Origin of the sequence: Ensifer sp. ENS07 (genome assembly GCF_014852185.1) — a bacterium.
GTDB lineage: Bacteria > Pseudomonadota > Alphaproteobacteria > Rhizobiales > Rhizobiaceae > Ensifer > Ensifer adhaerens.
Map to the genome: position 1 here is coordinate 230,185 of NZ_JACVBE010000007.1, position 110,588 is coordinate 340,772.

A 110,588-nucleotide genomic window follows, 5' to 3' on the forward strand; every position below is an offset into this window, starting at 1 on the left:
TCCGTCGGCTGTCAAAAACCTGTAGTCAGTAGCTACTTCCATCATCGGCAGCCGCCGCCGCTCCGCCGCCAACACGTCGTTTTGTTTCATCAACGCCTTCTCTTTGGCGAGAAGCGCATTTCGGGCATTCTCCCACTCTTCTTTCGCTACGACTTTGGGCCACTCAATATGTTTGGCAAGCGATGAAGGTGCGGGAATTCCTGGTGGTTCGTTGGCCATATAAGACCTCCTTTGGGCGTTCGCCTCTTCAACCTTCGTCCACGCGCATGGTTCCATAGCTCCTGAACCGGATCGCACGCCGAAGATCCGGTGGCAGCGGTGACAAGGTCCTGGCGCATGGTAAGGCCGCGTGAAAATGCAGGGTCGTGTCGCTTCATGATCCCCATCAACCCTTTCCGAACGGGCGCCCATGGGAAGAAACTCATTCGTAAAGAGCAGTACGGGAGCATCCCATCGACAACGGGAAGAAGGCGGATCGGCGATAAGAAGGGGCCGGATCCGCGCCCTAGCTGGTTGGATGAGACTGGGAACACATTCCTTTTCTTCCAGTTTGAGGATGTTCGAGAAGGAGAACGCCATGGCAGAGGATCGGTGGGAACGCGAGGAACGCTACGGACGCGATCTAGAGAAGGCAAAACAAACGGCGCCCTGGAACGAAAGCGTCGTGATCAGCCTGCCATCGCGGATCACGAGATGTTGGTTGGATCAGCCAGTGAAGCGTCAACGGTTTTGCGAGATAATTGGTCTGGATCTAGGTCAGGTCCAGCATATCAGGCTGCTTTGAGCACCTGTCTCGAAGCCATGAATGGTCACTTGCCTGGTTACATGGCCCGATTGGCCTTTGAAGAAGCTGCCCGTGAAGCAGGAGTCCTGCGCTGAGGCTTGTAGGACGTCAACTTTGAAGCCTTTCACGTGTGGCCGATGCCTTGGTGCGGGGACATACCGTGTGGGAACCGTTGCGGCATCCAGCCTCAAGACTGATCTCGTTCGAGCAAAATTCGGCCCTTGTCGATACGCCCGAGGACGAGCTCAACCGTTCCCGGAAGGAACAAAGCTGCGTGCTCATCGGTTGATCATCGACTGCACATCGAAACAAGGCGTTGGATTGGATCGTTCACATGGAGGCGCCACCAAGAAAGCTTGCAGCGATCCTGGCTGCCGATATCGAAGGTTACTCCCGGTTGATGAACGCCGACGAAGAGCAGACACTGGCGACCCTGACATCGCATCGTACTATCGTCGACGGACTTATCGAAAGTGCTCATGGTGAGATCTTCGGGACCGCGGGGGACAGCGTGTTGGCGGAATTCCCATCAATCGTTCATGCCTTCAATTGTGCCGTCGCCATCCAGCAAGCCATGTGGCGTGCCAACCGGCCGCTTGCCGACAAACACAAGATGAACTTTCGCATCGGGATCAATGTGGGCGACGTTCTGGTGAAAGACGGTGATATCTTCGGGGATGGGGTCAACATCGCCGCCCGGCTTGAAGGCCTCGCCGATGCCGGCGGCATCTGTGTGACGCGAGGAGTACGAGATCATCTGCGTGATCGCGTCGATACCACCTTTGAGGATTTGGGCGAGCATCAGGTCAAAAACATTGCGCGCCCGCTTCGGGTGTTCCGTGTTCTGTTTGACCCGCAGTCCGAACCAAGCCCCAACGTAAAGCTAACGTCCGTCGAACACCCGAAGCGATCCTCCTCGGTCGCACAGATCTTGCCGGAAGACCAGGACAAAGATGAAGCGCGCCGGGTTGAAGTGGCTTTTTGGGAGTCAGTCCAGGAGAGCGATGACCCGGCCGAGTATCTCCTTTATCTGAAGCGATACCCTGCGGGCGAGTTCGCCGAACTCGCAGCCGCGCGCGTTGCTCAAGGCGGGTCTGGGGTGGGCGAACCCGGTATCGAGGTTTCATTTTGGGAAACGGTGCGAGACACCGGTAGCGCCGAGATGATTGAAGCGTATTTGTCAAAATATCCGACGGGCCAGTTCGTCGATCTCGCCAAGATCTTGTTGGCAGAAATTCACGCCAAATCAACCACGCAACGATCCTCGCAAAAACTGCGTCAACACCAAATTGATTGAAAAGCAGATGGGCTAGAGGCGGCAGCGTCCAGAACCCATTGGGGGGTGAGCCAAGAATACGAAGCGATTGTCGAGGTGCGCGTGTGCCTTGTGGTCCTGTGCAACGCCTCCGTCGAGAAAGCCAAAGACTTGCCTTCCCAATTGGGCGCGCTGAAGGGCCGCCTTCCGACGGCCTCTTCAGCGTTCTTGCGACTATATGATTTGGGTTTTGGGTGGCGGAGTGGTCTGCCCTTCGAAAGGGTCGTTCTCTTGAGGCAGGACGCCGTTGGGGGTCAGATCGTCAACCGCCTTTGGCAGATCTCGGCTGAGGCGGCTCAAAATCTCCTCAGGAGAAAGACCCGTCCGCGCCGAAAGATCCTCCAGGACTTCCGGCCCGAGCGCTTCCGATAACTGTCTGTCATCAATTTCGCTGTTTGGACCGGTCTGCACCCAGGATTTCGCGGTCTCCCCGTGCCCGTTGTGCTCGAACTGCTTGAGGAGATCGCCAAGACCGCCCGTCAACACACCCCCGGCCGATGAACCGCCGAGCAAGCCGCCAAGTCCGCCGAGACCACCGGAGCCTCCAGTCAGACCGCCAAGCAGGTCACCCAAACCTCCTCCGGCCTCCTGCTGACCGGTTGGTCCTTGGTCTTGTCGGTTCTGGGTCAGACCTTTCAGAAGCTCGCCGATCTTCTCCCTATTCTGGTATCCTGCCACCGCAAGGACACTTAGCAGGGCTTTAAGTGCAGTGCTTGCCATGTGCTTCTCCTCTTCTGTCATATATGCCCGTTCAGACATCTGCTGATTTACGACGGAGGTCGCGACGCTGTTAATGCGAGGTAGGTGGCCTGATCATCGTCGAAGTTGTGGCGGATGGATCGCCAATGGCGCGGACCGAGGCTGGCTTGGTCATGGCTTTTCCCTTGGGTTACGAAGGAGCATCCGTAGACGCTTAAACTCCACGCGGCATCTCTTGTTCCGTTCAGCAGATGTTCCATGCCCGACACCGCTGCGTATCAACCTTACTGACGAGGGAACGTGGATTGGGGACGGCCTCAAAGTCGAGGCTCCTGATGCTAATGCCAGTCTTCAGTCGAAAAAGGGGAACGACAGCCTGAGCAAGGTGTTCTGATCTGGCCCTCCCGAGCCCAATCTGCTGCCCGCGCCAGTAGCTTAATCTCCAAACGAGAGAAAAGCCATGATTGAACGTCCAAATCAACCCCTGGAACGCTTGAGCGCAAGGTCGAGCTCGAGCAGACGGTGGACTATGCTATCCAGGTCCTGGTCGAGGAAGTGGCCTTAGACGCAGAACTTAAAGGCTAGCCAATTTTTGCAGATCAATCCGTCTTGCGCTCGACCTGCTTCTGGCCAGCGCTCTTCCCGTCGGAACTTTCCGAGCGCTCTTCGAAACGATCCGCACCCTTCTTCAACGGAGAACCCTTTGTTCTCTCGACCTTACGCTCCTCGGCAGCAGCATTCCTCTTCAGTGCTTCCGACGATTCCCGTCCCTTGGCAGTTTGCGAGGTTGGACGTCCCATTTGCTTCCTCCTTAAACACCGTCTGAATGGTTTAACGCTTCAGGCGTCGTTGGGTTTCCCGGCGAGGCATCTGATCTAGATGGGTCGGTCTGCGCCATCCGGTGCACCCACGTGGGATCGCCAGGAACAAACCCGGGAGGTGTGCGTTCAACCGAGGTTTAGGCGCGCTAGCTCCCAGTCGCGATCACGTACACTTGAATTGATCCGGAAAACGCATGGGGTTTGTCTAAGTTACCACATTCTGGCCGGGGGCTTTGGCCGGCATATTCTTTGAGCATGAGCCGGTCCTGCCGGCTCCGTTAGAGGACACTCAGCCATGGTGACGTTCACGCTCAACGGGGAACAACGCACGTTCGACGGCGATCCCGAGACGCCTCTGCTTTGGGTCATCCGGGACTTCGAAAAACTCACCGGCACCAAATACGGCTGCGGCGTGGCCCAATGCGGCGCCTGCACGGTGCATCTCGACGGTATGCCTCGACGCTCATGCATTACTCCGATTGCCATGATCGATGGATCGGATGTGGTTACGATCGAGGGCATTTCAGGCAAGGAGGCCGAAGCGGTGCAGGCAGCCTGGAAAGGGCTGGACGTTCCGCAATGCGGCTACTGTCAATCCGGGCAAATCATGTCGGCGGTGGCGCTCTTGCAGATCCTGCCCAAGCCCACGGACGACGAGATTGATGGCGCCATGGCCGGCAATCTCTGTCGATGCGCCACCTACCATCGCATTCGAGCAGCGATCCATAATGCCGCCAAGTCGATGGAGGGCTGAGCGATGACCATTCACGACATAACACCCACCCGCCGTGCCTTTCTCGCCGGTGCTGGGCTCGTCATCGGTGTGGCAATCGCGCCAAGGTTTCTTTCGGCTGCGTCAACAGGTATTCCGGCCGGCGGTTCGGGCGAACTCAAGGCGATGAACGCTTTCGTCAAGATTGGACCCGACGACACCGTCACCGTGCTGTCAAAACATATTGAATTTGGCCAAGGGCCCTTCACGGGCCTTGCAACGCTGGTCGCCGAAGAGCTCGACGCCGACTGGAGCCAGATGCGGGCGGTCCACTCTCCGACCGACAACAAGGTTTACGCCAATCTCTCCTTCGGCTTGCAGGGCACCGGCGGATCGAGCTCGATTGCCAATGCCTATGAGCAGATGCGCAAGGCCGGCGCCACGGCGCGTGCCATGCTGGTCGCCGCGGCCGCTGAAGAATGGAATGTTCCGGCAGCGGAAATTACCGTCGAGAAGGGGCGGATAAAACATGCAGGCTCGGGAAAGGAAAGTGGCTTCGGTGCGTTCGCCGACAAGGCAGCGCGACAGGTCGCGCCTGCGGACCCGAAGCTGAAAGATCCCAAGGATTTCGTGCTTATCGGCACGGAGCTGCCAAAACTTGATACCCAGGGCAAGACCGATGGCACCGCGGTCTTTACGCTCGACATCATGCCCGAGGGCCTCTTAACCGCCGTGGTTGCCCATCCCAAGCATTTCGGCGCTATCGTGAAGTCTTTCGACGACGGCAATGCCCGCAAGGTTCGGGGCGTGGTCGATATCAAGCTGGTGCCGCAGGGCGTCGCGGTTTACGCGGACAATACCTTTTCCGCGTTGAAGGGCCGTGATGCCCTGACGATCGAATGGGATCTCTCGAAAGCGGAAACCCGTTCGTCGGAGGAACTGACTGTCGAATACGTTCGGCACTTCGATGAGCCCGGTCTTGAGGCGACGAACACCGGCAATGTCGATGAGGCCTTGCGGCAGCAGGGGCTGCAAACCGTTGAAGCCCAGATCGTTTTCCCCTTCCTGGCGCATGCGCCGATGGAGCCGCTCGACGCGGTGTTCATCAAGGCCGCCGACGGGTCGGTCGACATTTACAATGGCGCGCAGTTTCCGGGCTTTGATCAGCAGGTGGCGGCAAAGATCCTGGCGCTCGACGAAGAGAAAGTTCGCGTCAACACGCAGTTGGCAGGGGGCAGCTTCGGGCGCAAGGCACAGTTCGGTTCGCCCTACATGCAGGAGGCAGCGTCCGTCTATGCAGCAATCGGCGGCGACCGCCCGCTCAAGCACATGTGGACGCGCGAGGACGACATTCAGGGCGGTTTCTACCGCCCCATGTACGCCCATAAGATGCGTGGCGCGATAGATGCCACGGGCCAGATTGTGGCATGGGAGCAGATCATCGTCGGCCAGTCGATCATGGCCAAGGCGGATCTGGATTCGACCTCGGTCGAAGGTGCATCGAACCTGCCTTATAAAATCCCCAACCTCAAGGTGACCTCCCACAACATTACGCTGCCGATCCCGCCGCTCTGGTGGCGGTCGGTTGGCCATACCCACACGGGCTTTGCAGTCGAGACCTTCGTCGATGAACTCTTGAGCCGCGTCGGTCGTGATCCCGTGGAAGGGCGGCTTGCACTCATTGACGCGTCCTCGCGTCATGCCGGCGTCCTGCGCAAAGCCGCCGATATGGCGGACTGGGGTGCAGCGCCACCCGCAGGGCGCGCGCGAGGTGTTGCGGTTGTCGAAAGCTTCGGCTCTTTCGTTGCGCAGGTCGCGGAGATTTCCGTTGGCTCCGATGGTGCGCCGCGAGTGCACAAGGTCTGGTGCGCGGTTGATTGCGGCGTTGCCGTCAATCCCAACATCATCAAGGCGCAGATGGAGGGCGGTATCGGTTACGGGTTGGGTGCCGTGCTTTTCGACGCGATCACTCTGGGAAAGGGCGGCAAGATCACGCAGTCAAACTTTCATGACTACCGTTCGATCCGGATAAACGAAATGCCAGACGTCGCGGTGGAAATCATCAAGTCTGCGGAAAAGCCGACCGGTGTCGGCGAGCCCGGCGTACCGCCCATCGGTCCGGCGGTAGCCAACGCATGGAGAAAACTGACCGGTGCGCCGGTGCGCCAACTCCCTATCGTCAGCGTCATTTCCTCGTGAGGACACCGTCAAGATGAAGATCAAGCTCCTGTTCTCAGGAATTGCCGCGAACTGTCTTGTCGTCGCAGCGGGCGCCATGCTGACGCCGGCTTCCATAGCGCAGACCAGCAACTCGCTCCGTTCAGTGGAGTCGTTTCAGTCAATTTCCGACGAGCGGGCGCGGTCCGTTGCGCTCTTCGAGGAGGCCGGGAAAGTGATCCAGCATCCCCGATGCGTGAATTGTCATCCGGCGACAGAACGACCCTTGCAGGGCATGACCATGCATCCGCATCAGCCGCCCGTTTTCCGCGGCGAGGGCGGTATGGGTTTGGTGGGCATGCAGTGCAACACCTGCCACAGTGAACAGAACACGCCGGTGATTGGCCAGGCCGATACGCTGAAAAGCATCCCGGGTAATCCCGCCTGGCATCTCGCGCCGATCGAGATGGCCTGGGAGGGTAAGACACTTGGGCAGATCTGCGTGCAATTGAAAGATCCAAAACGCAACGGCGACAAAACCATGGAAGAGATAGTCGAGCACATGGCGCACGACGATCTGGTTGGATGGGGATGGCAGCCCGGAGATGGACGTGAGCCGGTTCCAGGCACTCAGGAAGAGTTTGGCAAGCTCATCCAGGCGTGGGTGAACACGGGCGCTGCCTGTCCATCGTCATAAGGCGTGCGCGCACCGCAATTTCGCGCGAGGGTCGTACTCGTTCTGAAACCGGAGGGAGACCACCCGCGTGGCCGGTGATTTGCCTCCCTGATTATCGACAACGAGAGGGGAAAGTCGGAGTTCGCATCGGCCTGTCATCGCCTTCCCGAACGTCTCGATCAGTTCTTGGAGACAGTCGCTCACCAATGGCGCGGTGCGCCAGGATCCCAGCGTGGTTGGCTTCCGAGGCTCTCGGTCGCTTTGTCCGCGTCGAAATATGGGCAGCATCCTCAAATGAACACTCTAATCTAAGTACGGCAGTTACTGCGTCGTGAGGAACCGCGGCAATTGCTTGCATGATGCGTTGTCAGAGGTTCTCGCGCGTGTACATCTCGAAAGGGACAATTTTCGTGTAGCTCGCCTGCGCGCCCTTCGATGCCACGGCCGCGATCATGCCTTTGACCGCCTCGTCCGCGAGACGTTCCAGGGGATGGGCAATCGACAGGGTCAGAGCGCCGTCGAGTAGGGCGCTCTTGACGTTGTCCATGAGTTCGTAGCCGACGACGACCAGCGTGCCGGCCCGTTCGGTGGTGCGTAGGGCTGCAAGCACTCCGCTGATGCCACCGCCCGCCACGTAGAGGCCGGCAAGATCGTTGTGTTGGTCAAGCAGTCGTTCAGTCATTTCCTGCGCGACTGCCGAGGATTCGAAGGTCGACAACGGCTCAAGCAACAGGAACTCGGGAGCGTGTTCCCTAAAATACGAGCGGAAGCCGGTTTCGTTCATTTCCTGATTTCGATAACGCGGGTTGCCCATCAGCAGGCCTATTTTTCCCGGCTTCTTGCAGATGTGGTCGAAGGCCCAGGCTGCCGTTCGCCCGACTTTCCAGTTGTCGAGCCCGATGTAATGGATCTGACCGGTCGCCGCGAGCTGCGAGATCAATGCAAAAACCGGTATCCCCCGGCTCTGGATTTCTTCAAGCGCTTGAGTGACGACAGGATGCACCGCGGTGGTGATGCAGAGCGCGTCGCATTCGCTAGCGAGTGCCAAGGCACGCGCCGCGGTGTTCTGCGGCGCCAAGTCTTCGAGGTACTCGATCTTCAGCTCGACATCTACCGCCTCGATCGCGGCCGCCTCTTGTAACAAGGCGCGCGCAACGAGTTGATAGAAGGGTCGGTGAGGCTGGAGGAGGATTACACCAAAACGGTACTTCGGGCGCGCGGCTGCATTCCGTGCCTGGATTGCACCCAATCCGTAAAACCCGATGCTCTCGGCGGCCGCCTGAACCTTTTCCCTCGTAGGTGTCCGGACATTTTCCGCGCCTGACAGGACCCGGTTTGCTGTCGCGATCGATACGCCCGCGGTGTCCGCGAGATCACGGATCGTCGGTCTCTTCATTGGTCCCTCATGATATAAATCGTGTCATCTGGCCGACCAGATGAGACGAATGATACGATCATCTAACGCAGGAGATTTGCGCCTTGATTTAACACCCGTCAAGTCGCCATTGTTGGTTCAAAGATTGGCGGGTGAGCGAGCAAGAAGCCCACCAGCCTGGGAGAGAAACGCAATCGACATCGCGGGTTTTTACGCTTCGGGCCTTTGCCCGAAGGGAGCAGTTCTGCGCCCTGCAAACGTTGACGCCTTTTTTCCTTGCGAGCGGCGAGATCCGGGAGGCATGACCATGGATGATCTAAACTACGGAACCCGAAACAAGCGCGGCGACTGGGCGCCCAACGGGCGGATTGAGGTCGCGCCTTTCTGGGCCTGGCCCCCGAAGATTCCGTCCGTTCTCAAATGGTTGCCCGAATACATCTGGCCGTGGAACGCTTTCCACATGGCAACGGCGCTCCTCTATTGGTTCTATGTCGTTCCGGACGTCGAGGCGATGAAGTCGCTGGACTGGCGGTGGGCGCTCTGGCTCTACGCGGTGAACGCCTCTGCGATCTTCGTCTTCTACGGTTCGATCGAGCTCTTTTTCTACGTGAAACGGAAACAGGGCAACCGCTTCAAATACAATGTGAAATTTCCAAGCGAGCAGCCTTCGGACGTCTTCTGGTTCAAGAGCCAGAACATCGACAACTTCCTGCGGTCATTCTTTCTGTCGATCCCGCTGTGGACGCTGGTTGAGGTGTTGTTCCTGTGGGTCTTCGCCAACGGCTGGGTGCCGTGGCTGAGCTGGTCCGAGAACCCATACTACCTCGCGTTTCTCGTCGCGGCCGCCCCCATGATCCACGAGGTGCATTTCTTCGTCATCCACCGACTGATCCATTGGGGGCCGCTCTATCGCTGGATCCACTCGGTCCACCACAATTCGGTGAACCCTTCGCCATGGTCCTCGCTCTCCATGCATCCAGTCGAGGGTTTTTTATACCACGCCGTCGCTTTCTGGCACCTGGTGATCCCCTCGAACCCGATCGTGGCGATGTTCCAGCTTCATATCGCCGGCTTCGGAGCGGTCAACGGACACATCGGTTTCGACAAGCTCGAGGTTACGGAAGAGACCCCGCTCGATACCCATGCCTATGCCCATTACCTGCACCACAAGTACTTCGAGGTGAACTATGGCGGGGACGGTCTCATCCCGCTCGATAAGTGGTTCGGCACCTGGCACGACGGCACCAAGGATGGCGACGTCCAGATGCAGGCGCGTTTCGCCAAGAAGAAGGAGCGCATGAACGCCAAGACGGCGCGCGCGAATTCATGAATTCACATGAGTGCCGGGGATCCGCGAGGAGACGGCTCCCTGGGACGTGAAGGGTCACAGCGACCCAGGCCTTCAAGCTTTCTAACCGCCATCCGGCGCAAACGGGGGAGGAAAACCCGATGACAATGCTGATCACCATGACCAAGGCTCTGGCAGCCTCAGTTGCTATCTGTCTCACCGCAAGCGTCGCGCTCGCCGCCGACATCGCCGTCGTCGGCGGAAAGACCGACGACGCCTTCTGGAGCAAGATCAAGAAGGGGGTCGACGACAGCCGCTTCGTGGTCGAGGCGAATGGCGGCAAGGTCACCTACCTGCAGCTCCAGACGTACGACAACCTCGGACCCGATGCGGCAGGCCTGGTGCGCACCGCCATCAGCCAGGGCGTCACGGGTCTTGTGGTTCCCAATTGGGTTCCGGAAGCCGAGGACGAGGCGATCAAGGCCGCTGCCGACAGCGGCATCAAGATCATCCTCATGAATGCCGGTTCGCTCGACAAGGCGAAGGAGCTCGGCGCGATCAACTACGTTGGTTCGGACGAATATCTCGCCGGTATCGCCGGCGGCGAATACTTCGGCAAGAGCGGCCAGAAGAATGTGCTCTGCGTCAATACGCTTCCGGGCAGCGCCAATCAGGAAGCCCGTTGCAAGGGCGTGATCGACGGGATCACCAAGGCAGGCGGGACCGGCAAGCAGCTGCCGCTGCCGGCGACGAGCTTCGGCGATCCCACCGCCATCGCCGAAGCGATCAAGGCGACGCTGACACAGGACGGCACGATCGACGGCGTCATCACCATTGGTGCCGGCGACGCAGACGCGGCGGCGAGCGGCATCCAGCAGGCTGGCAAGGTCGAAAGCGTCAAGCTTGGCTCGTTCGACTTCAACGAAGCCGGTTTGGACCGCATCAAGAACAGCGCGCAGCTCTTCGCAGTCGACCAGCAGCCATATCTTCAGTCGCTGCTTTCAGTCTCGTTGCTCGCCTCCCACATCGACTTCGGCACGGACCTGCCGGTCAAGCCGGTGCTGACCGGTCCGGGCATCGTCGATGCATCGAACATCGAGTCGACGCTCTCCGGCGTCTCCAAGGGCGCACGCTAATCCGAGCGCTCGCCGGCCGCTCCCTGCACCTCCTCCAGGGAGCGGCCCCGTTTCAACACGGCAAAGCCGCGAAGGGGAACCATCATGAACTCGAAAACCGCAAGCCAACCGCTCGCCATGACCAAGACACCGACATCAACAAACGCTGCAGGCTTTTCCGTCGGCGGACTTTTCCGCAGGCCGGAAGCCGGCGCCTTTCTCGGCCTTTTCGGCGTCTTCGCCTTTTTCCTCGTCTTCGGAAGCATCGATTTCCTGAGGCCGGCGGGTGCCGCAAGCTGGCTGAACGTCGCGGCCAATCTTGGCATCGTCGCCTTCCCGATCGGTCTACTGATGATCGCCGGTGAACTGGACATCTCCATCGGCTCGATGATCCCGGCTGGCTCCATGACGGTCGCGATCATCTCAGGCTACTACGGCTTGCCGATCTGGATCGGTATCGCTGCCTCGCTCGCCCTCGGCACGTTTGTCGGCCTAGTGAACGGGATCCTCGTGGTCCGCACCAACGTGCCGTCGCTGATTGTCACGCTCGGCACCCTGTTTGCGGTCGCAGGCCTCGTTCTTGGCCTGTCCGTGCTCCTGACCGGTACGACCAGCGTCGCCCTCAAGGCGCCCGAGCTCGCGAAATTCTTCTTCGGCCAGTTCGTCGCCAACACCTTCCAGGTGATCATCTTCTGGTGGCTGGCACTGACCGCACTCTATGTCTACGTGGTTCACTACTCCCCTTGGGGCAACTGGATCTTCGCCATGGGCGGCGACAAGATCAGCGCACGCAATGCCGGCATCCCGACGGCTCGCCTGACGATCGCACTCTTCGTGCTGTCGTCTACCAGCGCCGCCTTTGTCGGCATGTGCCAGGCGATCCTCTTCAATTCCGCTCAGGTCTCGGCCGGCATGTCCTTCATCTTCAACTCGATAATTTCGGTGGTCGTCGGCGGTGTGCTGCTCACAGGTGGCTTCGGCTCCATCATCGGCATCTTCTTCGGCACCATCACCTTCGCCGTCGTCAACCAGGGCATCTATTTCACGTCCTTCGACCGCAACTGGTCGAGCCTCATCATCGGCGTGATGCTGCTTCTGGCCGTGCTGATGAACAACACCTTCCGCAGCATGGCGCTCTCCTACTCGCCGAAGAAGAAGTGAGGTCCGACATGTCCACGACCATCCTCAAGCTCAGAAATATCTGCAAGTCCTTCGGTCCGATCGATGTCCTCAACGACATCTCGCTCGACATCTGTCCTGGCGAAGTGTTGTGCCTGCTCGGCGATAATGGCGCCGGCAAGTCCACGCTGATCAAGACACTTTCAGGTGTTTATCGTCCGACATCGGGCACGATGGAGATGGACGGCCAGCCCGTCGAGTTCAACGGTCCGCGCGATGCCAGCAGCCGCGGCATTGCGACGGTCCACCAGTTCGGCGGCACGTTCCCGCTGATGAGCATCGGTCGCAGCTTCTTCGTCGGCGTCGAGCCGACCAAGGGCTGGGGGCCATTCAAGGTATTCGACCGGAAGAAAGCAAACGAGATAGCCGTCCATGCCATCCAGGACTTCGGAATCACCCGGATCGATGATGGCGACCGATTGGTCGGTGGCCTGTCGGGTGGTGAGCGACAATCGCTCGCAATTGCCCGGGCCGTGCATTTCGGCGCGAAGGTCCTGATCCTCGACGAGCCGACCGCCGCCCTCGGTGTGAAGCAGGCAACGCATGTGCTCAGGATCGTCAACGAGGCGAAACGCCGGGGCCTCGCCGTCGTCTTCATCACCCACCAAGTCATGCATGCGATGGCCGTGGGTGACCACTTCGCGGTGCTGATCCGCGGCGCGATCGCCGCCGATTTCCGCAAGGGCGAGAAGACACGCGAGGAGATCACCGACCTGATGGCGGGAGGCGAGACCATGGCGGAGCTCGAAGCCCAGATCGACGGTTACATGACCGCCCATGGCGGGCACGCGCCCCAGATCGCCGGTGCGGCGGTCTAGCCGCGCACTCCGAAGAACCGAAACGCACTGAATGAAATGCCAAAGGATGAAGACATGGGGACTTGGACCCGCGCCTGCGCAACCGACGATGTCGAGCTTGAGGATCTACTCCGTTTCGATCATGGCGGACGCTCATTTCTGGTGATCCGCAGCCCGGAAGACGAGTTCTTCTGCATTGACGGGATCTGCACGCATGAACGTGTGCATCTGGCCGATGGCCTCGTCATGGACGGCATCATCGAGTGTCCGAAGCATAACGCACATTTTGACTACAAGACCGGCGAGGCGACGCGTGCGCCTGCCTGCATCAACCTGAAGTCCTGGCCAGTGAAGGTCGAGAACGGCGACGTATTCATAGAGATCTGACGATATGACACAATTTGCATTGGCCGCTTGCGCGGAAATGATCTGGCGGGATCGCTCCATCGAATGGAGGGCCTCGCGTCTCAAGGAAATGGGTTTTGGCGTCGGCCTGTGGAACTGGCCCGACCATGATCTGGAGAAACTGGAGGCCACCGGCGCGGCGTTCACCATCATGAACGGCTACCTCCGCGGCAGGCTCACGGATGACGACGGAGCGGCCGAGCTCCTTAAAACCGCACGGCAGACGGCCCGGATCGGCAAGAGGCTCGGTGTGCAGCGCCTCAATCTGCACGGGACCGGTCTTGGCGCAGGCGGACTTCCCGTCCAGCCGATCGAGGTCGTAACGGGAGCGATGTGGCTGAAGGCACGCGACACGCTTTGCCGTGTCGCGGAGATGGCAGAGGAAGAGGGCGTCACCTTCACGCTCGAAAACCTCAACCTTCCGGTCGATCACCCGGGCGTACCCTTCGGTCGGGCCGAGGACACATTGGCTCTGGTCGCGAGCGTCAACCACCCGCGTCTGCGTCTCAATCTCGACCTCTATCACGCCCAGATCGGCGAGGGGAACCTGATCGAGCTCTGCCGCAAATGCCTGCCCTTTATCGGCGAGATCCAGGTCGCCGACGTGCCTGGCCGCTTTGAGCCCGGAACAGGGGAGGTCAATTGGAAGGGCATCGCTAGTGCTCTTAAAGCGATGGGTTATGCCGGAGCGATCGGTATGGAGGCCTTCGCCTCCGGTGATCCGGAATTCGCGCTCGAATCCTTCCGCAACGCGTTCACGGTATAGCTCCATGGTTCACAAGAACACTCGACCGACCGTCGCCGACATCCGCACCATGAAAGCGCGTGGCGAAAAGATCTCCATGCTCTACGTCACCACGCTCGAGGAAGCGGCAGCGGCCGATGCTGCCGGCATCCATATGCTCTCGATCGAAGGGCGCTTCTTCTCGCCTGAAATGCGCGAGGCGGCGGGCCGCTGCTTTGTGCAGGTTGGTTTGCCCTATGGCGGTTGGGGCAAGTTCGAGGGCCGCCCGCTTGCAACGGCCGAAGACTACCTGCGCGCCGCCTTTCACTTTTCTGCCATGGGCGGCGACTGCTTCTATTGCGCAGCTTCGCTGGATATCCAGAAGGTGCTCTGCGACAACCATGTGCCGATCGTCGCCCATGTCGGGCTCATCCCCTCCTACATCACCTGGACCGGCTTTCGTGCGGTCGGCAAGACGGCGGCGGAGGCGGTCAAGGTCTTCCGCCATGTCAAGCAACTCGAAGCCATCGGTTGCTTCGGCGCTGAGCTGGAGGTTGTGCCGGACCGGATCGGCGAACTGATCTCGAAAAACACCTCCATGATCATGCTCGGCATGGGCGCTGGTCCGGGCGCCGACGCTCAATATCTCTTCGCAGAAGACGTGCTTGGCAACACCGACGGCCACAGGCCGCGGCACGCCAAGACCTACCGCAATTTCGCAGCCGAATTCGAGCGGTTGCAGAAGGAGCGCGTCTCAGCGTTCCGCGAGTTCATCGATGACGTCAACACGGGCGCCTATCCGCAGCCGCAGCACAACGTCGCAATCACCGACACCGAATTGACAGCATTCAAGACCGAACTCGGTCTTTGATCAGTAAAGGAAAATCAGATGCTTAAAGTTGGCCTTCTCGGCGCGGGTCGCATCGCCGGCGTCCACGCAACGGCGATCTCCAGCCATCCCGGCAGCAGACTTGTTGCCGTATCCGACATCAACATGGCCGCGGCCGAAAAGATCGCTGCGCAGTACGGCGCTGAAGCGCGCGACACGACGGCTATTCTGGGTGACCCGTCGATCGATGCCGTGCTGATCGCCACGTCGACCGATACCCATTCCGACCTGATCGAACGGGCGACGGCCGCCGGCAAGGCGGTCCTTTGCGAAAAGCCGGTTGATCTCAGCCTGGCGCGGGCGCAGGCCTGCCAGAGGACAGTCTCGTCGAGCGGGCGACCAGTCATGATCGGCTTCAATCGCCGGTTCGATCCCAATTTTTCGGCGCTCAAAAAGGCGGCAGACGCGGGCGAAATCGGCAAGGCGGAACTTCTCTCGATCACCTCCTTCGACCCCGCGCCGCCGCCCGTCGCCTATATCAAGGTCTCGGGCGGTCTCTTCCGGGACATGATGATCCACGATTTCGACATGGCGAACTTTATCATGGGAACGCCACCAATTACGGTGACTGCGGTCGGTTCGTCCATCGTCGACCCGGAGATTGGTTCGGCAGGCGATGTCGACACGGCCGTCGTAACGCTCGCCTACGCCGATGGCCGCATTGCCGTCATCAAGAACAGTCGCCGCGCCGTTTACGGTTACGACCAGCGCGTTGAGTTGCTTGGCTCGAAGGGGTTGCTGCAGGCCCAGAACATGCTGGAAAACACCGTGGTGAAGTCGACAACCGAGGGCGTGATCGGCGCAAAGCCGACCTATTTCTTCCTCGAGCGCTACATGCCGGCCTATGCGGCGGAGTGGGCTGCTTTCGTCGAAGCGGTTGCAGGCACAAAACCTCTGCCGGTGACGTTGGACGATGGCGTTGCCGCCCTGGCAATGGCGGAGGCCGCCACGCTATCCGTGAAAACGGGCGCCCCCGTCTCACTTCGATCCGTTCTCGGCTGAAGCGATGACCCCGAGCGGTCTTCGGACCGCTCCTTTCACAATCGGAAACGACAATGACGAACCATGTCATCATCGGCGCGGGCGAAGCCGGCTTGCGCGCTGCTGCAACATTGCGCGACGCGGGCGAGAGCCACGTCACCCTTGTCGGTGGCGAGCAGATGCCGTCCTACGACCGACCCGCCCTCTCCAAGCCCGACGGCGAAACGGGCCTTTTCCACCGCCCAATCGCGGTGGACCTTGCCGGGGTGGAGGTCATGCTCGGACGTACCGCGGACCGGATCGACCGGGTGGCGAAAGAGGTCATCCTGACGACGGGAGAACGGCTGACCTATGACCGTCTTCTGCTTGCGACGGGGGCGAGGCCGCGGCGCTTGCCTTGTGATCCCGCAGGTCATGCCTTGATGCTGCGCACTCTTGCGGACGCCGAGGCGATCTACGGCAAGGCGGTCGCTGGGGCCCGCGCCGTGATGATTGGCGCTGGCCTTATTGGTCTCGAACTGGCGGCGGAGTTGACCCGTCGCGGCATGGCTGTTCATGTTCTGGAGGCGGGTCCGCGGGCGCTCGGTCGCGGTGTACCAGCCGAAATCGCCGACGTGATCGTGGGTCGTCATCGCTACGCTGGATCGACGTTTGATTTCGACGTTCGCATCGATCGCTTCGAGCAAGGGTCCGTCGTGCTCGCTGACGGTAATCGGATTGAAGCGGATCTCTTGATTGCTGCAGTCGGCGTCGAGCCGGAGGTTGGCCTTGCTCTATCGGCCGGGCTTACCTGCCCCAACGGGATCGAGGTCGATCGCCGGCTCGTGACGTCGGATCCATCGATCCTCGCTGCTGGAGACTGTGCGGTCGTTGACCATCCACGCTACGGCCGCACACGGTTCGAAACCTGGCGAAATGCGTGCGACCAAGGCGCCCACGCGGCGAAAGTGATGCTCGGCGGGCACGAAAGCTTCGACGCTCTACCCTGGTTCTGGTCGGATCATTTCGATCTCGGTCTGCAGGCTGTTGGCTTGCATGATCCGTCGCGCCGCGCTGTGCGCCGCGACTTGACCGAGGGCGGTTGGCTGCGTTTCGAACTGGACGAGAATGATGTGCTTCAGGCAGCGTCAGGCATCGGACCTGGAAACTCAGTCGCCCGTGACATCCGTCTCGCCGAGAAGCTGATCGAGAGGGGTGCTTCCTGTTCTCCTGAGGCGCTCGCCGATCCCGGCTCAGGACTGAAATCGCTTTTGAAGGTTGCGGCGTAATGGACGCGGTTTCGGACCACCATATCGACGGCAAACAAATCGCCGCGCAGCTCAGGGCCAACATCGCATCAGAGGTATCCGAGCTCAAAGACGTGACCGGAGAGGTTCCGGGGCTCGCGATCATCCTCGTCGGCGACGATCCGGCAAGCCGCGTCTACGTCGCCAACAAGCATCGCCAGACCGTTGAAACCGGGATGAAGTCGCTGGAGTTCCGACTTTCGGAGCAGACGACGCAAGCCGAACTCGTCGCACTCATCGAGCGCTTGAACGAGGACCATTCGGTTCATGGAATTCTCGTCCAGCTGCCGCTACCCGCGCAAACCGAAGCGGAGGCGGTCATCAACGCCATTGCCGTCGAAAAGGACGTGGACGGGTTTCATGTTCTCAATGCCGGGCGTCTTGCGACCGGGCTGGCATCGCTAGTGCCCTGCACGCCGCTTGGGACGGTTATGCTTCTCAAAGACCGTCTTGGCGATTTGTCGGGTCTCCATGCTGTGGTCGTCGGTCGAAGCAACATCGTCGGTAAGCCGCTTTCGCAGCTGTTGCTTGCGGAAAATTGCACCGTGACCGTCGCCCATTCCCACAGCCGCAATTTGCCAGATATCTGTCGGAGCGCGGACATCCTTGTCGCCGCCGTCGGCAGGCCGGAATTGATCAGGGGCGACTGGATCAAGCCAGGTGCTGTCGTCATCGATGTCGGCATCAACCGGCTGAGCGACAGGGATGGCGTGCGGCTCGTCGGCGACGTCGCGACGTCCGAGGCTGGACACGCTGCCGCCATCACGCCCGTTCCCGGCGGGGTCGGGCCCATGACTATAGCCTGCCTTCTGTCCAATACGCTTCAGGCGTTCAGGCGCAGCCTGGCACCAGCCGCGTCCTGATCCATAAAGAGGAACACCAATGTCGAGTTTTGCCCTGCGCGTGCGCTGCGCTTCCACCCGCGGCATCGTTGCCGCTATCTCCTCCTTCCTGGCGGAAGAGGAATGCAACATCACCGACAGCGCACAGTTCGACGACGCTGATACCGGCCAGTTTTTCATGCGTGTCAGTTTCCGCTCCGAAGGGGGGCGGGCGCTAGAAATGCTGAAGGATGGGTTTAAGCCGATTGCGGACCGTTTTGGCATGGAATTCGAGTTCTTCGACGAGAAGGTCAAGCGCAAGGTGATCATCATGGTCTCGCGCTTCGGCCACTGCCTGAACGACCTACTCTACAGGTGGAAAATCGGGGCACTTCCGATCGACATCGTCGCGGTCATCTCCAATCACCTGGACTACCAGAAGGTCGTTGTGAACCACGACATTCCGTTCCACCACATCAAGGTGACGAAGGAGAACAAGGCTCAGGCCGAGGCCGAACAGATGCGAATTGTCGAAGAGACCGGGGCGGAGTTGGTCGTGCTCGCACGCTATATGCAAGTGCTCTCAGATCGCCTTTGCCGGGAGATGTCCGGCCGTGTGATCAACATCCATCATTCGTTCCTGCCCTCGTTCAAAGGGGCCAATCCCTACAAGCAGGCCCTCGAACGCGGCGTGAAACTCGTCGGCGCCACGTCCCATTACGTGACCGCCGATCTCGACGAAGGCCCGATCATCGAACAGGACATCGTCCGCGTCACCCATGGTCAATCGAACGACGACTACGTGAGCCTTGGGCGCGACGTTGAAGCTCAGGTCTTGGCTCGGGCAATCCACGCTCACATTCACGGTCGTGTTTTCCTCAACGGCAACAAAACCGTGGTGTTTCCGGCTTCGCCTGGGAGCTACGCATCAGAGCGCATGGGGTGAGGGCCTGCGCGGGCCGAATTGATCAGGTGCCAATCACGTCGGAGGGCGATGCAATGGATAGTATCCAAACCGGTGAAAAATTGTCAGCAACTCAACGCGGGATGCTAACGCCGACCCTCAGTGTCGAGGAGATCAAGGTGAGAATTATCAGGCGCGAGATCGTACTACCGGCCGGCTTGAAGCAGACCATGCGGGCCTTGCTCCAGCATCCCGACCTCATCGCGTTCGGCACGGCGAAGTCTGTCGCAGCGTCGTGCTCCGTGTCGACGTCGTCTGTGCATCGCTTGGCACGGCAGTGCGGATACGAAGACTTTGCGAGGATGCGCTCCGCATTTAGAAACCACCTCGTTCAACGGAGTCAGGGCTCTAAGAAGTTCAGAGAATTTTGCTCGGCGACGTGACCCCGAGTCGAATTCCATCCACCCCGAACCACAGCTCGTTGGGGGGCAGCGCCATTCCCGACTGACTGGTGCGTCGGGAAGCGGCAGCGCTCGGTGTCCGTCCCGTTCGCATCGGTCAACGCGGGATCCAGAAAAGCATCCATCTCGGCTTGAGATCAGGCGACGAAACTGTCGATTTCATCGCCGGGTTTCTCGCGAGGTCGCGCCAGCCATCAGCCTGATGCGGTTGGCAGATTGTTTTGCGCAGGCGAACACGACCAGCTCGTGGTGATGATGTCGCCATCGCCAAAATCGGCACAGATGGCTTTTGACGGAGCGAGAATGAACAGAGGTTTCGTGGCGAAAACCCCGTCATTTCAGGGAAATCGCGCCGAAGGTCCGCAGCGAGCCGATCGATGACGCGGCTGACCGCCGCCGCTTTGGGGCGCGTGCGGCTCATCTCGCCTGAAGCGGTGCGCACGATCTGGTCTAAGGCAGCCTACGAGGCTCGGTAGGAGATCCAACCTCTCAGGCGATGGTCGCCGATCGAGCCGACCCGTGCGGACAAGAACAAGCAGCTCCACGCTGAGCGGAGAGAGTTCATGATTTTTGCGTTTGTCGTCGCCTAATGTTCCGTTGGGAACTGACCGCCATGGCGATTTGTGTCCTTGTTACCTTCGAGCGATCGCCTGTTCGGTTGTTCTTTACTGCCAAGCCGAATGTCCACGATGCGCGCATCGCTTTAAGAACCAGAGTGAGAGTTGTGTGGCGGGTTTGGTTCGCAAATGGCGAGCATTGAATGACTAGAGCAACATGGTGAAGTGATGCGGAGTTTTACGCTCGAAAACAACTGTCTCATCAACATCGATGAGAAGAGGTCGGCCCACGGCGACATTCGCACGTTGATTGAAGCCGCAAGGCGTGGAGAGGCGGATGTCGCCATTTTGGCTTCGAGCGCATATGAACGTCAGCCCGGTGGCGCACATCTAAAACGATTTGCAGACTTTGAAAGCCGAATGAGCGCGCTTGGACTTGGTCACATCAGCCTCTTGCGGCCGATCGGGCGACACGGTCTTTCATTCCATGGTTTCTCTATTATGAGTGATGAAGCGGCGATTGAGCGCGAGCGACTTATCTTCAGAACCCTTTTTCCGACGACGCCAGCACGATGGTCGGACTACGCGGTGAGCTACGGCTTGGACAAAAAGGATCTGTCCAGCGCCGCTGCTTGGCATTGGCGCAATTGCCTGGGCGCTACTCAGGCATTCTGGGCACATGAAAATGGCGGGCGCCACGTGTTCGTGACCACCAACGAAGGTTTTGCGCGCCTTCCGAAGAAACTTGAATTTGCCAACGCCGTAATCATGACCCCGACGGAGGCGGTTCAGGTTTTAGCTGGCGACAATCGCCGCATCCCGGTAGCCGGCTTGCGCAGACAGAGTCGGCCCGTTGCGAACATGGATTTTCTACTGAGGTAGCAACAACTGCTATGGGCCTGCTTGGACAGGCTTTCTCCGCGAGCGATCTTGTAAAGGCTAACGACTGGACCGCACCTTCGGATCATCGCCCCGTCGCGAGTTTCGTCCGACGGATGAATTGAGGGTTGCTTACGCCCAAGTTCATCTAGTGTTGGTGACGACCGTTGACCTCGACCCGACGAGAGCCCTGCCGGCCGACCGCTTATAAGACACATCCAATGAACCATACGAGCGATAGTGGCAGATCTCCGTTTTGTTCTTGGTCTATGCCGAATTGATCGCATAATGTATCGACTGGAAGGTCGCCCGGCATATCGTGGGGCTTGAAACCCACCATACGCCGCGCGTCCTCAGTTGGTCCTTCGCCGAGAAGGCTGGTCGAAGCGAAACTGGTCGCAGCCCGGCCGATTCTACTTAACCGCCGAAAGCCGCAATGCACCTTTGCAGCTCTGATAGCATTGCCCTTGATCCGGTCAGGCTGAGCATGCCGTCGTGCAGATTGATTTCGGCGCCGGCCTTGAGAGCTTCAATGACTTTCGTCGTTGGTTCGATCTGGTAGGCGATTTCGTCACCAGACTGGGTGCGGGTAATAAAGGGCATTTCGCTTTGATCAACGCGGTACGTGAATGGCCGCCCGCTTATTTCCTCGAAGTTCCGTTTCGGGTCGGTAAAGCCGATTGTGAGCAGATCGTAGGGATAGAGACGGAACACGCTGCGCCTCCCTCCGTTTTGGATGCGGCTCGCCTCGCAGCTTTCGAGATTGCGATTGGGATCAACGGCTGCCACGACTTGCCAGCCTGCGATTGTTCTTGTTTCGAGAAAGGCGAGGGACGCGGGCTGCGCAGAAGCCCCGTCAGAGACGGTGGCCGCGGTTTCATGAAGTTTGCTAACGGTGTTTTGGTACTTCCAGGTCAAGCCGAGCTCTGCCGCACTTACCACCTCGAAAGAATAGGTGCGGGTCTCTTCCGCAGCGGAGATGCGCGCCTTTACGAGCGCCTGGAGACCAAAGCAGGTTCCTTCGCAAGAATCGATTGTGATGTACTCCGTGGCCAGCTTCCCCGGTTCAAGCAGCTCGAGCAAAATCTCGCCATCCTTGTGCATGTTGCGATAAGTGAAAATGAGTTGGTCAAACCGTTCCATGAAATGAACGTACGGCGCCGGGTCGAAGGGTACGTTTGCAGCGGTCCGGTAAAACTTGCTGCCAAAATAATCGAAATGGATCCTGTTTTTGCTGAATCCGCTTCCGTCTACATTGACCAAAGAATCAAAGAATACCGTGTTCTTGCACGGCGCATCTGGATAGAGAAAGAACAGGTCGAGCAGTATGATCTCTCCATCTGCGATGTCGTCTCCTGTCTGTTGCTCGGCTTTGAAGCTTCCCGTGCTGCAGGCATCGTCCCCGTCAGTGCTGAACGTGAAATGGCGGAATGTCTCGTTTTGGCGACGGAAGCTGAAATCCTTGTCCATGAAGGTGATCTTCTGCTGCGCGAGGCTGGCGAACATGCCTTCCGGATAGCGAGACAGGTATTTCTGGTAGGCCTCCTGGCTGTCGGCAAGGGCTGCGAACTCGAAGAAGGCGACCTCGTCGCCGCCGGCCTCAGCTGATTTTCCCTCGACGAACTGGAAGTCTCCATAGACCGCGCTGTTTTCCCAAGGCTCCTGCTTGCCGCCGGTGCGCTCCTGCACCGTTGCGCGCACGCGCTTGAACACCCCCTCTATCGAAAGGCCCGGGATCGTCACCGATTCGGCGAGCGCCGTCGCATAGGGGCTGGCGCCGGTGTCGCCGTCCGTCGCGACATTGCCCGGCGACGTCGAATAGGCAACGATCCGGCCGAGCCGCTCCGGCGCCGTGGCAAGGCCGCGCCGCAGACCGCGTGTCTGCTCGAACGGGTTGTTGCGGCAGGAATCGAGCACGACGATCTGCAGGCTGCTCTTGACCGCATCAAGACGGCGGGTGAGGTCCCCGAGCGACAGCGCAACGCTTCGCAGCTCCTCTTCTGATCCGAGTTTGGCGTCCACGGGAAGCAGGTAGTTCTCACCAGCGAGCTGGACGCCGTGGCCGGCGAAATAGACCATGACTACCGGGTTCTCCGCAACTACAAGCCGCTTAACGAATGCCTCGATTGCAGCCAGCGTATCGGAGGCCTTGGCGTTGGCGACCTTGGTGATGGCAAAACCGCTTTTCTCGAGCGCTGCGCCGACGATCTCGATATCGTTCTCGGGATTGCGTAGCGGCGTCGCTACCTCGTAGCGGCTATTGCCGATCAAGAGTGCATGACGGACGGATGCTGCAGCTTCCAAGGGCAGCAAAAAAAGCGCAAAGCAAACAATACGGTGCATCCAGTTCACGCCCATGTGTCCCTCCCGGCCAGCGTAGCGTGTTTGCTTTCCATGCGCGGAGCGGGCGCGGGAAAGAATATATTAATCATAGCTAATTCTCGGTGGGGCGCCTAGTATCGCGCCGCAGCCAGATTGGACAGCAGGGCGGAATGCGCTGGGGATGTTCCTATCGGGGCAAACACAAACAAGCCCAGGGAGTTCGCCATGGTCGCGTTCAATGTAGGAAGTGTGCATCATTGGCGAGCGTAACAAGCGCATGTGTCATTCGAAAAGAAATGGCCCCGTCGAGGGTGACGAGGCCATAGGCTACTTCGGACTTCACTCCAGGGATTTGGTGAAGCCGGCCATGTGATCCCAAGGGGACATTGGGATCAGGACAAGCGAGCAAACGCACCTGAGCTAAAATGGTTTCTGTCGGTAAACAAAGACGCAAATTGCCATCAAGGAACCAGCAGCAGCTTGCCAATTGTCTTGCGGCTGGCCATGTCGTCGTGTGCCTTAGCAGCATCCTTAAGAGGGTAGCTTCCCCCCGTCGTGACTTTTAACGACCCGTCCGCGATCCAGCCGAAGAGCCGGCCGGCGCGCTCGCGAAGCAGTTCGGGCGAGTGGATATGGTCGGAAAACACGGCATAGCCGATCTTGATGCTCTTCGGCAGGCTCATGATGTCGAGGGGGCCCGGCCCACCCAGCACGGGTCCGTACCAGCAGAAGGTTCCTGAGCGGCGCAGCGCTTTAATCGATGCCATGAAGGTCTTGGGACCGGAGCCATCATAGACCACGTCGACACCGCGACCATCGGTCAAGCGAATTACCTCGTCGGCAAATTCTCCCTCTGTATCAACGATCACATGCTCGGCGCCGGCGTCTTTCGCGACAGAGACCTTGTCTTTCGATGAGACGCGCCCGATGACGCGGCCGCCCCTAAGCTTGATGATCTGAGTGAGGAGCAACCCGACGCCGCCGGAGGCCGCATGGACCAGGGCGATGTCTCCAGGCTGGGTGGGATAGAAATCGGTGGCGAAGTGACTGGCGGTCAGGCCCTGCATCATGACGGACGCGGCTGTTCGGTCATTGATGAAGTCGGGGATCTTGACGAGTGACGTTGCCGGGATCGGCAGCCGCTCGGCATAGCTTCCGGGCGCGTAGACCCAGGCGACGCGATCGCCGACCGCAAAATCAGTGACGCCGTCGCCGAGGCTGAGCACACGGCCTGCGCCCTCGACGCCAAGCACTTTCGGGTTTGGACTTTCCGTCCAGGCCATCCCTTGCCGAACGCCGATATCCATGAAGTTTACGCCCGCCACGCTGACTTCGACAAGAGCGTGTCCGGGCATTGCCACAGGCTCCGGGCGCTCGACGAATTCCATGACATCGCTATCGCCGATGCCGTTCATGACCACTGCTTTCATCGCTAATTCCTTTATTGACTGATCGTTCCAAAATTATGAAAAATTTTTTGGATGCTAACGGATCGCGCGGATCGCCAGTCGCCCGAGAGTTTCCAAGTCCTCGTGAGTGGCACCCCCTCGGGCGGCAATACGGATGCCAGCAATGCTGGCAATGAGGAAACCGGCAAGGGCCTCCGCCGGCAGTGATTTTTCAACATCGCTTTCGACCTGGGCCTGCTTGATGCATTCCACTGTCGCTCTCCTCAAGCGATTGTCGGCAGCGCGATGAAGCGCGTTAAGCTCTGGCCGGCTCTGGCCGAACTCACAGATCGAGTTGACGCCGAGGCAGGCAATCTGGGCGCGCGCCACCACGCGTTCGATCATTGCGGTGATGCCGTCTACCGCCCGCTGTTTGCTGCGCAACATCGCGACGTGGGCTTCAGTTTCTTCGGACGAATAACGTTCCACCGTCGATTGGTAGAGTGCCCATTTGTCTCCGAAGGTGTCGTAGAGGCTTTGTCGTCCGATCTTCATCGCGCGCACCAGCATCTCGGTCGATGTGCCTTCGAAGCCGTGTTCGCGAAACACGTCGATTGCGGCACTCACCGCCTTGTCTTTGTCGAATTCCTTGTTCCGAGCCATCAGTCTTACATAGTTATTCTGGAACGATCAGTCAAGAAAGAAATTTAGCGCATCTGCTAGCTGAGATTATCCAGTCGAATGTAACTGCAAAGACCTCTGCGACCATCGTGCGCAGTCCACCAAAACGCCTGTTATGATAATAGCGCAGCGACTCGATGACATAGCACCTGAAACTCCGCTCGGTGGCGGGCGTTCTGCCGCGCGTTTTCAAGGCCTGGTGTAAAGTTCGCCGCCCACCATCTCTGGGACCCGGCCATGGTCCGGAAGAAAGCAACGGATGTCGTCCTGAAACGCGATGACTTGGCGACACTGAAACACCTCGCCAGAGGCTCCCATGCGTGGTGCAGTTCGCTTCGAGATAGCCATGATCGTCGGGATAATCCTTGGCGGCAACGCGAATGCGTCCGTGCTCGTCGACTTTGTGCGTTCTGAGACGTTCCACGATCCCGACTTTCGTCGTCTTGGAGCGCGAAACCGCCTCATGAGCGAATTCCGAACCTATTTCGAGAAGCTGGAAGACGTTACTTGAAACAGGGGCAGGCGCTCGAGATCGATGTTCTGGACGTGCACTCGAACGACGGTCATTCAAAAAGCTCAGGATTTTGAGCTTCGATCTGCGGCAAGTCAGCTAGGATGCCATTCAGATGGACACGCATCGCACTCGCCGCCGCATCGGCATCCTTCGCGTCGATGGCGTGGATAATCGCCTCGTGTTCTGCGATCAACCGTGTCATGGAATCTGGATGGCGAAGTTGCAGGTTACAGACCCGATCCATATGGGCTTTGATGTCTGAAATGGCGTTCCAGGCAAGCCCGCAACCAGCACCCTCGGCGATCGCAATATGGAACTGCTCGTCTTCCCGACGGAATGCGTTGTGGTCTCCCGCTTCATTCGCGGCTTTCTGGCGATCGAGGATCGTTTCAATTTTGCGCCGCGTCCAACTGTCAAAGCTCTCACTGGCTCGCCTCGCCACAGCAGTCTCGATCGCTTCACGCACGAAGCGCGCTTCCATCATCTGGCGGGCGGAGATCCGGACGACGACGGTGCCTCTGTTCGGGCGAATATCGACCAGCTTAGACTTGCCGAGGGCGATAAGTGCCTCGCGCACCGGCTGCCTCGACACACCCATGCGGGTGGCTATCTCCTGCTCGGAAAGCCGCGCACCGGGTGCGAGTTCAAGGCGAATAATCAATTCCCGCAGGTCTCGTTCAACCTGCGCTGCCGCGGTTTCGCCCGTGTCGATCTTCAGGGATTCAAGGTTCATTTCTTTCGCTACCGTCATGCGTTGACTTCCATTTTTAACCACCATACAGTACCATACAATTTCAACGCAACATAAATCCGGATGTCAAAGACCGGACCGAGAGGGAGGAGGTCGGCACAGCGTGTCGGCCTTGGAGAGATATTGCTGTCCAATTTCATCGCGCCTGATTCCAGTGACCCACGGCTGAACATCAAAGCTCGCTATCAGATGCTTGTCGATGGCAAGTCGGTTGATGCCGCGTCTGGCAAGACCGTTGAACGGGCGAGCCCAGGCCACGCCGGCGTCGTGGTCGGCACATGGCCAGATGCCTCGGCAGATGACGTGCGCGCTGCGATCGCAGCTGCTCGCCGTGCGTTTGACACAGGCCCATGGCCGCGCATGTCGGGTGCCGAGCGGTCGCGGCTGATGTTCAAGGTCGCAGACCTTATCCTGACATGTCAAGAAGAACTGGCCCTGATCGAAAGTCTCGAGGTCGGTAAGCCGATCGCGCAGGCGCGTGGTGAGATCGGGTTTTGCGCCGACCTTTGGTCCTATGCCGCCGGCCAGGCGCGAGCGCTCGAAGGCCAGACGCACAACAATATCGGCGACGACCGCCTCGGCCTCGTGCTGCGAGAGCCGGTCGGCGTCGTCGGTATCATCACGCCATGGAATTTCCCCTTCATCATCGCATCGGAGCGTGTTCCCTGGGCGATTGGCGCCGGCTGCACGGTCGTCCTGAAACCTTCCGAATTCACCTCGGGCACCTCGATCCGCATGGCGGAGCTGGCCCGGGAAGCAGGCATTCCTGACGGCGTCTTCAACGTCGTCACCGGTTACGGCGATCCGGCCGGTCAGGTGCTGGCGGAAGATCCCGGTACGGACATGGTGGCTTTCACCGGCTCGGTTCGTGTCGGCACCAAGCTTGGCGAGATTGCCGCGCGCAGTGTCAAGCGCGTAGGGCTCGAACTCGGCGGCAAGGGTCCTCAGATCGTCTTTGCCGACGCAGATCTTGAAGCGGCAGCCGACGGGATTGCCTACGGCGTCTATCACAATGCTGGCCAATGCTGCATTTCCGGCAGCAGACTTCTGGTTCAGGAGGGGATCCGCGATGAACGAGTTTGCCTCCGGCTATGAACTCGGCAACCGTATGATCAAGGAATTCGGCCTGAAGTCCGGCGATGTGGTGTTCAATCCGCGCGAAATCCCAGAGGCCAGCTTTGCCGTCGCCCGTGGTGGCGGCATTGAGAAGGCGATGGCCGAGAACGGTATCAAGGTCGAGACTGTGCGTGCCGGTCTCGATCCGGCAGAAGCGCAGAACATCATGGCGCAGTTCCTGATTGCCAATCCGAACATCAAGGCTCTGTTCGGGACGGGTTCGGTAACCTCCACCGTCGGTGCCGGCGCCATCAAGGATGCGGGGGTCAACATTCCCTTCGGCGGCTTCGATCTCGCGGTCGAGATCGTCAATGCGGTCGAATCCGGTGCCATGTTCGCCACCATGGACCAGCAGCCCTATCTGCAAGGGTATCACCCGATCGCCCAGATCGCTCTGGCCAAGAAGTACGGGCTCACGCCGACCGATATCGACACAGGGCAGGGTGCCTTCCTCGACAAATCGCGCATCAGTTCGGTCAAGCCTCTAATCGGCACCTTCCGCTAACCGCGCTTCGTGGGAGCCTGTCGGCGCGCTCGCCAGGTTCCCCGTTCCCAAACGATCGAGTGACAGACCGTGACACCTATCCTAGCCGACAGTGCCGCGCCCCGGTCGCGGACCCAGAGACAATCCGTTCTCAAGCAGATCATGAGTATGCCCGCGGGCGCGATCCTGCTCGTCTTCGTGTCGCTGCAGATCGTCTGCATCGCCGGAGCGCTCCTTTATCCAGATGATTTTCGCTATCTTTCGCCGCAGAACCTGACGATCCTGATGAAGGCGATCCCGGTGCTCGGTTGCCTGGCGCTCGGTGCCGGCGTGCTGATGATTGCCGGCGAGTTCGACCTTTCCATCGGCTCGGTCTACACCTTCACCGCCATCCTAATGGCCAGTCTGGTTGGAGCTGGTGTCAGCGCCTTCATCGCTGCCCCTCTCGGTATCGTGACCGGCGTGATGATCGGCCTTCTCAACGGGCACATCACCCTGCGTTTCGGCCTGCCCTCTTTCATCGTGACACTCGGAGGACTGCTGTTCTGGCGCGGCGCGGTGCTTCTCTATAACGGAGCGGTTCAAGTTCGCTTCGATCCGGAGCCGATCTTCACCAGCCTCTTTTCCGGTACGCTCTTCGGCATCAACGCCGCTTTTATCTGGATAATCCTCTTCGTTGTCGGATTTCATTTCCTCCTGCATCGCCATCGCTTCGGCAACCACGTCTTTGCAACCGGCGGAAATCGGGGTGCTGCTGAGGCCATCGGCATCAACACCAACCGCGTCAAGCTCATCGCGTTTGCGATTGCTGGCGGCATGGCGGCCGTGGCGGGCATCATTGCGACTGCCCGCGTCGGCAGCGTGCAGCCGGGACAGGGTGCCGGCCTCGAACTTCAGGCGATTGCCGCCTGCGTTATCGGCGGGCTGTCGCTACGCGGCGGTCGCGGCTCGATCATCGGCGTCTTCCTCGGCGTGATGCTCATCCACACCATTACCGACGTGCTGCTCCTTCTGAGGGCACCGGGATTTTATCTCGACATGTTCATCGCGACGCTGATCGTGCTGGCCGCCATCTTCAACCATCTTATCGAGCGGCGAGGTCTCGCGTGATGTCGGCCCCCAATCTTCTCGAACTGCACAATATCTCCAAGAATTTCGGTGCGCTCACGGCGCTCCGTAACCTGAGCTTTCATATCGGCGAAGGGGAAGTGGTCGGTCTTTTGGGCGACAACGGCGCTGGCAAATCGACGACCGTCAACCTTATCTCCGGCATTCACAAGCCGACTGAGGGCTATCTCAGTGTCGATGGCAAGAAGACGGCCTTTACCTGCCGCTCGGACTCTGCCGATGCCGGTATCGAGACGATCTACCAGCACACTGCCCTGGTCGACAGCCTCTCGATCACCCGCAACATCTTCATGGGGCGCGAACTGACGGATCGTTTCGGCTTTCTCCGGCAGACCGAGATGCGCGACATCGCCATGGAAGTGCTGCAGAACGCGGTGAATATCTCGGGCATTGATTCCCCGGACACGCTCGTCGGTAACCTTTCGGGAGGTCAGAAGCAGGCGGTGGCCATTGCCCGCGCCGTCTACTTCAAAAAGCGCGTATTGCTTCTCGACGAGCCCACCTCGGCGCTCTCCGTGCGTGAGACGGAAGCGCTCTTGAACCAGGTCCTGAAACTCAAGGCGGAGAACGTTTCCAGCGTGCTGGTGACGCACAACATCTACCACGCCTATCAGGTCTGCGATCGCTTCGTGATCATGAGCCACGGCACCAAAGTGTTCGATGTCAACAAGGCAGACACAACCATCACCCAACTGACCGAATATGTCGTGCTGACCTGATACATCCCTAAAAGACGAGAGGCAGATGCCGTGACAATTTCCGTATCAACACGCCAGGTCGTAGGGCCGGCGGATGCCGCAAGGCGCGACACTCAGGGTCTTCGCGCTGGCTTCGTGATCGAGAACATTTTCCGCCCGGGGGAGGTCCACCTCACCTACAGCCATCTCGATCGCATGATCGTCGGTGGCGTGGCGCCGGTATACGAAAAACTCTGCGTCGAAAGCGTCGCTGAAACCGGCACGGAGCGCTTTCTGGATCGCCGCGAGCTCGCCGTCATCAATATCGGCGGAAACGGCGTGGTCACGGTGGACGGCCGAGACTATGCGCTCGGCTTCCAGGAGGCGGTCTATGTCGGCATGGGCGGGCGCGCGCTCGGTTTTGCGAGCGACGATCCTGCCGCGCCCGCATTGTTCTATCTTCTGAGCGCTCCGGCGCACCGTGCCTGTCCGACCGTGCACATCACCCGTGACATGGCAAGGAAAGTGCAGCTTGGTTCGGCGGAAGAATCCAACGCCCGCACCATCAACCAGTATGTGCATCCGGATGTCTGCGAAAGCTGCCAGCTTCTCGTCGGCCTCACCATGTTCGAACCGGGCTCTGTCTGGAACACCATGCCGGCGCACGTCCATGATCGCCGCATGGAGGTCTATCTCTATTTCGGCATGCAGGAGAGTACACGCGTCTTTCACTTCATGGGCGAGCCAAGCGAAACGCGGCATGTTGTCCTGAAGAACCATGATGCAGTGTTATCCCCGGGATGGTCGATCCACTCAGGCGCCGGTACCGGTCGCTATGCTTTCATCTGGGCGATGGCCGGCGACAATATGAGCTTTACCGACATGGACAAGGTACCGATGGAAGCGCTCAGATGACGCTATTCGATCTCACCGGTCGCTGGGCGATCGTCACCGGCGCCAATACCGGTATCGGTCAGGCGATTGCTGTCGGGCTTGCCAAGGCCGGTGCCGGTATCGTCGGAGTTGGGCGATCGGCCATGACGGAAACCGAGGCTGAGGTCATGTCCATCGGCCGGAAATTCGTGCCCATTCCAGCCGATCTTTCAGTTCCCGGCATAGCGAGCACTGTCATTGCGAAAGCTCTTGCTTCCGGTGCTACCCCGGATGTGCTCGTCAACAATGCCGGTATCATCAGGCGGGCTGACACGCTCGATTTTGCCGAGGAAGATTGGGATGCGGTGCTTGATATCAATCTGAAGTCGGTCTTCTTTCTCTGCCAGGCGTTTGCGAAGGCGGCGATTTCAGCGGGGCGAGGTGCGAAGATCATCAACATTGCGTCGCTCCTGTCGTTTCAAGGGGGCATCCGCGTTCCGTCTTACACGGCAGCCAAGAGCGGCCTTGCCGGGCTCACCAAGCTAATGGCGAACGAGTGGGCTGCGAAGGGCATTAACGTCAATGCGATGGCACCGGGTTATGTCGAGACCAACAATACGACGGCGCTACGGGCAGACGCGGAGCGCAGCGCCGACATATTGAAACGCATTCCCGCCGGACGCTGGGCGCGTCCCGACGATATGGTCGGCGCGGCAGTCTTCCTGGCGGCACCAGCATCTGACTATGTACATGGCACCATCCTGCCGGTGGACGGCGGTTGGCTTGCCCGATAAGGAGATCCAAGTGCAGTATTATTCCTTGCCTGAAGATACGGTCTGGACCGAAGTCGCGCCTGGCAACAGTCGAGCGGTGTTGAGCGAACGTCCGGAACTCATGCTCGTCGCCTTCCGGTTCGACAAGGACGCCATTGGTGCGCTTCATTCGCATCCACATACACAGGTAAGCTATGTTGCCGAAGGTACCTTCGATGTCACGGTCGATGGCGTCACCACCCGATTGGGGCCGGGGAGCAGTTTCATCGTTGCCCCAAATCTCGTTCACGGGGTGGTCGCGCTGACGAATGGCCTTCTGATTGATACGTTCACTCCTCGCCGGGATGATTTCTTACGGGTTTCCAACGACGATTAGGCATCCGTTGGGCAACCGGCCCGAAGTCTGTCGTTCAGAGTGCGCCCAGTTGGGAAAACCCAGTTTCGTGCTCGATCAAAGCGGGGAGACATGGAAATCATGATTGCTAGCGCGTTCGGCAGGCAAACCAAATAAGGGCGAAGAGCGGTTGCTATTCGAATAACAAAGGCGCAGTGTCCAATCTTCAGTAGCAGATATTACGGGCGCTGCTGTGTGAGGGTTCGATACCCTGGCCCCAATCAAGGGGGCGCCATGTCTTCCACCGAACAGACATTTTCGCCTTGCGATCCAGAAAATTTCAGTCGGCCCTAGGCAATTGAGGCGGCGAACTGCGCAGCGCTGTGCGGAGGCTGTTCCCAGCCTCGGCAAGCGAGCATCGGCTGGGACGAACCGATGGGCGCAGGTAGGCACCGGCCGCAAGGGCTTCCCACTTCTGTGACCACTCAACCGCCCATTCGGAGACATAAGGACATGCCTCAACCGTTCTTCCTAGCGTTGGCTTTAAAAGCGAGCGTTCTTCTATCTGCAACTCTGCTCTTGATCCCTGGGGCATATGGTCAAGGGACGCTGTCGGTGCCAGCCAATTCCGAAGCAAAACGCTACGGATCGGGGTGGGAATGCAATCGCGGATTCCGACAAGAGGCCGATTCCTGCGTTGCTGTGACGGCTCCCGACAATGCTTTCCTGACAAACGCTTCCTATGGCAACGGCTGGGAATGCGATTACGGGTTTGCCGAAAAGGACGGCCAGTGCCTTGCCGTTCAGCTACCCGCAAATGCTTTTCTCGACTCTTATTCTGGTGACCGCTGGAAGTGCATGCACGGATATCGTCAGCGCGACACTGAATGCGACCTTATCGAGGTGCCGGACAAGGCGTATCTGACGGATTCGACCTATGGCGAGGGCTGGACCTGTGAACGAGGGTATCAGGTCATCGCAGGCAAATGCGTCGCACTGAGCGTTCCTGACCATGCCTACCTGACCACCAGCGGCAATGAATGGCTATGCGACCGTGGATTTGAAATGAAAGATCAGACCTGTGCTGCCGTAAAGGTTCCCGAAAATGCAACCTTCGCGGACAACTCCTATGGCCAGAAATGGAAATGTGACCGCGGATTTGAAGCAAAGGGATCCGTCTGTTCACAGATCAATCTTCCGGAAAATGCACATCTCGATCGTTCCGGAAACGGATGGGAGTGCAACCGTCCGTATCGGCTCAGTCGCGGGGTCTGCAGTGTGGAGTGACGGCAGCGCGACAATATCTGGAGGTGCGCGACTTCGTGGCTCGATGTGGTTGCACTTCAAAAATGACCGCCGCATATCGTGAGGGCTGAAAATATGGCCCATCAGAGTGGGCAACGTGTAAATTGAATGTTTGCGGCGCCGGCTTCACTCGCCGTTTGAGGCATCTCTATGCGGTGAGTCGGCAGATCAAAAAGGGCGGGTGGCCAAGAAGCAAGTGCGGGCGGTGTTATCGCATCAGCCCCGCTGCGCGTAGCGCGTCTTCGATTGTCCGCCGAATGCCGTCCGTCGGTCCCTTTGGGCTCGGATTATCGTTGCTCCGAGCCGTGGGGATAGGGGCGTCAGAGGCGACGCCCGGCTTTATCTGTCTCAAGGATGGCGCCGCAACCCCGAAAGCCTTGGCGATTTCCTCGGTCGACGAAATGCCGACGTCAAGCATGTAGGGCCCTGCCCGACCGTACCCACTTTTAGCATCGATTGGAGTGCCGTGGCCCATACCCTTGACGCGGTAGAGCTGAAGGCGTTCCTCCCCGTTGGCATTGACCCAGACCCGGCGTTCAAGCCGCGACGTTGGTTGGTCTACCCGGGGGGATCCTCGGGTTTCAGCAATGCCCAGCCACTGGTCGACAATCGCATCTGCGTTGGCCGAGTTGACGGTCGTGTCCTGCGTTCCCTGCCAGACCGATATCGCCGGCCATGGGCCCGTTGTTTTGGAAGCGGACCGAAGCAGCTTTTGAAGCGTTTTAGTGTCGGGAATGCCTTGCGCACGCATACGGTCGAACGCTTGGGGTATCGTGTGTGCCGTGCCATAGGGAAGGCCGGCTATGATTGCGCCGCCGGCAAAGACTTCGGGATAGGTTGCCAGCATCACATTGGCCATCGCTCCACCGGCTGAAAGGCCGGTGATGTAAACTCGCGAGATATCGATGTCATAGCGTGCTACTGCGGCCGCGATCATCTGGCGGATTGAAAGCGCTTCACCATCGTCGCGCACCATATCGTTCGGCTGGAACCAGTTGAAGCAAAGATTGGCGTTGTTGCTGCGGGTTTGCTGCGGGAAGAGGACGACAAAGCCGTAGTCGTCGGCCAATCTGCTCCATCCCGAGCCTGTGTCGTATGACGACGCCGTCTGGGTGCAGCCGTGCAAGACGACGACGAGCGCCGGTCGTGGAATTGCCGTCGATGGGACATGAACCTGTGCCTCAAGCTGGCCAGGATTCGATCCAAAGGCCTCGAATGCAGACAAGTGACCCTCTAGAGAAGGGTCGACCGGATGTGTGCGGAACTGCTTGAGCAAAGCGAGGGTGTTAGACAAGGAGCGCATAACGAAACCTCCAGGCCGTAACGCCAGGATGGCTATCACAGCGGCCTCATGCAGCACTTAGTAATGATTGCTGCACTGCACAAAATAATGCTGCAGTGCGGCGTTTCAATGGAAGACGCGAAATTCGCCGGGCGAACGCAAATCCGTCAATCGAGCCAGCGGTTGCGAAACGTGAGGCTGGCAACGGAGATCGGTTTGCCCTCTTCGCGCGCGCAGAGACCGAAATTTCGGTACCATGGCCCTCGGGCAATTCATCGCGTGCGACATCAACGAGGACAGGCGTGATTCTCGCGAGAATGTAGCTCAAGCCCCAGATCATCCCGCGTCTGCCCGACGGTTACATCTACCGCGGACGCAGCAGGTGAACGGAAAGCGGCAATTGCATTTATGCAAGCAGACGCAGTTTGGGCTCACGATCCCAGAAACGTTTTGAGGCGGCTTCCAGGAAATGGGCGTCAATAGGCACGACCCCCGCGCTGATCTCCACGCCCGCCTTCTTCAAGATCGGTAGCGCGTCCTCGCTGTGCCCGATTGCCTTCAGGTGGCCGAAGGCGTCCATAATCCACTGGATGGCCGCCGCTTCGTTGACGAGAATATCGGCGCCATCCTTTGAAAGCAGCACGACAATCGCGTCAAAAACCTGTGACGGAGAGCCCGCGAGCTGGCCGTCGACTTTTACGGCCTTTCCGTTGGAGAGCCTTGTAGCGCCGATCTTTGGGGCCACGACAAACGGCACGGCGCCCGCTTTGGCGATATCGTCCTTGAGCTTTTTGAGCGCAACTGCGTCCGAGCCGTCGGCGATCAGGATACCGATCTTCCGTCCCTCGACCGTCTCCACCATGTTCTTCTGGATGGACAGGGCAGGCGAGGGCGCGAGATCGACCGGTTCCCGTGCAGCCGGATTGATCGCGGGGAGATCAATACCAAGACCGTCGGCCACCCGTTGTGCAAGACCCTTGTCGACGTTCAAGAGATTGCCGAGCATCCGCGGTGGCACGTGGTCAAGGGCAACCTTGGACAACTCGAAAACAAACGATGAGGCTATGTGCGCCCGTTCTGAGTCCGTTTGAGAGAGCCAGAACAGGCGCGCCTGGCTATAGTGATCGGCAAAGAGATCGGCGCGCATGCGAAGCTTCTCACCTTGTTCCCTTTTACCGGTTTGCGCTTCCAAGGTTCGGAAGCCGGCGCTCGGGCATTCGCGTGGACCGCTGTTTTCTCCTGCCATTGCCAGGCTGTTCGGCTCGTAGTTTGCCCGGCCCTTGGGCAGGTTCATCTGCATCATGCCATCGCGCTGGAAATTCATCATCGGGCACTTCGGCGCGTTGATCGGCAGCTGGTGAAAGTTTGCCGTGCCCAGGCGGGACTTCTGCGTATCGAGATAGGAAAACAACCGCCCCTGAAGAAGTGGGTCGTTGGTGAAGTCTATTCCAGGAACGATGTTTGCCGGGCAGTACGCTACCTGTTCGGTTTCCGCAAAGAAGTTGTCGGGGTTTCGGTCAAGAACCAGCCGGCCGACGATCGTCAACGGCAGAAGTTCCTCCGGAATGATCTTGGTGGCGTCGAGTACGTCATAGGGGAGTTTGTTCGCGAACGCCTCGTCGAACAGTTGAACGCCGAGTTCCCACTCCGGAAAACTGCCGCTCTCGATCGCTTCGTAAAGATCACGGCGATGATAGTCGTTGTCAGCGGCCTGCAGCTTCAGTGCTTCATCCCATATCGTCGACTGAACCCCAAGCTTCGGCCTCCAATGGAACTTGACGAAGGTCGATTTGCCGGCGGCATTGACGAAACGAAATGTATGAATGCCAAAGCCCTGCATCATGCGGTAGGAGCGCGGTATTGCCCGATCGGACATAGCCCACATCAACATGTGGGTGCTCTCGGGCATCAGCGAGGCGAAGTCCCAAAATGTGTCGTGAGCGCTGCCGGCCTGCGGGTAGGCACGGTCGGCTTCCATTTTGACCGCGTGGATAAGATCCGGGAACTTGATCGCATCCTGAATGAAGAAGACGGGAATGTTGTTGCCAACCAGGTCCCAGTTGCCCTGCTGGGTGTAGAATTTGACCGCAAATCCGCGGACATCGCGAGGTGTGTCGACCGAGCCGGCGCCACCGGCGACCGTTGAGAAGCGCACGAACACCGGCACTTTTTCACCAACCCGCTGAAAAAGATCCGCCATGGTCACGTCGCTAAGGGACTGGGTTAGTTCGAAGAACCCATGTGCCGCCGAGCCGCGCGCATGCACGATCCGCTCCGGGATCCGCTCATGGTCGAAGTGAAAGATCTTCTCGCGCAAAACGAAGTCTTCCAGAAGCGCCGGTCCCCGCTCGCCTGATTTCAGGCTGTTTTGATTATCGGAGACCCGAATACCCTGATTGGTGGTGAGGTGTGCTCCAGCGGTCTTTTCCGAGACGTGCTGATGCGTTTCCCCGCCGCGACCGGGCTCGCTGTCAAATTTGGTCTTGTCGGCCATCGATCGATCCTCTTCTCTAGCGTACCGGCACTGGCGAAGGGCGCTCGACATCTGCGAGGTTCCAAGGGGGCCGGGAAGGAGTACACCCGCCAAAACCTGCGTGTGTTCCAAGAGTTCCCTCGTGATCGCGCCTTTTCGTATCGTGGGCCCTTCGGCGCAAATCCGAGGGGGGAAGAGTGCGACAATATACGGTGGGGAAATGGAGTGGATTAAGGCCCGCGCATAACGTCTGCCTCATTCTAGCTTGTCTTGGACCTCTTCTTCCGCAATGGGAAGCGAAGAGCCTATCGCAGCGCCAACGAAGGCTCTCCGCTAAAGCCTTAGCGCGTCGCACCGCAACAGAGCATCTTGGCAGCGCCTTCTTGCCCGCGCTCGTAGAACCAACCGCCTGCGGCATCTCGTTTGGTGCTTGGTCCCAACGGCTACTTTGCAGCCTGGCCGATCGTGTCGGCCACGTACGCTCCCCGAAAGCCCATAGGCAGGGGTTTGCCAGTGGTCGAATCCTTCAGAGTCTGGTGCTCAAGTTCCGCATTCAACTCGGCGCCAACGATCAGCAGGGTCACCGATAACCAGAGCCAAATGAGGAAACCGACAAGGCCACCGAGCGCGCCGTAGCTGGCATTGTAGTCGGCCAGATTGCTCAGATACCACGCATAGGCCAAAGACATCACGATCCAAGCGGACGTTGCAAAGAGCGATCCCCAGGTTAACCAACGAACCTTTGGCGGCTCGCGACTGGGGCCAAGGCGGTAAACGACTGCCGCTCCTGTTAAAGCGGCCGCAACCACTAGTACCCAGCCTGCTAGCAGGATCAAAGCCTCATTTGTCGGATCGAGGGAGACGAGCCGAAAGACCGCGGGCAGAGCGGCAGTGACGCCTATCATGATGATGAGGACAATCATCGCGCAAAGTGTGAAAACGATTGCGATAACATTGAGCTTGAGAAATCCACGCTTCTCGACTTCCTGATAGGCAACATTCATTGCGTCGAAGAGTGCGAGCGTGCCGTTTCGGGCGCTCCAAAGCGTGATGAAGAGACTGACCAGGAAGGTGACGCTCAACGTCGTCTCGCGCATATGCACAAGCGCTTGGACCTGCGGCTCAAAGACATCGAATGCCCCCGGGGGCAGCGTGTAGGACAGAGCCTTCAGGTGCTCGGCAATGTCGATTGGATCAGCGAGCAATCCGTACAGCGAGACAATAGCACCCAATGCCGGGAACAGTGCAAGGAGCAGGTAAAACGTCACTCCGGCGGCGACGAACGCCACGCGGTCGTTAGAAACTTCGTGGATGACGCGCCAAAGAACGTCGTAGAGCCCTCTTGGGGGGATGTCCTCGGGGACATCGGCATAGCGGCCATGATCGTCATCTTCTTTCGCGTGCGTGGGATTGCCGTTTGCCTCGTCGCGCCCAGGAGCGCGCCGATTGGTATCAAGCATATAAAGCGCAAACAACGCGGCTGCGAAGACGACGTAGGCCGTAGCGTGGCTCTTCGGGTGCGAGTATTTCGAGGACATCACCAAACATCCAGTTGCTCGATTCCTAACGATCGGCGACGCGAAATGGATGCATCCTTCCTCACTATAAACTTCCGATTTCGTCCGACCACTTTCCGCTGCTTCGACGACGGCGTTCGCCTGCTTGACGTCGTGGCTGCGATGGCGGTCACTTCAGTGCGAAGCCGGGTCGCCTCAATGGGCGAAGCGTTCAGTTGCTCGTGTCGGCTGAGCAAGAGGCCCGCCATTGTTCCATGCCCTGGCGTCGCCGTGATCCGCTCGGTGGAAACCTAACTTCTCTTCTTGGAACTCGCAGCTGGCGTTGTCGTCAGTCGAAAATCGGCCATTTCCTTCGCCGTCAAGTAATAAAGGCGGTCCGCAGGCGTTTCCAAGGCGTTGAACCAGAGTTCAGCAGCAATGCCCATGGCCTCGAGATGGCGGGCGACGCGTGCGGTGGCGGATTGTGTGGTCGACATGACCTCGTCTGCGGCGGGTATGACGTTGCTGACGTTAAATAGCTGGTGCACTCCAACCACCGCGTCTTTTTCCGCGAGGCGCTCAACGCCACCTGCAAACACGATTGGACATGAGGAAGCGCAAAGTGCTCTCGACACAACTTTCGTCGTCAACGATTTTTCGCGTATCAGCTTGGAAATTGCCAGCGCGTCGTCCACTGAGCCGCCTGGGGAGTTGAGCGCGACGGTTCTTACATACTCGCCGCGAACTTCGATCTCTCGGGCAAAGCGCAAAGACGCGCCTTTATCGAAGGTACCTTCGACAAGCAGGACGCCGCCCGGGCCAAGTTCCAACGTCATCGGCTTGTTCAGCACTTCGACTGGGCTCGATGGGCTTTGCGCAGGATCGCTCGGATGCCCCTTGGTTCCTGCAGGCGGCAGGAACGGGACCTGGTAGGCTGGGTCGGCGGTTGACAGCTTGGGGTTGGTTTCCATGTTGCGAACGTCGATGATGAGAAAAATCGCCGTCAACGACAGCAGTAGATAGAACGCGCCTCGCATCGCGGTGCCATCGTCGAGGCGCTTCAAGGCCTTGATCGGTTCATCGATCCTCATGTGAGCGATCCTTGGGACGTATTCTCGGGTCGAGGTTTGTGATGTTGTTTGCCTCTTCCGTGGTTTTCTGTGCTTCAAGCTCGGCTGTAACCTCCATCAGATCCGAGCCGCTTTGCGTTAGCGCACGCTTCAATTCTATTGCCTGCACGAGTTCGGCCGCCGTGATGCGTTCGGCGAAAGGCATCCTTTCTTCCTGTTTTCGGATCGCGCCGTGCACGACTGCGAGAATGAACACCAGTACGCCGGGCAGGAGATCGATAGAGATGGCGCCGGCCCAGGCTGGAATAAAGTCGCCGGCGTAGCGCAACACCGCTTCTGCAGATGATAGCGGCACGAACCTGCGTTCCGTCACCGATGTACGCGCAAGGATCTCGTCGGCAGCTTCAGAGAGCACCTTCGACTGGGCCGCCACAGAAGCGCGCACCGTTGCCATTACCCTGTCCTGACGCTCGACAAGGTCCGCATCGCCACCGTCGGCAACCGGAGCAATAAAGCCGAGAGAAAGATCGTCGGCCGCGCGGCGGATCGAAGGCGCGATGGAAGTCTGCCCGAGAGAAGCGATAACGCCTGTGAGTGCTACGACTTCCGACGAAAATTGATCCGCGCGCGGCTCGATTGCGCCAGGCGCCGAGACCAGAGTGCGCATCGTCTCCAGCCGCTTCTGTCCTTGATTGAACAGGGTCGTCACCTGTTCGCGTGAAGCGTTGATCCCGGTTTCGAGATCTTTCATTTGCGCTGACATTTGAGATAGCAACTGCACGACACTTCCTGAGCCTGTCGTGCCGGTTAAAGCGCCAGATTGCCGTTCGGAAAGGGCAAGCTGTGCGAACCGTTCGGACGCACGCTGGATATCGGGCAGAAGGCTTTGAGCGGCCAAAGCGTTCTGGTGCGCCTGGTCAAGGTCGGCGGTGTAGTCTTCGACGGTTTCTGCGAGATGTTGCTCGAGTGCGGCGGAGCCGGCGAGTGCCGCGGCGTTGAGCCAGCTTGACATAGCCATGATCATGGCCGCGCCGAGCGCCATGACGCCAAGCATGGAGGCGCGCCCCGTATGGGTAGTGATATGCGGATAGAACCGGGCCATATAGGACCAGAACGCGTAGATGCCGACGGAGACAGAAGCCGAGTAGATGATCGCTGCAAAGAAAACCGCAGTCGGCGAGCCATCCAGAATGCTACGGACGCCAAGGTAGGTGTATACGCCTGAGGCGAGGGCCAGAACTGCCACTGCAAACCGCGTCATCGTCTCGACGGCAGCGACCCCGTCGTGCAAACGCTGGGATGCACCGGTCGCCATGGGCAATTCTCCGCAAGAGGAATGTATTCCTTAAATGAGACGCACGAACCGGGCGGAATAAAGGCCGGTTCCTTGGTGGGTGGCGAACGCGATGCCCCAGCTGGCGTGGCCGCCGTTCGGTACATTCGCTAAGCTCGCGCACAACCCTCTCTTTACACTTCATCATCGGCGGGATCCGCCTGGTTCCATCCGCTTTGCAGATTGGCTGCGACTTCGCATACCACGCCTTCAGGACGATAGGCGATGTTGACCTGCCCGTTCAACTCGGCGGCCAAGAGGGTCTTGATGAGACGTGAGCCAAAGCCCTTACGCGATGGTTCCTTGACCGTTGGACCGCCCGCTTCCGCCCAGCGCAAAGTCAGTCGTCCATCCGCATCAAGTGACCACGTGATCGAGGCCCTTCCTTCACTTGCCGACAGGGCACCGTACTTGGCGGCATTTGTCGCCAGTTCATGGAGCGCGAGTGAGACAGATATGACCGCTCTCGGCGGCAGGTGGACCCTCGGGCCTGAAATTTCAAATCGCTCCGGGGGGAAGGGGGCGAGAGACTGATCGATAACCGCGCGCAACTCGGCCTTTTCCCAGGTTCCACGCATGAGGAGGTCGTGTGCTCGCGCCATCGAAGCGATCCGCGCTTCAAACCCTTGCAGTTCAGATGGATCAGTCGCGCTGACACCCAGCGTTTGGCGTGCGATCGCAAGGACTGTTGCAAACAGGTTCTTCACGCGATGATTTAGCTCGCCGACAAGAACGGTCTGAAGGCGTTCCGTCTCCTTGCGAGCCGTTATGTCGTGAGCGAGCTTCGAGGCTCCGACAATGCTGCCATACGCATCGTAGATCGGCGACACCGACAAGAGCACATCGACGGTTCGTCCATCCTTGTGAAGTCTTTTGGTTTCATAGGGTTCGACCTTCAGTCCGGCGCTGACCCGGCGCAAGATTGCAGGCTCTTCGTCAATACGATCCTCCGGGACCAGCGTCATGACAGAGCGTCCGACAATCTCTTGTGCCGAATAGCCGTAGAGCCGTTCGGCGCCGCCGTTCCAATTCGTAATCCTCATCTTAAGGTCGATGCCAAGAATTGCGTCGTTGGAAGAGGCGATGATGGCAGCGAGGCGCCGCTCGACCTCCTGTGCTCGCTTACGTTCGGTGATGTCGACGATGACGGCGGCGGCCCGTTGGAAAACGCCTTGTTTATCGCGCAGCACCGATACGGAGTTCGTTACCCACACGAGCCCTCCGTCCTTTCTCACATAGCGCTTTTCCATCTCGTAGCTGTCGCCGTTCCGCGTCATTTCGTTAAACAACCGGGCACTCTCTGCCATGTCCTCGGCAAACGTGATGTCGTGAATCCGCATGGTCTGCAATTCGGCTTCGCTATAGCCGACGATGTCGCAGAAGCGACTGTTGACGAGGAGGAAACGGCCTTTGAGGTCGGTCTGGGCGATGCCGGCAGCCGACTGCGAAAAGATCGCACGCAATTGCGCTTCGCTCGCCTGCAAGGCATTCTCAAATCTCACACGCTCCGTCGTCTCGTTGACAATGCAAAAAACGCCCCGCGCGGTCTTGTTCTCGTCGCGCACGGGCGAATAGGAGATGTCGAAATAGACCGTTTCGGGATAGCCATGGCGCTCGATGTAAAAAGGCCGGTCTTTCGCCACGACCGTTTCGCCGCCGTCAAGAACGCGTCGAAGTAGTGGTTCGAGATCGCTCCAGAGCTCGCCCCAGTGCTCGCGTGCTGGGCGCCCAAGCGCGCGCGGATGCTTGTCTCCAATCGTCGGAGCATAGGCGTCGTTGTAAAGAGCGATGAACTCTTCGCCCCAAAACAAGACGATCTGGGCCTGGGCCGGCAACATGATGTCGACGGCGGCTTGGAGGCACGGCGGCCAGTCCTTGACAGCGCCAAGAGGACTGTCCTCCCAGTCATATGCCTCGATCAAACGGGCCATTTCATTGGACGCAGCGGTGGTGGTGATGCTCTCCAGTTTCATATCTCCTCATAAGGGCTGCAAACATACTTCAACCCTTTGAGAAATCTGCGTCAATAGGGAATTGATTGGTGGAAGGGGTGGCGGCGCGAAGGCGTTGGCATCTCAAAGTCGCCGAGGCGATAATCCGCGAACAGGCAGACAGCCAGCACCCTCATTCGTCGTCATCGGTCGGGTTTCGGTTTCCCGCTAAAGAATCGCCAGCATCGCAACAACCGTTACGATCGCCAATGCCGCCAGAACGGATCGTACGGCCGATATTTCGATGCGCTCGAGACATGGCCTCACCTTCTTATCTGGAGTCCGGTTTCATCGCAGTTTCGTGACGCGGCCTTCCAAAATCGCCTTGATAAACGCCTCTCTCGCCGTTTCCCAAGGGTAAACGCCAAGCATTGCATCGGTGCATTTGTTGAGCGCTTCTGAGTAGGCAACTCCGTGATCCACGGGCCAGCAGTCGCTGAGCAAGTTCGCCGCTTGAGCCGGTGTCCAAACGATCTGAACGCCGTCAAGCGCAGGTAGTTGGATGATGACGCATTCGTTCCAGGTTTCTACCATCGACCCTTCCTTTGTGATTGAGATAACGAAGGGAGGGTCCGATCGTTCCCGAATGTCGCGGGGTGGAGGTGCGTCCGACCGCCGGAACCCCGATGGTCTTTGCGGGTTTATACGGAACGGTGATGCGCTCGTCGCCCAACTATCGGCTCGCGAGCGTCGCCCTTGCCATCCGCGAGGAAAACATGTCGGATGACGGCCACTTATTTTCCAGATTTGCCACTTCCGTTGCGGACCTATCCGGCAAGCCGAGCACATTCATGGCTGCCGTCGTCGTCGTTCTCTTATGGGCAGTTGCCGGCCCATTTTTCGGCTTCAGTGACACGTGGGAACTCGTCATCAACACAGGCACGACGATCATCACCTTCCTGATGGTGTTTGTCCTGCAGAACTCTGAAAATCGCGATGGAAAGGCGATGCAGGCAAAGCTCGACGAGCTCATTTTGGCATCGAAAGCCCGCAATGAGTACGTCGGTATCGAGAAGATGGATGAACAAGAGCTCAAATCCCCAGAACGCCCGCCAGGACCAATCCGGGCACGTGGGTGGCCGGTTATAGTGATCACTTGCCAGTTCGCCGAGCCGCCTCCGCCTCCTGCGTGTCTATGGCGAAGAGAAATTCTCCCCCTTCGCTTCGAACGCGAACGAGCCAGCCTGACGGGACCTCTCCGCTCTCTTTGATGTCGCCCAAGAGATCGACTGCTGAGCGAAGTGCCTCTTCTCGCGCAGCTTTGAGGCTCGGCATCCTCGACGGGGGAGTTTGTGTGCTGCCCTCGCCATCGCGATACTCGTATATGTATATTTGATCCTCATTCCCTTCGCTGACCGCGGCAATGGACATTTCGTCGAAATTGCCGTTGCTCTGCGCATCATAGTCGTTGAACGCAGTCTTGCACCTGGCGGTCTCGACGAGGATATTCTTCGCCCGCTCGATTGCCTTCGGATCATCTTCCGGATGGACGGTATTCGCCATGACGACGACGACTGAGGCACCGTCTTTCCCGTTGAACATCACGCGGATGACAGTCTCTCCGGTGGGAGCGACTGCGCGTGCGACTTGAACGCCAACTATCTCCATGTCGAACAGCTCCTTCAGCTTTGACCGCAGCCACTCGCGCTTGCCTCTTATGCTCGGCAAGGAGAGTTCAGGTATATCAATCGCGGTCGAGCCTCGATGTTCCCAAACGATCGGACGAGCGGCTTTTGTCGGCCCGAGACTGAAAGATCGAACAATGCTTAGATGGCGGAACACTCGAAGCAGTGGCCGGTTTGGACACCTCTCGCATTGAGCGAGAAATCAGGAAAAAAGGAGCCGACACATGCCCAAACAAGTCCGCGACCAGAACGGTCACAAGCCAGCCGGAAGCGGAAAAGCCGTACAGTCTGCCAAACCGGCCGCCAAGTCGTCCAAATCTTCGGAAGGTTCAAAAGGAAGCTTCAAGCACGATAGAGAGAAGGCCGGCCGAAAGGGCGGCTAGGCCTGAGTGTCTAGCGGGCATAGGGCGTTTCAACCCTCTGTGCCCGCCTTGATCTCGCGGGCTGTCATAGCGTGGATGCTCGCTCTCAGCGCTGAAAACCAAGTCCTGAGGAACGTTTTTGATTGCAGCGGCATTTCCTAATGAGGTCGCAGGCCGTGTCAAGCGGACGCGATGGAGATGGAGAACATCAGGATTTTTCCGCTTTCTCCTTTTGGCCAACGCAATGGCAGTCGAGCTCCCTACCCATCCGGCCTGCGACCGTCGGTGTAAGCGTGAGGGGCAATCCCGCCCGCAAGCGAAATGATCGAACCCTGCGCACCGGATCCCGTCATCGGAATGACGAACGCGCAAAGCGCAAAATCTGTTGTCTAAGAGAGGGTTCTGCCACGCGCCGCGCAGCTTCGCGATAGTCAAACCAGGCAAGCTTGCGCTCGTCCTTCTCCGGAAAGTTTCTGACAAGCCTAGATACTTCAATCGCGTGAATCTGAACTCTGCAGGAAATCCTGACGCCCGTGTCCAGGCGTTTTCTGTAGACGTAGTAGCCAAGGGCAGCCCTCTGGCACGTGCCTCTTACTCCGGCCTCCTCGAAGGCCTCCCGGGCTGCAACCTCGTGAGCGCGTCTTCCCTTCATGGGCCAACCCTTCGGAATGACCCAGCGGCCGGTGTCGCGGCTCGTTATCAGAAGGATTTCGAGAGTATGACCGGGAAGAAACCTATAGCACAAAGCCGCGTACTGCAGTCGCGGCGGACGGCGAAGCATCAGCTGCACGTCGGCAAAAACCCTGTGCAGCAAGTGCATGGCCTAAAATCTCCCTGTTGCAGTTGTCATTCACCTCAGACGGGAACGGCAAGGCAGTCGGTTTGGTTCCGTTGCCGCCACTTGGTCAGCGAGAAAGCCGCCCAAGCATTCCTCTGCCGCTCGCATCTGAAAGCCAGCCGGTCGGCGCCTGTCGGAACCCCAGTCCAATCGACGAGTTTAGGAGGTAGTCACCCATGTGAGGATTGTCCGATGACCGATCGCTTGACCATGCAGGATCCCCGAACACAATATCCCGCGCCGCCATTCGACCCACAGCCGCAATCGATGCCCGGCATCGTTGGCAAGATGCATCCGAAGCCTGATCATGGCGAGCACTCCTACAAAGGCGCAGGTCGCCTGAAAGGACGCAAGGCCCTGATCACAGGTGGCGACTCAGGGATCGGGCGGGCCGCAGCAATAGCGTTCGCACGCGAAGGGGCTGATGTTGCAATCTCCTATCTTCCCGAAGAGGAACCGGATGCGAAAGAGGTTGTTGAGCTGATCGAGAAAGAGGGAAGAAAGGCTCTGGCGCTTCCTGGCGACTTAAAGGAGGAGACCTGGTGTCGCGAGTTGGTGGCTCGAACGCTGTCCGCGTTCGGTGGAATAGATATCCTCGTGATCAATGCCGCTCGTCAACAGTTTCGAAAAGACGTGTCGCTCGTAACGTCGGAAGATTTCGACGCCACCTTGAAGACCAATCTATACGCGCTTCACTGGATCGCCCAGGCGGCTCAACCGCATCTCCCGCCCGGCGCCTCCGTCATCACCACTGCTTCCATTCAGGCGTACCGGCCGTCACCAATCCTCCTGGATTACGCCACAACCAAAGCCGGCATCGTTGCCTATACAAAGGCGCTCGCAAAGCAACTGATCGAAAAAGGAGTGCGGGCCAACGTCGTCGCTCCAGGCCCTTTCTGGACTGTCCTCCAGCCGAGCGGCGGTCAGCCGGATGAGAAGGTCGAAAATTTCGGTAAGGACAGCGACTTCGGCCGACCCGGTCAACCGGTCGAGCTCGCGCCGATCTTCGTCTTTCTGGCTTCGCAGGAAGCAAGCTTCATTAATGGCGAGGTTTATGGCGCCACCGGCGGAAAAGGCGTCGACTGATGTGAAAACGGCGCGCACCTTGTGTCGGCGCGCGCCGGTCTGCAACGGACTGTGAGTTCATGCCGATGACGAAAGACAAATTGTCCATCTACAGGAACAAGCGCGATTTCCGCCAAACACGCGAACCGAGCGGTGAACGACGGGTCGCATCGTCAAACCAGCGGCGCTTCGTGATCCAGAAGCACGATGCAACCCGACTGCACTATGATTTAAGGCTTGAACTGGACGGCGTCTTCAAGTCGTGGGCGGTTGCCAAGGGGCCATCTCTCGATCCGCACGACAAGCGTCTCGCCATCGAGGTTGAGGACCACCCGCTGGACTATGGCGACTTTGAAGGAACGATCCCGAAAGGCCAGTACGGCGGTGGAACGGTCATGCTGTGGGATCGAGGCCACTGGGACTTCGAAGGGGACAAGAGCCCTGAGGATGCCCTGAAGAAAGGGGATTTCAAATTCTGGCTGGAGGGAAACCGCCTGAAGGGCAGCTTCGTGCTTGTGCGAATGCGCAACGACCGCCACGGCGGTAGCCGACCGAACTGGTTGTTGATCAAGCACCGTGACGATTTTTCGGTCAAGAGAAACGGCGCAAAAGTACTGGAGGAACACGCAACCTCCGTCGCTTCAGGCCGAAAGATGGAGGAGATCGCCAACGGAAAGAAACCGCGCGCGCGGGTTCGAGCCCCGGCGACAGGCGTCCTCCTGGAATTTATCGCACCGCAACTCTGCCAGACGGTCCAGCGTCCGCCGGCCGGCGAAAGGTGGCTGCACGAAATCAAGTTCGATGGGTATCGCATCCAGCTGCGCGTGGCTGATGGCGTGGCGACGCTGAAAACACGAAAAGGGCTTGATTGGACAGCCAAATACCAAGAGATCGCCAAAGCTGCGTCCGCATTGCCTGACTGCATCATCGATGGCGAAATCTGCGCGCTCGACGAGAACGGTGCGCCGGATTTCTCCGCCCTCCAGGCGGCACTGTCCGAAGCAAAGACAGGCAACCTCGTCTACTTCGCCTTCGACCTTGTGTTTGATGGCAATGAGGATTTGCGAGCGGATCGACTGGTCGATCGGAAGCAACGGTTGAAGGCAATGCTCGATAAAAACGGGGAAAACCCTCGCCTTCGCTTTGTCGAGCATTTCGAGACAGGCGGAGACGCTGTGCTTCGCTCCGCCTGCAAGCTCTCCCTGGAGGGGATCGTATCGAAGCAGAAGGCCGCACCTTATCAGTCGGGGCGGGGAGAGACCTGGGTCAAATCCAAATGCCGGGCAGGCCACGAGGTGGTGATCGGCGGATACGCCAAGACCAACGGCCGTTTCCGGTCTCTGCTCGTCGGCGTCTACCGAGGGGACCATTTCGTGTATGTCGGTCGGGTCGGAACAGGATTTGGGGCAAGCAAGGTTTCGAACCTGCTTCCCAAGCTGAAGGAAAAGGAAGTCACACGATCTCCTTTCACGGGCATCGGCGCACCGAAGGGCGACAATGAAGTGGTCTGGGTGAAACCGGACCTGGTTGCGGAAATCGAATTTGCCGGGTGGACGGCTGACGGGCTTGTGCGGCAGGCCGCCTTCAAGGGCCTTCGGGAAGACAAGCCTGCTGGCGAGGTGGAGGCAGAGCGACCGGCTCAGCCTCAAAGCACGCACACGCCCAGCCCGAAACCGACGTCGAAGGCGGCTCCGTCCCGCAAAGGGCAGAAGGCAGAAGTCTTGGGCGTCCTCATTTCCAGCCCGGACAAACCGCTTTGGCCGGACGCTGCGGATGGCAATCCCGTTACCAAAGTCGACCTGGCTCGATACTATGAGGCGGTTGGTTCCTGGCTCATCCCCCACATTAAAGGCAGGCCCTGTTCGATCATCCGGGCCCCGGACGGGATAGCTGGGGAGACGTTCTTCCAGCGCCACGCCATGCCCGGCACCTCAAATCTTCTTGAGCTTGTTGAAGTCTCTGGTGACAAGAAGCCGTACCTTGAGATTGATCGCGTTGAAGGATTGATCGCCGTTGCGCAGATTGGCGGCCTTGAACTTCATCCTTGGAACTGTGAGCCGGGCCAGCCGGAAGTTCCCGGGCGTCTGGTGTTTGATCTCGACCCCGGACCCGATGTGCCATTTTCTGCGGTCGTTTCCGCGGCAAGGGAAATGCGCGACCGCCTCGATGATTCCGGGCTTGTGGGCTTCTGCAAGACAACGGGTGGCAAGGGGCTTCACGTCGTGACGCCGCTTTCTGCTCGCAATCGCAAGTCGCTCACCTGGGCTGAGGCAAAAGGCTTTGCGCACGACGTCTGCGAGCAGATGGCGGCGGACAGTCCGGACCTTTATCTGATCAAGACGACGAAAAGCCTGCGACAAGGACGTATCTTCCTCGACTATCTGCGCAACGATCGCGTGGCGACGGCGGTTGCGCCGTTGTCGCCACGCGCCAGATCAGGGGCGCCAGTTTCGATGCCGTTGAACTGGGCGCAGGTGAAGTCAGACCTCGACCCGACGCATTTCACGATACGTACAGTGCCGGCACTCATTGCAAAGAGCACTGCTTGGGCAGATTACGGCGACAGCGAGCGGCCGCTGGAACAGGCAATCAAGAGACTTGTAAAGGCGCGGACAGCCGCGTGATACCCATGATGAAAGTCGAAGACGGTACCAAGACCAAAAATTCTGATAGCGCGATGATCGGTGCGTCGGCCGATCTTCCACATGATCGTGTCACGGTCGAGCGATTTCGCGAGACTTTTCCGCGTGCCCGCTGGAGTGACCGGTTGAAGGCATGGTTCGTGCCGGGGCGAACAGCCGAGCGCCGGATCAATCGCTGGCTTGCAAAGATCGAAGCGGAGCACGACCACTTTGCCGACGAGAAGGGACGGGACGCTTTTGCTTTCGAGCCGATTGACAGCCCATATCTTTTAGCCGGGCCTTTGGCTTTGGAGATCCGCACGCCTTATTCTAAGTCCGTCATCAACGATATTCGCGAAATACCTTTCGCGCGATGGGATCCCGATCGCCGCCTTTGGACGGTCCCCTATCGTGCTCTTTCTGAACTTCGGCAACGCTGGCGAGCGATCGAATCCGCAGCGAAACACAGCGAGCCGCAGGCAAGGAAAGAACGGATGGCGGGGCTCAAAGGGACGAGGGAGGAGAAAGCATCAAGGGCGCGCGCCAGCGAAAGAAGGCGCAAGCGGTATCCCACCCCCGTGGATGATATGCCGCCGTTCGAAAGCGCGATCTCGACCCATTGGGGCGTGGTATTCTTCACCAGCTCGGATGGCGAATTTGCGGATGTGCAGACGATGAACGCCTTCTATTTTCCAGCGAAGGACGCTGATGGGTACATCTGGGCCATGTGGCGCCCAGGATCGATGGAGGAACTGATTACGACTTGGCCTGCGAAAGAGCCGCCCATCGCAGCCGAACTCAAGCGGGGCTGGTGGTTTCCGACAATCGAGGAATTGCGCGTCGCACGTCGGGCGGCCCGCTCGAAACTCAACGCCTACACGCGCAAAAGCGAAAAGAGCAACGCCGGTGGATAGTGGGAGAGGCGCACTCGAGTAGTTCCGGCAGTTGCCGGCGGTCACTCCGTGCGAACTGGTCGGGCTCTGGCGCGGCAGGTGTAAACATACGCAATGACAAGAGGGTCTACGCCTTCGAGCTTACACGCATGACGTGACAATGCGTGTGTTCGTACCGCGGGTCTCCGGCGCCCGGGCCGAAACGCATACAGTCATTTGCGCCCGCGCTTTTCGGCCGCGACCGATTTCTTGAGAGCGTCCATAATGTTGATGACATTGCTCGGTTCCGATGGCGCGTCCGAGGGTCTCCGCTCTGATTTTGCCGGCTTCTTCAAGGCTTTCTTCTTGGCAGCGATTATGTCCGCCAAATGCTCCTGAACCGGATCGGCTACCATCTGAGGGCTCCAGTCCTTGGTCAGCTTTTTGATCAGGCGCTGCACGAGTGGCATCATGTCCGGATCGGCCTTTTCGTCATTCGCTGACGTAAAATAAAGATCTTCGTCGCGAACCTCATCGCCATAGCGCAACGTCCAGAGCACGATACCCTTGCCCCGGGGTTCAAGCATGACGGCGCGTTCGCGACGCGAAATGACGAGCCGCGAGATTCCGACCATCTTTTGGGCCTCCATCGCGTCGCGGATCACGGAAAACGCCTCCTCTCCAATCGGTTCATTGGGAGAGAGGTAATATGGCGTATCCAGCCAGATCCACTCGATGCTGTCGCGCGGCGTGAAGGTTGAGATATCGATGGTTTTGGTTGTGTCGAGTGCGACAGTCTCCAGCTCCTCGTCCTCGAGAATGACGTAGTCGTCTTCGCCGCGTTGATATCCCTTGACCTCATCCTCCTCCTTGACGTCCTTTCCAGTGACCGCGTCGGTGAAGTGGCTCACGACCCGGTTCTCAGTCTTGCGATTGAGTGTATGAAACCGGATCTTCTCGTTGTCTGTCGTCGCGGGCATCATCTGAACCGGGCAGGTCACGAGCGAGAGTTTCAGATAGCCTTTCCAATAGGGCCGAACGGCCATGGGGCAATCTCCTCTTCAGCTCGCTCGGCGCGACGGGTCGGCCTTCTTGCCCGTTGCAGACGCCTTTTTTGCCGTGCGCTCCGAGGCACCACTGTTTGCATTGGCTGCCTTGCGCTTGGACTTCTGCTTGGCCGAGGAAAGACCCGCGCTTTCTCGGAGCGCTTTCAGCAAGTCATCCGGTTTGGATGCGGAAGGCGTCTTCTTCTTGGGAAGCGAGCGGCCCTCCATTTTCGCCTTTACGAGTTCGGCAACGGCTGCCTCGTAGCGATCGTCGAAAGCGCTGGCGTCAAACCCGCCTTTCTTGGTGTGGATGATGTGCTTGGCCAGTTCGAGCATTTCTCCCTTGATCTTGAGGTCGGGAAGCTCCTCGAACGCCTCCGTCGAGGACCGGACCTCATAGTCGAAATTCAAGGTCGCAGCTATCAGGCCTTTACGGTGGGGACGGATAAGCACCGTGCGCATACGGCGGAAGAGAACTGTCTTGGCGATTGCCGCAACCTTTGCCTTCGCCATGCCATCGCGAAGTAGCGCAAAGGGCTCGCCCCCCATTTTGTCCGGCGTCAGGTAGTAGGGTTTGTCGAGATAGGTCGTATCGACCTGCGTGCAGGGGACAAAGGCTTCAATGTTCAGCGTCTTGTCACTCTCGGGGACTGCGGCTGCAACATCCTCGGGTTCAAGCACGACGTAGCGCCCACCCTCGACCTCGTAACCCTTGACCTGGTCATCTGGCTCGACGACATCTCCGGTCTCGCTGTCCACGAACTCACGCTTTACGCGGTTGCCCGTTTTTCGATTGAGCGTATGAAAACGAACGCGTTCTGAGGAAGAAGCAGCCGTATAAAGAGCCACCGGGCAGGTCACCTCACCAAACTTGATGTAGCCTTTCCAGTTGGCTCTCGGGGAAACCATGGCGACCTCCTGACTTATTCGTATTCTTCAACACGGTCAGCCGGCAAACGTTCCATCTGAGGTACGATGAAGTGCCCTCGCCGATCCGCGTGTTAGTCGGCATGCAAGGGTAATTCGGCCCCATTTGGGGCCGAATTCCCGGTGGTCAGGCGGTTGCTTAGCGCAGGCTTTGCAAGCGAATACGCTCCTTTTCGACCTCGTCCACAGTATAGGGATCGAGCGTCTCATCGAAGCGTGTCCACCCCTGTTCGGAATAGGAGGCGCGGCGCTGGACAGGGTCGACCCAGCTCCCGCGGCGTAGAACGGCTTGCGCATCGGCATAGAGGTCATCTTCGACGCGGGCGGTGACGACGGCGCCGCCGCGGCGCACGCCCTCGGCATAGACATGGGCGTGTTCCTCCGCAACACCCGATTCCGTCATCGCGCCGAGGATGCCGCCGGCGGCACCACCCGCGACAGCCCCTGCAGCCGCACCTGCTGCTGTGGCGGCAAGCCAACCAGCCGCTACCACCGGTCCGACGCCCGGAATGGCCATGAAGCCGAGGCCTGTCAACAACCCGCCGACGCCACCGATCGCCGCACCGACACCGGCTCCGGTACCTGCGCCCTCAGCGGCGTTGCTTTCGGTTGCAGTCCCATAGCGGTCGCCAACGTTATTGGAAACGATGCTGATATCGTCCGACGGCACGCCGCGATCTTCGAGAGCGCTGACTGCTGCGCGTGCGTCGGCATAATCATCAAAAAGTCCGGTAACGGTTTTCATAAGGGATCTCCTTGAGAGCGTTAGTTGGCAACGATGTTGCCCTGGTAGTCGAGCGCGACCGCAACGGACTTTCCGTCCTTCATCGCGGTGGCACGCCAGACGCCGGTCCCGTCGAGTTTCAACGCAGTGATTTCGGTGTAGCCGGCCTTCGCAAGGCGATCCTTTGCCTGCTCTTCGGTAAAGCTGTTGGAGCCGGCAACCGGCGCGGTGGGATTGGTCGTGTTGGGTGTCGCGACCGCCGGTGTGTCGCCATCGGTCGTGGCGGGAGGGGGTGCGGTTTGCGCGAGCGCGCCAAGGGTCGACGCGCCGAGGAATACCGCGGCGAGCAGCAGATTTTTCATGACGTGGTTCCTGTTTTCAGCCAGTAAAGGTGCCCACCAAACTCAGTAGTGCGGGCTTTGGTTCCGACGTCTCTTTCGTGAAACGGGCGCGGCGTGCGGCAACAGAGTCTATCGGAGACCGTCACATCGGAACCACTCCGTTGTCCTGGTCGTTCCACTTTCATGACCGGTTCATTCGAACATCAGGAGCGGAAGCTGGTCGCCATCTTACGAGCTTCCGCGAGGCTGCATTTCCCCGGAAGCCATTTCATTTGCACACTCCAATCTCTTAGTCGCGCGATGACCCGGCTGATCCGTCAACCCAAAAGCGAACGAAATGTTCCGGCGCGCGTATTATGAAGCGCTCGCGAAACGCATGCGAATGAACCGATCACCGGCGCTCGCCATCAGCAACGGGATTGAGACGCGTAAGGAAATCTCGAACAAGCTCGACAACCTGATCGAGATGGGTTTCAAGCAACCAGTGCCCTCCTTCGAGAAGGTGCAGCCCAGCATCCGGCAGATCCCGCAAGTACGCTCTCGCCGAGGCTTCGGGCATATAGTGGTCGTTCGGCCCCCATACGATCAAAGTTGGCGGCTGGTGGTCGCGCAGGTACTTTCGATGTTCCGGAAACCAGCGCCTGTTTGATTCCAATCCGGCTATCAGATCGATCGCTGCCTCCTTGCGCTTCGGGGTAAGCAGGGCTGAATGCAGCCGCCACAAATCCGGAGGGATGGCGTCCGCCAGCCCTGCTGGAAGATCGTTGAGAAACTCCTGCCGAAACCCTTCCTCCGTCACCGCGCTTGCGATCGATTGGCGCATTTCCTCGGTTGGAAATGTCCAGAGCGCCTCGAGATCGGCATATTTGGGGCCGAGCGCATCCTCATACGGAATGTCGCCATTCTGGATGATGAGCCCGACAATGCGCTCGGGATGCCGCATGGCCAATCTTGTGCCGATCGGGGAGCCGAAATCATGCAGGTAGAGCACGAATCGGTCGATCGCCATTGCATCAACGAAGGCTTCGAGCCAGGCCGCATAGCCGTCGAAGCTGTAGTCAAATTCTTCCGGCGTAGCGCTGTAGCCTGCGCCGGGAAAATCGGGGGCAAGCAGCCTCCAACGGTCTGCCAGTCGCGGCATTAGATTACGAAACTCATAGGACGAGCACGGATACCCGTGCGGCAGGAGAACGGCAGGGGCTTGCGCTTTTCCGGCCTCGCGAAAGAAAGTATCTACGTCTGCGACCAGAATGCGTCGATGTCGAACGAGCGTGTCCATGGGAATATCCTTTGAGCCTCCTCGTCGAAACGAAGGTGAAGCTTGTCGGTTCCACACCCACGACTAATCGACGAATTCGACAATGACCCCGGTTTGACCATGCTTGCCAACTCTTCCGCATCCCAGTTCGTCAGTCGGACGCGACCATGCGATGCCTGATTTGTCGATCAACGCGGGCTCCGGGGTGGTGGCATTCCTCCACGACGTGGTCGAGAAGGCTCCCGGCTGGACGGTCGACCGCTTGAAAGAGGTCGGATTTTCATCCGAGGTCATAAGGGCCGTGGAATGGCGGACGTACAGGCGGGTGATACGAAAGACGCCTTGCTTATTCGAGCAGCGTCGCATCCGTTTAGCCTCGAGGTGAAAAGAGCGGATCTGGAAGACAATCTGGCTCAACTAGTAAGCATGGGGCGAAGCGGGAACGAGTATCTGCGTGGGCTTGATCTGCTTCCACAGGCTTCACATGTCTACCCAGGTAGGGTCGCCGAGCCTTGGGTCAGCAAGGGAGGTTCGATTGGGCGACCGATGGGGCGAGAGTTTAGGCATTGGCTCCAATAAGCGGGGTTTGGACACGCCTGGCGGAGAGTGTGAAGGCTGTTCGGGCCACTTTGACGATACTCTTCATCGGCGCCCTTGCAGCGCGGATCCTCGCGATCTGATGCGAGGGACTTGCTCGCCACTCGGTTGCATCTGGGAATTTGAGGAACCTTCCCGTTCTGCCTCCGTTTAGGCAAGAATTGACTATGGAAAGGGTTCGCCACGCTCCGCTCCCACTCGATCAAGCACATGGGACATCGGGTGTCCTTAGTATTTTGCATCCTATTGCTGCCAACCGTTGCAGGATGCCGAGGTCTGCAATCGACGCTGGACCCAGCTGGGGCAGAAGCCCGTCAGGTCTTGGTCCTGTTCCTGGTGATGGCCGTTTCCGCCGCCCTTATCTGGCTTGTTGTCGCAGCAACACTCTTGTTCGCGATCCGCCAGAAACGTCAGGTGGCTGAGCGAGCCGCATCCCGACTCATCCTGTGGGGTGGAGCCTTTTTTCCGACAGTTACAGTTATTGCCGTACTCGGATACGCCCTCTGGTTGATGCCGGGGCTCCGGCCTCTGGCGGCGACAGAGAAGTCGGATCTGCGGATTGAGGTCACTGGCAGGCAGTACTGGTGGCAAGTTGCCTACCACTATCAAGGTCGCACGATTGCGGCAGCAAACGAGATACGCCTGCCGGTCGGGAGTCGGACAGAGATTGTTTTGAAGAGCGATGACGTCATCCATTCCTTCTGGATCCCCTCGCTCGGTGGCAAGATTGATATGATCCCGGGTCGGGAAAACCGGTTGTCGCTCCTTGCGGAAAAGGAGGGTGTTTTTCGGGGCGCTTGCGCAGAGTTTTGTGGGACGTCGCACGCCCTGATGGCGCTGACGGCCGTGGCCATGGACCCGGCATCTTTTGGAGCCTGGCTCGTTGCCGAGGCGAATGCCTCCTCAAATGTAGGCGGCGCGGGCAGCGATGCGTTCCTGCGTCACGGTTGTGGCGCTTGCCACCGCGTGATGGGTACGCAGGCGTCCGGAACGATCGGACCCGATCTGTCGCGTCTTGGTTCGCGGCAAATGTTGGCTGCCGGGACTATCGCCAATACCGAGGAGAACATTGCACAATTCATCACCGATCCGGGCGCAATCAAGCCTGGTGCGACGATGCCAGCCTTCTCCATGCTTCCGCCGCAAGACATACGAGCGATAGCCGCTTGGCTGAAAGGGTTGAGATGATCCTGCCGAGCGACAGGGTGAGCGATGAGGAGCGGGCGGCCCAAACAGAGCGCCTGCGCAAAGTCTGGGCAAACCCCAAGGGCTGGCGCTACTGGACCAGCGTCAATAATACGCAGGTCGGGTTGTGGTACGCTTCGACCGCGTTCGCGTTTATGCTCTTTGCGGGCGTCTTGGCTCTTGTGATGAGAGCGCAGCTGGCCCTACCCGATAACGATCTGGTTTCGGCCGATTTTTACAACCAGGCTTTCACGCTGCACGGGACCGTCATGATGTTCCTGTTCGCAGTTCCGATTTTCGAAGCAGTTGCGATTTTTCTATTGCCACCAATGCTTGGGGCCCGGGAGCTGCCGTTTCCGCGGCTGGGCGCATTCGGATTCTGGAGCTTTCTTCTCGGAGGCATCTTCGTGTGCGGCTCGATTTTCTTCGATGCAGCACCGTCTTCCGGCTGGTTCATGTATCCGCCGCTTGCGACCGATGAAAAGCTCTCGGGCATCGGCGCCGACATCTGGCTTCTGGGTCTTTCCTTCATCGAAGTCGCATCTATCGCTGCTGCCGTCGAACTGATCGTCGGCATCATGAAGTGCCGCGCGCCCGGCATGCGCATCAATCTGATGCCGCTCTTTGCATGGTATCTTCTGATCGTCGCAGGCATGATCCTTTTTGCGTTTCCGCCGCTGATTGCCGGCGACATCCTTTTCGAGCTGCAGCGCATGTTCGACTGGCCGTTCTTCGACCCGATGCGCGGTGGCGATCCTTTGCTGTGGCAGCACCTTTTCTGGATTTTCGGCCATCCTGAGGTCTACATCATCTTCCTGCCGGCGATCGCCTTGATGGCGATGATTGTCCCGACATTCTCGCGCCGCCCAATCGTCGGCTACTCCTGGATCGTGCTCGCCGCGGTCGGCACGGGGTTTCTCTCCTTTGGTCTCTGGGTCCACCACATGTTTGTGACGGGACTGCCACAAATTTCGCTCGCATTCTTCTCGGCCGCGTCTGAAGCGGTGGCGATCCCGACAGCGGTCCAGATCTTCGTCTTCATCGCCACCATGCTTGCTGGTCGTGTCATCCTGTCGACCCCGATGCTGTTCGGGGCGGGCGGTATCGCGATTTTCGTTATCGGCGGTCTGACCGGAGTGATGGTGGCAATTGCACCCTTCGACTGGCAGGCGCACGACACCTATTTCGTCGTTGCGCATCTCCATTACGTCTTGATCGGAGGCATGCTGTTCCCGGTCGTGGCCGGGATCTACTACTATTACCCTCTGGTTGATGCGAAACGCCTCTCCGATCGGCTTGGGCGAACAGCCTTCTGGCTGATGTTCATCGGTTTCAATGTCACCTTTTTCCCCATGCATCTGACTGGACTTCTTGGCATGCCGCGCCGGGTCTTCACCTATCCCGGCGATCTTGGATGGAATGTCTTGAACCTCATTTCCTCCGTCGGCGCCTTCGTGTTTGCCCTTGGGGTGCTGATCGTCGTGTTGGATGTCCTGCGCCCCAAACACCGGGAGCCTCGCAGGGAGCAAAATCCGTGGAATGCCGGAACGCTTGAATGGATCAGCGAGCCCGAGGAAAATTGGGGCGTGCGCTCCGTTCCCCTCGTCTCGAGCAGATATCCGCTTTGGGATCAGCCCACGCTAGCCAGCGAGATCAGCGAGGGGCGCTGGTATCTTGCCGACGCCGAGGAGGGGCGACGGGAAGGGTTGATTACGTCCGTGCTCGATGCGCGACCCGAACAGGTCTTGCGCGTTGGCGGCACCTCGAAGGTCACCGTCGTCTCGGCATTTTCGCTCGGTGGCGTGTTCATCGCTTTGACCTTCAAGTGGTGGGTCGTCGGCGCGATTGCGGCATTGATCTGCTTTACCGCAATTATCTATTGGCTCTGGACAGGGACCAATGAAATTCCCGAGAAGCCGGAGAAAGACGCCGGCGTCGGGCTTTCCTTGCCGCTCTATGCGTCCGGCCCGTCGTCGGTCGGCTGGTGGGCCATGTTCATCACGATGGTCGGCGACAGCACCGCCTTTGCAAGCCTGATCTTCGGCTACTTTTTCTATTGGACGATACATGACGATTTCACTGCGGGCTCAATCGGTCCTGGGATGACATGGCCGCTCGTCTCGGCAGCGCTCTTCGTAAGTGCCTGGCTTGCGACATTGGCAGCCAGATACTTCAACGCGCACGCATCGGTCGCATGGACGCGCGCCACCCTGGTCCTGGCGTTCGCGCTGACCTCCATCGCGTCGGTCGCCGGCGTTTTGGGCCCCGGGTCGCATCAGATGAACCCAACCGCGCATGTCTATCCGGCAATCGTCTGGGTGCTGGTCTGGTGGACACTCGCTCACGCTGCGGTGGGCGCCGTCATGCTTGCCTATTGTCTCGCGCGAAGCTTTGCCGGACGCCTTTCTAAAACCCACGACATGGATCTGCGCAACGTCGCCCTCTACTGGCATTTCTTGGCGATCACGGCCGTCATCAGCTTTTGCGTAATCGGTCTTTTCCCGGAGGCTCTTTGATGCGTCTGCTGCCAAAGGAAATCGAAACGTTCTGGACGCTTCTGACCGCGCCGCTGATTTGGGCGGTGCATTTTCTCGCCTGTTATGTCGGGGCAGCGATTTTTTGCGCGAAGCCTCAGCTGTTTGGAGGGGACTTTGCGTCGTTGCAGCTGGGCATCGCCATCGTCACGCTGGTTGCGCTTTTTTCGATCGCGCTTTCGGCTTTCCTTGCCTGGCGCCAGTGGGGTTTCGGCGCCCATGACCCACCCCACGACGATCCGACGCGCCACGACCGCCTGTTGTTCCAAGGCTTCGCGACCTTGCTGCTGTCCTGCTTGAGCTTCGCCGCCGTCGTCATGACGGCATTGCCGGCGCTCTTTGTTTCGGGGTGCTTGCGATGAGGGTGCTTTGGTTTGTGCTTGCTGCGTTCCTTCTGGCCGGGCTCTGGCTTGGCCCACTGTTGAGCGCGTGGCGCAGTTCGGTGACGGCTCATATGCTGGCGCATATGGGGGTCGTCGCCGTCGCAGCGCCGCTGATCGCTCTTAGCCTTTCTGCTTGTCTTGCGCGCTTCAAGGGCGCTACCCTCGTCTGGTTGCCTATCCTTGCCTCGCTCGCTGAGCTTGTCGTCGTCTGGGGTTGGCATGCGCCGGCTGCACGTCGGTTGGCCGAAAGCTCGCTCTTTGGCACCGTCCTCGAACAGGCGAGTTTCTTAGCCGCCGGATTGTTTCTCTGGTCCACCTGTCTTGCGGCGGGCAGCACAAACGATGCGCCCCAAAGGGCGGCAGGCGCGTTGGGCCTGCTGCTGACCACGATCCACATGACGCTGCTCGGCGCCCTTCTGGCTCTCAGCCCAAGGCCGCTCTATCAGTTCGGCGAGATAACCTGCTTCGGCACGACGCTCACAGCCGGAGAGGATCAGCAACTTGGCGCAGTCGTCATGCTGCTTGTGGGCGCTGGCGCCTATCTCGCAGGCGGCGTCGCGTTGCTTTCCGGTCTCGTTGATGATCTCGGCCGGCGGAGGGCTGTTTGATGCACCTGCGATGGAAACATCTGGCGATAGGGCTCGCGGTCCTGCCGTTCGTCGTTCTCCTTTCGACCTGGATCGGGTTTTTCAATGTCGGCGCATCCACCGGCCATTGGAAAATCACGGAATGGTTCCTGCATTTCGCGATGCGTTCGGCGGTTCGCACCTATGCGCTCGCCGTAGACGCACCAGACCCGCTACCCAAAGAGGGCATCCAACCGGCGGCCGGTCATTTTGCGCGTGGTTGCGCCATCTGCCATGGCGCGCCGGGTGAGCCCCGCTCGCCCGCGGCGCTTGCAATGCTGCCACAGCCGCCGGATCTCTCCCGCGTCGTCGGGCAATGGGAAGACGCCGAACTGTTTCGCATCGTCAAGCATGGCGTTCGCTTCACTGGCATGCCGGCATGGCCGACCCAGGCGCGGGACGACGAAGTCTGGAGCATGGTGGCGTTTCTGCGCAAGCTTCCAACCATGGAGGGCACCGCCTACCGTGCGTTGGCCTACGGCGACAGGCCGGCACCACCGATGAAGCCGTCCCGATTTGACGAGGCCCTCGCCGAGTGCACGCGTTGTCACGGCGCCGATGGGATGGGCTACAGCCCGCTTACGCCTGTTCTTGCGGGACAGAAGGAAGGCTATCTGGTCGAAAGCCTCAACGCCTATCTCGAGAGGCAAAGACCAAGTGGCATGATGCAACTCTCCGTGCAGGCGACAGACCGCGCGCTTCTGCCCGATCTTGCGAGGCATTTCGCGTCCTTGCCGCGGCAGAAGGTGCTAGGGACCGCGAAAGACGAACGGGTGCGAGAGGGCGAGCAGATTGCGCGGCAGGGCCGTCCTGCGCTCAAAGTACCAGCGTGCCTGGGCTGTCACCAAGATGCGGCGCGAAACCCGCTCTACCCGGTGCTCGCCGGTCAGCCGCAAGCCTACCTCGCCCGGCAATTGCTGCTGTTTCGCGAGGGCTCGCGATCGGGAAGGCCGTTCAGCCATCTGATGGTGAGTGCGGCGGAGCACCTTTCTGACGCAGATATCGAGCGTGTTTCCGCATATTTTTCAATTTTACCTCGTGAGGATTGAAACACCTTGCTCCTGAAATCGTTGGGTTCGGTCACCTAAGGATCTGGTCGTGAAAAAAATTCTGATCGCCATTCTTGTGTTCGCCGGGCTCGCCATCGTTGCTGGTGTGGGACTGGTCGTTCTCTCCCGGCCCGAGGCGACGGTGCCGATTGAACAGACCTTTGGGCCGGATCCGGTTCTCGTCGAGCCGAAAGCCGAATGGATTCCGTCCGTGAATATCGCCGAGGCAACACCGTGGCCGCAGGGAGCAATGCCCACTTCTCCAGAGGGCCTTGTCGTCAACGAGTATGCCGAAGGTTTAGAACATCCGCGCTGGCTCCATGTGCTGCCCAACGGCGATGTTCTGGTGGCGGAAAGCAATGCACCGCCGAAGCCCGACGAAGGCTTTTCAGTTCGGGCCCTCTTCATGGGCCTTTTCCAGGCGCGAGCCGGTGCCGAGACAAAGAGCGCCAATCGCATATCGCTGCTGCGGGATGCGGATGGTGATGGGGTTGCGGAAACGAAAACACCGTTCCTGGGCGGGCTCAATTCGCCTTTCGGAATGACCCTGCTCAAAGGCAAGCTCTATGTTGCCAATGCCGACGCGATCGTGGCCTTTCCTTATGCGGAAGGCGCCACGGAGATCACGGTTGCGCCTGAAAAGATAGTCGACCTGCCTTCAGGTCGCAATCATCACTGGACGAAGGACATCATTGCGAGCCTAGACGGCACAAAGCTCTACGCGACCGTTGGCTCCAATTCGAACATTGGCGAGAACGGTATGGAGGAGGAGAAAGGGCGAGCCGCCATCCATGAGATCGATCTTGCCAGCCGACAGATGCGCCAGTTTGCATCCGGACTTCGCAATCCCAACGGGCTTTCCTGGCAACCGGACAGCGGACAGTTGTGGGTCGTCGTCAACGAGCGCGACGAGATCGGTCCGGACCTCGTGCCTGACTACATGACTTCGGTGCAGGATGGCGCGTTCTATGGCTGGCCCTATAGCTGGTATGGCCAACATGTTGATGATCGCGTCGAACCACAGAACCAAGAGCTTGTGGCCGTCGCTATCAAGCCGGACTATGCGCTGGGGCCTCACACCGCCTCACTCGGTCTGACTTTCAACACCGGCGATCTGTTCGGGCCCGAGATGAAAGGCGGTGCCTTTATCGGTCAACACGGTTCATGGAACCGCATCCCGCGCAGCGGCTACAAGGTCATCTTCGTGCCTTTTACCGCCGGCAGGCCGTCCGGCCCGCCGCGCGATATCCTCACGGGTTTCCTAAGTGCCGAAGGTAAGGCTCTGGGTCGGCCAGTGGGCGTTGCGATTGCTCGCGACGGCGCGTTGCTGGTCGCCGATGATGTCGGAAACAAGGTGTGGCGCGTAGCACCACACGTCAACTGAGTGTTAGGATCGCCGTCGGCTGGCCCTGCCCACTGGGCTCAAGGATTGCGGCGTTGTACGGCGGTCACCGCTTTTTAGAGCACCATGGCACGGATAGATGGGTCGCGAGACTGAAATCAGCATTACGTATCGACCTGAAGCCGTAAAATGTCACCGTCACGCACCTGTCACGCGACAAAGCGGCCAGGTCGCGATAAGTTATGCGCCCATGTCAAGCCCTCGAATTGTCGCTCGCAGCGCACTCGGTTCATCAGCGCCGCGGCATTACGTACGGAGTGGGATCTCTCATGCGCCGCTATCTATTCAATATCCATACAGCAGGCGTCGTTAGCCGCGACGAAGTCGGTAGGAAGTATTCATCGGATGGAGCTGCCGTCGCTTACGGTCAACGTGTTGTAGATGAGCTGACCAAGGATGAAGAATATTACGACGCTATACTAGATGTGGTCACGGCATCTGGGCGGTTGGTTGCGCGGCTTATATCGCGCAACGCTCCGCTCATGCGTCCCGTGAGCCGGCCGGCGGGCCAAGTTTCATTGCATTGAGCATTATCTCTGTGAGTATCTCTCTCGATCGCTATGGGAGTTTTCGCAGCATCTCCGGGGATATCATCGATATCGCCCGTTCACTGGTGCGTCAAAGAAGGTGAGGGGATGACTGCGCGCGGCGCCGGAGGCACTTAACCAGGCGCCCCACTCCGCCCGAGGAGCGATGCTCGGATCAATTCTCTCTTCGAAACCGGCGCTGTGTTTAACTTCGATTTATGCGTTTCAACGCCGGTTCGCGGCTGTTCGTATTGCTGCTGCGCGGCAGACCTGTCAGCGTCCGAAACGCTGCCGACTGGTTTTCCACGGATGTCGTGGCGCCAAGACTTCGGCCGCGCCATCGCAATCTGATGGCGCCGCGAGTGCACGTAGGCTCCGGTCGCCTTGCGTAAGGTCGTAACGCTCACCGCTGGCTTAAGCAGACATTTGATCTCGCTCCAGAGGCCGAGTGCAAACGGCCGCTTTGGGATCGTCGACCGTTTGAGGCAGGACGGCCAGCGGACGGATCTACAGCGCATTGATTGTCGCTGCCCGGGAAAGATCTTTCGCAAGCGCAAGACCTTTGCCCGAGGTTTCTTTCGAGGGTTTTCTCCGCAGCGATTTTTCAACATCGCTTTCGGCCTGGGCCTGCTTGATGCATTCCACTGCCGCTTTCCTCAAGCGATTGTCGGAAGCATGACGAAGCGCGTTTAGCTCTGGCGGGCTCTGGCCGAACTCACAGATCGAGTTGACGCCGAGGCAGGCAATCTGGGCGCGCTCCACCACGCGTTCGATCATTGCGGTGATGCCGTCGACCGCCCGCTGTTTGCTGCGCAACATCGCGACGTGGGCTTCTTGTTCCGAGCCATCAGTCTTACGTTCTGGAACGATCAGTCAAGAATTGACCACCCCCCATTGATGCCATCACGCGCCCTGCCTCAATAAGAGGAGGACCCGGCTATATTGCGGGAAAGCGGCAGTGCTCCGCCGGATCACTCTTGGCCATCGAGTGTCATCTCGATCATCGTCGGGCGAAAGCCTGCTGTAGCAAACAGCCGTTGAGCAGCCTCGTTCCCATGTGCTGTAGAGAGCACGAGCTGTTTCGCTCCTTGCGCTCTTAGCGCTGCAATGGCCGCATCGAGCAGCATCCGGCCGATGCCTTGGCTGCGCCTTTCGGGCTCTACGAAAAGATCGTGAATAACGCCCGCCGGTCCTCGGAGCGCCATGTAGTCATAGCCTTCAACCGATGCATAGGCGTAACCGACGATCATTTCATCGTGCTCCGCGGCGAGGACCACGACATCGGACTTTTCAAGCTGACTTCGCAGCCATCTGGCATAAGACGCCTCTGTGCCGGTTCCCGTCGGGATGAAGCGCTCGGGATCCCATTGATGATGAAGCGCCATCAGGTCAGCCCCGTACTTTCCGAGCACAGGCACATCTTCATCGCGGGCGGCTCTGATCGTGATGGTTGATGGCATTTTACGGCGTGATCCGTCGTTGGTGTTATCCGGCCATCACCTTCGATCGGCCCGGCCGAAGAACCTTGCATCGTATATGAACTTCGTTGTGGCTCAACGGCTTGGAGGCAACCCAAGGCGCTCTGTCTCTGCCGCCAGGTTCTGTTCGCCGAATTTAGCGGCGCGGTCGCAGGCACGCCGCGCCGCTTGCCTTCGGGCTTTCGGAAATTGGGCGGTTTGCCGAGAGAGTTTGCGGGGTCAGCCTCCGGTCGCTCCGCAATAGAGGCGATGTTTCCAGGTTATTCTATTGCCGCTTTCCGCGACCCGTCGCTGCTTTCGTCGAGATCGATAGCGTCGCCGAGCGGGGTAGCCGCGATTGATTTGATTTGTTGCGCGAGAGCCGAAAGCTTGCTCGCAATATCCTGCAGCTCCGAGGCTGAGTTTGAGCCCGGGCGGATGCCCTTTACGCCACGTTTGTCCACGTTCTCGTCCCTTGCGATTGAACTTGGGCGCTCAGTATATTTATAAGATTGAATATAAGGCCACCACGTTCCGCGCGCTTTTGCCTTGGCGCACAACCGGCCGTTTGGATCTTAAGTGCCGGTCCAAGCTGTGCCTCGCCTGGAGTTGGATCGCGAAACAATGCTGCTTATTGGCCACACTCGTGCGTCGTTCGTTACAAAAAATGCTGCGCGTGCGAAAGAATCTGACGTGGAGGATCGCGGTGCGGGTAGTCGTGTCTGTTAGTGCATGCTAAATCGCGTGAATGCACCGATCTGACACAAACACCGCTACGAGCGTCGCAGACCTCGTGATGCAATTTAAAACGGCCCAGTGCCAACTGGATGAGACGGTTTGCGGGTATGACATTGAGCGCTTCCGCTCACTCGAAGAGACGATTGAGCAGTTGTTTCAATCGATCGAACGACGCGTGCCGCGCGACGCAGCCGAATTCAGGACGATCGCGACATTCTATCTCGACCTGCTCGAGGACTGTGATGGCGGCTTCAATAAACGGCTTCATGATCGCCTGCGCCAGCTGGTCGATCGGCACACCACCCGTGCGCACCCGAACGGAATTGGATTTGCGACGAGTGGCCAATCGCTATGGCTGGCAGAGGGTTAGGCGGAGCAATGAAGGAGGACGCAGAGCGCACGTTCCTTGTTGAACTTACCGATGCGGATACGGCCGACTCCGGGATCTTCACGTGGGATATCATTCGCGACCTCGTCTATGGAGATTCTGCCCTGGCCGAACTCTTCGGTCTCGCCGCGAGCGAGACGGGCCAGGGATTGCCGCTGAAACTCTACCTCGACCGGGTCCATCCGGAGGATCGGCCAGGGTTGGCAAAGACGATTACGGAAACGATCGTGGGCGGACGAGCCCAGCAATCGTTCTATCGCGTCAAGACGCGCGGTGGCTTGTATGTCTCGGTCGTTGCTTTTGGTCGGTGTTTCCAGGATCGCGATGGAACGCCGGTCCTCTATTCCGGCATCGTCGTCCTGGAAAGCGCGACATCGACGAACGACAACCGACGCCATTAGCGCCGAAGCGGGATTTTCCCGGCTCGAATGCTAGTTGACGTGACCGGAATCTCCGATGATCGTTCCCGGTTGAACGGTGGATCTCGAGCTCCAAACTCTGAGACCGTGTGATCTGGTGCACTGTTCCGCGGAATCCCGCTCGAAGCGGAAAGAAAAAGAACCAAGCAATGAGCCTGATCTTCTGCCTAAGCGATAGATACCCGCACCTTGGAGGCGACGGCCGTCCGTTGGCGATAGCGTGCGGCGATGGCTGGCTGGGCGTCCTGCATGCATTCTTCACCGAGGCCGACAAAGTGATGGCTGCAGGAGGCTCGTTTACGCTCCAACAGGTGGGGGAGAAGATGGGCGGTCTGCGCGTCCGCTATGACACCGCAGGCGTTGCACCAGATGCCCGCCTTGCGATCGACGATGCCTGCCGGCTGGCTTTGGCGCGATCCTATCATATCTGCGAGGTTTGCGGGCGACGCGGGCGCCTCACCAACTTCGGTGGTCTCTGGAAGGTCGTCTGCAGCGAGCACGCTGACGGCGAGCTCGGTCAGGGCCTTCCTTTCGAAGGCCCTCTGAATGCTCACGATCCCTATTTCCCTGAAGCGGATCCGTTCGTAGCAGGGCGGCCGACCGTTACGGAGTTCGATTCTGCTCCGCTCATTGAAGGGTGGCTTATCGAGGAGGAGAGCGAAGGCGGCCCCCGGCTGTGGCTATACGGCTGGTTCTTCGGCGAGCCTCATACCAGCGACGGGGAGCATGGGCACACGTCTCCCATCGTCCAGATGGACGAAATGGTGCCGCCCCGATGGGTTCGGACAGATAGCCGGCTTTACCGCCTCGGCATCTATTACCCGCCGGCCGAGCGCGAGATCCGTTACTGGGCGCAGAAGCTGTCTCGAGGCCCTGTGCCCTACGGCGAACCTCCCGGTGGCAGCGATGACATTGAGGCGATGCTGACCTTCCTCCGTTCCAGCGGCCGCTTGCGATCAACGAAGATTGACCGCATGGAACAAGCCTACCGCGAAGAGCAGGGACACGTACACGACGTCGGAAAAGTGCGCACGTAACCGGGGCAGTGCGGATATGTGGTGCATCGGCTCGAATGCCGGGGTTCCGCTGATTTGGAGCCCGGCTTTCCTGCTCGTCGGTGTGTTCCGGTTTTCATGCGCAACTTGGCCTCTTCAAGCCAATGGCTTGTTGCCGTGAGGTCCCGAGCGCGCATGATAGTGAGAAGCAACCGCTGACGCTGCCATGCCAGCCTCCAAGCACGCACCGATGAAGGCCTCACGGGCGACTGCAGGTGGGACCGATTGGTTCAACGCACCTAGACACGTCATGATGGCTCGCTCATAGTCTTGTCCGTGCCGTATCGGCCATTCATGTTCGAGAAAATCCAGCGCGTCGTAGACCGATGCGAAAATGCGGTTTGTTCCTGACTGTAGGCGGACAGATAACGGAACCGTCCAAGGTATCTCAGGAAGGCGCATAATGTCCTCCTTCCGCAGGCTAACGGTTTGAAAAAATGAATTAAATTATAAGAAAACTATACAGTGAGAAGCTCCGCCCTTCAACGTTGATACAGTAGTCATCTCGGGGGGGGCGGGCTAGTACATTCGCCGTATGGATTGCGACAACCTGGGAAGGGAAGCTGGTGCCGACCCAGATTGAGGGGCTCGGTTGAGCAGGTTGATATATTAGCAAAGCCGTACCGGAATTGCCGAAAGCGACCTTCCTTGCGGGGGACTTTGTTCGTATCTGAACGCATCGGCTTGGCCGATGGAGTTTTTCTTCCCCGCGTTCAGAGAGCCATCTGGATGCGAAACTTGCCCCGCCTTCCCCGGCGGGGCTTTCTCTCCGCTTGGCGATTGTCCATGCGCGAAGATTTCTGCCTCGTCGGCAGCGCCAGGGCAAGACGAAACCTGATCAACCGCGAGGTGTGAAAAAGCATGAGAAAGCTGGTCGCAGGGAAGCTCCATGGCATTTATGTCACCGAGGCGAACCTCAACTATCATGGGTCGATCACTCTTGACCCGGACCACTGTGAGGAGGCCGGCATCTTGCCGATGGAGTTCGTCGAGATCTGGAACAAGAATTCCGGGGCGCGCATCTCCACCTACGTCATCCTCGGTGAACGCGGTTCTAGGTGCTGCATCCTCAATGGTGCGGCCGCACGCACATGCCAGCCCGGCGACCAGATCATTATATGCAACTCGGTTTACCTCGACGAAAGCCGGCTTACTTCCTTGAAGCCGAAGGTACTGACCTTCGACAAGAACAACCGCGTGCAGGATCGCCTCAGCTACTCGGTTGAGGTCGATGCATCTGGCAAATTCACTTTCGAAATCCTCGACGAGGCCGAGACGGCATTGCCGATACCGCTTATGGTGTCCGGCAGCTGATTGGATTTGGCCAAGAGGCAAACCTGACGGCGGTGTCGTCGCCAAGGACAAAAACGCAGCGGTCGCGGCCTCGCCAGCAACACGGCGTTCGTTGTTGCTGAACCAGTTGCCGACGACCTTGCGCACTGGAAGAAGAGAACCGTAGACTGCTGGCATATCGCCTTCGGCAAGAAAATACTCAGCTACGAGCTATGCTTGAGCGGTTTGGAGCAACTAGCTGGCGCGCCGAGGCGGCGTCCGCACTCACTCAGAACCTTTCCGATCCCGGACTAGTCTCCTCGAACGCTGGCCATATATCTCCGATTGGCGAGCCCGTACTTGAGGCTTTCTCGGTCGGGTGCAGGCTCTAGCCAAAAGCGCAATTTGGACGGCAGATTATCAGAGGCAGAACAAGGCTCAGGGAGACGCTCATGACCGCATTCAATGTCGTCCGCTTCAAGGTCAAGCCGGGGATGGCTGAGGCTTTTCTCGGCGCTCACCGGGACATAGCTCAAAGCTGGTCGGGTCTGCGTCATGCCAACATCATCGAGGCTGGCGAGGGACGATACTGCATTATCGCGGAATGGGAGAGCATGGAAGCATTGGCGGCGAGCCGGCCGCAGATGGTCGCCACGCTTGACAGCTTTCGTGAGACGCTCGAGGACCTCGGAGGAGGGCTCGGCGTAACCGACCCAATTGCAGGCCTGGTCGTCCTATCAGTGAAATAAACCGGAAGCGGGTTTGCCGTGGCGATGCGTCGTTGGGCTCAACATTAGCCGGCGATGCCACAAGACGTGTCTCGTCGTTTAATTGCGCTTTGCCGTTCGGGCACGTTCGCGCAGCATTTTCAGGTACCTCCGCCGGATGTCATCGATCGAAATGTCACCCGCAATCCAAATTTTGAGCAGAGCCTGGAACTCGGCGGTGTGGTCAATTGCAATGCCCCTGGCTTGCCACTTGGCAATCACACGATCGGCAATTTCTTTGCGGGTGGCCACGTCCTTTCCCCTTCCTGGTCTGTCCATTCATTATGGCGCGGGGCGCCCCTGCGACGTCAGTAGCAAGGATTGGTCTGTGCGCTCGCGCGCCGTCGAGGACTGCCGGTAAGTGTTCGTCAGCCTTTCCGCTATTTGCATTGCTTGCTGCGCGGTCAATCTGAACTGCAGCGCCGACACGTTTTCGAGATCCGGATCGGCGCTGAATTCGATCCTCAGGAAAAGCTCGCCCGTCTCGTCGATTGCAGTGTTCCAGCCGACGACCGTTGATGCCCTTATGTTGCCGTGTCCGTCCGTATTCCAGTCAATCATATGCGAACCTTTCCTCTTCGGGAAACAAGGACGCAGAGTTGGTCTCGTATCGATGAGCCGAACTCATCCGTTCACGGCAATTGCGTCGCTCTAGAGCGCACTTCCCATGACCTGGACTACAACAGCAACGACGGTGGCCGCCACAGTGAGCGCGGCGCCAAGACGTGCAACCTTCATCCGGCGATGCCGCGCGCCGCTCCAGTCATAACTCATCGCTTAACCTTGCGCTTGTGGTTGAGAGGTGCCTGGCTTTATGGGCAAAACCGTAACCCGTGGGCGGGGTTACGGTTCTGAGTTGCCGCTGTACGCTGGAATGTGATTGGCGACTGAACAAAGTCTGCAAGGTTATGGTTAATTAAGAGTTTACTGAATAAGATTCTCCGCAAAGGTCGCCCGTTCGGTGATCACGATTTCCAGGATTTGTTCGAGTGAATGGAGCGAGCCTCGGTGGGTGCGGCTCGCGCTGCTGCATTCTCAATGGCTGCACGGACGTGCCGTTATTTGCAACTCGGTCTGTCACGGCGAGGGGAAGCTGGCCGCATGACCCATCCCACTTTTGGTAGCCGGCGCATAGTTGATCCGCCAACCCTCATTCGGTCATTCGGTGTCCTGGCGGACGAGCAAGCTGTTTTAGAGCGCGAAGGCAAGCTGTGGCTTGCTTTCGATCGTTGCTTCATCGAGTGACGACAGTGTCACGCCCAGCAACCGAATGCCTTTTGGGGCAGGGAAGAGTGGAGACAACAGCATCGTCATGACCGCGGCAAGCTCTGCGGCACTTGCGATCGGTGCCGCTGTTGTCTTGCTCCTAGTGATCTGCGTGAAATCGGCCCATTTCACCTTGAGCGTCGCGGTCTTGGCGCGAATGCCGTTCGCTTCGCAGTAGCGCCAGACCTTTTCGATCAGCGGTTCGAGGCCAGCCCTGGCGGTCTCGAAATCATGGACGTCTATGGAGAACGTGTCTTCCGCGCCGATGGACTTGCGCACCCGGTCGGCCTTCACTTGACGTTCGTCGACGCCGCGGGCGATCCAGTAGAAGTAAGGTCCCGATTTTCCGAAGTGTTGCTGCAAGAAGGCGATATCGTGAGCCTTCAGATCGGCGCCCGTTTCAATCCCGAGCTTGTGCATGCGCTCGGCGGTTGCCGGACCGACGCCATGGAATTTCTTGACGGGCAGAGCCTCGACGAAGGCCGGACCGTTCTTTGGCGTGATGACGAAGAGGCCATCCGGTTTCCTCTGGTCGGACGCCATCTTGGCGAGGAACTTGTTATAGGAGACGCCGGCCGAAGCGGTCAGGCCCGTCCTTGCCTTGATCTTGGCACGGATCTCCTCGGCGATCTCCGTCGCAAGTTCCATTCCCTTGAGGTTCTCGGTGACATCAAGATAGGCCTCGTCGAGCGAGAGCGGTTCGATGAGCGGCGTGTATTCGGCAAAGATCGCGTGGATCAGCTGTGAGACTGCGCGGTAAGCATCGAAGCGCGGCGTCACAAAAATCAGCTCCGGGCATTTCCGCTTGGCGGTGACCGACGGCATGGCCGAATGGACGCCGTATTTGCGCGCCTCGTAGCTTGCGGCAGCCACGACGCCGCGCGCCTCGCCAAAGCCAACGGCAACCGGAAGCCCGCGAAGTGCGGGGTTGTCCCGCTGCTCCACCGAGGCGTAGAAGGCATCCATGTCGACATGGATGATCTTTCGCGTGCGCTCAGAGCGTTCCATCACCGATCACGCGACCCAACGACTGGTCATAGCAGCAGGTCTTCTTCGGGCAGGGCGGCAGGAGGCTCGACGACAACAAGCATGTTGCCCGGAAGCGGCCGCTGCAGGTGCTTCACGTCGTCCCAGGATCCGGTGAGCCACAGATCGACCTCGTCAGGTGTGGTCAGGATCACCGGCATGGCCTTTTGATGGATTGGCGAGACGATCTCGTTCGGGGATGTGGTGAGGAAGCCGAAGAGCTCGTATTCGCGCTCACCATCGCGCACGCGCCTGACACCCTTCCATGGCGTCCAGAAGCCGGCGAAGAACATCAGCGGCCGCTCCTTAGTTCCAGCAAACCAGGCATTGGGGACTTTTCCGCTGGGAACCTTGGCCGCCGGATCCGGCTCAGCGAAGGAGTTGAAGGGGACGACGCAGCGACTGGTCGGCCCGAGCCAGCGTCTCCAGTGCGGAGAGGCGACGTTTCGGATGTTGGTGACGCCGGGATCGTAGTTCTTCACGAAAGCGGGCGGCGAGGGCATGCCCCAGGTGACACGCGCGATCTCTCGCTCTCCGTCTTCGCCGACGCGGACTACGGGCGCCTGATAGCCGGGGTAGACGTCATAGGATGGCTGGTTCCAGCCTGCCTTGTCGCGGAATGCCTTGGTGAATGCGATCACGGCATCACGTGTCGTCGTGATGTTGTAGAGATTGCACAAAGTTCAGTCTCCCTTTCTCACCTAGCTTCATATTAACGACTGCTCGCTTCTGTCGCCGTTCCCCGGCATTCGATCTGTTCATTGAACCAAGCGGCGTGTCCGTGCTGGCGTCTCGATGGCAATCAACAGTCTCTTTTCTGAACTTCGTTGACTCACAACCCAAATAGGAACAAATAGAGAACATATCAACAGGAAGCGCTAATGCATAGCCCTAAGGAGTTGTTCCTTCCAAAATGCCCCGTCCAGTCGACAATACCGTCGTCTCAGAACTTCGCGAGCGCATCCAGCGCCTTGAAGGCGCAAGCGGCCGTGGACGACAGGTCCTGCCATTTGGTGTCACCGAGATTGATCGGCGATTGCCGGGTGGGGGGCTCGTACTCGGCTCGTTGCATGAGGTCGCCGGCGGCGGCAACGGTGCGATCGACGGCGCGGCGGCGGCACTCTTTTGCGCGGGCATTGCCGCCCGCTCGAAAGGCAAGGTGCTCTGGTGTGTGACGCGGCCCGATCTCTTTGCGCCGGCGCTGGCTCAAGTCGGTCTTTCGCCGAGCCGCGTCATCTATGTGGAGGCCGGCGACGAAAAGGCGCTTCTTTCCTGCATGGAAGAGGGGCTTCGCCACGGCGGCCTCGGTGCCGTCGTCGGCGAGCTCGCGCGCCTTTCGATGACCGCCTCGCGCCGCTTGCAGCTTGCAGCCGAGAGTTCCGGCACGTTGGGCATTGCGATCCGCCGCTGGCGACGACAGGCCGAAGCCTCGGATTTCGGGCAGCCGACGGCATCGGTCACGCGCTGGCGCGTGTCCGTCATGCCGTCCGTCCCCTTGCCGGTTCCAGGCGTCGGCCGCGCGCGCTGGCTCGTCGAACTCATCCGCTGCCGTGCCGGCGAAAGTGCAGATTTCGAAGTGGAGGCCCCAGATGCCAAGGGTCGTATCGCTCTTCCTTCCGAGCTGGCCCACGGATCGCCTGAGGCGCAAGCTCGGCGACGCAGCGCCGCCGGCTGAAACGCCTCTCGTCCTCGTCGGTCGCGAACAGCGAAGGCGTGTGGTGCTCTCGGTAAATGCCGCGGCGATTGCCGCAGGCCTGAGACCCCGCATGGCCGCCACGAAAGCCCAGGCGCTCGCCGCAGGTCTTGTCGTCATGGATGCCGATCCGGCCGCCGATGAAGAAGCGCTCGAACGCCTGGCGCTCTGGGCGCTGCAGCGCTATGCACCGATCGTAGCCGCCGATCCGCCCGATGGCCTGGTGATCGATACGACCGGTGCCGATCACCTGCATGGCGGCGAGGACCTGATGCTGTCAGGCATGGTCAACCGGTTCTTCGGATCCGGCATCGAGGCGCGGGCTGCGGTTGCCGATACCTGGGGGGCGGCCCATGCCGGCGCCCGGTTTCTCGCTCATCCGACGCTGGTTGTCGCTCCGGGGGCGCAGCAGGAAACCATCCGTAACCTGCCCGTCGCAGCGCTTCGCCTCGATCCTGCAATCGTCCATGGCCTTCGCGCGCTGGGCTTCAACACGATCGGTGAGGTGGCCGGCGTGCCGCGGGCGCCGCTTGCCCTTCGATTTGGACCCGAACTTGGCCGTCGCATCGACCAGGCCATGGGAAAGGTTGCCGAGCCGATCGATCCGGTCCGCACGCCTGAACTTATCGAAGTTCGCCGTTCCTTCGGTGAACCGATTGCGGCCGCCGAGACGATTGCGCGCTATGCCGCGAAGCTTGTGGGCGCGCTCTGTCTGGTACTGGAAGAAAGAGGCCTCGGCGCGCGGCGCGTCGACCTTCTCTTCCATCGCGTTGATAACACCTACCAGGCGATCCGCGCAGGCACCGCGACGCCCGTTCGCGACGCCAAGCGCCTGATCCGGCTCATCACTGATAGGATCGAGACGATCGATCCGGGCTTCGGGATCGAAATCATGTCGCTGACGGCAACCCACGCCGAGCCGCTGGTGGCAAGACAGGTCGTTTCCTCGCTGGTCGAGGAACCGGAGGCCGATGTTTCCGGCCTGATCGACATCCTGGGAAACCGCATCGGCGCACGCCGGCTGTATCGTTTTCAACCGGTCGCCAGCGACGTGCCCGAACGCTCCATCAACCGCATCGCGCCGATGGCGCCGGACGAAGGTCTCGCCTGGCCCGGCCATTGGCCAAGACCGGTGCGCTTGCTTCTCCATCCTGAAGCGATCGAGACGATGGCGCTTCTGCCCGATCATCCGCCGGTCAGTTTCACATGGCGTGGTGTGCGCCGACGGGTGAAACGTGCCGACGGCCCCGAACGCGTCTTCGGCGAATGGTGGAAGCGCGATGCCGAGCTCGTCGCCGTACGCGACTATTTCCAGGTCGAGGATGACGCCGGCGAGCGCTACTGGATTTATCGCGCCGGCGACGGCGAACACAGCGAGACCGGCAGCCACCAATGGTTCCTGCACGGGATTTTCGGATGACGACGCCGCTTTATGCCGAGCTGCAGGTGACGTCGCATTTCTCCTTCCTGCGCGGCGCATCCTCCTGCGAAGAGCTATTCCAACGTGCCGCCGAACTTGGGCTCGAGGCGCTGGCCATTGCCGATCGCAACAGCCTCGCCGGCATCGTGCGAGCGCACCAGGCGGCCAAGGATGTCGGCGTGCGGCTGGTCGTCGGCTGCCGCCTCGATCTTGAAGGCGATCTATCGGTCCTCGTCTTTCCGACCGACCGGCCGGCCTATGCGCGGCTTTGCCGGCTGCTGTCGCTCGGCAAGAAGCGCGGCGGCAAGGCGAAATGCCGGCTTGCCTGGTCCGATCTCGTTGCCTATGGCGAGGGACTGATCGCGGTTCTCCTTCCCGATGCCGCTGACGAGGACTGCGCGCGAGAGCTGCGCCGTCTGAGGCAAGAATTCGGCGACCGCGCCTACCTGTCGCTGACACTCCGCCGCCGGCCGAACGACCAGCTGCGCCTTCATCAGCTCTCCAACCTGGCAGCTTCAGTCGGCGTGCCAACGGTCGTCACCAACGACGTGCTGTTTCATGTGCCGGAGCGGCGCATCCTGCAGGATGTCGTCACCTGCATTCGCCACAACATCACGATCGACGAGGCCGGTTTCCGCCGCGAGCGCCACGCCGATCGCTACCTGAAGCCGCCCGAGGAAATGGCGCGGCTCTTTGCGCGCTACCCTGAAGCGCTTACCCGCACCATCGAGATCCTGGAGCGGTGCCGGTTTTCGCTCGACGAGCTCGCCTATCAATATCCGGAGGAGCGATCCAATCCTGCACTGACAGCCCAAGAGACACTGGCGCAACTGACCTGGGAAGGTGCAGCCGGGCGTTACCCAGAAGGGTTGCCGGAAAAAGTCCGCAAGAACCTCGAGCACGAACTGCGGCTGATCGAGAAGCTTCTGTATGCGCCCTACTTCCTGACAGTGAATTCGATCGTGCGTTTTGCCCGTTCAAGGGACATTCTATGCCAGGGCAGAGGATCGGCCGCCAATTCGTCTGTCTGTTATGTGCTCGGCATCACCTCGATCGACCCTGAAATCAACGACCTCCTCTTCGAGCGCTTCGTTTCCGAGGAACGGCGCGAGCCGCCTGACATTGATGTCGACTTCGAGCACGAGCGCCGCGAGATCGTCATGCAATGGGTCTTCGAGACCTATGGCCGTGATCATGCGGCCCTTTGCTCCACGGTCATCCGCTATCGGTCGAAAGGCGCCATCCGCGATGTCGGCAAGGCGCTGGGACTGCCCGAGGACATGACGAAGATGCTGTCGTCGCAGGTCTGGGGCTGGGGCGAGGACATCGGCGAAAAACATGCCGAGGAGCTCAATCTCAACCTGTCCGATCGGCGCCTGCGCCTCACGCTCGATCTGGCCCGGCAGCTGATGGGGGCGCCGCGTCACCTGTCGCAGCATCCGGGTGGCTTCGTCCTGACGAACGATCGCCTCGACGAACTCGTCCCGATCGAGCCCGCAGCCATGGCTGACCGGCAGGTGATCGAATGGGACAAGGACGATATCGATATCCTGAAGTTCATGAAGGTCGATTGCCTGGCGCTCGGCATGCTCTCCTGCATGAAGCGCGGCTTTGATCTGCTCGCCGAACACAAGGGCATCAATCTCGATCTCGCGAGCATCCCGGCCGAAGATCCGCGCACTTACGCCATGATCCGGCGTGCCGACACGCTCGGCACCTTCCAGATCGAGAGCCGCGCACAGATGTCGATGCTGCCGAGGATCAAGCCGCGCACCTTCTATGACCTCGTCATCGAGGTGGCGATCGTGCGCCCCGGCCCGATCCAAGGCGACATGGTGCATCCCTATCTTCGCCGGCGCGAGGGCAAGGAGGCGGTCGTCTATCCTAAGCCCGAACTGGAGCAGGTGCTTGGAAAGACGCTCGGTGTGCCGCTATTCCAGGAACAGGCGATGCGGGTCGCCATCGAATGCGCCGGTTTCACGCCGGGCGAGGCCGATCAACTGAGACGCGCCATGGCGACCTTCAAGCATACCGGCGGTGTTTCGAAGTTCGGCGAGAAGCTCGTCCGGGGCATGGTCGCAAACGGCTATGAGCCGGACTTTGCGATTAAGACCTTCAAGCAGCTCGAAGGTTTCGGCAGCTACGGGTTTCCGGAAAGCCATGCCGCGTCCTTCGCGCTGATTGCCTATGCCTCCTCCTGGCTCAAATGCTGGCATCCGGATGTCTTCTGCGCAGCACTTCTGAATGCCCAACCGATGGGCTTTTACGCCCCGGCCCAGATCGTGCGGGACGCGCGCGACCATGGCGTCGAGGTCCGGCCTGTGTGTGTGAACGCCAGCCGCTGGGATTGCACGCTCGAGGCAACGGGGGATGAAAGCCGCTTTGCCGTTCGCCTTGGTCTTCGCATGGTCAAGGCGCTGGCGAACGCTGACGCCGCGGCAATCGTTGCCTCGCGCGACGAAAGGCCTTTCGAGACCGTCGACGATCTCTGGCGCCGGGCAGGCGTTCCGGCCGCCTCTTTGGTCCAGCTTGCCGAAGCCGATGCCTTCCAACCTTCGCTCAAGCTTGCGCGACGCGAGGCACTCTGGGCGATCAAGGCGCTGCGCGACGAGCCGCTGCCGCTCTTTGCCGCGGCCTCTGAGCGTGAAAGCCGGACGGTCGCGGAACTGGATGAGCCATCAGTGGCGCTAAGGCCGATGACTGCGGGCGGCGAAGTGGTTGAGGACTATGGGCATGTCGGCTTGACGCTACGCAGCCATCCCCTCTCGTTCCTGCGCGCCGATCTGACGAAGCGTCGCATCGTCACGTGCAAGGAGGCGATGCAGACCCGGGATGGAAAATGGCTCGAAGCCGCAGGTCTGGTGCTCGTGCGCCAGCGGCCGGGTTCTGCCAAGGGCGTGATGTTCATCACCATCGAAGACGAAACCGGCATCGCCAATCTCGTCGTCTGGGCAAAGACCTTCGAGACGTTTCGCCGCGCGGTCCTCGGCGCCGGCATGCTCGGCGTCTATGGGCGCATTCAACGGGAAGGCGAGGTCGTTCACCTCGTTGCCCATCGGCTGACCGACCTATCCGGCGAACTTGCAAGCGTGGGCGATCGGGACGCCAGTTTTCCGCTTCCGCATGGAAGAGGTGACGAGTTCCATCGTGGGGCGCCGGCGCCCGATCCGCGCGGTATCCCGAAGGGACCGCGGCCGCGCGATATCGTCGATCCCTATCTGCATCTCGATCAGATCAAGGTGAAGACGCGGGATTTTCGGTGAGGGCCAACTTCGCATTGAACGGCCAGGTGTCGTGAACCCGACGAGTTTTGAGGATTCAAGTTCCATAATAAGTATCTCGTGATTTTACATCGTCCATAGGACCGAAAGCGGAGCGGCGTGCAATTTTTCGCCAAATGGCGTCACGCGGTCGTGATCGTGCAAAACGATGCCGTGCAGGAAGCGGTCGCCTACCGCCTCCTGTAACTGACGAAGCCCTTTGAAGTCTTCAGCCTTGACCGTCGACGATGCCCTGACCTCGATGCCGACGACGCGACCGCGCCGGTCCTCGACAACAACATCGACCTCGATCTGATCCTTCGTCCGATAGTGAGAGAACGAAAGTCGGCGTTCGGACCATGATGCAAGCTTTAGGAGTTCTGATGCGACGAAGCTCTCGAGCAAAGGACCGAAACGCGTCTTGTTTTTACGGATACTGTTGACATCGTCTTCGCGCAGGGTTGCGAGCAGGCCAGTGTCGAGAAAATGCAACTTTGGTGTTTTTACCAGGCGACTAAGCCGGTTGTTGGACCATGGCGCGAGGGTTCGGACAAGGAAGAGTCGCTCAAGGATTGCTACATACTTTTGAGCGGTGACACTGGATAGTCCGAGGGCCGAGCCGAATCCGCTATGATTGACCAACTGTCCCGCATGCTCTGCAAGAACATTAAGGAGGTGCGGCAACCTGCCCACCTGATCGATGTTGGCAATGTCGCGCACATCTCTGTCAAGGATAAGCGCCACGTAGTCTTCAAGCCACGCGGTGCGCCGGCCGGGCTGCGTCCTGCGTACGACCTCAGGGTACCCTCCACGTACAACCGTCTCAACAAGGTCGTCGCCGAGCAAAAGTCCGTCCGCGATCACGGGCACCTCTCCCGCAAAAATGCGATCAAGAAAGCGGCCTGGGGTCGATCGGATTTCAGCCTGTGCAAATGGCAGCAACGAAATTAGGGCCATGCGGCCGGCAAGAGAGTCTGCCACCGCCGGCACGGTGGCGAGGTTTGCTGAACCTGTGAGGAGGAAGCGGCCCGGCTCATCGCTGCGATCTACGCTTTCCTTTATCGCAAGCATTAACTCAGGCGCACGCTGAACTTCATCAATTACCGCTCGGTCGAGGCCGCGAACGAAGCCTACAGGATCGGATTTGGCGGCGCTGAGTGTGCCGGCGTCATCAAGGGTGTAGTACGGCCGCTCTGTTCCAGAGAACTGTCGCGCAAGGGTGGTTTTTCCTGCCTGCCTTGGTCCGGCGACGAGAACGACGCGCGTGTCCGACAGCGCCGTCTCGACCATGGAGCGGACCTTGCGTTGGATGAGTGTGTTCGGGCGATTTGTATCGGTCATGCGGCCAATGTTAACTCCATTGGCGTCCAATTTAAAGCAGAATTCCGTCCAATTTAAAATGTAACTTGCTTTATCGCGCGGCCAGTCGCTCGAAAACAAAGAGTGTACACGGAACGCGACGGACGGGGGCAGTCGATCCCTCTTCCCCTTCGGGCCACTATGTTGAAGCTCCTGCGGCGGCCCTTTTTCCGCCCGTCGTGTGACGCGAATTCCCGCTTTCCCGCTGAGGCGGCGCTTTGCTGAAAGCTCCGATACGCTTCATTCTTGACGGACCGATCAAGCATACCGGCGGTGTTTCGAAGTTCGGCGAGAAGCTTGTTCGGGGAATGGTCGCAAACGGCTATGAGCCGGACTTTGCGATTAAGACCTTCAAGCAGCTCGAGGGTTTCGGCAGCTACGGCTTTCCCGAAAGGCATGCCGCGTCCTTCGCGCTGATCGCCTACACCTCCTCGTGGCTCAAATGCTGGCAACCGGACGTCTTTTCTGCGCGGCGCTTTTGAACGTCCAGCCAATGGATTTTTTACGCACCGGCCCAGATCGTGCGCGATGCGCGCGACCACGGTGTTGCGGTCCGGCCGGTCTGCGTCAACTCCAGCCGCTGGGATTGCACGCTTGAGGCAACAGCGGATGAAAGTCGCTTTGCCGTCCGTCTTGGTCTTCGCATGGTCAAGGGGCTGGCCAATGTCGACGCTGCGGCGATTGTCGTTGTGCGCGATGAACGACCTTTCGAGACCGTCGACGATCTCTGGCGTCGGGCAGGGGTTCCGGCAGCCTCGCTCGTCCAGCTTGCCGAGGCCGATGCGTTTCAGCCTTCGCTCGGGCTCGCGCGGCGGGAGGCGCTCTGGGCGATCAAGGCATTGCGCGACGAGCCGCTGCCGCTGTTTGCGGCCGCGTCCGCCCGTGAAAGCCGGACCGTCGCCGAGCTCGACGAGCCGTCCGTGACGCTCAGGGCCATGACGTCGGGAAGTGAGGTGGTCGAGGACTATGGCCACGTCGGACTGACACTGCGCAGCCATCCCCTCTCCTTTCTGCGCACGGATCTTTCGAAACGTCGTATCGTCTCCTGCCGGGAGGCAATGCAGACGCCTGACGGAAAGTGGCTGGAGGCCGCGGGCCTGGTGCTCGTCCTGCAGCGACCGGGTTCGGCCAAGGGCGTGATGTTCATCACCATCGAGGACGAGACCGGCATCATCCAATCTGGTTGTCTGGGCCAAGACCTTCGAAAACTATCGCCGCGTGGTCCTCGGCGCCGGCATGCTCGGCGTTTATGGCCGGATCCAGCGCGAAGGCGAGGTTGTACATCTGGTCGCTCACCGGCTGACCGATCTATCCGACGGGCTTGCAAGCGTTGGTGAACGCGATGTCAGCTTTCCGCTTCCGCATGGACGAGGAGACGAGTTCCATCACGGGGCGCCGGCGCCCGACCCGCGTGGATTGCCAAAAGGGCCGCGACCGCGCGACATCGTCGATCCCTATCTTCATCTCGATCAGATCAAGGTAAAGACGCGCGATTTCAGGTGAAAGAGCGGCGAGTGGCGCCCCGCAGCCTTCCAACAGATCAATTTTAGACTTTAAGTTGTCTTAGGCCATCACGGCACTGTGATCGGCGAAATTGGCCATTTTACCGCCGATGTAACCGTTACGTACTTCCTAAGGACGCATGCCGCCCTACCGTTTCCCTGTTTTTCTGAAGAACCACAGGTTGGGAGACTGGAAGCATGTCGGACAGCAGCGGTATCAGCAGAGCAGATTTTCTTCGCGGTGTGGCATCGGCGGGTCTTGCCGTCACCTTCGTCGGAAAGGCCGGGCAGGCAAGCGCACAGGACGCGCCGCCTGTTCCTCAAACCGGGGCCAAGGCAAAACCGGCGACCGACGCAACGCTTCAATACAACGCGATGTATCGCAACGGTCTGCCCTTCGACGACGTCCAGGACTTCGTGGATTCGCGCAAGGGCCTGCTTGCTTCCCTGCCGGATCCGGTGATCATCAAGAACGCCGACGGCGCGCCGGTCTGGGATCTGAGCGTCTACCAGTTCCTCGGCTCATCCGAAGCCGACGACGCGCCCGATACGGTCAACCCGAGCCTGTGGCGCATGGCCAAGCTCAACATGATCCACGGTCTCTTCGAGGTCGTGGCCGATGGCGTCTATCAGGCCCGCGGCTACGACCTGTCGGTCATGAGCATTCTTCGAACCGACACCGGTTATCTGGTGATCGATCCGCTCGTCAGCTCTGAAACCGCCGCAGCGGTGTGGAAGGAGCTGGTCATCCCGAAGCTTGGCGACAAGCCGATTGTCGCGGTGCTCTACACCCATAGCCACGTCGACCATTACGGCGGGGTGCGTGGCCTCGTCAGCCAGGCCGATATCGATGCCGGCAAGGTGAAGATCATCGCGCCTGCCGATTTCACCGAAGCCGCCGTCGGCGAAAATATCATCGCCGGCAACGCCATGAGCCGGCGCGCCAGCTACATGTACGGCAACCTCCTGTCGCGCGGTCCGCAAGGCCAGGTCGACGGGGGGCTGGGCAAATCGACATCGTCAGGCGAGATCGGGCTTGCCCTTCCGACCGACTGGGCGACTGAAACCGGGCAGAAGATCGTCATCGACGGTCTTGAGCTGCAGGTGCTGATGGCGCCCAATTCGGAAGCACCGTCGGAGTTCATGTTCTATGTTCCGAAGTACAAGGCCTTCTGCGCCGCGGAAGATGCCTGCCACACGCTGCACAATCTCTACACGCTGCGCGGCGCAAAGGTTCGTGATGGACTGCTGTGGTCGAAGTACCTGCAGCAGGCGCTCGACATGTTCGGCGGCGAGATGGAAGTGCTGTTTGCCTCGCACCATTGGCCGACCTGGGGCAACGACCGCGTCGTCACGCACATCAAGAAGCAGCGCGACCTGTTCCGCTATCTGCATGACCAGGTTATGCGCATGGCCAATAGCGGAATGACTCCGAAGGAAATCGGCGAGGTGATCCGCTTGCCGGATGGCCTGGCGACGACCTGGGCCTGCCGCAGCTATTACGGCACCGTCTACCACGACGCGGTGGCGCAATATAACCTGCGCCTCGGCTTCTTCGACGGCGTTCCGTCGAATCTGCACCAACTTCCCCCTACGGAAGCTGGCCGACGCTACGTCGACTTTATGGGCGGCGCCGACAATGTGCTGAGGCAAGCGAAGGCCTCCTTCGAGAAAGGCGACTACCGCTGGGTGGCCGAGGTAGTGAACCATGTGGTGTTTGCCGATGCGAACAACATCGCGGCCAAGCAGTTGCTTGCCGACACCTATGAGCAGCTCGGCTACCAGTCGGAATCCGGCCCCTGGCGCAACTTCTATCTGACGGGCGCGCGGGAACTGCGCGAAGGCGTCACCAAGCTTCCGACCCCAAACACGGCAAGCCCGGACACCATCAAGGCGATGCCGCTCGAGATGTTCTTCGACTTCCTCGGCGTGCGGCTCAACGGCGATCGCGCCGCGGGCAAAACGATCACCATCAACATGGAGCTGACGGACACCAAGGAGAAATACGCCGTCGGCGTCGAGAACTCGGCGATCCACTATTCCAAGGACAAGAGCGATCCGAACGCCGATGTCTCGATCGTCACCACCCGCGCCGATCTCAACGACGTCATGCTCGGGATCTCCACCATGGAGAAGCAGGTGGTCGAAGGAAAGGCCAAGCTTTCGGGCGATCCGAAGAGGCTCTCGGAATTCGTCGGCCTGCTCGACAACTTCGAGTTCTGGTTCAACATCGTGACCGCTTGAGGCTCTCCGCGTGCCCCTTGATCCCGCTCGATCAAGGGGTACGGCCCGGAAGGCGGAGAGAATGTTGCAGCGACCATTGCGCGGTCCCTATCGACGCGCGGCGGTTTTGGAGGGTAGGGCACCATGTGCACCATTTGCGCACTGACGATCGAGTTTGCCGTCGAGCATCCCGAAGCGCTGGCCGTCGCCGTGTCGACGAGGCAGGCGATCGAGACCGGACTGCTGCCGGAGCTCGATCCGCATGTGGAAATCGACATGACGCAGTCGCGCCACAACGCGACCGTGCTTCTGACGACGGTGCAGCAGCGCCTCGAACAGGTGCTGCCGCCATCAAGGCTTGCAAGCCTTCCGGATTTCTACGTGCTGATGATCGAAAGCCGGACCTGGGGCTATTTCCATCCGACGACAAGCGGGTTCGACGCCAACGCCAATCCGTTACCGCCGCGCGTCGAGCCGGACGAGAACAATGGGCGCGACAACATTCTCGTCCTGTCGCAAGCCGCGGCGGAGGAACTGATCCGCGGCCGGTTGCCTTTCGACCAAGCCCTGGAGTTGGGCGTGGCTGTCCTCGATGCGCCCGGCAAAGATTCACAGACAATCCGGCTGGCGCTGGCCGCGGCCTATCCCGCGGATCAATTCAGCGATTTCGTTTGCACCGAACTGGCTTAGGACGGTCGGAACTACGCTCGGCCCGTTGCAACTATTCCCGCCAACAGCCTTGGCTATTCGGTCTGGCCGCCTGCTGCGGAAGCAGACCGAAATCGGACGCCAAAACCGCCGCTCGTCACTTCGCCCTCGTGCTGGAAGAGGATGCCGGCAGCTTCAAACGTGAGTTTGATCAGGCGCAAGTTGCTTTCGCGCATTTCGCCACCTCTTTCGAACGCTCGAATTGAGACCGCGCTAATCGCCGTGTGCTCAGCAAGTTCCGCTTGCGTCCAATTGAGTAGAGCTCGTGCAGCTCGGCATTGGGGTGGTTTGAGCATAAAACTTTCTTTTTTCGAAAGTTGAGTATTGAAATCAAAAGTTATGTCGGCTATTGTTGCTCAACCTATCTTCGACACCGAGCGGTTGCAACAATTGCGCGACTTACGTTCGTGCATGTCTAAACCGAACAAGACGCATTCCCGCAATAAATCTGCGGTTGAGAAACTACGTGGCGAACAAATCGGAGCCTGCATGGAATTCCGCCAACTCTCGTATTTCGTTGCGGTCGCCGAAGAACTGCACTTCAATCGGGCAGCGGCGCGGATGTGTATCGCCCAGCCTGCGCTCAGTGCGCACATCCAGGCGCTGGAGAAGGAACTCGGTGTGCGGCTGCTGGAGCGGTCTACCCGCCGGGTCGAGCTGACGCCGGCGGGGGAGGCGTTCTACGATCGGGCCGTGCGGATCATCGGCGATGTCGGGCTGTCGATGGACGTGGCGCGCTCGGTTGCCGGCAAGGCGGCGCGGACAATCAAGATCGGGACCGTCTATCCTGCGACTATTGGCGTCCTGCCAGCGTTTCTTTCGCGCATCGGTCGGAAATTCCCGGAAGTGGCACTGCATGTCAGAAGCGGCTCGACTTCAGACATCATCCGCGGACTGGAAAACGGCCAGATCAATCTCGGCTTCATCCGTCCGGTCGAAAACATCGGCTCTTTGCGCTTCTTCTCAATTGCCCATGAGCGCTATCTGCTGGCAGTCGAAAAGACGAGCCCGCTGGCCCTTCGAAGCGAGATCGACCTCGAGGATCTGAGGGGAGAGAAGATCATCGCCTTTTCCCGTCAGAACCTCTCCTACTCGGAGCGCTATTTCTCCGAGATGTTCGAGACCCATGGTCTGACCGGCAACATCGCGTACAGCTGCGACGATACCTTCTCGCTGGTATCGCTCGTCTCCGCCGGCCTTGGCATCGGCTTTGCGCCGGAGTGGACGAAGGGCCTTCCGAACCGTGGTTTCGAGCTTCGGCCAGTGCGCGACGTCGATCTGAAGATCGGGCTCGGCGTCGCTTGGAACAAGGAGGACCCAACCGCATCACGGGACGACATTGTCGATATTGCCCGGTCTCTGGCGCGGCCGGGAAAGTGAGGGGAGGAGGGTGCTCTATCGCGACTGCTCCACACCCCTCGATCGAGCGGAGCGCCTTGCCGGGGGGAGTCGGTACCGGTTCCCGGCCTTTGGCCGTCGCTATACTGAACCTCCTGCGGCGACCCACGCCGGTCAAGACGCACGCGAATGGGGCTCTGGTCACGTGCCGCGGCCGACGCCAGGTACGCTCATAAAGTAGGATCTAGCCAGCCGACGAAGTGGCTATTGACCGAAAAGATCGTCTTCTGGCTAAACCTCGGCCGACATCTTTATCACGGCAACTGGGAATAAGGATGTTATCCGCATCGAGCATATGCGCGAGATGAAGGACATGGCGATTGTCGGCAACATCGGCCAATTCGACGATGAGATCCAGGTCTCGGCTCTGCGTAACCTGAAGTGGACGAACATCAAGTCGCAGGTCGACATGATCGAGTTCCCGACGGGCAGGCGCATCACCCTGCTTTCGGAAGGCCGCCTCTTGAACCTCGGCAACGCCACCGGTCACCCGCCCTTCGTGATGTCGGCTTCGTTCTCCAACCATGTGATGGCACAGATCGAGCTCTTCACCAAGGGCGCGAGCTATAACAACGAAGTCTACGTGCTACCCAAGCAGCTCGACGAAAAGGTCGCCCGCCTGCATCTGGGCAAACTGGGGGGCACTCTGATGACTTTGTCGGAGGAACAAGCGCGATACTTGGGTGTCGATCCGAACGGCCCTCTGAAACCAGACTGGTACAGATATTAGCCTTTCATGGGCGTGATCTGCCCGCTTATGCGTTTGCATTCGCCCCGCGAGGTCCCAGTTTTTCTAGAAGTCTCGGGCGATGACTGGGCACCGACGCTCAACGTGAATCTCATTGGTTATGTCAGCATGGCGTGGGATGAGGTATCGCCCCAGTTGGGGCGGTTCCTCTGTGTAGCACCCAGACTTGGCTAACGTTTGCCTAGTCTCGTTCGCCCGGCGGCACGAATTGAGAGAGATGAGTCAGAGGAAAGTCCGATAAGTCCAGCGCCAATGGCCGCTTCGAGGGTCTGGCTGTATTCACCCCCTGCGAGACCATGCTTTTTGGAGTGGTTTTCAGCAGCGCCGCGTGAGACGGATGGCGACACGCCATATCGAACACTGTGGAAGGCGCCCAGGATAATAAGAAGTTTTTCGTCCAAGCTCTTCATTGTCTACCTTCAATCTATCTTTGTGATGGAGGCGGCAATGACGACCACTAGAGGATGGCATTGGACTCACCTGCGGTCACCCGCGTGCTGCGGTTCCTTGGCTGTGGGGAATGGTTAGCCGCGCTTATCGCGCGTTGGTAAGGCGCTTTTCTTTCGACGGGATCGCTCCATCGGCACCCTGCTTATCAGGTTGGATGAAACCATGCCCTCGTTGGATGCATTTAAATGTGCCGGTGGCCGTGACGGTTCCTTTCAAAGCAAAATTGAAGCCCCGGTCCTAGACATGGGTGCTGACCGCGATTTTGAAAGGAAGGTTCGTTAGAGCGCGATGCCAATCGCGCAACAATCAAAGCTAGCGAGCAAACTCGAGAGATCGTTCTACCTGTGTCTTCGCCTAAGCGTCAATCGGTAGTTTGAGAGCGGTCTGCTCGGAAAAGTGTTAGGCTGCGATATGACGGAACGTATTGGTGCTCGCGAAGTTCATTCGCTTCCATCGGCGCAGCAAAATGCGCTTCCTCGACATTCTTGATGGCGCCTGCTGGACGCTCCCATTGTTGCTGCGGAGTTTGCTCGTGGCGAGGTGCGGTCGCCTCAAATGATATTCGGCTCAATAGTTATCAACTTGCTTCAGCACGCTCGATGCGAGGGCGTCGCTGTAAAGCGCGCAAAAGTCATTGGCAACATCGCATGCGATCGATGCTACGAGAGAAGATAGGCGGGAAGAGGGATTTCGCATAAACAGCGCAAAGTAGTTTGTCGGCGGAAAAGCAGGTGAAACTTTCAAGACCCTCAAGGTACCTGATCTAAGTTCATTCTGAATCACGATTGGGGGCAGAACAGCGATGCCAATCCCTGCGGTTACCATATTAATCGTGGTGGATAGTGAGTTTGAATAGTGAATAATGCTGTCTTCTATTAGATGGCCCGACAAATACTTGAATAGTCTTCCATGGTTGTAGGTGCCGGTCTCGTAGGAAATTATTGGATGCATGGAGAGGTCACTAATCGCCATGGGACCCTCATCGCATTCAAATCCGCCGTTTGCGACCCAAAACATTCCGAAGGAGCAAAGGTCTTTGACGAAATACTTATCCACGTCTCCGGTCGGGAAGCCCAATACGACGTCTAAGGCCCGCTGCTCCAGTTTGCTGGCAATCGCCTGCGAGGAATCCGTCGTGACAGAAACACGGACGCGCGGATAGCGCACCCGAAGCGTCTCAATGACACCGGGGAGGATTGTCAAAGCGATGCTCGGCAGAATACCGATCCGCACTGTGCCCTCTATGGTCTCGGCAGGGACGACGTCGCTGACGAGACGGTTGTAGCGATCAATGATGTCTCGAGCTCCAGAAACGAAGGTTTGCCCTTCGCTTGTCAGGCGCACGTCGCGGGTATCGCGTTCAAAGAGACGAATTCCGAGTTCCTGCTCAATGGCGGAAATACGATTGGAGATGGCAGCCGGGGTAATGTTCATGCGGTCGGCCGTAACACGGAAGCTCCGCAGCTCCGAAAGCCAAACGACGGTTTCCAGGAAACGAATATTCATTGCATGACAGCGCCCCACCCGTTTTACGGTATGCCCAGCATCATGAACGTAGAAATTGTCACAACGCGTTGAATTTACACAGAATAAGCGTAGCCTTCCGAGGCTTCAATGGGAAGAAACATTCGAGGAGGCATGCGTTGCGCATGATGATTGATAAACCGACACCCGAGCAACTTCTGGGGCGTCGGTTTACCGATGTCATCACGAAAGTTTTGCCAGAACCTTGGTGCTTGCCCCTGTCATTTCGCCGAGTTTCTGCTGCTTGTCGCGAACGCTGGCCTCGCGCTTCTTGCCGGTTTCCTGCCGCCGCAACGCCTCTTCCGACACAGCGCGCACCTCGTCACGCGGGATGACCAGAACACCGCTTTCGTCGGCTAGGATTGCATCGCCGGGCATCACGACTGCGCCACCGCAGCTAACGGGAATGTTCAATCCACCGCCGAGATCGTAGAGACGAGTGGTAATCGGCGAAAGGCCGCGCGACCACATCGGAAAATCCGAGTCCTGGATTTCAGCCAGGTCCGTGCATGGTCCGTCGACAATACCGGCCACGGCGCCCGCAGCCTTTGCGGCAACCGTAACGCCGCCGCCCCAGCAGGCGTATTTGTCGTCACCGAGCCTATCGACGACGAGAATGTCTCCTGGCCGCAACAACCCCGTTGCGTGGTGCAGTAGCGTGGAGTCCGGGCCGGCGATGGCAAGCGTAACCGCGGTCCCGACGACACGTTTACCGGGCAGGAGCGGCTGGATTGCGCGGTCCATAAAGCCCATTAGCCGCCAATGGCCAACGGTTGCAGTTTCGACGCCGCTTAGGAGGTCAAGATCGGCTTGTGCGATCTGCTCCGGCATTTTCTCGATGACGTACATGGCAACCCTCCTTCCTACGCGCAGGCCAGGCGGCGGTGCTGGGTCATCGGAATGAGATTGCGCACCCGGCTGATCTCTTTCGTGTCGATGCGGGCGGTGACGAAGCCGACGGGGTCCGAAGCGCGCGCGATCGTGTGCCCCCATGGATCGCAGACAAGCGAATGCCCGTAGCAGGCACGCTTTTCACCATTGACCGTGACGCTGCCGGTTTGGCCGCAGGCGACGAAGTAGGTTTGCGTTTCGATGGCGCGGGCGCGCGCAAGGACTTCCCAGTGATCCTTGCCGGTCTGGAGCGTAAACGCTGCAGGCAGTACGATAACGTCGCAGCCAGCCTTTTCGAGTTGCAGGAACAGTTCGAAGAAGCGGATGTCGTAGCAGATCGCGCATCCTACTTTGAGGCCGTCCAGATCGTATGTGACGATGTCTTCGCCCGGCTTGACGGTTGCCGATTCCTTATAGGCTGTGCCGTCCGGCGCAACGATATCGAACATGTGGATTTTTCTGTAGGCCGCCACTTCCTTGCCCTGGCGGTTGAACACGAAGCTGGTGTTGTAGATGCGGTTCTCGCCCTCGACCTTTTCCATGATGGTGCCGGCATGCACGAACACGTTGTTTTCCCGGGCAAAGTCTTGCGCCATCCTGTAAGCAGCGCCCCCTGCTGGTTCTGCCAGCGCGAGCTTTTGTTCGGTGGTGGTGCCATAGACCTCGAAATATTCCGGCAACACGATCAGGTCGGGCTGATCGACCCTCATAGCCTCGACCATCAGATCACGGGTAATCTTGAGATTGACGTCGCGGTTGTCCTGGGGGTTGGTCTGTATCAGGCTGATTTTCATGGTCTTCCTCCAATAAGGCTCTCGTCACCCGCGTCAGGCGACGATTTTTTCGTGCTTGAGTGCATTGATTGTGGACATGATGCCGGCGCGCAGCGTCATCGTTTGCGTCGCGACGACGAGCATTTCGGCGCCATGCTCCAGAGCGAATATTCGTTCTGCCGGCGTCCAGGCGGGCATCACCCAACTCTTGCCCGCTTCACGGGCGGCCCGTGCGATACGGGCGAGGTCGCTGCGGTCGCCATCGTTGAATGCATAGGCGCCACGGCCGCGGGCAAGGGCCAGGTCCGATGGGCCGGGGAATAGGCCATCAACTGTGTCGAGCGCGATGATTTTCTCGACATCCGCAAGGCTTTCGGCGGTTTCGATCATCGCATAGCACTTTGTGCGTCTGTTCTCTCGGTCGAAGGCGTCGCTCGACGGGCGGGCGTAACCGAAGACCCGACCGCCGGCGTAAGAGCGGATACCGAGCAACGGATACTTCGCGGCCTTGGATACTTCGCGGGCATGATCGACGCCCAGAATATGCGGCAGGATCACCCCGTCGGAGCCGAAATCAAGCGCCTGTTGGATGGCTTCGGTCGTTGGGGCGATGACCTTGGTAAGGGCTGGAATTCCAAGCGATTTGCTGAAGGCCAGGAACTGGTCGAGCGTACCGAGATCGAAAGTTCCGTGCTCGAGTTCGATGACGAGCTGCTTGACGCCGCAGGCCTTCGCGATTTCGAGAAAGCCGAAATGCGGCTGGGACATCCAGAGCGCGATGTTGTCCATGTCAGATAGTCTCCGATGCAGAAGTTAGCTTTTGCCGATCGTCTTTGAGAGGCCGAGCGTGCGTTCGATGAGAAAAATGATGAGGAGCGTGGCGGCGACGAGAACGACCGACACAGCGGCGGTCATCGGGTCAGTCTGGCTTTCGACATAGTCAAAGATTTCGACAGGCAGAGTGCGCATCCGCGGTCCGGTAATGAACAGCGAGATCACCACCTCATCGAAGGAGAGGAGGAAGGAGAGTGCTGCGCTGGCGACGAAGCCGGGCATCATCAGGGGCAGGGTGATACGTCGGAACACCGTGAAGGGAGATGCACCAAGCATGGTCGCGGCTTCTTCGACGGATGGCGGCAGGGTCGAGAAAGCCGTCAGCATGATGCGGATCACATAGGGTGTGGTGACGATCAGGTGGGCGATGACGAGCCCTGTATAGGTGCCAAGCAGGCGGGCCTGAACGAAGACGAGCAGGATCGCAAGTCCGAGCACTATTGAAGGCAGAAGAAGCGGTGCAGTGAAAATGTTCAGGACGAGGTCGCGGCCGATGAACTGATAGCGACGGATCGCAAATGCGGCCGGAACGCCGGCGATGAGGCCGAGGATTGTCACCGTGGTCGCGACCCCGAGGCTGACCCAGAGTGCGTCGATGAGGCCGCGATGGCTAAACATCGCCGCATACCACCGCAGTCCCCAGCTCTGCGGCGGAAAGGTCAGAAAACTGTCATTGCTGAACGACAGGGGCAAGACGATGAGGATCGGTGCCAGCAAGAACAGATAGAGGCATGCCACAAGGGCTTTGAACGGAAAGGTCAGTCTGCCAATCATGATCAGTGTCCCTTCTCTCAATCGAAGCGCTTGACGACGCGGGAATAGAGCGCGAGCGCCAGCCCGAAGATAATCAGCACGATTACGGAAGTTGCCGCTGCGGAAGGCCATTCCAGTTGGATGACGGCCTGGTCGAAAATCTCGGTTGCAAGCAGGAAGACACGTCCGCCGCCGAGCAGCTTCGGAGTGATAAAGGAACTGATGGCAAGCACGAAACAAAGCAGGCAACCAAGCGCGACACCGGGCATGGTGAGCGGCACGATGATGCGTCGAAAACGGGTCCAACTATTGGCGCCAAGCGAGGCCGCAGCTTCCTCAAGCGCCACGTCGAGGCGTCCAAAGCCGGATATCAGCGAAAGCGCCATATACGGAATGAGCACCTCGACCATGCCGATGTAGACGCCGAGCGAATTGTTCACGAGCCGAATTGGTGTCTGGATGATGCCAGTCGACATGAGAACGCCGTTGACCACACCTTGATCACCGAGAAGCACCATCCAGCCGTAGGTGCGAACGACACTGCTGACGAGCAACGGCGAGACGGTGATGACGAAAAGGAGGTTGCGCCATTTCGGCGAGACACGGTGCAGGAACAGCGCGATCGGGTAGGCGCAGAAGAGGGTCGCCAACGTCACCACAAACCCGAGCAGGAGCGAGTTGGCAATCAGTTCGAAGCTGAACTTGTCGGTAAAAAAGTCGATGTAGTTCGCCAGCGTATAGTTTTCGGTGAGCACGCCTCCGCTGCGGCTTTCGATGAACGAGATCATTGCCAGGCGTGCAACCGGCAAGATGAAGGCAACCAGATTGATTGCAGCCATTGGGACAAGTAGGAGGATCAAGACAAATGGGAATTTGCCGATCCGCGGATAGGGCGAGGGGGGCGCCGTTGCAGTAATCGCTACCATGGTTCAGCCTCCGAAAACCTGCATATCCTGTGGCATCCATTCACAGAGAAGTTTCTCGCCCGTTTGGAAGCTGTGGCCGGCGCTGCGCGTATGGACTTCCGTTGTCAGGATGCTTCCGCCAATATCGATGTCGTATTGCACGACATCGCCGACATAGGTCACACGGACGACCTTGCCGTGGGTCGAATTGGTCGCGATGCTGACAAGGCTGCGATCCCTGCTCGGGGTCAAGTTGACGCGATGCGGACGGATGGCCGCCTTTGCCTTGCCCTGCACCAAGCCTTTGGTGTCACATAAAAATGTAGCGCCGCAGATGCTTACCCGATCCGCTGCTTCGATCTCGCAGTCCATCACGTTAGTGCGGCCGACAAATTCGGCGACGAACAGATTGGCAGGGCGCTCGTAGATATCTTCGGGCGAGCCGAGTTGGGCAAGTTTGCCGCGATTCATAACGCCGACGAGGTCGCACATGGTCAGGGCCTCGACCTGGTCGTGTGTCACAAAGACGGTCGTGATCTGCAGCCGCTGCTGAATTTCACGGATCTCGATCCGCATATCGTCGCGCAGCTTGGCATCGAGGTTGGACAAGGGTTCATCGAGAAGAAGAATGCGCGGACGGATTACGAGCGCGCGCGCCAATGCCACGCGCTGCTGCTGGCCACCCGACATTTCCTTCGGCTTGCGGCTGCCATAACCGGGCAGCCTTACCATTTCCAACGCCTCTTCAACGCGGCCCCTGGCTTCAGAGCGGGACACACCCCGCATATCAAGGCCAAAGGCTATGTTTTCGGCGACAGTCATGTGCGGGAAGAGCGCATAGTTCTGGAAGACCAGGCCGATGTCGCGCCTGTGCGGTGGCCTGTGGGAAATGTCGTCGCCATCGATCAGGATGTTGCCTTTGGTGATGTCCAAAAGGCCGGCGATCATCCTCAGCGTCGTTGTCTTGCCGCAGCCGGAAGGTCCGAGCAGCCCAAGGAGCTTCCCTTTCGGGAGATCGATGTCGAGATCGTCGACTGCCATGTAGTCGACGCCATAGCGTTTGGTCACACCCTTAAGCTTCAGGAAGGCCGGGTCACCCGTGGTAGCGGCGGGCACGGCCGCGGCCTGCGCATTCTGGCGCAGCTGTTGAATCTGCATATCATCACCGTCAGGATTTGAGGTCGTCGTGTGACGCAAAGTCGGGATTGCCGCCATCGCAGGTGCTCTGCGGCGTGCCGATGCGTCGTTTGTTGGTGTGGTGGAGGCCTCTGCGACCCGCGTGCGTTCGCAGAGCCGCTCCTCGACTATCGCCCAGCCGGAATAATCTGGCGCCGCCATGGTTGGAGGATGCTCTCGCGCATGTCGCCGATGCTCATCCAGTCGACGTTGATCAACTTTGCGCGTTGCGCCGGGTCCATGAGAGGAATGCGCTTCCTTGTCGCTTCATCGACCTCGGCCTTGGTGTTGGTCGGGGCATAGAACATCGCCTTGGCAAAAGCGGTCTGGGCCTCGGGGCTCAGTGCATAGTCGATGAAGGTTTCTGTTGCCTCCTGCTCGGAAGCATTCTTGATTGCGCTGATAACGTTGATCTGAGAGGCCGTGCCCTCGACTGGACCGACGGACTGCAATCTGCCTTCTGTGTGATCAAAGAAGAACTGCGACCTTGCATTGTAACCGATCGAGACCGTGGCAGTACCGTTGCCAACGAGCGTATATGCGTCTGGTTTCGGCTCCCAGGTCTGCACCCTTGGTGCAAGTTCAACCAGTTTGTCCACGCCGGGCTCGATTGTCTTCTTGTAATCGTCCTCGCCGGCAAGACGGTTTGCAATGATCGTTAGAAGGATTGCCTGGATGTCGCCGCCGCCCTGTGCCGGCAGAACAATCTTGCCGTCCTGCTTTTGGTCCCAAAGTGCCTCCCAGCTCGTGGGCGGATTGGGAAATGCGTCACGGTTATAAATTAGGGAGAGCGTATCATATGTGACGGGGATCGCCGCCCCACCAAGGTCCTTGCCGATTTCGGAGATGTCGGCGTAATTCGGGATCTTGTCGGTGTTGAGATCCGCGACGAGGCCCTCTTCCTGGGCGATCTTCGCCACCGAAAGATCATAGATGACGGCATTGACCTGCGGAGCGTCCCGCTGTGCACGCATGTTTCCGAGCGAGGTAGCTGCGTTCTGGACGCCGAAGTAGGTCACTTTTATGTCGGGGTGCCCCTTCATGAAGGGCTCGATGACACTCTTGACGTAATTTTCTTCAAATGGGCCGCGGTAGCCCATAACGGTAATATCGCTGGCATTGGCTGCATAACCTCCCGCCGTCATCGTAACCGCGAAAAGCGCCATCGAAAGAGTACACTTGGAGATCTGATTCATTGATGTTCCCCTTTTTGCCTTGTGGCCTTGCTTGTTGAGGGAACGATATGAAAGGGCGCGAACGCGGTCCAACGACTAAATCTTACCGACCAATTAGAATTCCTTTTCAAAGCGTGTCGGACTGCTGCGGCGCATTGGTAGCGCCTTCGGAAGCACTCGACTGGGCCCTGACGCCAACCTCGAACGACAGCCCCTCACGAAGAAGATCGTCCGACTACAGTGCCCGATTGCGGCAGCGCTGATTGCTAGGTTTGGCCTTGTCGTGGCGCCTGGGGGCTTTGCGCGGGCGATGCCCACTCGACTTTTCGACCTTCAGCGAGAGGGGGCGGGGAGGTGCTGGTGTCGTTCTGTGTCGCGAGCAGACGACAACCAACAGCCGGCGTCGCTTGAAACCGTGACAAGGGGCCCTCCAACCTTTTACGACGACGGTTCGGCGAATAGGCCTTCCAGGCGCGATATTCCCGCTCCAGCAATGTTGATGCGTGGGTGTCATTTGTCACGCCTGTCGCCAACCAAGAGGGGCACCGTCGACGTGGCATTTCTGCGACGTTGTAAATGTGGCCCCGGCTCGCGACGCTGCGCAAATGTATCGACTGCGGCGCGAAGCCTCCTATTCAGAGAGACCGCAACACGTCGCCAAATGCATCCAACAGCATGTCCGCATTCTCGCGAGAAAAGACGAGAGGTGGCCGGATTTTCAGAACATTGGCATTGGGACCGGAGGCGCTGATGAGGATGCGGCGATCTCGCAGACCATTTACGATCCGGGTCGTTAGCGCGGCATCAGGGCTCTTGGCGGCAGGGTCGGCAACGATCTCGACGCCGATGAAGAGACCGGAACCGCGCACGTCCCCGAGAGCGTGGTATCGATCCGAAAGGCTCTTGAGGCCACCCATCAGGTAGGAGCCGACCTCCAGCGCATTTTGCTGCAGCCCCTCAATGCGGATAGTGTCGAGCACTGCCTTGCCGGCCGCGGCGGCGACCGGATTGCCGCCGAACGTGTTGAAATAGCGCGCCTTTGGGCCGAACTCAGCGATAACCTCGGGGCGCAGCACTATACCCGCCATCGGATAGCCGTTACCCATTGGTTTGCCGATCGTCACCATGTCGGGTGCAACGCCGTGGCGTTCAAAACCCCACATCGTTTCGCCCGTTCGACCGAACCCGGGCTGCACCTCGTCGGCGATGAAGAGGCCGCCAGCCTCGTGGATCGCGTCCACCGCAGGCTTGAGAAAACCTCTCGGCCCTTCGAAGATGCCGTCGCTGGAAAAGATCGTATCGGTGATCAGCATGGCCGGCTTGATGCCGTGACGTTTGAGATCGGCGATTGCGGCGCGCACGTCGTGGCCGAATTTTACCGCCATCTGTTCGGGCGAGTGACGGTAGCTGTCCGGCGCGGGCACCGTGCGCACATGCGGGCCGAGCGTCACGGATTCGCCGAGCGAGGGCGAGAATTCGGCAACCGCGCTCGTCAGGCCGTGATAGGCGAGGTCCGTCGCGATGATGCCGGTACCCCCAGTGACGAAGCGGGCGATGCGAACGGCGAGATCGTTCGCTTCACTGCCGGTGCAGGTGAACATGGCCTGGCTGAGCGCCTTGGGGAAGGTGGCCGTCAGCGCCTCGGCATAGGCGACGATACCTTCGTGCAGGTAGCGTGTGTGAGTGTTAAGCACGGCCGTCTGCTTCGTGATTGCCTCCACCACGCGCGGATGGCAATGGCCGAGCGAGGCGACGTTGTTGTAAGCGTCGAGATACCGCTCGCCGGCCGTGTCGTACAGAAAAACGCCTTCGCCGCGGACAAGATGCAGCGGTTTTTCGTAAAACAGGCGGTAGGCGGGACCGAGCACTTTTTCTCGGCGCGCGATAAGCGCCCTCTCGCTCTCGTCTAGTCGGTCGAAATCTGCACGCGAAAAAGCATTCACCATCGACATGATCAAGCCTCGGAAAGGTTGGGCGCGAGCCGTTTCAGCCCGGCCGGAGTGAGATCGACTATGTTCTGCAGGCCGCGGCATGCGGTCGCGTGGTTACGCATGATATAGGCCCGGTTCTCAGGAAAACGTGCGGAACGCCACTCCGCGATGATGATGGACATGGCGAGGCGGGAACGGGCGAGAAGCGGTAGCAGCTCGATTTCGGCCGGCTCCAGCGCGCGCGCCGACAGGAAGCCTTCGAGGAAGGCGCCGGTGCGGGCGGCCCAGTTGTCGGTCGCAAGGTGATAGGAGAGGGCGACGGCAAGGTCATTGACCAAGGGCGCATGCACCATGTCGCCGAAGTCGATGATACCAACAACTTTGGTCGGCTCTGCCGGATCAAGCAGGATGTTGTGCGGATTGAAATCGTTATGGATGATCTGCCGGCGCTTGATCGCGGCGATCGCCGGCATCGAGCGTTCGAACTCGGCGAGTATGGCCTCCACCTGCGCTCGGCGCTCGATGCCGACATGGTCGAGCAGGGCGACAAGGTCGAGTGTATGAGAAATGTCCCACATCAACTTTCCGGCGGGCGGGCGCCCTTTGTAGTCTTCGAGACCCAGCCCAAGTTGTGCGAGCGCCCGGCCGACGTTGCGGCTCTGCGTCTCTGAGGCCGAGGTGCGGTATTGCAGTTCGCCGCCGAGGAAGGTCAACAGGCGCATGACGCGGGGGCCATCGGAGGTGGAAAGCGTATGGCTCGGCGCTCCGGTTTTCGTGAGCATGAGCCTTGGCACCGGTACATTGGGGGCCGCAGCCTCCAGATGCATTAGCGCACCATCCTGGAACTCAAGCGAGGCCGGGTCTTCGGCGGGATTGGCAATCTTGAGGATGAAGTCCTTTCCGTCCGAGCGGGTAAAAAGAAAGGTCTCGTCTCTTTCGCTTGAGAGCCGCCTGATCGAGCCGCTCGCGTCATAGACCTGCTTCACCGCCGCCTCCGCATCGGAAAGCGATGTCGCGCTCCATGTTGCCGACATGGAATCGGCGTTCTTGGCGGTGGGCGATGGCTCCGTCATGCTTGCTCCGTTGGCGCGGTCGCCCGCATTTCCGTCAATCTCTGCCCGCCAGCTGACCACGACGACGACGACATTGTCGCGCCAAGCCGTTCGGTGAATGATGTCTGCGACACGCCATACTTGAAACACAGCGAAAAAGATGCATCAAGTATCTTGTTATTCCATTTTTCGGACGAATTCCATGCCTCAATTCACGTCACTGGATCATGAGAACCTCAACAGCGTCGTCTATGGTGCGTTGTGCGATGCGCTGATCCAGGGACGGTTCCAACCCGGCGATCGGCTGAAGATCCGGGATCTGGCAGAGCAATTCGGCACAAGCGTTACGCCGATCCGCGACGCAATCCTTCGGCTTGCCAATGACGAGGCGATTATCTTCCGCTCGCCGCGCGACATCCGCATCCCGGGCTTGAGCGAAAACCGCTACCGCGAGATCCGCGCAATCCGGGTGCGCCTGGAGGGACTGGCCGCAGAGACTGCGGCCCAGGTGGCGACGAGCGCGGATATCGAAGCGTTGGAGCGGATCTTGCGCGAAAACGAACAAGCAATCGAGGCCGGCGACCGACTGAAGGGTACGCAACTCAACCAAGCCTTCCACTTCCTGCTGCCGCAGATCGCCGGGCTGCCGGTGCTGAACAGCATCCTGCGGCGGCTCTGGCTGCGGATGGGACCACATATTTCCGATGCTTACATAGAGGGCGGACGGGCGATGATTGACCACCACTACCCGGTCGTCGAAGCCCTGAAGCGGCACGATCCCGCCGCCGCTTCGATGGCAATCGTCGACGACATCCTGCTCGGCGGCAAGCCGATCCTCGAGCGCATCGAACGGGGCAGCGAGCCGGAGGCGCGCCGGGCTTAACGTCGCTTGGAATAGGAGACTTGCAATTCATGGGCAGCCTATTACGATGCATCAAACATCAAAAGGAAGCGCTCCGATGACCGATGATTGCCGGTACATGTTGCTGACGGGGGCGAGCCGCGGGATCGGGCACGCAACGGTCAAGCTCTTTCAGTCGAAGGGCTGGCGCATTCTCACCGTTTCTCGGCAGTCCTTTTCCGAGGAATGTGCCTGGCCGTCCGCACGCGAGAGCCATATCCAGGCCGACCTTGCCGACCTCACGCAGATTGACCGCCTGGCTGCGACCGTGCGCGAGCGCCTACCGAACGGCCGACTGCATGCACTCGTGAACAATGCGGGCATTTCGCCGAAGGGACCGGGCAAGAGTCGCCTCGGTGTGCTGGATACCGATGCCGATGTCTGGACGCAGGTGCTCAACGTAAATCTTGTGTCGACCGCTTTGATCGCCCGCGCGCTCATGCCGGAACTGGAAGCGGCGAAGGGCTCGATCGTCAATGTTACGTCCATCGCAGGCTCTCGCGTCCACCCTTTTGCAGGCGTTGCCTATGCGGCGTCCAAAGCGGCGCTGGCCTCACTGACCCGCGAAATGGCGCACGAATTCGGCCAACGCGGCGTCAGGGCGAACGCCATCGCGCCGGGCGAGATCGAAACGTCTATCCTGTCGCCCGGAACCGATGAACTGGTGGCGGCGGAAGTGCCGATGCGAAGACTGGGCGAACCGCGCGAAGTCGCGGAGACCATCTACTTCCTTTGCACCGAGCCATCGTCCTACATCAACGGCGCGGAAATCCACATCAACGGAGGGCAGCACGTCTGACAACGGTCAAATCGGGAAAAACCCGTTGGCCTGCAATGACTAGAATGCATCCATCGGTTGAAACGTCCAAGGGAGAATGGGCGCAAAGACCGGTGAGGCCGCAGCCACCGCCGCAAACAGGACGGGGACAACGGTCTGCATGGGATCGTCATCGGAGCCGCAGCGGCTCTTTCACCAACGAAGAAAAGGGGAATGCCATGAAGACAATCTTTCAATCGGGTGTCCTGGCGGCGGCTGCCGTCGTTCTGTCGGCGGGCCTTGCTGTGCCGGTTTTCGCGCGAGATCTAACAGTCGTTTCATGGGGTGGAAACTATCAGGATGCCCAGCGCAACATCTACTTCAAACCGTTCTCCGAAAAGTCCGGCAAGCCAGTGCTCGACGAAGCCTGGGACGGCGGGATCGGCGTCATCCAGTCGAAGGTCAAGGCCGGCGCACCGAACTGGGATGCGGTGCAGGTGGAAGCCGAAGAACTGGCGCTCGGTTGTGCCGACGGTCTTTATGAAAAGATCGACTGGGACAAGATGGGCGGTAAGGACAAATTCCTCGAATCTGCGGTCAATGACTGTGGTGTCGGCGCCATCGTCTGGTCGACGGCCATCGCCTATGACGGCGACAAGCTGAAGGAAGGCCCGACTTCCTGGGCGGACTTCTGGAACGTCGAAAAGTTCCCCGGCAAGCGCTCGCTGCGCAAGGGCCCAAAATACACGCTGGAATTCGCGCTGCTCGCCGATGGTGTCTCCAAGGATGAGATCTATGACGTTCTCGGTACAGAGGAGGGGGTCGCCCGCGCCTTCAAGAAACTCGACGAATTGAAGCCTAACATCGTCTGGTGGGAATCGGGCGCACAGCCGTTGCAGTTTCTCGCATCGGGCGAAGTCGCCATGACTTCGGCATACAACGGCCGCATCACCGGCATCAATCGGTCGGAAGGCAAGAACTTCAAGGTCGTCTTTCCCGGCAGCATTTATGCCGTGGATAGCTGGGTCGTGTTGAAGGATGCTGAGAACAAGGAGGCTGCGCAGGACTTCATCGCTTTTGCGAGCCTGCCGGAAAACCAGGCGAAACTGCCGGAATTCGTGGCATACGGTCTGCCGAACAAGGAGGCTGCGTCCAAAGTACCGGCGGAATTCTCCAAGGACCTGCCAACCGATCCTGCCAACATGACAGATGCCATCTCGCTCAATGTCGATTTCTGGATCGACAATGCCGAGACGCTGACGCAGCGCTTCAACGCCTGGCTCGCCCAGTAAGAACATCCGTGGTGAAGGGCGCTCCACCGGGAGCGCCCGTTCCTGGATGGCTGGGTGCGTTTCTTGAGGACGCATCCTTCGCCTTTAGCGATGGAGTCTTCCGTGGCCGAATACATTCGATTTGACCGCATTACGAAATTCTACGGCCCGCTTTGCGTGGTTGAACATCTCGATCTCGGCATCGGGAAGGGGGAGTTCGTCAGCCTGCTCGGCCCGTCCGGCTCGGGCAAAACGACGCTTCTTATGATGCTCGCTGGCTTCGAGCAGCCGACCGCGGGCGAGATCCTTCTCGACGGAACTGCCATCAATAAGGTGCCCACCTACAAGCGGGACATGGGTGTTGTCTTCCAGAGCTACGCGCTCTTCCCGCACATGTCAGTCGGCGAAAACATCGCTTTTCCGCTCCAGATGCGGGGCATTGGCAAGGCGGGGATCGATGAGCGCGTCAAACGTGCACTCGACATGGTGCAGCTTTCAACCCTTTCCGACCGACGGCCCTCGCAGCTCTCGGGTGGCCAGCAGCAGCGCGTGGCGCTTGCCCGGGCGCTTGTCTTCGAACCGCGTGTCGTGCTGATGGACGAGCCACTCGGCGCGCTTGACAAGCAGTTGCGCGAGCAGATGCAACTCGACATCCGCGATCTGCACCGCCGCCTCGGCCTAACAATCGTTTTCGTTACGCATGACCAGTCCGAAGCGCTTACGATGTCGGATCGCGTCGCCGTCTTCAACAAGGGCAAGATCGAGCAGATCGGGACACCCCGCCAGGTCTACGACGAGCCGGCGACGCGCTTCGTCGCCGAATTCATCGGCGAGACCAATCTCGTCGAAGGTGTCGTGGAAACCGTGCAAGGCGCGGAAGCGACTGTGCGTACTCGTTCGGGGGCACAAATTGTGTCGGCGGTTTCCGGCAGCGTCGCTTCCGGCCAATCCGTCTTTCTCTCCATCCGTCCGGAACGGGTAGATCTCAGCGAGACGCGCAGTGAGGGTCGAAACGTCTTGGAAACGGAAGTTACGGATTCCGTTTATCAGGGCGATCATTTGCGCGTGCAGTTGCAGAACGCCACTCACCCGCTGATCGCCAAACTCGGCAGAAGGTCGCGCGAGTTTCCGCCAGGCACCAAAGTCTTTGCGGCGTTTTCGGCCGGCGATTGTCGGGTCATTGCGCCATGAGTGGAGTCTCCTCCCGCACAGGACGATCGCTGCTTCTTCTGGCGCCGCTGCTCTTTTTCCTCATAGGCTTCTTCGTTTGGCCGCTCTTCAGCATGATGGCGCAGTCCGTGTCGGATCCGGCCGTGTTGCGCCTGCTGCCACGCAGCGCGGAAGTTCTGGCCGATTGGGACCGTAAGTCTCCACCCACCACACCCATGCAGATGGCGCTGATGGAGGACCTGAAGTCCGTCGACGACGATCAGGCGCTTGGTGACATGGTGCGGCGTCTCAACAGCGCCCGCTCCGGTTTTCGCACGCTGATGGGCAAGACGACGAGTGCATTGAAAGATACGGCGAACCCACCCGCCGACCTCGTTTCCATCGACAAACGCTGGGAGAAGCCGGAGTTCTGGCTGGCGATCGCAGATGCGCTCTCGCCCTATACCGACCGCAACCTGCTTGCCGCCGTCGATCTTGGTCGCAATGCGGCTGGTGATATCGAGCATCTGCCGCCAGACCAGTCCGTCAACGCCGTGATCCTCATGCGCACCTTCTGGATAGCCGCGCTCGTCACCTTCGCATGCGCCTGTATCGGCTTTCCGTACGCAATCATCGCCGCTTCGCTCGACGGTTGGAAGCGTGATCTGATGCTTGGCGCCGTGTTGTTGCCGCTGTGGACGTCGCTTCTGGTGCGCACCGCGGCCTGGTTCATCCTGTTGCAGGAGCAGGGTCTCATCAATGATCTCCTGCGCGCCATCGGCCTCATAGATGCGCCGCTGACGCTGATCTTCAACCGCACCGGCGTCATCATCGCCATGACCCATGTGTTGTTGCCCTTCATGGTGCTGCCGATCTATTCCGTGCTCATCACCATCCCGAAGAACTTGATGCCGGCCGCCGCCTCGCTCGGCGCGCGCCCGCTGCGCGCTTTCCTGCGAGTGCTGCTGCCGCTAAGCCTCAGGGGTGTGGCGTCCGGCGCTCTGCTAGTTTTCATCTCTGCGATTGGCTATTACATAACGCCGGCGCTGATTGGCGGACCGGGCGACCAGATGATCTCCTCGATCATCGCCTTTTACGCTACGGGATCGGCGAATTGGGGCATGGCCGGTGCGCTCGGGGTCGTACTCCTGGTCGCAACTCTGCTGCTCTACAGCGTCTACTCACGGCTCTCCAGCGACGAAGTTGGGGGGCGGTGACCATGCCGATGAAAATCGCCAAGGCCACCTTCGCCACGCTGACGATCCTCTTCCTCGTCGCGCCACTCATTGCCATCCTGCCGCTCGCCTTCACCTCGAGCGTGATCCTCACCTATCCGATCCCGTCGTGGTCTCTACGCTGGTTTGAGGAACTCTTCTTCGCGGACGCCTGGCGGCGGGCAATCGTCAACAGCCTGATCATCGGCACGGGCACGACCTTGCTCGCAACCGCGCTTGGTACGGCCGCGTCGCTCGGCCTGCGCAACCGCCTTCTTCTCTTTCGCGGTTCGATGCGCACACTTTTCCTGCTGCCCATGGTGGTGCCGGCCGTCGTGCTGGGGGTCGGCATGCAAGTGCTGCTGGCGGGTTTTGGCCTTACCAACAGTTACATGGGCGTGATCATCGCCCACACGGTCGTTGCGGTGCCCTTTGTGGTCGTGAGCGTCACCGGCGCGCTTGCCGGCATCGACCAGCGCGTCGAGCTTGCGGCCCAGAGCCTCGGTGCTTCGCCAACGACGGTGTTCCGCCGGGTCACCCTGCCGCTCGCCATGCCGGGCGTACTCTCTGGCGCGGTGCTCGCCTTTGCAACGTCGTTGGACGAAGTCGTCCTCACGCTCTTCGTCGCAGGCCCGAACCAGCGGACGTTGGCGCGGCAGATGTTTTCCAGCATCCGTGAAAACATCAGCCCTGCGATTGCTGCAGCGGCCTTTCTCTTCATAGCGGGGACGGTTTTGATCGGGCTCGTTGTGGTTGTGTCGCGGTCCTTGATTGCGAAGCGGCGCTAGGCGACGGGAAGCACAGCGCTCCCAGCATCTCACCGCAGACGGTGTCGAACTCTGCAGGATTGCGGTGCGGCGGCTTGCATTTCCCGGACGCAGTGCGAGACCTCCGCAGAGGTGTAGGTCTCAACTCGCAGGAGTTTGCCACGGCAGATCGTTGCGCTTCGCGTGACGCGAATTCCCACTTTCCCCCACAGGCGCTGCGCTATGCTGAACGCTCTGATGCGCTTCATCCCCAGCTCGTTGGCAATGCTGTCACAGCTATCGCGCGTCGCCGGGACGATGTCGCCTACTGCGTCCGCCAAGGTTGGTGGGCTACATGGCACAAGATAAAATGTAGCTTTCTTACATTCTCTTTGACAGATGTAGATTTCCTCACTATACCAACAATCACGCGCGGCGAGTGAGATCTGAGAGCCCGGAAAGGCTTTCACGGGAGGCCGAGCGTTCATTTGGAGGAAATCAAAATGTCACGCCGTTTCGCGCTGGCTTCAGCGCTCGCAGTCCTGTGCTCGCACATCTTTTCCGCCGGCAGCGCCAGTGCTGCGGCCATGACCGTCTACTGCCCGATGTCGGAAGACGACTGCGGTGCGGTGCTGAAAGCCTTCAAGGACGACACCGGGATCGAAGCGCAGTTCGTGCGCATCGGCGCCGGCGAGATCCTCGCCCGCATCAGGGCGGAAAAGAACAATCCGCAGGCGGGTCTCTGGCTTGCAGGAGCAGCCGACAATTTCATCCAGGCGGCCAGCGAAGGCTTGCTCGCTGCGCATAAGGCGGCGGGGGTCGAAAAAGTCGACCAGCGCTTCACCGACAAGGAAGGCCGCTGGACGCCGATCTCGCTGTCACCGATCGTTTTTGCCTACAGCCAACCGGTTCTCGATGAAATCGGGGCCAAGCCGCCGACCAGCTGGAAGTCGTTCGCGGACGCAGCCTTCCAGCAAAGTGTAGCGCTTGCCCACCCGGCATCGTCGGGAACGGCCTATGTCGCTCTTGCTTCGATGGTCCAGCTTCTCGGCGAGGAGCCGGCCTTCTCGTTGATGAAGGACATCGACAAGAACGTCGTGCAATACACCCGCTCGGGCGTGGCGCCATCACGCATGGTCGCCAACAACGAGATTGCGCTGGCCATGGCCTACACCCAGGACATCGAGGCAGCACTCGCCCAGGGCTATCCGGTCGGCTATTCATTTCCTGAAGAGGGTACGGGCTTCGAGGTGAATGCTGCAGCCGCGATCGCCAACGCGCCGGAAGAACAGGCAAAGAGTGCCGCGGCGTTTCTGGACTGGGTTCTGACGGACAAGGGTCAGGCGGCCATCGGTGCAACGTTCCGCGGCCCGATCGTGCCCGGCTACAAGAACCCGGAAGCGAAGATCGACCTCTCCAACGTGAAGATGATCGACTACGACTTTACCTGGGCCGGTGAGAACCGCGCGCGGCTCCTGCAGCGCTACGAAAGCGACGTGCGCCACAAGGCCGACGCCAAGTAAAGCCGGCAAGGAGCCCCGACATGACCCTCGTCTCGCAAGCGACCCCGTCCGGCCGGACGGGGGCATCGCCGGCCTTCCTGCGCAAGATCACCGTCGACCCGTGGCTGTTCGGCCTCTTCGCCCTCGTCACGCTTTCGGTGCTGGTCTTCGCCGTCCTGCCCATCTTTACCGTCATGAAGCAGGCGGTCGTCACCGACCATGGCTTCGATTTCGCGGCGCTCGCCGATACGCTTTCCCAGTCGTTCGTCTGGGAGGCACTGGTCAACACGCTGCTGCTCGGCGCCACCTCGGCGGTCATCGCCACCGCTGCCGGCTTCCTTCTCGCCTTTTCGGCGACGCGAACGACCATGCCCGGCAAGACCTTCATTCATGGCGTGGCGCTGCTTCCGATTATCTCGCCGCCGTTCGTGATGGCACTGGCGGTCGTTATTCTTTTCGGTCGCTCGGGCCTCGTCACCCGCGAACTGCTCGGCATCCGCAATGCCAATGTCTATGGCTTCCATAGCCTGGTACTGATCCAGTCGCTCGCCTTCACACCGATCGCCTATCTCAACATTCGCGGCATGCTGCAGTCGATCGACAGCGCATTGGAGGACGCCTCCGCATCTCTGGGGGCTTCACGCTGGACGACCTTTTCGCGGGTGACGCTTCCGCTCGTCACGCCGGCGATTCTCAGTTCAACCCTGCTCGTCTTCGTCAAGTCGGTTGAAGACTTCGGCAATCCGATGCTGATCGGCGGCAACTTCAACACGCTTGCCGTCGAGGCCTATTCGCAGATGGTGGGCTACTTCAATCTGCAGGCGGGTGCGCTGCTTGCGAGCCTCATGCTGGTCCCGTCCATGACGGCCTTCCTCATCCATCGTTACTGGGTGAGCAAGCGCAGCTATGTGACCGTCACCGGCAAGCCGACAGCCCAGACGATCCGTATCTCCGGCGCCGTTGTGATCCCGCTGACGATCCTGTGTTACGCGGTCGCTTTCACCATTCTCACCTTCTATCTGACGGTGATCTACGTCTCGTTCACGAAACTGCCCGGCGTCGACAACACGCTGACGCTCGCCCACTACAAGACCGTCTTCACGGCGGGCTTCGAGACGCTCAGCAACTCGCTGCTGCTTGCGGGTGTTGCGACGCCGGTGACCGCGATTGCCGGCATGCTGATCGCCTATCTGCTCGTCCGCAAGGCTTTCCCGGGCAGCTTCCTGCTGCGTTGGGGGACGCTGTTGTCGTTCGCAGCACCGGGGACCATTCTCGGCATCGGCTATGTCAGCACCTTCAACGCGCCGCCCATGCTTCTGACCGGAACCGCCTTCATCGTCGTTGCGGCGATGGTGGTGAAGAACCTGCAGGTCGGGATCGAGGCCGGCTCTAACCAGCTTCGCCAGATCGACAAGTCGATCGAGGAGGCGTCCACCGTCCTCGGGGCGTCCAACACACGGACCTTCTTCGAGATCACGCTTCCGCTTCTGAAACCGGCGCTTTTCACGTCTCTGTCCTACGCCTTCACCCGCTCGTTGACGACGCTGTCGGCGGTGATCTTCCTCGTCTCGGCCAACTGGACGCTGATCACCGTCACCATTCTGTCGCAGGTTGAGACGCTGAAGCTCGGTGTCGCCGCCGCCTATTGCAGCATCCTTGTCTTCGTCGTGCTCGCCATTCTTGCGGTCATGCAGTTCCTTCTCACTTCGACCTCGAAGAGGTAAGCCCATGTCGAAAGTCATCTTCTCCAACATCACCAAGCGCTTCCCGGGTATCACCGGTGCGACGGCCGTCGACCGGCTGAACCTCACGATCGAGGAAGGCACGCTCGTCACGCTGCTCGGCCCCTCCGGCTGCGGTAAGACCACGACGCTCAGAATGCTTGCCGGCTTCGAGACGCCGAGCGACGGGACAATCACGGTCGGCGGGCGTGACGTCACCAACGTTCCCGTCAATGCGCGCAATGTCGGCATGGTGTTCCAGAGCTATGCACTCTTCCCGCACATGAGCGTGCGCGAAAACGTCGAGTACGGGGTGCGCCTGCTCAACCTGCAGCGCGCCGAAATGAAGGACCGTGTCGCGTCCATTCTGGATACCATGGCGCTGGCGCAATATGCCGATCGCTCGCCTTCGCGGCTTTCCGGCGGCCAGCAGCAGCGTGTGGCGCTTGCCCGCGCCGTCGTCACGCAGCCGAAGGTGCTGCTGTTCGACGAACCGCTCTCCAACCTCGACGCACAGTTGCGCGAGCGCATGCGCGACGAGCTGCGCGCCATTCAGTTGCGTCTCGGCATTACGAGCCTTTATGTCACCCATGACCAGAGCGAGGCCATGGCGATCTCCGACCGCGTGGTGGTGATGCGCAACGGCGTCATCGAGCAGGGCGACACGCCGCTCAACGTCTACTCCCGCCCCGGAACCGGCTTTGTCGCCGAGTTCATGGGCAAGGCAAATATTCTGCGCGGCAAGGTCGAGACCGCAGACGCTGCGGTCGTTCGCGTGCAGATCACATCCACAATGACCTTTGATCTGTCGAGCGATGGTCGCGTCTTCAGACCCGGCCAGGAGGTGCGCTGCGTGGTGCGGCCGGAGCACATCCGGGTCGAACCCGAGGGCATAATGGCGGCAAAGGTGCGCCGCGTCGTCTTCCAGGGCGCCTATGTCGAATATCTGACCGACCTCGAAGGCCAGGAATGCGTCTTCCTCGATACCGAATACTACCGGACGGGCGTTGCCGAAGTCGGCCAGACGCTGCGCCTTTCCGTCGATAGCAGGCCTGTCTGGATCCTGCCGGAAAATGAAGCCGACGCCATGGGAAAAGCCGCATGACCCTTAACCAAGCCATCCGCCATGATCTGCACCGGGTAATCGTGGACGTCGCTCACGAAGCCGCGCTTGCTGCCGGCGCCGTTGCCCGCAAGGGCTTCCTCGAGGCTAGTCCGGAGACGCTGCAAACCCAGCAGAAGGCCGGGTTTTTCGACATCGTTACTGCCTCAGACAAGGCGGCGGAAGCTGCGGCCTGCGAGATCATCCGGTCGCGGCTACCGGCATCACGGATCCTCGGCGAAGAAGGTGGCCTGCAAGGCGAAGGCGATACGACCTGGATCATCGACCCGATCGACGGCACCAGCAATTTCGCCTCCGGCCTGCCCTTCTTCTGCGTCTCGATCGCGGCCTACCATTTCGGCGAGCCGATCTGCGGCATCGTCTATGATCCGATCCGCGAGGAGCTCTTCCTGGCCACCGGCGGGCAGCTGTCATTGAACGGGACTGAGGTAAAGCCTTTCCTGCGTGGGTGCACCGACCGTGAAGTCGAGCTTTTGAGCAACGCTCCCTATGAGGGTGAGCGCCCGTCGCGTGCAGCACAGGAGGCTCATGCCGATCTTGTCAATTCCTTCCGTGCCGTGCGCCGTCTCGGCTCCTGCGCGCTGCACCTCGCCTATGTCGCTTGCGGCCGGGTGGCGGTCGCCTACGAATCGAAGTTCAGCGCCTGGGACATTGCAGCCGGCATCCAGCTCGTCGCGGCGGCCGGAGGCCTCGTCATAGCTCAGGACGACGAAGGCCGGTCGCTTACTGCGCACGAAGAGGCGCTCGGATCGGTGAAGAGGCTCGTTGTGGCGCAGGCCGGTTTTGACTATCAATCGTCCTGCCTGTCGAAGCTCATGGCTGATGGGACATTGTGATCCTCATGTTCAACAATCCCTCCACGCCGGAACGAAGGGTTCCATGCTCGATCTGATCAGGCAGTCTCTCTCCCAGTTCACCCCCGCCGAGCGCAGGATCGCCGAGGCGATCCTCGACACTCCGAGCACGGCGATCACCTGGTCGATCACCGACGCGGCGCGCATCGCCAGTGTCAGCGAGCCCTCGATCATCCGATTCTGCCGGCGACTCGATTGCGACGGCTTTCCCGATTTCCGTCTGAAGCTTGCCCAGCAGCTCGCCGTGCGCCAGGCGCCGCCAAGTCCGGTGGAGGGCGACGGCGACCCACTTACAGGCCTCGTCGACGATGTTTTCAACCGGGCCGCAGAATCCTTGCGCGAAGCCCGGCACGACCTCGACCTCGAGACGCTGCGCCGCGTCGTCGATCTGCTTGCCGGGGCCCGCCGCATCGACGTCTACGGTTATGGCGGTTCCGGCTTCCTCGCCGGCGAAACGCAGCACCGCCTCGCCTCGCTCGGTATCGCAAGCGTTGCCTATTCCGATCCAACCTTGCAGATGGTTTCGGCACCACGCCTGACGGGAGAAGACGTGCTCTTCGTGCTCTCCTTCTCGGGCCGCACGAGCTATCTTATTTCGAACATCGAGATTGCCAAGAAGGCCGGCGCACGTATAATTTCCATCTCTCCCGGCGGCTCCGTCGTCGCCTCCCTCGCCGATGAAAACATCAATCTCAACGCCTACCGCGCCTCGACCCATCCCCTCATCGTGCCGACCGGCCGCGCCCCGATGTATGTGATGCTCGACGTGCTTTTTGCCCTGCTCGCGCGCAAGTGCGAGGCAGACACGCTATGAACCGGATGCAAGGACAATCGACATGGAAACGACCTTTTCGCCAGTGCTGACCGTTTGCGGGATCGACGAACTACCGGGCCAGAGCGACAGGAAGGTGACCCACGTCCTGTCGATCGTCGATCCGGAGCTGCCGGAACTTGAGGCGTTTGGAGGTTACGGCGCCCATCACCGCACGACCTTGCGCTTCCACGACATCATTGCAGCCGTACCTAACCGGGTGATGCCGCGCCCCGACCATGTCGAGGCGATCCTTCGCTTCGGCAACGACTTCCTGGAGCGCGCAGATAAGCAGGCGTCGAGCCACGTTCTGGTGCATTGCCATATGGGCGTGTCGCGATCGACCGCCGCGATGCTGACCCTGATGGCGCAGGCAAACCCGGACGAGCCGGGCGAGAGCCTGTTTGCCCGTCTTGTCGCCATCCGTCCGCAGGCCTGGCCGAACTCGCAGATGATCGGCTTTGCCGATGAACAGCTCGGCCGCGGAAGCGACCTCACCACGGCGCTGCGCCGCCATTACGGACGACAGATCAAAAGCCGCCCCGAGTTCACCGAATGGATGACCTCCCTCGGTCGCGAGGCGGAGTTGAAGATGGCCATGCTCGGCTGACGTCGACCGCTGGCTCGTAGACCTTTTGAAGGATCTTTCGCGGCCGTTCGATGATCATGCGATCCCCGAGCTTGAAGGCGGCCCCGCCCTCTGCGGCCGCGACCTCAGTTGCGTCGCGCACCGAGCGGGGCCTAGGCGTCTCGCTGACGCCGCCACATACCCAGGCATCGACTAGTCGCATGTTCTCGATCAGATCAGGCGAGCAATCGACGCTGACGAGAGGGCGCGTTTAGAAAGGGAAGGGGCTCTTTTCGGGAGCCACCATTGGGTGGGGGAGCACGGCTCCCACATCATCAGCGCCGCCCACACTTTCGCCCGCGTGTATAACGTCATGGTGAAGCGGGCGGCTTGCGGTTGGGATGCTCGCATCGTTTGATGCAGTTTATCGTCTCTGACGCGGTGACCGCTTCTTTTGCGCGACTCCTTAGCGAAATCGACCTTCTTCGGAACGTCGGTCGCCGTGCCATCAGCCCTTCGAGGCGAGATCGAGCAACTTCGCTCGCAGAACATGATCACCTTCTCCTAGCATGGGTCTCGAACATCTCTGAGAAATGGGCTGGCTACAGGCCGAGGTTCTGGCATATCGGCAACATTCACATCGGCCGCCTGCTGGAGAGGCAGGCAAATGGGAGGCGGCTCACCACCAGGATCAGTACCCCGTATTTGAGCGGAGCTGCTTGCCGGGGGCGTGGGCCCGGTTGCTGAATAATCGCCGGCGCTTGCCGAACCTCTTGGGACGATCGATTTCCGCCCGTTTCAGCGGGTGGAAAGTGGCTGCTGCTGCCTGTGGATAGAAATACCGTTTAATTTCAATTGGTTGTGAGATTTATGTCGGGCCCATGAAAATCCCTGTTGACGTCTGTGAGGATGGGGGTCTATAAGCCCGATCACTGACGAGGGCGGCGGCGCTGCTGGCGACGACGACCTTCGCTCTAGAGTTTCCTGGTTGGCTTGGTGCTGATTGAGGG

At 59.5% G+C, this 110,588-nt stretch carries 100 protein-coding genes and 6 pseudogenes (1 of these 106 running past the window's edge); 62 read left to right on the forward strand and 44 right to left on the reverse strand.

The genetic code is table 11. From position 1 onward, the window contains the following. On the reverse strand, positions 1-219 hold the beginning of the coding sequence (locus tag IB277_RS22010) for a DUF899 domain-containing protein (protein ID WP_192371728.1). The gene continues 510 nt to the left of window position 1, outside the view; only the first 219 of its 729 coding nucleotides appear in the window; its start codon is at positions 217-219; its stop codon lies off the left edge, out of view. Positions 220-693: 474 nt separating this feature from the next. On the opposite strand from IB277_RS22010, the gene IB277_RS38955 reads away from it, so the two are divergent. Together IB277_RS38955 and IB277_RS22020 are read left to right on the forward strand one after the other, a co-directional pair. Further along, the gene (locus IB277_RS38955; RefSeq protein WP_371813655.1) at positions 694-879 is read left to right on the forward strand and encodes a DUF982 domain-containing protein; all 186 of its coding nucleotides are present in this window, start codon (positions 694-696) and stop codon (positions 877-879) included. 221 nt (positions 880-1,100) lie between these two features. Beyond that, the gene (locus IB277_RS22020; protein ID WP_246812786.1) at positions 1,101-2,081 is read left to right on the forward strand and encodes an adenylate/guanylate cyclase domain-containing protein; all 981 of its coding nucleotides are present in this window, start codon (positions 1,101-1,103) and stop codon (positions 2,079-2,081) included. 192 nt (positions 2,082-2,273) lie between these two features. Here the strand turns inward: IB277_RS22020 and IB277_RS22025 are convergent, their stop codons facing one another. Both IB277_RS22025 and IB277_RS22030 read right to left on the reverse strand, forming a co-directional pair. Next, on the reverse strand, positions 2,274-2,819 hold the full coding sequence (locus tag IB277_RS22025) for a YidB family protein (RefSeq protein ID WP_060581515.1): 546 nt from the start codon (positions 2,817-2,819) through the stop codon (positions 2,274-2,276). 578 nt (positions 2,820-3,397) lie between these two features. Beyond that, a complete protein-coding gene (locus IB277_RS22030; RefSeq protein WP_060581513.1) occupies positions 3,398-3,598 on the reverse strand; it encodes a hypothetical protein in 201 nt (66 codons plus the stop codon). A 316-nt stretch (positions 3,599-3,914) separates the two neighbouring features. On the opposite strand from IB277_RS22030, the gene IB277_RS22035 reads away from it, so the two are divergent. From IB277_RS22035 to IB277_RS22045, 3 genes are read left to right on the forward strand one after another with little or no spacing between them, the layout of a single operon-like run. After that, entirely contained in the window at positions 3,915-4,373 is a 459-nt protein-coding gene (locus IB277_RS22035) for a (2Fe-2S)-binding protein (protein WP_060581511.1), read from the forward strand. A gap of 3 nt (positions 4,374-4,376) precedes the next feature. Further along, on the forward strand, positions 4,377-6,530 hold the full coding sequence (locus IB277_RS22040) for a xanthine dehydrogenase family protein molybdopterin-binding subunit (RefSeq protein WP_192371732.1): 2,154 nt from the start codon (positions 4,377-4,379) through the stop codon (positions 6,528-6,530). Between the two features lie 13 nt (positions 6,531-6,543). Continuing rightward, positions 6,544-7,185 (forward strand): Isoquinoline 1-oxidoreductase subunit, encoded by a 642-nt coding sequence (locus tag IB277_RS22045; RefSeq protein WP_192371733.1) that lies wholly within the window; start codon positions 6,544-6,546, stop codon positions 7,183-7,185. A 346-nt stretch (positions 7,186-7,531) separates the two neighbouring features. On the opposite strand, the gene IB277_RS22050 is transcribed toward IB277_RS22045, so the two are convergent. Then, on the reverse strand, positions 7,532-8,560 hold the full coding sequence (locus IB277_RS22050) for a LacI family DNA-binding transcriptional regulator (RefSeq protein WP_192371734.1): 1,029 nt from the start codon (positions 8,558-8,560) through the stop codon (positions 7,532-7,534). Positions 8,561-8,846: 286 nt separating this feature from the next. Between IB277_RS22050 and IB277_RS22055 the strand changes: the two genes are divergently transcribed. The 12 genes from IB277_RS22055 (at position 8,847) to IB277_RS22115 (ending at position 20,828) form a co-directional block, all read left to right on the forward strand. Further along, on the forward strand, positions 8,847-9,869 hold the full coding sequence (locus tag IB277_RS22055) for a sterol desaturase family protein (protein WP_192371735.1): 1,023 nt from the start codon (positions 8,847-8,849) through the stop codon (positions 9,867-9,869). Positions 9,870-9,988: 119 nt separating this feature from the next. Next, positions 9,989-10,963 (forward strand): substrate-binding domain-containing protein, encoded by a 975-nt coding sequence (locus tag IB277_RS22060; protein ID WP_371813650.1) that lies wholly within the window; start codon positions 9,989-9,991, stop codon positions 10,961-10,963. A 117-nt stretch (positions 10,964-11,080) separates the two neighbouring features. Next, positions 11,081-12,103, forward strand: a complete 1,023-nt coding sequence (locus tag IB277_RS22065) for an ABC transporter permease (protein ID WP_192371846.1) — start codon at positions 11,081-11,083, stop codon at positions 12,101-12,103. Positions 12,104-12,111: 8 nt separating this feature from the next. Continuing rightward, positions 12,112-12,939 (forward strand): ATP-binding cassette domain-containing protein, encoded by an 828-nt coding sequence (locus tag IB277_RS22070; RefSeq protein WP_192371736.1) that lies wholly within the window; start codon positions 12,112-12,114, stop codon positions 12,937-12,939. A gap of 54 nt (positions 12,940-12,993) precedes the next feature. Beyond that, positions 12,994-13,305, forward strand: coding sequence for a MocE family 2Fe-2S type ferredoxin (locus IB277_RS22075; RefSeq protein WP_246812787.1), 312 nt, complete (start codon positions 12,994-12,996; stop codon positions 13,303-13,305). 4 nt (positions 13,306-13,309) lie between these two features. Next, the gene (locus IB277_RS22080) at positions 13,310-14,089 is read left to right on the forward strand and encodes a TIM barrel protein (RefSeq protein WP_192371738.1); all 780 of its coding nucleotides are present in this window, start codon (positions 13,310-13,312) and stop codon (positions 14,087-14,089) included. Positions 14,090-14,093: 4 nt separating this feature from the next. Continuing rightward, complete coding sequence (locus tag IB277_RS22085) at positions 14,094-14,918, forward strand: 3-methyl-2-oxobutanoate hydroxymethyltransferase (RefSeq protein ID WP_192371739.1); 825 nt, start codon at positions 14,094-14,096, stop codon at positions 14,916-14,918. Between the two features lie 18 nt (positions 14,919-14,936). After that, complete coding sequence (gene iolG, locus IB277_RS22090) at positions 14,937-15,938, forward strand: inositol 2-dehydrogenase (RefSeq protein ID WP_192371741.1); 1,002 nt, start codon at positions 14,937-14,939, stop codon at positions 15,936-15,938. Between the two features lie 53 nt (positions 15,939-15,991). Next, on the forward strand, positions 15,992-17,185 hold the full coding sequence (locus IB277_RS22095) for an NAD(P)/FAD-dependent oxidoreductase (RefSeq protein WP_192371743.1): 1,194 nt from the start codon (positions 15,992-15,994) through the stop codon (positions 17,183-17,185). Beyond that, entirely contained in the window at positions 17,185-18,066 is an 882-nt protein-coding gene (gene folD, locus IB277_RS22100) for a bifunctional methylenetetrahydrofolate dehydrogenase/methenyltetrahydrofolate cyclohydrolase FolD (protein ID WP_192371744.1), read from the forward strand. Before IB277_RS22095 ends, folD begins: the two co-directional genes overlap by 1 nt. Positions 18,067-18,085: 19 nt before the next feature. Further along, entirely contained in the window at positions 18,086-18,970 is an 885-nt protein-coding gene (purU, locus tag IB277_RS22105) for a formyltetrahydrofolate deformylase (protein ID WP_192371746.1), read from the forward strand. 1,204 nt (positions 18,971-20,174) lie between these two features. Next, on the forward strand, positions 20,175-20,828 hold the full coding sequence (locus IB277_RS22115) for a hypothetical protein (RefSeq protein ID WP_192371748.1): 654 nt from the start codon (positions 20,175-20,177) through the stop codon (positions 20,826-20,828). A gap of 414 nt (positions 20,829-21,242) precedes the next feature. On the opposite strand, the gene IB277_RS22120 is transcribed toward IB277_RS22115, so the two are convergent. From IB277_RS22120 to IB277_RS22130, 3 genes are all read right to left on the reverse strand, one after another. Continuing rightward, on the reverse strand, positions 21,243-23,183 hold the full coding sequence (locus IB277_RS22120; protein WP_192371749.1) for a caspase family protein: 1,941 nt from the start codon (positions 23,181-23,183) through the stop codon (positions 21,243-21,245). A 425-nt stretch (positions 23,184-23,608) separates the two neighbouring features. Continuing rightward, positions 23,609-24,577 (reverse strand): quinone oxidoreductase, encoded by a 969-nt coding sequence (locus IB277_RS22125; RefSeq protein WP_192371750.1) that lies wholly within the window; start codon positions 24,575-24,577, stop codon positions 23,609-23,611. Positions 24,578-24,631: 54 nt separating this feature from the next. After that, a complete protein-coding gene (locus IB277_RS22130; RefSeq protein ID WP_192371751.1) occupies positions 24,632-25,198 on the reverse strand; it encodes a TetR/AcrR family transcriptional regulator in 567 nt (188 codons plus the stop codon). A gap of 334 nt (positions 25,199-25,532) precedes the next feature. Between IB277_RS22130 and IB277_RS22135 the strand changes: the two genes are divergently transcribed. Continuing rightward, positions 25,533-25,727, forward strand: coding sequence for a hypothetical protein (locus IB277_RS22135; protein ID WP_192371753.1), 195 nt, complete (start codon positions 25,533-25,535; stop codon positions 25,725-25,727). Positions 25,728-25,779: 52 nt separating this feature from the next. Here IB277_RS22135 and IB277_RS22140 read toward each other — a convergent pair whose 3' ends face one another. Continuing rightward, positions 25,780-26,481, reverse strand: a complete 702-nt coding sequence (locus tag IB277_RS22140; RefSeq protein ID WP_192371755.1) for a GntR family transcriptional regulator — start codon at positions 26,479-26,481, stop codon at positions 25,780-25,782. Between the two features lie 123 nt (positions 26,482-26,604). Here IB277_RS22140 and IB277_RS22145 point away from each other — a divergent pair. From IB277_RS22145 to IB277_RS22180, 8 genes and pseudogenes are all read left to right on the forward strand, one after another. After that, positions 26,605-27,552, forward strand: a pseudogene (locus tag IB277_RS22145) (aldehyde dehydrogenase family protein); the annotation flags it as partial. Then, positions 27,551-28,102: pseudogene (locus IB277_RS22150) on the forward strand (substrate-binding domain-containing protein); the annotation flags it as partial. The pseudogenes IB277_RS22145 and IB277_RS22150, both read left to right, overlap by 2 nt. 69 nt (positions 28,103-28,171) lie before the next feature. After that, a complete protein-coding gene (locus tag IB277_RS22155) occupies positions 28,172-29,191 on the forward strand; it encodes an ABC transporter permease (protein WP_192371757.1) in 1,020 nt (339 codons plus the stop codon). After that, positions 29,191-29,928: an ATP-binding cassette domain-containing protein gene (locus IB277_RS22160; protein ID WP_192371758.1), complete on the forward strand. Its 738-nt coding sequence runs from the start codon at positions 29,191-29,193 to the stop codon at positions 29,926-29,928. The genes IB277_RS22155 and IB277_RS22160 overlap by 1 nt, the downstream gene beginning before the upstream one ends. A gap of 30 nt (positions 29,929-29,958) precedes the next feature. Then, positions 29,959-30,801, forward strand: a complete 843-nt coding sequence (kduI, locus tag IB277_RS22165) for a 5-dehydro-4-deoxy-D-glucuronate isomerase (RefSeq protein WP_192371759.1) — start codon at positions 29,959-29,961, stop codon at positions 30,799-30,801. Further along, positions 30,798-31,553: a 2-dehydro-3-deoxy-D-gluconate 5-dehydrogenase KduD gene (gene kduD / locus IB277_RS22170; RefSeq protein WP_192371760.1), complete on the forward strand. Its 756-nt coding sequence runs from the start codon at positions 30,798-30,800 to the stop codon at positions 31,551-31,553. The genes kduI and kduD overlap by 4 nt, the downstream gene beginning before the upstream one ends. Before the next feature lie 10 nt (positions 31,554-31,563). Then, on the forward strand, positions 31,564-31,908 hold the full coding sequence (locus IB277_RS22175) for a cupin domain-containing protein (RefSeq protein WP_371813651.1): 345 nt from the start codon (positions 31,564-31,566) through the stop codon (positions 31,906-31,908). Between the two features lie 471 nt (positions 31,909-32,379). Then, positions 32,380-33,153 carry a hypothetical protein gene (locus IB277_RS22180; protein ID WP_192371762.1) on the forward strand — a complete coding sequence of 258 codons (774 nt, stop codon included), beginning with the start codon at positions 32,380-32,382 and terminating at the stop codon, positions 33,151-33,153. Positions 33,154-33,379: 226 nt separating this feature from the next. Here IB277_RS22180 and IB277_RS22185 read toward each other — a convergent pair whose 3' ends face one another. The 7 genes from IB277_RS22185 to IB277_RS22215 form a co-directional block, all read right to left on the reverse strand. Continuing rightward, a complete protein-coding gene (locus IB277_RS22185) occupies positions 33,380-34,474 on the reverse strand; it encodes a PHB depolymerase family esterase (protein WP_192371764.1) in 1,095 nt (364 codons plus the stop codon). 385 nt (positions 34,475-34,859) lie between these two features. Further along, positions 34,860-36,947 (reverse strand): catalase, encoded by a 2,088-nt coding sequence (locus tag IB277_RS22190; protein ID WP_192371765.1) that lies wholly within the window; start codon positions 36,945-36,947, stop codon positions 34,860-34,862. Positions 36,948-37,369: 422 nt separating this feature from the next. Next, a complete protein-coding gene (locus IB277_RS22195) occupies positions 37,370-38,464 on the reverse strand; it encodes a YihY/virulence factor BrkB family protein (protein ID WP_060581472.1) in 1,095 nt (364 codons plus the stop codon). A gap of 269 nt (positions 38,465-38,733) precedes the next feature. Next, a complete protein-coding gene (locus tag IB277_RS22200; RefSeq protein WP_192371767.1) occupies positions 38,734-39,513 on the reverse strand; it encodes a hypothetical protein in 780 nt (259 codons plus the stop codon). Continuing rightward, a complete protein-coding gene (locus IB277_RS22205) occupies positions 39,500-40,807 on the reverse strand; it encodes a hypothetical protein (protein ID WP_060581470.1) in 1,308 nt (435 codons plus the stop codon). The genes IB277_RS22200 and IB277_RS22205 overlap by 14 nt, the downstream gene beginning before the upstream one ends. A 152-nt stretch (positions 40,808-40,959) precedes the next feature. Continuing rightward, positions 40,960-42,798 carry a PAS domain-containing sensor histidine kinase gene (locus IB277_RS22210; RefSeq protein WP_192371768.1) on the reverse strand — a complete coding sequence of 613 codons (1,839 nt, stop codon included), beginning with the start codon at positions 42,796-42,798 and terminating at the stop codon, positions 40,960-40,962. 306 nt (positions 42,799-43,104) lie between these two features. After that, positions 43,105-43,350 carry a DUF982 domain-containing protein gene (locus IB277_RS22215; RefSeq protein WP_060581469.1) on the reverse strand — a complete coding sequence of 82 codons (246 nt, stop codon included), beginning with the start codon at positions 43,348-43,350 and terminating at the stop codon, positions 43,105-43,107. A gap of 182 nt (positions 43,351-43,532) precedes the next feature. Here IB277_RS22215 and IB277_RS38200 point away from each other — a divergent pair. Further along, a pseudogene (locus IB277_RS38200) lies at positions 43,533-43,853 on the forward strand (low affinity iron permease family protein); the annotation flags it as partial. 55 nt (positions 43,854-43,908) lie between these two features. On the opposite strand, the gene IB277_RS22225 reads toward IB277_RS38200, so the two are convergent. Further along, on the reverse strand, positions 43,909-44,484 hold the full coding sequence (locus IB277_RS22225) for a hypothetical protein (protein WP_060581468.1): 576 nt from the start codon (positions 44,482-44,484) through the stop codon (positions 43,909-43,911). 668 nt (positions 44,485-45,152) lie between these two features. After that, positions 45,153-45,623, reverse strand: coding sequence for an NUDIX hydrolase (locus IB277_RS22230; protein ID WP_060581467.1), 471 nt, complete (start codon positions 45,621-45,623; stop codon positions 45,153-45,155). A gap of 210 nt (positions 45,624-45,833) precedes the next feature. On the opposite strand from IB277_RS22230, the gene IB277_RS22235 reads away from it, so the two are divergent. The 3 genes from IB277_RS22235 (at position 45,834) to IB277_RS22245 (ending at position 50,241) form a co-directional block, all read left to right on the forward strand. Beyond that, positions 45,834-46,727: an SDR family oxidoreductase gene (locus tag IB277_RS22235; protein WP_060581466.1), complete on the forward strand. Its 894-nt coding sequence runs from the start codon at positions 45,834-45,836 to the stop codon at positions 46,725-46,727. 65 nt (positions 46,728-46,792) lie between these two features. Beyond that, positions 46,793-49,330, forward strand: coding sequence for a DNA ligase D (gene ligD / locus IB277_RS22240; RefSeq protein ID WP_192371769.1), 2,538 nt, complete (start codon positions 46,793-46,795; stop codon positions 49,328-49,330). A 5-nt stretch (positions 49,331-49,335) separates the two neighbouring features. Beyond that, positions 49,336-50,241, forward strand: coding sequence for a hypothetical protein (locus IB277_RS22245; protein ID WP_246812788.1), 906 nt, complete (start codon positions 49,336-49,338; stop codon positions 50,239-50,241). Between the two features lie 191 nt (positions 50,242-50,432). Here IB277_RS22245 and IB277_RS22250 read toward each other — a convergent pair whose 3' ends face one another. The 6 genes and pseudogenes from IB277_RS22250 to IB277_RS22275 form a co-directional block, all read right to left on the reverse strand. Further along, positions 50,433-51,245 (reverse strand): Ku protein, encoded by an 813-nt coding sequence (locus IB277_RS22250; protein ID WP_192371770.1) that lies wholly within the window; start codon positions 51,243-51,245, stop codon positions 50,433-50,435. A gap of 15 nt (positions 51,246-51,260) precedes the next feature. Next, positions 51,261-52,154 carry a Ku protein gene (locus IB277_RS22255; protein ID WP_192371772.1) on the reverse strand — a complete coding sequence of 298 codons (894 nt, stop codon included), beginning with the start codon at positions 52,152-52,154 and terminating at the stop codon, positions 51,261-51,263. Between the two features lie 157 nt (positions 52,155-52,311). Then, positions 52,312-52,917: a general stress protein gene (locus IB277_RS22260; protein WP_192371773.1), complete on the reverse strand. Its 606-nt coding sequence runs from the start codon at positions 52,915-52,917 to the stop codon at positions 52,312-52,314. Positions 52,918-52,937: 20 nt separating this feature from the next. Continuing rightward, on the reverse strand, positions 52,938-53,258 hold the full coding sequence (locus tag IB277_RS22265; protein ID WP_060581462.1) for a hypothetical protein: 321 nt from the start codon (positions 53,256-53,258) through the stop codon (positions 52,938-52,940). 370 nt (positions 53,259-53,628) lie between these two features. Next, the gene (locus IB277_RS22270) at positions 53,629-54,516 is read right to left on the reverse strand and encodes an alpha/beta fold hydrolase (RefSeq protein WP_192371775.1); all 888 of its coding nucleotides are present in this window, start codon (positions 54,514-54,516) and stop codon (positions 53,629-53,631) included. A 63-nt stretch (positions 54,517-54,579) separates the two neighbouring features. Then, a pseudogene (locus tag IB277_RS22275) lies at positions 54,580-54,702 on the reverse strand (L,D-transpeptidase family protein); the annotation flags it as partial. A 600-nt stretch (positions 54,703-55,302) separates the two neighbouring features. Here IB277_RS22275 and coxB point away from each other — a divergent pair. The 7 genes from coxB to IB277_RS38960 all read left to right on the forward strand — a co-directional run bounded on the left by coxB (position 55,303) and on the right by IB277_RS38960 (position 62,798). Beyond that, a complete protein-coding gene (coxB, locus tag IB277_RS22280) occupies positions 55,303-56,280 on the forward strand; it encodes a cytochrome c oxidase subunit II (protein ID WP_060581459.1) in 978 nt (325 codons plus the stop codon). Continuing rightward, the gene (ctaD, locus tag IB277_RS22285; RefSeq protein WP_060581458.1) at positions 56,277-58,793 is read left to right on the forward strand and encodes a cytochrome c oxidase subunit I; all 2,517 of its coding nucleotides are present in this window, start codon (positions 56,277-56,279) and stop codon (positions 58,791-58,793) included. The genes coxB and ctaD overlap by 4 nt, the downstream gene beginning before the upstream one ends. Beyond that, complete coding sequence (locus IB277_RS22290) at positions 58,793-59,173, forward strand: hypothetical protein (RefSeq protein WP_060581457.1); 381 nt, start codon at positions 58,793-58,795, stop codon at positions 59,171-59,173. The genes ctaD and IB277_RS22290 overlap by 1 nt, the downstream gene beginning before the upstream one ends. Continuing rightward, positions 59,170-59,802 carry a cytochrome c oxidase assembly protein gene (locus IB277_RS22295; RefSeq protein ID WP_060581456.1) on the forward strand — a complete coding sequence of 211 codons (633 nt, stop codon included), beginning with the start codon at positions 59,170-59,172 and terminating at the stop codon, positions 59,800-59,802. Before IB277_RS22290 ends, IB277_RS22295 begins: the two co-directional genes overlap by 4 nt. A 140-nt stretch (positions 59,803-59,942) precedes the next feature. After that, the gene (locus tag IB277_RS22300; RefSeq protein ID WP_246812799.1) at positions 59,943-60,869 is read left to right on the forward strand and encodes a c-type cytochrome; all 927 of its coding nucleotides are present in this window, start codon (positions 59,943-59,945) and stop codon (positions 60,867-60,869) included. Positions 60,870-60,912: 43 nt separating this feature from the next. After that, on the forward strand, positions 60,913-62,253 hold the full coding sequence (locus IB277_RS22305; protein WP_371813656.1) for a sorbosone dehydrogenase family protein: 1,341 nt from the start codon (positions 60,913-60,915) through the stop codon (positions 62,251-62,253). A 287-nt stretch (positions 62,254-62,540) separates the two neighbouring features. Next, positions 62,541-62,798: a hypothetical protein gene (locus tag IB277_RS38960; RefSeq protein ID WP_371813652.1), complete on the forward strand. Its 258-nt coding sequence runs from the start codon at positions 62,541-62,543 to the stop codon at positions 62,796-62,798. A gap of 134 nt (positions 62,799-62,932) precedes the next feature. Here the strand turns inward: IB277_RS38960 and IB277_RS38965 are convergent, their stop codons facing one another. From IB277_RS38965 to IB277_RS22325, 4 genes are all read right to left on the reverse strand, one after another. Beyond that, positions 62,933-63,409, reverse strand: coding sequence for a ProQ/FINO family protein (locus IB277_RS38965; protein ID WP_371813653.1), 477 nt, complete (start codon positions 63,407-63,409; stop codon positions 62,933-62,935). After that, positions 63,306-63,575 (reverse strand): hypothetical protein, encoded by a 270-nt coding sequence (locus IB277_RS22315; protein WP_192371779.1) that lies wholly within the window; start codon positions 63,573-63,575, stop codon positions 63,306-63,308. The genes IB277_RS38965 and IB277_RS22315 overlap by 104 nt, the downstream gene beginning before the upstream one ends. 194 nt (positions 63,576-63,769) lie before the next feature. Continuing rightward, complete coding sequence (locus IB277_RS22320; protein ID WP_060581452.1) at positions 63,770-64,258, reverse strand: GNAT family N-acetyltransferase; 489 nt, start codon at positions 64,256-64,258, stop codon at positions 63,770-63,772. A 278-nt stretch (positions 64,259-64,536) separates the two neighbouring features. After that, a complete protein-coding gene (locus IB277_RS22325; protein ID WP_060581451.1) occupies positions 64,537-64,719 on the reverse strand; it encodes a hypothetical protein in 183 nt (60 codons plus the stop codon). 332 nt (positions 64,720-65,051) lie between these two features. On the opposite strand from IB277_RS22325, the gene IB277_RS22330 reads away from it, so the two are divergent. The 3 genes from IB277_RS22330 to IB277_RS22340 all read left to right on the forward strand — a co-directional run bounded on the left by IB277_RS22330 (position 65,052) and on the right by IB277_RS22340 (position 66,837). Further along, positions 65,052-65,363 carry a hypothetical protein gene (locus IB277_RS22330; protein ID WP_060581450.1) on the forward strand — a complete coding sequence of 104 codons (312 nt, stop codon included), beginning with the start codon at positions 65,052-65,054 and terminating at the stop codon, positions 65,361-65,363. An 8-nt stretch (positions 65,364-65,371) separates the two neighbouring features. Further along, positions 65,372-65,782 carry a PAS domain-containing protein gene (locus IB277_RS22335; RefSeq protein WP_060581449.1) on the forward strand — a complete coding sequence of 137 codons (411 nt, stop codon included), beginning with the start codon at positions 65,372-65,374 and terminating at the stop codon, positions 65,780-65,782. Positions 65,783-65,949: 167 nt separating this feature from the next. Beyond that, a complete protein-coding gene (locus IB277_RS22340) occupies positions 65,950-66,837 on the forward strand; it encodes a hypothetical protein (protein WP_192371780.1) in 888 nt (295 codons plus the stop codon). Positions 66,838-66,951: 114 nt separating this feature from the next. On the opposite strand, the gene IB277_RS22345 is transcribed toward IB277_RS22340, so the two are convergent. Beyond that, on the reverse strand, positions 66,952-67,257 hold the full coding sequence (locus IB277_RS22345; RefSeq protein WP_192371781.1) for a DUF982 domain-containing protein: 306 nt from the start codon (positions 67,255-67,257) through the stop codon (positions 66,952-66,954). Positions 67,258-67,716: 459 nt separating this feature from the next. Here IB277_RS22345 and panD point away from each other — a divergent pair, with 459 nt between their 5' ends. Next, positions 67,717-68,169, forward strand: a complete 453-nt coding sequence (gene panD, locus IB277_RS22350; protein WP_060581447.1) for an aspartate 1-decarboxylase — start codon at positions 67,717-67,719, stop codon at positions 68,167-68,169. A 410-nt stretch (positions 68,170-68,579) separates the two neighbouring features. Then, entirely contained in the window at positions 68,580-68,876 is a 297-nt protein-coding gene (locus IB277_RS22355; protein ID WP_060581446.1) for an antibiotic biosynthesis monooxygenase, read from the forward strand. A gap of 78 nt (positions 68,877-68,954) precedes the next feature. Here IB277_RS22355 and IB277_RS22360 read toward each other — a convergent pair whose 3' ends face one another. The 4 genes from IB277_RS22360 to IB277_RS22375 all read right to left on the reverse strand — a co-directional run bounded on the left by IB277_RS22360 (position 68,955) and on the right by IB277_RS22375 (position 71,866). Next, a complete protein-coding gene (locus IB277_RS22360; RefSeq protein WP_060581445.1) occupies positions 68,955-69,146 on the reverse strand; it encodes a hypothetical protein in 192 nt (63 codons plus the stop codon). A gap of 30 nt (positions 69,147-69,176) precedes the next feature. After that, on the reverse strand, positions 69,177-69,455 hold the full coding sequence (locus tag IB277_RS22365) for a hypothetical protein (protein WP_060581444.1): 279 nt from the start codon (positions 69,453-69,455) through the stop codon (positions 69,177-69,179). A 630-nt stretch (positions 69,456-70,085) separates the two neighbouring features. After that, positions 70,086-71,168: a DNA polymerase IV gene (dinB, locus tag IB277_RS22370; RefSeq protein WP_060581443.1), complete on the reverse strand. Its 1,083-nt coding sequence runs from the start codon at positions 71,166-71,168 to the stop codon at positions 70,086-70,088. A gap of 26 nt (positions 71,169-71,194) precedes the next feature. Next, entirely contained in the window at positions 71,195-71,866 is a 672-nt protein-coding gene (locus tag IB277_RS22375; protein WP_060581442.1) for an SOS response-associated peptidase, read from the reverse strand. Between the two features lie 233 nt (positions 71,867-72,099). Between IB277_RS22375 and IB277_RS22380 the strand changes: the two genes are divergently transcribed. The 3 genes from IB277_RS22380 to IB277_RS22390 are packed head-to-tail and all read left to right on the forward strand — an operon-like array spanning position 72,100 to position 77,562. Continuing rightward, positions 72,100-72,861 (forward strand): ImuA family protein, encoded by a 762-nt coding sequence (locus IB277_RS22380; protein ID WP_060581441.1) that lies wholly within the window; start codon positions 72,100-72,102, stop codon positions 72,859-72,861. Next, positions 72,776-74,299, forward strand: coding sequence for a DNA polymerase Y family protein (locus tag IB277_RS22385; RefSeq protein ID WP_112977352.1), 1,524 nt, complete (start codon positions 72,776-72,778; stop codon positions 74,297-74,299). The genes IB277_RS22380 and IB277_RS22385 overlap by 86 nt, the downstream gene beginning before the upstream one ends. Next, on the forward strand, positions 74,296-77,562 hold the full coding sequence (locus tag IB277_RS22390) for an error-prone DNA polymerase (protein ID WP_192371783.1): 3,267 nt from the start codon (positions 74,296-74,298) through the stop codon (positions 77,560-77,562). Before IB277_RS22385 ends, IB277_RS22390 begins: the two co-directional genes overlap by 4 nt. Positions 77,563-77,646: 84 nt before the next feature. On the opposite strand, the gene IB277_RS22395 is transcribed toward IB277_RS22390, so the two are convergent. Next, positions 77,647-78,900, reverse strand: coding sequence for an ATP-binding protein (locus IB277_RS22395; RefSeq protein ID WP_192371784.1), 1,254 nt, complete (start codon positions 78,898-78,900; stop codon positions 77,647-77,649). A 278-nt stretch (positions 78,901-79,178) separates the two neighbouring features. On the opposite strand from IB277_RS22395, the pseudogene IB277_RS22400 reads away from it, so the two are divergent. From IB277_RS22400 to IB277_RS22410, 3 genes and pseudogenes are all read left to right on the forward strand, one after another. Further along, positions 79,179-80,421: pseudogene (locus tag IB277_RS22400) on the forward strand (OB-fold nucleic acid binding domain-containing protein); the annotation flags it as partial. Positions 80,422-80,618: 197 nt separating this feature from the next. Then, positions 80,619-82,664, forward strand: coding sequence for an alkyl/aryl-sulfatase (locus IB277_RS22405; RefSeq protein WP_192371786.1), 2,046 nt, complete (start codon positions 80,619-80,621; stop codon positions 82,662-82,664). A gap of 123 nt (positions 82,665-82,787) precedes the next feature. Next, entirely contained in the window at positions 82,788-83,333 is a 546-nt protein-coding gene (locus IB277_RS22410) for a hypothetical protein (protein WP_192371788.1), read from the forward strand. A 53-nt stretch (positions 83,334-83,386) separates the two neighbouring features. Here IB277_RS22410 and IB277_RS38205 read toward each other — a convergent pair whose 3' ends face one another. Then, positions 83,387-83,527, reverse strand: a complete 141-nt coding sequence (locus IB277_RS38205) for a hypothetical protein (protein WP_246812790.1) — start codon at positions 83,525-83,527, stop codon at positions 83,387-83,389. Between the two features lie 313 nt (positions 83,528-83,840). Between IB277_RS38205 and IB277_RS22420 the strand changes: the two genes are divergently transcribed. Both IB277_RS22420 and IB277_RS22425 read left to right on the forward strand, forming a co-directional pair. After that, positions 83,841-84,731 carry a LysR family transcriptional regulator gene (locus tag IB277_RS22420; RefSeq protein ID WP_192371790.1) on the forward strand — a complete coding sequence of 297 codons (891 nt, stop codon included), beginning with the start codon at positions 83,841-83,843 and terminating at the stop codon, positions 84,729-84,731. Between the two features lie 253 nt (positions 84,732-84,984). Then, positions 84,985-85,479 (forward strand): annotated as a pseudogene (locus IB277_RS22425) (adenosylhomocysteinase); the annotation flags it as partial. 1,035 nt (positions 85,480-86,514) lie between these two features. Here the strand turns inward: IB277_RS22425 and IB277_RS22430 are convergent. The 10 genes from IB277_RS22430 to IB277_RS22475 all read right to left on the reverse strand — a co-directional run bounded on the left by IB277_RS22430 (position 86,515) and on the right by IB277_RS22475 (position 96,982). Next, on the reverse strand, positions 86,515-87,453 hold the full coding sequence (locus IB277_RS22430) for a LysR family transcriptional regulator (RefSeq protein WP_060585484.1): 939 nt from the start codon (positions 87,451-87,453) through the stop codon (positions 86,515-86,517). A gap of 201 nt (positions 87,454-87,654) precedes the next feature. Next, on the reverse strand, positions 87,655-88,320 hold the full coding sequence (locus IB277_RS22435) for an RraA family protein (RefSeq protein ID WP_060585486.1): 666 nt from the start codon (positions 88,318-88,320) through the stop codon (positions 87,655-87,657). A 14-nt stretch (positions 88,321-88,334) separates the two neighbouring features. After that, positions 88,335-89,156, reverse strand: a complete 822-nt coding sequence (locus IB277_RS22440; RefSeq protein WP_192371791.1) for a carbon-nitrogen hydrolase family protein — start codon at positions 89,154-89,156, stop codon at positions 88,335-88,337. Positions 89,157-89,189: 33 nt separating this feature from the next. Beyond that, on the reverse strand, positions 89,190-89,924 hold the full coding sequence (locus IB277_RS22445) for an aldolase/citrate lyase family protein (protein ID WP_192371793.1): 735 nt from the start codon (positions 89,922-89,924) through the stop codon (positions 89,190-89,192). Between the two features lie 24 nt (positions 89,925-89,948). Further along, on the reverse strand, positions 89,949-90,743 hold the full coding sequence (locus IB277_RS22450) for an ABC transporter permease (RefSeq protein WP_060585491.1): 795 nt from the start codon (positions 90,741-90,743) through the stop codon (positions 89,949-89,951). A 17-nt stretch (positions 90,744-90,760) separates the two neighbouring features. After that, positions 90,761-91,648 (reverse strand): ABC transporter permease, encoded by an 888-nt coding sequence (locus tag IB277_RS22455; protein ID WP_060585493.1) that lies wholly within the window; start codon positions 91,646-91,648, stop codon positions 90,761-90,763. Between the two features lie 3 nt (positions 91,649-91,651). Beyond that, the gene (locus IB277_RS22460) at positions 91,652-92,668 is read right to left on the reverse strand and encodes an ABC transporter ATP-binding protein (RefSeq protein WP_370689681.1); all 1,017 of its coding nucleotides are present in this window, start codon (positions 92,666-92,668) and stop codon (positions 91,652-91,654) included. 263 nt (positions 92,669-92,931) lie between these two features. Further along, positions 92,932-93,999, reverse strand: coding sequence for an extracellular solute-binding protein (locus IB277_RS22465; protein WP_192371794.1), 1,068 nt, complete (start codon positions 93,997-93,999; stop codon positions 92,932-92,934). Positions 94,000-94,613: 614 nt separating this feature from the next. Continuing rightward, positions 94,614-95,930 (reverse strand): aspartate aminotransferase family protein, encoded by a 1,317-nt coding sequence (locus IB277_RS22470; protein ID WP_192371796.1) that lies wholly within the window; start codon positions 95,928-95,930, stop codon positions 94,614-94,616. A 2-nt stretch (positions 95,931-95,932) separates the two neighbouring features. Then, complete coding sequence (locus tag IB277_RS22475; RefSeq protein ID WP_192371797.1) at positions 95,933-96,982, reverse strand: phosphotransferase enzyme family protein; 1,050 nt, start codon at positions 96,980-96,982, stop codon at positions 95,933-95,935. A gap of 181 nt (positions 96,983-97,163) precedes the next feature. On the opposite strand from IB277_RS22475, the gene IB277_RS22480 reads away from it, so the two are divergent. From IB277_RS22480 to IB277_RS22535, 12 genes are all read left to right on the forward strand, one after another. Then, positions 97,164-97,844: a GntR family transcriptional regulator gene (locus IB277_RS22480; protein ID WP_034800404.1), complete on the forward strand. Its 681-nt coding sequence runs from the start codon at positions 97,164-97,166 to the stop codon at positions 97,842-97,844. A gap of 76 nt (positions 97,845-97,920) precedes the next feature. After that, positions 97,921-98,661 (forward strand): SDR family NAD(P)-dependent oxidoreductase, encoded by a 741-nt coding sequence (locus tag IB277_RS22485; RefSeq protein WP_034800406.1) that lies wholly within the window; start codon positions 97,921-97,923, stop codon positions 98,659-98,661. A gap of 197 nt (positions 98,662-98,858) precedes the next feature. Beyond that, on the forward strand, positions 98,859-99,911 hold the full coding sequence (locus tag IB277_RS22490) for an ABC transporter substrate-binding protein (protein ID WP_192371799.1): 1,053 nt from the start codon (positions 98,859-98,861) through the stop codon (positions 99,909-99,911). 90 nt (positions 99,912-100,001) lie between these two features. Continuing rightward, entirely contained in the window at positions 100,002-101,081 is a 1,080-nt protein-coding gene (locus tag IB277_RS22495) for an ABC transporter ATP-binding protein (protein WP_210339647.1), read from the forward strand. Next, positions 101,078-102,256, forward strand: coding sequence for an ABC transporter permease (locus IB277_RS22500; protein WP_060585502.1), 1,179 nt, complete (start codon positions 101,078-101,080; stop codon positions 102,254-102,256). Before IB277_RS22495 ends, IB277_RS22500 begins: the two co-directional genes overlap by 4 nt. 2 nt (positions 102,257-102,258) lie before the next feature. Continuing rightward, the gene (locus tag IB277_RS22505; protein ID WP_060520183.1) at positions 102,259-103,041 is read left to right on the forward strand and encodes an ABC transporter permease; all 783 of its coding nucleotides are present in this window, start codon (positions 102,259-102,261) and stop codon (positions 103,039-103,041) included. A gap of 461 nt (positions 103,042-103,502) precedes the next feature. After that, on the forward strand, positions 103,503-104,522 hold the full coding sequence (locus IB277_RS22510; protein ID WP_192371801.1) for an ABC transporter substrate-binding protein: 1,020 nt from the start codon (positions 103,503-103,505) through the stop codon (positions 104,520-104,522). Between the two features lie 20 nt (positions 104,523-104,542). After that, positions 104,543-106,225: an iron ABC transporter permease gene (locus IB277_RS22515; RefSeq protein WP_192371803.1), complete on the forward strand. Its 1,683-nt coding sequence runs from the start codon at positions 104,543-104,545 to the stop codon at positions 106,223-106,225. 4 nt (positions 106,226-106,229) lie between these two features. Beyond that, positions 106,230-107,327, forward strand: coding sequence for an ABC transporter ATP-binding protein (locus tag IB277_RS22520; RefSeq protein ID WP_192371804.1), 1,098 nt, complete (start codon positions 106,230-106,232; stop codon positions 107,325-107,327). Next, positions 107,324-108,181: an inositol monophosphatase family protein gene (locus tag IB277_RS22525; RefSeq protein WP_192371806.1), complete on the forward strand. Its 858-nt coding sequence runs from the start codon at positions 107,324-107,326 to the stop codon at positions 108,179-108,181. Before IB277_RS22520 ends, IB277_RS22525 begins: the two co-directional genes overlap by 4 nt. 43 nt (positions 108,182-108,224) lie before the next feature. Further along, positions 108,225-109,013 carry a MurR/RpiR family transcriptional regulator gene (locus IB277_RS22530; RefSeq protein ID WP_210339648.1) on the forward strand — a complete coding sequence of 263 codons (789 nt, stop codon included), beginning with the start codon at positions 108,225-108,227 and terminating at the stop codon, positions 109,011-109,013. Positions 109,014-109,035: 22 nt separating this feature from the next. After that, positions 109,036-109,620 (forward strand): tyrosine phosphatase family protein, encoded by a 585-nt coding sequence (locus IB277_RS22535; RefSeq protein ID WP_060606803.1) that lies wholly within the window; start codon positions 109,036-109,038, stop codon positions 109,618-109,620. The last annotated feature ends 968 nt before the right edge of the window (positions 109,621-110,588 follow it).

What these genes read in the sequence shown, in the direction of transcription:
- IB277_RS38955 (WP_371813655.1), top strand. Translation starts at nt 694, where the DNA reads ATGTTGGTTGGATCAGCCAGTGAAGCGTCAACGGTTTTGCGAGATAAT.
- IB277_RS22025 (WP_060581515.1), bottom strand. Translation starts at nt 2,819, where the DNA reads ATGGCAAGCACTGCACTTAAAGCCCTGCTAAGTGTCCTTGCGGTGGCA.
- IB277_RS22030 (WP_060581513.1), bottom strand. Translation starts at nt 3,598, where the DNA reads ATGGGACGTCCAACCTCGCAAACTGCCAAGGGACGGGAATCGTCGGAA.
- IB277_RS22035 (WP_060581511.1), top strand. Translation starts at nt 3,915, where the DNA reads ATGGTGACGTTCACGCTCAACGGGGAACAACGCACGTTCGACGGCGAT.
- IB277_RS22040 (WP_192371732.1), top strand. Translation starts at nt 4,377, where the DNA reads ATGACCATTCACGACATAACACCCACCCGCCGTGCCTTTCTCGCCGGT.
- IB277_RS22045 (WP_192371733.1), top strand. Translation starts at nt 6,544, where the DNA reads ATGAAGATCAAGCTCCTGTTCTCAGGAATTGCCGCGAACTGTCTTGTC.
- IB277_RS22050 (WP_192371734.1), bottom strand. Translation starts at nt 8,560, where the DNA reads ATGAAGAGACCGACGATCCGTGATCTCGCGGACACCGCGGGCGTATCG.
- IB277_RS22055 (WP_192371735.1), top strand. Translation starts at nt 8,847, where the DNA reads ATGGATGATCTAAACTACGGAACCCGAAACAAGCGCGGCGACTGGGCG.
- IB277_RS22060 (WP_371813650.1), top strand. Translation starts at nt 9,989, where the DNA reads ATGACAATGCTGATCACCATGACCAAGGCTCTGGCAGCCTCAGTTGCT.
- IB277_RS22065 (WP_192371846.1), top strand. Translation starts at nt 11,081, where the DNA reads ATGACCAAGACACCGACATCAACAAACGCTGCAGGCTTTTCCGTCGGC.
- IB277_RS22070 (WP_192371736.1), top strand. Translation starts at nt 12,112, where the DNA reads ATGTCCACGACCATCCTCAAGCTCAGAAATATCTGCAAGTCCTTCGGT.
- IB277_RS22075 (WP_246812787.1), top strand. Translation starts at nt 12,994, where the DNA reads ATGGGGACTTGGACCCGCGCCTGCGCAACCGACGATGTCGAGCTTGAG.
- IB277_RS22080 (WP_192371738.1), top strand. Translation starts at nt 13,310, where the DNA reads ATGACACAATTTGCATTGGCCGCTTGCGCGGAAATGATCTGGCGGGAT.
- IB277_RS22085 (WP_192371739.1), top strand. Translation starts at nt 14,094, where the DNA reads ATGGTTCACAAGAACACTCGACCGACCGTCGCCGACATCCGCACCATG.
- iolG (WP_192371741.1), top strand. Translation starts at nt 14,937, where the DNA reads ATGCTTAAAGTTGGCCTTCTCGGCGCGGGTCGCATCGCCGGCGTCCAC.
- IB277_RS22095 (WP_192371743.1), top strand. Translation starts at nt 15,992, where the DNA reads ATGACGAACCATGTCATCATCGGCGCGGGCGAAGCCGGCTTGCGCGCT.
- folD (WP_192371744.1), top strand. Translation starts at nt 17,185, where the DNA reads ATGGACGCGGTTTCGGACCACCATATCGACGGCAAACAAATCGCCGCG.
- purU (WP_192371746.1), top strand. Translation starts at nt 18,086, where the DNA reads ATGTCGAGTTTTGCCCTGCGCGTGCGCTGCGCTTCCACCCGCGGCATC.
- IB277_RS22115 (WP_192371748.1), top strand. Translation starts at nt 20,175, where the DNA reads ATGCGGAGTTTTACGCTCGAAAACAACTGTCTCATCAACATCGATGAG.
- IB277_RS22120 (WP_192371749.1), bottom strand. Translation starts at nt 23,183, where the DNA reads ATGGGCGTGAACTGGATGCACCGTATTGTTTGCTTTGCGCTTTTTTTG.
- IB277_RS22125 (WP_192371750.1), bottom strand. Translation starts at nt 24,577, where the DNA reads ATGAAAGCAGTGGTCATGAACGGCATCGGCGATAGCGATGTCATGGAA.
- IB277_RS22130 (WP_192371751.1), bottom strand. Translation starts at nt 25,198, where the DNA reads ATGGCTCGGAACAAGGAATTCGACAAAGACAAGGCGGTGAGTGCCGCA.
- IB277_RS22135 (WP_192371753.1), top strand. Translation starts at nt 25,533, where the DNA reads ATGCGTGGTGCAGTTCGCTTCGAGATAGCCATGATCGTCGGGATAATC.
- IB277_RS22140 (WP_192371755.1), bottom strand. Translation starts at nt 26,481, where the DNA reads ATGACGGTAGCGAAAGAAATGAACCTTGAATCCCTGAAGATCGACACG.
- IB277_RS22160 (WP_192371758.1), top strand. Translation starts at nt 29,191, where the DNA reads ATGTCGGCCCCCAATCTTCTCGAACTGCACAATATCTCCAAGAATTTC.
- kduD (WP_192371760.1), top strand. Translation starts at nt 30,798, where the DNA reads ATGACGCTATTCGATCTCACCGGTCGCTGGGCGATCGTCACCGGCGCC.
- IB277_RS22180 (WP_192371762.1), top strand. Translation starts at nt 32,380, where the DNA reads ATGCCTCAACCGTTCTTCCTAGCGTTGGCTTTAAAAGCGAGCGTTCTT.
- IB277_RS22185 (WP_192371764.1), bottom strand. Translation starts at nt 34,474, where the DNA reads ATGCGCTCCTTGTCTAACACCCTCGCTTTGCTCAAGCAGTTCCGCACA.
- IB277_RS22190 (WP_192371765.1), bottom strand. Translation starts at nt 36,947, where the DNA reads ATGGCCGACAAGACCAAATTTGACAGCGAGCCCGGTCGCGGCGGGGAA.
- IB277_RS22195 (WP_060581472.1), bottom strand. Translation starts at nt 38,464, where the DNA reads ATGTCCTCGAAATACTCGCACCCGAAGAGCCACGCTACGGCCTACGTC.
- IB277_RS22200 (WP_192371767.1), bottom strand. Translation starts at nt 39,513, where the DNA reads ATGAGGATCGATGAACCGATCAAGGCCTTGAAGCGCCTCGACGATGGC.
- IB277_RS22205 (WP_060581470.1), bottom strand. Translation starts at nt 40,807, where the DNA reads ATGGCGACCGGTGCATCCCAGCGTTTGCACGACGGGGTCGCTGCCGTC.
- IB277_RS22210 (WP_192371768.1), bottom strand. Translation starts at nt 42,798, where the DNA reads ATGAAACTGGAGAGCATCACCACCACCGCTGCGTCCAATGAAATGGCC.
- IB277_RS22215 (WP_060581469.1), bottom strand. Translation starts at nt 43,350, where the DNA reads ATGGTAGAAACCTGGAACGAATGCGTCATCATCCAACTACCTGCGCTT.
- IB277_RS22230 (WP_060581467.1), bottom strand. Translation starts at nt 45,623, where the DNA reads ATGCACTTGCTGCACAGGGTTTTTGCCGACGTGCAGCTGATGCTTCGC.
- IB277_RS22235 (WP_060581466.1), top strand. Translation starts at nt 45,834, where the DNA reads ATGACCGATCGCTTGACCATGCAGGATCCCCGAACACAATATCCCGCG.
- ligD (WP_192371769.1), top strand. Translation starts at nt 46,793, where the DNA reads ATGACGAAAGACAAATTGTCCATCTACAGGAACAAGCGCGATTTCCGC.
- IB277_RS22245 (WP_246812788.1), top strand. Translation starts at nt 49,336, where the DNA reads ATGATGAAAGTCGAAGACGGTACCAAGACCAAAAATTCTGATAGCGCG.
- IB277_RS22250 (WP_192371770.1), bottom strand. Translation starts at nt 51,245, where the DNA reads ATGGCCGTTCGGCCCTATTGGAAAGGCTATCTGAAACTCTCGCTCGTG.
- IB277_RS22255 (WP_192371772.1), bottom strand. Translation starts at nt 52,154, where the DNA reads ATGGTTTCCCCGAGAGCCAACTGGAAAGGCTACATCAAGTTTGGTGAG.
- IB277_RS22260 (WP_192371773.1), bottom strand. Translation starts at nt 52,917, where the DNA reads ATGAAAACCGTTACCGGACTTTTTGATGATTATGCCGACGCACGCGCA.
- IB277_RS22265 (WP_060581462.1), bottom strand. Translation starts at nt 53,258, where the DNA reads ATGAAAAATCTGCTGCTCGCCGCGGTATTCCTCGGCGCGTCGACCCTT.
- IB277_RS22270 (WP_192371775.1), bottom strand. Translation starts at nt 54,516, where the DNA reads ATGGACACGCTCGTTCGACATCGACGCATTCTGGTCGCAGACGTAGAT.
- coxB (WP_060581459.1), top strand. Translation starts at nt 55,303, where the DNA reads ATGGGACATCGGGTGTCCTTAGTATTTTGCATCCTATTGCTGCCAACC.
- ctaD (WP_060581458.1), top strand. Translation starts at nt 56,277, where the DNA reads ATGATCCTGCCGAGCGACAGGGTGAGCGATGAGGAGCGGGCGGCCCAA.
- IB277_RS22290 (WP_060581457.1), top strand. Translation starts at nt 58,793, where the DNA reads ATGCGTCTGCTGCCAAAGGAAATCGAAACGTTCTGGACGCTTCTGACC.
- IB277_RS22295 (WP_060581456.1), top strand. Translation starts at nt 59,170, where the DNA reads ATGAGGGTGCTTTGGTTTGTGCTTGCTGCGTTCCTTCTGGCCGGGCTC.
- IB277_RS22300 (WP_246812799.1), top strand. Translation starts at nt 59,943, where the DNA reads ATGCGTTCGGCGGTTCGCACCTATGCGCTCGCCGTAGACGCACCAGAC.
- IB277_RS38960 (WP_371813652.1), top strand. Translation starts at nt 62,541, where the DNA reads ATGCGCCGCTATCTATTCAATATCCATACAGCAGGCGTCGTTAGCCGC.
- IB277_RS38965 (WP_371813653.1), bottom strand. Translation starts at nt 63,409, where the DNA reads ATGTTGAAAAATCGCTGCGGAGAAAACCCTCGAAAGAAACCTCGGGCA.
- IB277_RS22315 (WP_192371779.1), bottom strand. Translation starts at nt 63,575, where the DNA reads ATGATCGAACGCGTGGTGGAGCGCGCCCAGATTGCCTGCCTCGGCGTC.
- IB277_RS22320 (WP_060581452.1), bottom strand. Translation starts at nt 64,258, where the DNA reads ATGCCATCAACCATCACGATCAGAGCCGCCCGCGATGAAGATGTGCCT.
- IB277_RS22330 (WP_060581450.1), top strand. Translation starts at nt 65,052, where the DNA reads ATGCAATTTAAAACGGCCCAGTGCCAACTGGATGAGACGGTTTGCGGG.
- IB277_RS22335 (WP_060581449.1), top strand. Translation starts at nt 65,372, where the DNA reads ATGAAGGAGGACGCAGAGCGCACGTTCCTTGTTGAACTTACCGATGCG.
- IB277_RS22340 (WP_192371780.1), top strand. Translation starts at nt 65,950, where the DNA reads ATGAGCCTGATCTTCTGCCTAAGCGATAGATACCCGCACCTTGGAGGC.
- IB277_RS22345 (WP_192371781.1), bottom strand. Translation starts at nt 67,257, where the DNA reads ATGCGCCTTCCTGAGATACCTTGGACGGTTCCGTTATCTGTCCGCCTA.
- panD (WP_060581447.1), top strand. Translation starts at nt 67,717, where the DNA reads ATGAGAAAGCTGGTCGCAGGGAAGCTCCATGGCATTTATGTCACCGAG.
- IB277_RS22355 (WP_060581446.1), top strand. Translation starts at nt 68,580, where the DNA reads ATGACCGCATTCAATGTCGTCCGCTTCAAGGTCAAGCCGGGGATGGCT.
- IB277_RS22365 (WP_060581444.1), bottom strand. Translation starts at nt 69,455, where the DNA reads ATGATTGACTGGAATACGGACGGACACGGCAACATAAGGGCATCAACG.
- dinB (WP_060581443.1), bottom strand. Translation starts at nt 71,168, where the DNA reads ATGGAACGCTCTGAGCGCACGCGAAAGATCATCCATGTCGACATGGAT.
- IB277_RS22380 (WP_060581441.1), top strand. Translation starts at nt 72,100, where the DNA reads ATGCCCCGTCCAGTCGACAATACCGTCGTCTCAGAACTTCGCGAGCGC.
- IB277_RS22385 (WP_112977352.1), top strand. Translation starts at nt 72,776, where the DNA reads ATGCCAAGGGTCGTATCGCTCTTCCTTCCGAGCTGGCCCACGGATCGC.
- IB277_RS22390 (WP_192371783.1), top strand. Translation starts at nt 74,296, where the DNA reads ATGACGACGCCGCTTTATGCCGAGCTGCAGGTGACGTCGCATTTCTCC.
- IB277_RS22395 (WP_192371784.1), bottom strand. Translation starts at nt 78,900, where the DNA reads ATGACCGATACAAATCGCCCGAACACACTCATCCAACGCAAGGTCCGC.
- IB277_RS22405 (WP_192371786.1), top strand. Translation starts at nt 80,619, where the DNA reads ATGTCGGACAGCAGCGGTATCAGCAGAGCAGATTTTCTTCGCGGTGTG.
- IB277_RS22410 (WP_192371788.1), top strand. Translation starts at nt 82,788, where the DNA reads ATGTGCACCATTTGCGCACTGACGATCGAGTTTGCCGTCGAGCATCCC.
- IB277_RS38205 (WP_246812790.1), bottom strand. Translation starts at nt 83,527, where the DNA reads ATGCGCGAAAGCAACTTGCGCCTGATCAAACTCACGTTTGAAGCTGCC.
- IB277_RS22420 (WP_192371790.1), top strand. Translation starts at nt 83,841, where the DNA reads ATGGAATTCCGCCAACTCTCGTATTTCGTTGCGGTCGCCGAAGAACTG.
- IB277_RS22430 (WP_060585484.1), bottom strand. Translation starts at nt 87,453, where the DNA reads ATGAATATTCGTTTCCTGGAAACCGTCGTTTGGCTTTCGGAGCTGCGG.
- IB277_RS22435 (WP_060585486.1), bottom strand. Translation starts at nt 88,320, where the DNA reads ATGTACGTCATCGAGAAAATGCCGGAGCAGATCGCACAAGCCGATCTT.
- IB277_RS22440 (WP_192371791.1), bottom strand. Translation starts at nt 89,156, where the DNA reads ATGAAAATCAGCCTGATACAGACCAACCCCCAGGACAACCGCGACGTC.
- IB277_RS22445 (WP_192371793.1), bottom strand. Translation starts at nt 89,924, where the DNA reads ATGGACAACATCGCGCTCTGGATGTCCCAGCCGCATTTCGGCTTTCTC.
- IB277_RS22450 (WP_060585491.1), bottom strand. Translation starts at nt 90,743, where the DNA reads ATGATTGGCAGACTGACCTTTCCGTTCAAAGCCCTTGTGGCATGCCTC.
- IB277_RS22455 (WP_060585493.1), bottom strand. Translation starts at nt 91,648, where the DNA reads ATGGTAGCGATTACTGCAACGGCGCCCCCCTCGCCCTATCCGCGGATC.
- IB277_RS22460 (WP_370689681.1), bottom strand. Translation starts at nt 92,668, where the DNA reads ATGGCAGTCGACGATCTCGACATCGATCTCCCGAAAGGGAAGCTCCTT.
- IB277_RS22465 (WP_192371794.1), bottom strand. Translation starts at nt 93,999, where the DNA reads ATGAATCAGATCTCCAAGTGTACTCTTTCGATGGCGCTTTTCGCGGTT.
- IB277_RS22470 (WP_192371796.1), bottom strand. Translation starts at nt 95,930, where the DNA reads ATGTCGATGGTGAATGCTTTTTCGCGTGCAGATTTCGACCGACTAGAC.
- IB277_RS22475 (WP_192371797.1), bottom strand. Translation starts at nt 96,982, where the DNA reads ATGACGGAGCCATCGCCCACCGCCAAGAACGCCGATTCCATGTCGGCA.
- IB277_RS22480 (WP_034800404.1), top strand. Translation starts at nt 97,164, where the DNA reads ATGCCTCAATTCACGTCACTGGATCATGAGAACCTCAACAGCGTCGTC.
- IB277_RS22485 (WP_034800406.1), top strand. Translation starts at nt 97,921, where the DNA reads ATGACCGATGATTGCCGGTACATGTTGCTGACGGGGGCGAGCCGCGGG.
- IB277_RS22490 (WP_192371799.1), top strand. Translation starts at nt 98,859, where the DNA reads ATGAAGACAATCTTTCAATCGGGTGTCCTGGCGGCGGCTGCCGTCGTT.
- IB277_RS22495 (WP_210339647.1), top strand. Translation starts at nt 100,002, where the DNA reads ATGGAGTCTTCCGTGGCCGAATACATTCGATTTGACCGCATTACGAAA.
- IB277_RS22500 (WP_060585502.1), top strand. Translation starts at nt 101,078, where the DNA reads ATGAGTGGAGTCTCCTCCCGCACAGGACGATCGCTGCTTCTTCTGGCG.
- IB277_RS22505 (WP_060520183.1), top strand. Translation starts at nt 102,259, where the DNA reads ATGCCGATGAAAATCGCCAAGGCCACCTTCGCCACGCTGACGATCCTC.
- IB277_RS22510 (WP_192371801.1), top strand. Translation starts at nt 103,503, where the DNA reads ATGTCACGCCGTTTCGCGCTGGCTTCAGCGCTCGCAGTCCTGTGCTCG.
- IB277_RS22515 (WP_192371803.1), top strand. Translation starts at nt 104,543, where the DNA reads ATGACCCTCGTCTCGCAAGCGACCCCGTCCGGCCGGACGGGGGCATCG.
- IB277_RS22520 (WP_192371804.1), top strand. Translation starts at nt 106,230, where the DNA reads ATGTCGAAAGTCATCTTCTCCAACATCACCAAGCGCTTCCCGGGTATC.
- IB277_RS22525 (WP_192371806.1), top strand. Translation starts at nt 107,324, where the DNA reads ATGACCCTTAACCAAGCCATCCGCCATGATCTGCACCGGGTAATCGTG.
- IB277_RS22530 (WP_210339648.1), top strand. Translation starts at nt 108,225, where the DNA reads ATGCTCGATCTGATCAGGCAGTCTCTCTCCCAGTTCACCCCCGCCGAG.
- IB277_RS22535 (WP_060606803.1), top strand. Translation starts at nt 109,036, where the DNA reads ATGGAAACGACCTTTTCGCCAGTGCTGACCGTTTGCGGGATCGACGAA.